The sequence below is a fragment of the Marivita lacus genome (genome assembly GCF_014637725.1).
GTDB classification, from domain to species: domain Bacteria; phylum Pseudomonadota; class Alphaproteobacteria; order Rhodobacterales; family Rhodobacteraceae; genus Marivita; species Marivita lacus.
Genome location: NZ_BMFC01000003.1, coordinates 172697 through 287040, shown reverse-complemented (window position 1 = coordinate 287040; position 114344 = coordinate 172697). Strand labels below are relative to the sequence as shown.

The 114344-nt window shown below is 63.5% G+C and carries 110 protein-coding genes and 1 tRNA gene (2 of these 111 running past the window's edge); 62 read left to right on the top strand and 49 right to left on the bottom strand.

The features are described 5' to 3' along the window. Together IEV82_RS08980 and IEV82_RS08975 are read left to right on the top strand one after the other, a co-directional pair. A protein-coding gene (locus tag IEV82_RS08980; protein ID WP_188481675.1) for a putative pterin-binding protein crosses the window boundary here: on the top strand, positions 1–171 show its 3' portion. 309 nt of this gene lie to the left of the window's left edge; only the last 171 of its 480 coding nucleotides appear in the window; its start codon lies off the left edge, out of view; the stop codon is at positions 169–171. 55 nt (positions 172–226) lie between these two features. After that, positions 227–2740 carry a hybrid sensor histidine kinase/response regulator gene (locus IEV82_RS08975; protein ID WP_188481674.1) on the top strand — a complete coding sequence of 838 codons (2514 nt, stop codon included), beginning with the start codon at positions 227–229 and terminating at the stop codon, positions 2738–2740. Positions 2741–2839: 99 nt separating this feature from the next. On the opposite strand, the gene IEV82_RS08970 is transcribed toward IEV82_RS08975, so the two are convergent. After that, positions 2840–2923, bottom strand: a tRNA-Leu gene (locus IEV82_RS08970). A gap of 93 nt (positions 2924–3016) precedes the next feature. Continuing rightward, positions 3017–4654 (bottom strand): NAD(P)H-hydrate dehydratase, encoded by a 1638-nt coding sequence (locus tag IEV82_RS08965; protein WP_188481673.1) that lies wholly within the window; start codon positions 4652–4654, stop codon positions 3017–3019. Between the two features lie 169 nt (positions 4655–4823). Here IEV82_RS08965 and IEV82_RS08960 point away from each other — a divergent pair, with 169 nt between their 5' ends. The 4 genes from IEV82_RS08960 to IEV82_RS08945 all read left to right on the top strand — a co-directional run bounded on the left by IEV82_RS08960 (position 4824) and on the right by IEV82_RS08945 (position 8613). Continuing rightward, entirely contained in the window at positions 4824–5162 is a 339-nt protein-coding gene (locus IEV82_RS08960; RefSeq protein WP_085631929.1) for a P-II family nitrogen regulator, read from the top strand. Positions 5163–5216: 54 nt separating this feature from the next. Beyond that, on the top strand, positions 5217–6623 hold the full coding sequence (gene glnA, locus IEV82_RS08955; RefSeq protein ID WP_188481672.1) for a type I glutamate--ammonia ligase: 1407 nt from the start codon (positions 5217–5219) through the stop codon (positions 6621–6623). A gap of 298 nt (positions 6624–6921) precedes the next feature. After that, entirely contained in the window at positions 6922–7686 is a 765-nt protein-coding gene (locus tag IEV82_RS08950; protein ID WP_188481671.1) for a hypothetical protein, read from the top strand. A gap of 111 nt (positions 7687–7797) precedes the next feature. Further along, a complete protein-coding gene (locus tag IEV82_RS08945) occupies positions 7798–8613 on the top strand; it encodes a lytic murein transglycosylase (RefSeq protein WP_188481670.1) in 816 nt (271 codons plus the stop codon). On the opposite strand, the gene IEV82_RS08940 is transcribed toward IEV82_RS08945, so the two are convergent. Beyond that, positions 8610–9356, bottom strand: coding sequence for a heme-dependent oxidative N-demethylase family protein (locus IEV82_RS08940; protein WP_188481669.1), 747 nt, complete (start codon positions 9354–9356; stop codon positions 8610–8612). The two genes, IEV82_RS08945 and IEV82_RS08940, sit on opposite strands and share 4 nt — an antisense overlap. A 93-nt stretch (positions 9357–9449) precedes the next feature. Then, a complete protein-coding gene (locus IEV82_RS08935) occupies positions 9450–10298 on the bottom strand; it encodes an endonuclease/exonuclease/phosphatase family protein (RefSeq protein WP_188481668.1) in 849 nt (282 codons plus the stop codon). A 153-nt stretch (positions 10299–10451) separates the two neighbouring features. Between IEV82_RS08935 and IEV82_RS08930 the strand changes: the two genes are divergently transcribed. From IEV82_RS08930 to IEV82_RS08910, 5 genes are all read left to right on the top strand, one after another. Continuing rightward, a complete protein-coding gene (locus tag IEV82_RS08930) occupies positions 10452–11660 on the top strand; it encodes a bifunctional alpha/beta hydrolase/OsmC family protein (RefSeq protein ID WP_188481667.1) in 1209 nt (402 codons plus the stop codon). A 146-nt stretch (positions 11661–11806) separates the two neighbouring features. Next, on the top strand, positions 11807–12823 hold the full coding sequence (bmt, locus tag IEV82_RS08925; protein WP_188481666.1) for a betaine--homocysteine S-methyltransferase: 1017 nt from the start codon (positions 11807–11809) through the stop codon (positions 12821–12823). 173 nt (positions 12824–12996) lie between these two features. Then, the gene (locus tag IEV82_RS08920; RefSeq protein ID WP_188481665.1) at positions 12997–13701 is read left to right on the top strand and encodes a cobalamin B12-binding domain-containing protein; all 705 of its coding nucleotides are present in this window, start codon (positions 12997–12999) and stop codon (positions 13699–13701) included. A 96-nt stretch (positions 13702–13797) separates the two neighbouring features. After that, entirely contained in the window at positions 13798–13971 is a 174-nt protein-coding gene (locus IEV82_RS08915; protein WP_188481664.1) for a hypothetical protein, read from the top strand. Continuing rightward, positions 13955–14596: a DUF1638 domain-containing protein gene (locus IEV82_RS08910; protein WP_188481663.1), complete on the top strand. Its 642-nt coding sequence runs from the start codon at positions 13955–13957 to the stop codon at positions 14594–14596. The genes IEV82_RS08915 and IEV82_RS08910 overlap by 17 nt, the downstream gene beginning before the upstream one ends. Positions 14597–14617: 21 nt before the next feature. On the opposite strand, the gene IEV82_RS08905 is transcribed toward IEV82_RS08910, so the two are convergent. Next, positions 14618–16321 (bottom strand): polysaccharide deacteylase family 2 protein, encoded by a 1704-nt coding sequence (locus tag IEV82_RS08905; RefSeq protein WP_188481662.1) that lies wholly within the window; start codon positions 16319–16321, stop codon positions 14618–14620. A gap of 150 nt (positions 16322–16471) precedes the next feature. Between IEV82_RS08905 and IEV82_RS08900 the strand changes: the two genes are divergently transcribed. The 7 genes from IEV82_RS08900 (at position 16472) to lexA (ending at position 22059) form a co-directional block, all read left to right on the top strand. Next, positions 16472–17053, top strand: a complete 582-nt coding sequence (locus tag IEV82_RS08900) for an anthranilate synthase component II (protein ID WP_188481661.1) — start codon at positions 16472–16474, stop codon at positions 17051–17053. Beyond that, a complete protein-coding gene (gene trpD / locus IEV82_RS08895; protein ID WP_188481660.1) occupies positions 17050–18066 on the top strand; it encodes an anthranilate phosphoribosyltransferase in 1017 nt (338 codons plus the stop codon). The genes IEV82_RS08900 and trpD overlap by 4 nt, the downstream gene beginning before the upstream one ends. Positions 18067–18190: 124 nt before the next feature. Further along, complete coding sequence (locus IEV82_RS08890) at positions 18191–18835, top strand: uracil-DNA glycosylase (RefSeq protein WP_188481659.1); 645 nt, start codon at positions 18191–18193, stop codon at positions 18833–18835. Next, a complete protein-coding gene (gene trpC, locus IEV82_RS08885; RefSeq protein WP_188481658.1) occupies positions 18832–19635 on the top strand; it encodes an indole-3-glycerol phosphate synthase TrpC in 804 nt (267 codons plus the stop codon). The genes IEV82_RS08890 and trpC overlap by 4 nt, the downstream gene beginning before the upstream one ends. After that, a complete protein-coding gene (gene moaC / locus IEV82_RS08880; RefSeq protein WP_188481657.1) occupies positions 19632–20108 on the top strand; it encodes a cyclic pyranopterin monophosphate synthase MoaC in 477 nt (158 codons plus the stop codon). Before trpC ends, moaC begins: the two co-directional genes overlap by 4 nt. Beyond that, the gene (locus IEV82_RS08875) at positions 20105–21274 is read left to right on the top strand and encodes a molybdopterin molybdotransferase MoeA (protein WP_188481656.1); all 1170 of its coding nucleotides are present in this window, start codon (positions 20105–20107) and stop codon (positions 21272–21274) included. The genes moaC and IEV82_RS08875 overlap by 4 nt, the downstream gene beginning before the upstream one ends. 86 nt (positions 21275–21360) lie before the next feature. Further along, complete coding sequence (lexA, locus tag IEV82_RS08870; protein WP_188481655.1) at positions 21361–22059, top strand: transcriptional repressor LexA; 699 nt, start codon at positions 21361–21363, stop codon at positions 22057–22059. Here the strand turns inward: lexA and IEV82_RS08865 are convergent. Then, positions 22053–24083: a ComEC/Rec2 family competence protein gene (locus tag IEV82_RS08865; protein ID WP_188481654.1), complete on the bottom strand. Its 2031-nt coding sequence runs from the start codon at positions 24081–24083 to the stop codon at positions 22053–22055. The two genes, lexA and IEV82_RS08865, sit on opposite strands and share 7 nt — an antisense overlap. Before the next feature lie 78 nt (positions 24084–24161). On the opposite strand from IEV82_RS08865, the gene gltX reads away from it, so the two are divergent. After that, positions 24162–25574: a glutamate--tRNA ligase gene (gene gltX, locus IEV82_RS08860; RefSeq protein ID WP_188481653.1), complete on the top strand. Its 1413-nt coding sequence runs from the start codon at positions 24162–24164 to the stop codon at positions 25572–25574. Between the two features lie 83 nt (positions 25575–25657). Beyond that, positions 25658–26953, top strand: coding sequence for a citrate synthase (gene gltA / locus IEV82_RS08855; RefSeq protein WP_188481652.1), 1296 nt, complete (start codon positions 25658–25660; stop codon positions 26951–26953). Between the two features lie 83 nt (positions 26954–27036). Here gltA and IEV82_RS08850 read toward each other — a convergent pair whose 3' ends face one another. From IEV82_RS08850 to IEV82_RS08830, 5 genes are all read right to left on the bottom strand, one after another. Next, the gene (locus IEV82_RS08850) at positions 27037–27813 is read right to left on the bottom strand and encodes an enoyl-CoA hydratase-related protein (RefSeq protein ID WP_188481651.1); all 777 of its coding nucleotides are present in this window, start codon (positions 27811–27813) and stop codon (positions 27037–27039) included. A 73-nt stretch (positions 27814–27886) separates the two neighbouring features. Then, positions 27887–28378, bottom strand: coding sequence for a cytochrome c-type biogenesis protein (locus IEV82_RS08845; protein WP_188481650.1), 492 nt, complete (start codon positions 28376–28378; stop codon positions 27887–27889). Further along, positions 28375–30342, bottom strand: a complete 1968-nt coding sequence (locus IEV82_RS08840) for a heme lyase CcmF/NrfE family subunit (protein WP_188481649.1) — start codon at positions 30340–30342, stop codon at positions 28375–28377. Before IEV82_RS08840 ends, IEV82_RS08845 begins: the two co-directional genes overlap by 4 nt. 123 nt (positions 30343–30465) lie before the next feature. Then, on the bottom strand, positions 30466–30990 hold the full coding sequence (locus IEV82_RS08835; protein WP_188481648.1) for a holin family protein: 525 nt from the start codon (positions 30988–30990) through the stop codon (positions 30466–30468). Then, on the bottom strand, positions 30981–31604 hold the full coding sequence (locus tag IEV82_RS08830; RefSeq protein WP_188481647.1) for a holin-associated N-acetylmuramidase: 624 nt from the start codon (positions 31602–31604) through the stop codon (positions 30981–30983). Before IEV82_RS08830 ends, IEV82_RS08835 begins: the two co-directional genes overlap by 10 nt. A gap of 88 nt (positions 31605–31692) precedes the next feature. On the opposite strand from IEV82_RS08830, the gene IEV82_RS08825 reads away from it, so the two are divergent. Together IEV82_RS08825 and IEV82_RS08820 are read left to right on the top strand one after the other, a co-directional pair. Then, on the top strand, positions 31693–32142 hold the full coding sequence (locus IEV82_RS08825; RefSeq protein WP_373285196.1) for a cupin domain-containing protein: 450 nt from the start codon (positions 31693–31695) through the stop codon (positions 32140–32142). Positions 32143–32154: 12 nt separating this feature from the next. Beyond that, positions 32155–32640: an acyl-CoA thioesterase gene (locus IEV82_RS08820; RefSeq protein ID WP_188481645.1), complete on the top strand. Its 486-nt coding sequence runs from the start codon at positions 32155–32157 to the stop codon at positions 32638–32640. A gap of 14 nt (positions 32641–32654) precedes the next feature. Here IEV82_RS08820 and pgi read toward each other — a convergent pair whose 3' ends face one another. Genes pgi through zwf form a run of 3 tightly spaced genes read right to left on the bottom strand, consistent with a single transcriptional unit; the run spans position 32655 to position 36372 of the window. Further along, positions 32655–34238 (bottom strand): glucose-6-phosphate isomerase, encoded by a 1584-nt coding sequence (gene pgi / locus IEV82_RS08815; RefSeq protein ID WP_188481644.1) that lies wholly within the window; start codon positions 34236–34238, stop codon positions 32655–32657. Positions 34239–34243: 5 nt separating this feature from the next. Then, positions 34244–34921, bottom strand: a complete 678-nt coding sequence (gene pgl, locus IEV82_RS08810; RefSeq protein WP_188481643.1) for a 6-phosphogluconolactonase — start codon at positions 34919–34921, stop codon at positions 34244–34246. Further along, the gene (zwf, locus tag IEV82_RS08805) at positions 34918–36372 is read right to left on the bottom strand and encodes a glucose-6-phosphate dehydrogenase (protein ID WP_188481642.1); all 1455 of its coding nucleotides are present in this window, start codon (positions 36370–36372) and stop codon (positions 34918–34920) included. The genes pgl and zwf overlap by 4 nt, the downstream gene beginning before the upstream one ends. Positions 36373–36587: 215 nt before the next feature. Between zwf and IEV82_RS08800 the strand changes: the two genes are divergently transcribed. After that, entirely contained in the window at positions 36588–37529 is a 942-nt protein-coding gene (locus IEV82_RS08800; RefSeq protein ID WP_188481641.1) for a nucleoside hydrolase, read from the top strand. Continuing rightward, the gene (locus IEV82_RS08795; RefSeq protein ID WP_188481640.1) at positions 37526–37972 is read left to right on the top strand and encodes a GNAT family N-acetyltransferase; all 447 of its coding nucleotides are present in this window, start codon (positions 37526–37528) and stop codon (positions 37970–37972) included. Before IEV82_RS08800 ends, IEV82_RS08795 begins: the two co-directional genes overlap by 4 nt. 3 nt (positions 37973–37975) lie before the next feature. On the opposite strand, the gene IEV82_RS08790 is transcribed toward IEV82_RS08795, so the two are convergent. Continuing rightward, positions 37976–38515 carry a CBS domain-containing protein gene (locus IEV82_RS08790; protein WP_188481639.1) on the bottom strand — a complete coding sequence of 180 codons (540 nt, stop codon included), beginning with the start codon at positions 38513–38515 and terminating at the stop codon, positions 37976–37978. Between the two features lie 98 nt (positions 38516–38613). Here IEV82_RS08790 and IEV82_RS08785 point away from each other — a divergent pair, with 98 nt between their 5' ends. Further along, positions 38614–40032, top strand: a complete 1419-nt coding sequence (locus IEV82_RS08785) for a protein adenylyltransferase SelO (RefSeq protein ID WP_188481638.1) — start codon at positions 38614–38616, stop codon at positions 40030–40032. Here the strand turns inward: IEV82_RS08785 and IEV82_RS08780 are convergent. After that, complete coding sequence (locus IEV82_RS08780) at positions 40008–40937, bottom strand: DMT family transporter (protein WP_308420412.1); 930 nt, start codon at positions 40935–40937, stop codon at positions 40008–40010. The two genes, IEV82_RS08785 and IEV82_RS08780, sit on opposite strands and share 25 nt — an antisense overlap. 141 nt (positions 40938–41078) lie before the next feature. On the opposite strand from IEV82_RS08780, the gene IEV82_RS08775 reads away from it, so the two are divergent. The 5 genes from IEV82_RS08775 (at position 41079) to eno (ending at position 45533) form a co-directional block, all read left to right on the top strand. Beyond that, on the top strand, positions 41079–41864 hold the full coding sequence (locus IEV82_RS08775) for a DUF533 domain-containing protein (protein ID WP_188481637.1): 786 nt from the start codon (positions 41079–41081) through the stop codon (positions 41862–41864). A 14-nt stretch (positions 41865–41878) separates the two neighbouring features. Beyond that, on the top strand, positions 41879–42736 hold the full coding sequence (locus IEV82_RS08770; protein WP_188481636.1) for a DMT family transporter: 858 nt from the start codon (positions 41879–41881) through the stop codon (positions 42734–42736). Positions 42737–42804: 68 nt separating this feature from the next. After that, positions 42805–43215 (top strand): Fur family transcriptional regulator, encoded by a 411-nt coding sequence (locus IEV82_RS08765; RefSeq protein ID WP_188481635.1) that lies wholly within the window; start codon positions 42805–42807, stop codon positions 43213–43215. Positions 43216–43281: 66 nt separating this feature from the next. After that, positions 43282–44175, top strand: a complete 894-nt coding sequence (locus tag IEV82_RS08760) for a DMT family transporter (RefSeq protein WP_188481634.1) — start codon at positions 43282–43284, stop codon at positions 44173–44175. An 80-nt stretch (positions 44176–44255) separates the two neighbouring features. Next, entirely contained in the window at positions 44256–45533 is a 1278-nt protein-coding gene (gene eno, locus IEV82_RS08755; RefSeq protein ID WP_188481633.1) for a phosphopyruvate hydratase, read from the top strand. A gap of 95 nt (positions 45534–45628) precedes the next feature. On the opposite strand, the gene ccmE is transcribed toward eno, so the two are convergent. The 5 genes from ccmE to IEV82_RS08730 all read right to left on the bottom strand — a co-directional run bounded on the left by ccmE (position 45629) and on the right by IEV82_RS08730 (position 52526). Further along, positions 45629–46078 (bottom strand): cytochrome c maturation protein CcmE, encoded by a 450-nt coding sequence (ccmE, locus tag IEV82_RS08750; protein WP_188481854.1) that lies wholly within the window; start codon positions 46076–46078, stop codon positions 45629–45631. A 116-nt stretch (positions 46079–46194) separates the two neighbouring features. Beyond that, positions 46195–47223, bottom strand: coding sequence for an N-acetyl-gamma-glutamyl-phosphate reductase (gene argC, locus IEV82_RS08745; protein ID WP_188481632.1), 1029 nt, complete (start codon positions 47221–47223; stop codon positions 46195–46197). 47 nt (positions 47224–47270) lie between these two features. Then, the gene (locus tag IEV82_RS08740) at positions 47271–48083 is read right to left on the bottom strand and encodes a glutamate racemase (RefSeq protein ID WP_188481631.1); all 813 of its coding nucleotides are present in this window, start codon (positions 48081–48083) and stop codon (positions 47271–47273) included. Between the two features lie 32 nt (positions 48084–48115). Further along, positions 48116–48994 carry a lysophospholipid acyltransferase family protein gene (locus tag IEV82_RS08735; protein ID WP_229747733.1) on the bottom strand — a complete coding sequence of 293 codons (879 nt, stop codon included), beginning with the start codon at positions 48992–48994 and terminating at the stop codon, positions 48116–48118. Between the two features lie 109 nt (positions 48995–49103). Then, a complete protein-coding gene (locus IEV82_RS08730; protein WP_188481630.1) occupies positions 49104–52526 on the bottom strand; it encodes an indolepyruvate ferredoxin oxidoreductase family protein in 3423 nt (1140 codons plus the stop codon). 165 nt (positions 52527–52691) lie between these two features. Between IEV82_RS08730 and IEV82_RS08725 the strand changes: the two genes are divergently transcribed. Next, on the top strand, positions 52692–53612 hold the full coding sequence (locus IEV82_RS08725) for a LysR family transcriptional regulator (protein WP_188481629.1): 921 nt from the start codon (positions 52692–52694) through the stop codon (positions 53610–53612). A gap of 473 nt (positions 53613–54085) precedes the next feature. Further along, positions 54086–56245, top strand: coding sequence for a phosphoribosylformylglycinamidine synthase subunit PurL (gene purL, locus IEV82_RS08720; RefSeq protein WP_188481628.1), 2160 nt, complete (start codon positions 54086–54088; stop codon positions 56243–56245). A gap of 39 nt (positions 56246–56284) precedes the next feature. Here the strand turns inward: purL and IEV82_RS08715 are convergent, their stop codons facing one another. Both IEV82_RS08715 and IEV82_RS08710 read right to left on the bottom strand, forming a co-directional pair. Beyond that, positions 56285–57535, bottom strand: a complete 1251-nt coding sequence (locus IEV82_RS08715) for a vWA domain-containing protein (protein ID WP_188481627.1) — start codon at positions 57533–57535, stop codon at positions 56285–56287. A gap of 61 nt (positions 57536–57596) precedes the next feature. Continuing rightward, entirely contained in the window at positions 57597–58505 is a 909-nt protein-coding gene (locus tag IEV82_RS08710; protein WP_188481626.1) for an AAA family ATPase, read from the bottom strand. 150 nt (positions 58506–58655) lie between these two features. Between IEV82_RS08710 and IEV82_RS08705 the strand changes: the two genes are divergently transcribed. The 4 genes from IEV82_RS08705 to IEV82_RS08690 all read left to right on the top strand — a co-directional run bounded on the left by IEV82_RS08705 (position 58656) and on the right by IEV82_RS08690 (position 62632). Next, positions 58656–59711, top strand: coding sequence for a glycosyltransferase family 2 protein (locus IEV82_RS08705; RefSeq protein WP_188481625.1), 1056 nt, complete (start codon positions 58656–58658; stop codon positions 59709–59711). A 100-nt stretch (positions 59712–59811) separates the two neighbouring features. Further along, a complete protein-coding gene (locus tag IEV82_RS08700; protein WP_188481624.1) occupies positions 59812–60765 on the top strand; it encodes a phosphoadenosine phosphosulfate reductase in 954 nt (317 codons plus the stop codon). A 39-nt stretch (positions 60766–60804) separates the two neighbouring features. After that, positions 60805–61845: a dihydroorotase gene (pyrC, locus tag IEV82_RS08695; protein ID WP_188481623.1), complete on the top strand. Its 1041-nt coding sequence runs from the start codon at positions 60805–60807 to the stop codon at positions 61843–61845. Between the two features lie 112 nt (positions 61846–61957). Beyond that, entirely contained in the window at positions 61958–62632 is a 675-nt protein-coding gene (locus IEV82_RS08690) for an orotate phosphoribosyltransferase (protein ID WP_188481622.1), read from the top strand. Here IEV82_RS08690 and IEV82_RS08685 read toward each other — a convergent pair. Then, positions 62595–63320 carry a vWA domain-containing protein gene (locus IEV82_RS08685; RefSeq protein WP_229747732.1) on the bottom strand — a complete coding sequence of 242 codons (726 nt, stop codon included), beginning with the start codon at positions 63318–63320 and terminating at the stop codon, positions 62595–62597. The two genes, IEV82_RS08690 and IEV82_RS08685, sit on opposite strands and share 38 nt — an antisense overlap. A 265-nt stretch (positions 63321–63585) precedes the next feature. Here IEV82_RS08685 and IEV82_RS08680 point away from each other — a divergent pair, with 265 nt between their 5' ends. Continuing rightward, positions 63586–65076, top strand: coding sequence for a replicative DNA helicase (locus IEV82_RS08680; RefSeq protein ID WP_188481621.1), 1491 nt, complete (start codon positions 63586–63588; stop codon positions 65074–65076). Positions 65077–65082: 6 nt separating this feature from the next. On the opposite strand, the gene cobC is transcribed toward IEV82_RS08680, so the two are convergent. The 3 genes from cobC to cobT are packed head-to-tail and all read right to left on the bottom strand — an operon-like array spanning position 65083 to position 67351. Continuing rightward, positions 65083–65589 (bottom strand): alpha-ribazole phosphatase family protein, encoded by a 507-nt coding sequence (cobC, locus tag IEV82_RS08675; RefSeq protein WP_188481620.1) that lies wholly within the window; start codon positions 65587–65589, stop codon positions 65083–65085. Beyond that, entirely contained in the window at positions 65580–66347 is a 768-nt protein-coding gene (gene cobS, locus IEV82_RS08670) for an adenosylcobinamide-GDP ribazoletransferase (protein ID WP_188481619.1), read from the bottom strand. The genes cobC and cobS overlap by 10 nt, the downstream gene beginning before the upstream one ends. Next, a complete protein-coding gene (gene cobT, locus IEV82_RS08665) occupies positions 66344–67351 on the bottom strand; it encodes a nicotinate-nucleotide--dimethylbenzimidazole phosphoribosyltransferase (protein ID WP_188481618.1) in 1008 nt (335 codons plus the stop codon). Before cobT ends, cobS begins: the two co-directional genes overlap by 4 nt. A gap of 122 nt (positions 67352–67473) precedes the next feature. Here cobT and alr point away from each other — a divergent pair, with 122 nt between their 5' ends. From alr to IEV82_RS08625, 8 genes are all read left to right on the top strand, one after another. Continuing rightward, positions 67474–68511, top strand: a complete 1038-nt coding sequence (gene alr / locus IEV82_RS08660) for an alanine racemase (protein WP_188481617.1) — start codon at positions 67474–67476, stop codon at positions 68509–68511. Between the two features lie 13 nt (positions 68512–68524). After that, entirely contained in the window at positions 68525–68911 is a 387-nt protein-coding gene (locus tag IEV82_RS08655) for a hypothetical protein (protein ID WP_188481616.1), read from the top strand. A 3-nt stretch (positions 68912–68914) separates the two neighbouring features. Then, positions 68915–69355, top strand: coding sequence for a paraquat-inducible protein A (locus IEV82_RS08650; RefSeq protein WP_188481615.1), 441 nt, complete (start codon positions 68915–68917; stop codon positions 69353–69355). 198 nt (positions 69356–69553) lie between these two features. After that, positions 69554–70363, top strand: a complete 810-nt coding sequence (locus IEV82_RS08645; RefSeq protein ID WP_229747731.1) for a DNA repair protein — start codon at positions 69554–69556, stop codon at positions 70361–70363. A gap of 57 nt (positions 70364–70420) precedes the next feature. After that, the gene (gene radA, locus IEV82_RS08640) at positions 70421–71788 is read left to right on the top strand and encodes a DNA repair protein RadA (RefSeq protein ID WP_188481614.1); all 1368 of its coding nucleotides are present in this window, start codon (positions 70421–70423) and stop codon (positions 71786–71788) included. Positions 71789–71820: 32 nt separating this feature from the next. Next, the gene (locus IEV82_RS08635) at positions 71821–72393 is read left to right on the top strand and encodes a CvpA family protein (RefSeq protein WP_188481613.1); all 573 of its coding nucleotides are present in this window, start codon (positions 71821–71823) and stop codon (positions 72391–72393) included. A 120-nt stretch (positions 72394–72513) separates the two neighbouring features. After that, positions 72514–73971, top strand: coding sequence for an amidophosphoribosyltransferase (purF, locus tag IEV82_RS08630; RefSeq protein ID WP_188481850.1), 1458 nt, complete (start codon positions 72514–72516; stop codon positions 73969–73971). 97 nt (positions 73972–74068) lie between these two features. Beyond that, complete coding sequence (locus IEV82_RS08625; RefSeq protein ID WP_229747730.1) at positions 74069–74335, top strand: amidophosphoribosyltransferase; 267 nt, start codon at positions 74069–74071, stop codon at positions 74333–74335. Between the two features lie 136 nt (positions 74336–74471). Here the strand turns inward: IEV82_RS08625 and IEV82_RS08620 are convergent, their stop codons facing one another. Continuing rightward, positions 74472–75029, bottom strand: coding sequence for a biotin transporter BioY (locus tag IEV82_RS08620; protein WP_188481612.1), 558 nt, complete (start codon positions 75027–75029; stop codon positions 74472–74474). A gap of 111 nt (positions 75030–75140) precedes the next feature. Between IEV82_RS08620 and IEV82_RS08615 the strand changes: the two genes are divergently transcribed. The 4 genes from IEV82_RS08615 (at position 75141) to IEV82_RS08600 (ending at position 78607) form a co-directional block, all read left to right on the top strand. Further along, positions 75141–75797: an SDR family NAD(P)-dependent oxidoreductase gene (locus IEV82_RS08615; protein WP_188481611.1), complete on the top strand. Its 657-nt coding sequence runs from the start codon at positions 75141–75143 to the stop codon at positions 75795–75797. 129 nt (positions 75798–75926) lie between these two features. Next, positions 75927–76712 carry a 5'/3'-nucleotidase SurE gene (gene surE, locus IEV82_RS08610; RefSeq protein ID WP_188481610.1) on the top strand — a complete coding sequence of 262 codons (786 nt, stop codon included), beginning with the start codon at positions 75927–75929 and terminating at the stop codon, positions 76710–76712. Then, positions 76712–77353, top strand: coding sequence for a protein-L-isoaspartate(D-aspartate) O-methyltransferase (locus IEV82_RS08605; protein ID WP_188481609.1), 642 nt, complete (start codon positions 76712–76714; stop codon positions 77351–77353). Before surE ends, IEV82_RS08605 begins: the two co-directional genes overlap by 1 nt. A 60-nt stretch (positions 77354–77413) precedes the next feature. After that, the gene (locus IEV82_RS08600) at positions 77414–78607 is read left to right on the top strand and encodes a peptidoglycan DD-metalloendopeptidase family protein (protein ID WP_229747729.1); all 1194 of its coding nucleotides are present in this window, start codon (positions 77414–77416) and stop codon (positions 78605–78607) included. 80 nt (positions 78608–78687) lie between these two features. Here IEV82_RS08600 and IEV82_RS08595 read toward each other — a convergent pair whose 3' ends face one another. From IEV82_RS08595 to IEV82_RS08585, 3 genes are read right to left on the bottom strand one after another with little or no spacing between them, the layout of a single operon-like run. After that, complete coding sequence (locus IEV82_RS08595; protein WP_188481608.1) at positions 78688–79254, bottom strand: RSP_2648 family PIN domain-containing protein; 567 nt, start codon at positions 79252–79254, stop codon at positions 78688–78690. Next, entirely contained in the window at positions 79251–80447 is a 1197-nt protein-coding gene (locus tag IEV82_RS08590) for an RSP_2647 family RNA methyltransferase (protein ID WP_188481607.1), read from the bottom strand. The genes IEV82_RS08595 and IEV82_RS08590 overlap by 4 nt, the downstream gene beginning before the upstream one ends. A 51-nt stretch (positions 80448–80498) precedes the next feature. After that, positions 80499–81134 (bottom strand): DUF6778 family protein, encoded by a 636-nt coding sequence (locus IEV82_RS08585; RefSeq protein WP_188481606.1) that lies wholly within the window; start codon positions 81132–81134, stop codon positions 80499–80501. A 208-nt stretch (positions 81135–81342) separates the two neighbouring features. Between IEV82_RS08585 and edd the strand changes: the two genes are divergently transcribed. Together edd and eda are read left to right on the top strand one after the other, a co-directional pair. Continuing rightward, positions 81343–83154, top strand: coding sequence for a phosphogluconate dehydratase (gene edd, locus IEV82_RS08580; protein ID WP_188481605.1), 1812 nt, complete (start codon positions 81343–81345; stop codon positions 83152–83154). Positions 83155–83196: 42 nt separating this feature from the next. After that, a complete protein-coding gene (gene eda / locus IEV82_RS08575) occupies positions 83197–83841 on the top strand; it encodes a bifunctional 4-hydroxy-2-oxoglutarate aldolase/2-dehydro-3-deoxy-phosphogluconate aldolase (protein ID WP_188481604.1) in 645 nt (214 codons plus the stop codon). 28 nt (positions 83842–83869) lie between these two features. Here eda and IEV82_RS08570 read toward each other — a convergent pair whose 3' ends face one another. After that, the gene (locus IEV82_RS08570; RefSeq protein ID WP_188481603.1) at positions 83870–84454 is read right to left on the bottom strand and encodes an HNH endonuclease; all 585 of its coding nucleotides are present in this window, start codon (positions 84452–84454) and stop codon (positions 83870–83872) included. 167 nt (positions 84455–84621) lie between these two features. Next, the gene (locus IEV82_RS08565) at positions 84622–86151 is read right to left on the bottom strand and encodes a LysM peptidoglycan-binding domain-containing protein (protein WP_188481602.1); all 1530 of its coding nucleotides are present in this window, start codon (positions 86149–86151) and stop codon (positions 84622–84624) included. Positions 86152–86264: 113 nt separating this feature from the next. Between IEV82_RS08565 and IEV82_RS08560 the strand changes: the two genes are divergently transcribed. Then, on the top strand, positions 86265–86816 hold the full coding sequence (locus IEV82_RS08560; RefSeq protein WP_188481601.1) for an LOG family protein: 552 nt from the start codon (positions 86265–86267) through the stop codon (positions 86814–86816). On the opposite strand, the gene rarD is transcribed toward IEV82_RS08560, so the two are convergent. The 7 genes from rarD to IEV82_RS08525 all read right to left on the bottom strand — a co-directional run bounded on the left by rarD (position 86723) and on the right by IEV82_RS08525 (position 94422). Next, positions 86723–87676: an EamA family transporter RarD gene (gene rarD / locus IEV82_RS08555; protein WP_188481600.1), complete on the bottom strand. Its 954-nt coding sequence runs from the start codon at positions 87674–87676 to the stop codon at positions 86723–86725. The two genes, IEV82_RS08560 and rarD, sit on opposite strands and share 94 nt — an antisense overlap. Before the next feature lie 62 nt (positions 87677–87738). Further along, entirely contained in the window at positions 87739–88386 is a 648-nt protein-coding gene (locus IEV82_RS08550; RefSeq protein ID WP_188481847.1) for a glutathione S-transferase family protein, read from the bottom strand. A 70-nt stretch (positions 88387–88456) separates the two neighbouring features. Further along, on the bottom strand, positions 88457–89065 hold the full coding sequence (locus tag IEV82_RS08545) for a superoxide dismutase (protein ID WP_188481599.1): 609 nt from the start codon (positions 89063–89065) through the stop codon (positions 88457–88459). Positions 89066–89186: 121 nt separating this feature from the next. Next, positions 89187–89759: a sarcosine oxidase subunit gamma gene (locus IEV82_RS08540; RefSeq protein ID WP_188481598.1), complete on the bottom strand. Its 573-nt coding sequence runs from the start codon at positions 89757–89759 to the stop codon at positions 89187–89189. Continuing rightward, positions 89752–92769: a sarcosine oxidase subunit alpha family protein gene (locus tag IEV82_RS08535; RefSeq protein WP_188481597.1), complete on the bottom strand. Its 3018-nt coding sequence runs from the start codon at positions 92767–92769 to the stop codon at positions 89752–89754. The genes IEV82_RS08540 and IEV82_RS08535 overlap by 8 nt, the downstream gene beginning before the upstream one ends. Positions 92770–92836: 67 nt before the next feature. After that, positions 92837–93166, bottom strand: coding sequence for a sarcosine oxidase subunit delta (locus IEV82_RS08530; protein ID WP_188481596.1), 330 nt, complete (start codon positions 93164–93166; stop codon positions 92837–92839). Between the two features lie 11 nt (positions 93167–93177). After that, complete coding sequence (locus IEV82_RS08525) at positions 93178–94422, bottom strand: sarcosine oxidase subunit beta family protein (protein ID WP_188481595.1); 1245 nt, start codon at positions 94420–94422, stop codon at positions 93178–93180. 183 nt (positions 94423–94605) lie between these two features. Between IEV82_RS08525 and ccmI the strand changes: the two genes are divergently transcribed. Genes ccmI through IEV82_RS08510 form a run of 3 tightly spaced genes read left to right on the top strand, consistent with a single transcriptional unit; the run spans position 94606 to position 96585 of the window. Next, on the top strand, positions 94606–95835 hold the full coding sequence (ccmI, locus tag IEV82_RS08520; RefSeq protein WP_188481594.1) for a c-type cytochrome biogenesis protein CcmI: 1230 nt from the start codon (positions 94606–94608) through the stop codon (positions 95833–95835). 4 nt (positions 95836–95839) lie between these two features. Continuing rightward, entirely contained in the window at positions 95840–96316 is a 477-nt protein-coding gene (gene ruvX, locus IEV82_RS08515; RefSeq protein ID WP_188481593.1) for a Holliday junction resolvase RuvX, read from the top strand. Positions 96317–96330: 14 nt separating this feature from the next. Continuing rightward, positions 96331–96585 (top strand): DUF1289 domain-containing protein, encoded by a 255-nt coding sequence (locus IEV82_RS08510; protein ID WP_188481592.1) that lies wholly within the window; start codon positions 96331–96333, stop codon positions 96583–96585. A gap of 67 nt (positions 96586–96652) precedes the next feature. Here IEV82_RS08510 and IEV82_RS08505 read toward each other — a convergent pair whose 3' ends face one another. From IEV82_RS08505 to IEV82_RS08485, 5 genes are all read right to left on the bottom strand, one after another. Further along, complete coding sequence (locus IEV82_RS08505) at positions 96653–97108, bottom strand: hypothetical protein (RefSeq protein ID WP_188481591.1); 456 nt, start codon at positions 97106–97108, stop codon at positions 96653–96655. A gap of 103 nt (positions 97109–97211) precedes the next feature. After that, complete coding sequence (locus IEV82_RS08500; protein WP_188481590.1) at positions 97212–98309, bottom strand: calcium-binding protein; 1098 nt, start codon at positions 98307–98309, stop codon at positions 97212–97214. A 163-nt stretch (positions 98310–98472) separates the two neighbouring features. Then, the gene (locus IEV82_RS08495; RefSeq protein ID WP_188481589.1) at positions 98473–99249 is read right to left on the bottom strand and encodes a phytanoyl-CoA dioxygenase family protein; all 777 of its coding nucleotides are present in this window, start codon (positions 99247–99249) and stop codon (positions 98473–98475) included. Between the two features lie 4 nt (positions 99250–99253). Then, a complete protein-coding gene (dusA, locus tag IEV82_RS08490) occupies positions 99254–100261 on the bottom strand; it encodes a tRNA dihydrouridine(20/20a) synthase DusA (RefSeq protein WP_188481588.1) in 1008 nt (335 codons plus the stop codon). Positions 100262–100640: 379 nt separating this feature from the next. Beyond that, entirely contained in the window at positions 100641–101546 is a 906-nt protein-coding gene (locus IEV82_RS08485) for a LysR family transcriptional regulator (protein WP_229747728.1), read from the bottom strand. A gap of 122 nt (positions 101547–101668) precedes the next feature. On the opposite strand from IEV82_RS08485, the gene IEV82_RS08480 reads away from it, so the two are divergent. From IEV82_RS08480 to atzF, 5 genes are read left to right on the top strand one after another with little or no spacing between them, the layout of a single operon-like run. Then, positions 101669–103276 carry an ABC transporter substrate-binding protein gene (locus IEV82_RS08480; RefSeq protein WP_188481587.1) on the top strand — a complete coding sequence of 536 codons (1608 nt, stop codon included), beginning with the start codon at positions 101669–101671 and terminating at the stop codon, positions 103274–103276. A 3-nt stretch (positions 103277–103279) separates the two neighbouring features. Then, positions 103280–104305 (top strand): ABC transporter permease, encoded by a 1026-nt coding sequence (locus tag IEV82_RS08475; RefSeq protein ID WP_188481586.1) that lies wholly within the window; start codon positions 103280–103282, stop codon positions 104303–104305. Continuing rightward, positions 104302–105180 carry an ABC transporter permease gene (locus IEV82_RS08470; protein ID WP_188481585.1) on the top strand — a complete coding sequence of 293 codons (879 nt, stop codon included), beginning with the start codon at positions 104302–104304 and terminating at the stop codon, positions 105178–105180. The genes IEV82_RS08475 and IEV82_RS08470 overlap by 4 nt, the downstream gene beginning before the upstream one ends. Before the next feature lie 3 nt (positions 105181–105183). Further along, on the top strand, positions 105184–106839 hold the full coding sequence (locus tag IEV82_RS08465; protein ID WP_188481584.1) for a dipeptide ABC transporter ATP-binding protein: 1656 nt from the start codon (positions 105184–105186) through the stop codon (positions 106837–106839). Positions 106840–106851: 12 nt separating this feature from the next. Continuing rightward, positions 106852–108675: an allophanate hydrolase gene (atzF, locus tag IEV82_RS08460; RefSeq protein ID WP_188481583.1), complete on the top strand. Its 1824-nt coding sequence runs from the start codon at positions 106852–106854 to the stop codon at positions 108673–108675. 323 nt (positions 108676–108998) lie between these two features. Here atzF and IEV82_RS08455 read toward each other — a convergent pair whose 3' ends face one another. Continuing rightward, the gene (locus IEV82_RS08455; protein WP_188481582.1) at positions 108999–109895 is read right to left on the bottom strand and encodes a LysR family transcriptional regulator; all 897 of its coding nucleotides are present in this window, start codon (positions 109893–109895) and stop codon (positions 108999–109001) included. A gap of 240 nt (positions 109896–110135) precedes the next feature. On the opposite strand from IEV82_RS08455, the gene IEV82_RS23580 reads away from it, so the two are divergent. Then, positions 110136–110522: a hypothetical protein gene (locus IEV82_RS23580; protein ID WP_229747727.1), complete on the top strand. Its 387-nt coding sequence runs from the start codon at positions 110136–110138 to the stop codon at positions 110520–110522. A 31-nt stretch (positions 110523–110553) separates the two neighbouring features. After that, complete coding sequence (locus IEV82_RS08445; RefSeq protein ID WP_188481581.1) at positions 110554–110784, top strand: CDGSH iron-sulfur domain-containing protein; 231 nt, start codon at positions 110554–110556, stop codon at positions 110782–110784. A gap of 297 nt (positions 110785–111081) precedes the next feature. On the opposite strand, the gene IEV82_RS08440 is transcribed toward IEV82_RS08445, so the two are convergent. From IEV82_RS08440 to IEV82_RS08430, 3 genes are all read right to left on the bottom strand, one after another. Beyond that, the gene (locus IEV82_RS08440; protein WP_188481580.1) at positions 111082–111717 is read right to left on the bottom strand and encodes a cysteine hydrolase family protein; all 636 of its coding nucleotides are present in this window, start codon (positions 111715–111717) and stop codon (positions 111082–111084) included. Positions 111718–111881: 164 nt separating this feature from the next. Continuing rightward, positions 111882–114125: a xanthine dehydrogenase family protein molybdopterin-binding subunit gene (locus IEV82_RS08435; protein ID WP_188481579.1), complete on the bottom strand. Its 2244-nt coding sequence runs from the start codon at positions 114123–114125 to the stop codon at positions 111882–111884. A gap of 3 nt (positions 114126–114128) precedes the next feature. Beyond that, on the bottom strand, positions 114129–114344 hold the 3' end of the coding sequence (locus tag IEV82_RS08430; RefSeq protein WP_188481578.1) for a (2Fe-2S)-binding protein. The gene runs 243 nt beyond the window's last position; only the last 216 of its 459 coding nucleotides appear in the window; its start codon lies beyond the right edge, outside the window; its stop codon occupies positions 114129–114131.

Below are 114344 nucleotides of genomic sequence, written 5' to 3'. Positions count from 1 at the left end.
CTGATCGACTTCGATGCGATCTTGGCCTTCAAGACGAACGGCGACTACATGAGCATCGCCGACAAGGGGCCTCTGTTCATCGTTTTCCCATACGACGACATGGAGGAAGCCCGCAACGCGCTCTTCTACTCCCGTTCCGTCTGGCAAATCCACACCATCGGGATCGAATGAACACTGGAAGCGACATCGCGTCGTGAAGCACCTTGAGAGCTTTCGGTGGTTCGCCGTGACCACAGGCATCCTCTTGTTCGTTGGGGCGTTGGCCTTTTCCCATTCAGTCGGGGTTTCGCAAGCCGCCCTCGACCGGGTGACGCAATACGATTGGGCGACATCAGCCTTCCAGGGCCGTAGCGAAGCTGCCGAGATGGAACTGCGCGTCACACAGCTTGCGTTGTCGGACGACCAACCCAGCCTCGAGGCCGCTATCTTATGGCACCAGATTCTGCTGAGCCGGATCAGGAGCTGGGGCAACAGCGACTTCGGCCAGTTCATCGGCGAGGAACCGCGCCTCGTGGGCCAATACGCCACGCTTGTGGCGGATATGGACAGCCTTGGCAAAACGCTGCTGTACCTGCGCGATGCGCGCCCAGCGGCAGAGGTGCTTGACCGAGCTGGCGCCATAGCTGGCGCCGTCGAACAGGCTGGCGCGATAAGGGATGCTTTCGACCGGGTGGGCCTGCGCGCCTTGGCGCACAACCTCACTGCGATGACACAGGCGAGGGACGATTTGCGCACCAAGCAGACCACCCAGAAAGTGCTTAACGGTTTCCTATTCGCGACCGGGTTGATCCTTTTGCTGGTCACGATCTGGCAAAATCGCTCTCTGGTGCGGGGCAACGCTGCCATCGCGGGTGCCGCCAGACAACTTGCGGAAAGCGAGGCGGAACTCTCAACAGTGCTGGCCATCACGACAGACAGCGTGTTGACCATGGATACGGATTGCCGGGTTACCTATGCAAACCAGAACGCCATCAATTTCTTTTTCTCTGGTCGAGAGTTTCTTGGCATTTCTTTTTGGGAACTGCTTCCGGATTTGGTGGGTGGCAAATTCGATACTCTCTTTCGCAGAGTGATTGAGCGACAGGCCCCGGAGAAAACCGATCTGTATTGTGCAAAACTGGGCAGCTGGCTCGAAGTTCATGCTCATCCAGTGCCCGAAAAGCTGACGATCTTTTTTCGGGACGTTACCGAGGAGCGCCGCGTCGAGGAACGGTTTCGTCATGTGGCGCAAGCCTCGAGCGATTTCATTTTCGATCGCGATCTCGCCACTGACAAGACCTGGGTCAACAACGCTTCCTTCTGGCTTCCTGACTACCCGCCCGGGAACCATGAAGTCCCATGCACAGCATGGGTTGAAAGCGTTCATCCCGATGACCGCAATCAAATCTTTGGCCGGATCGAGCAAGCGATCCGGTGCGGTCACGATTCCTGGGAGGTCGAGTATCGGCTTCGCAGGCCCGATGGCGCATATGTCCCTGTGCGTGAACGGGGGAGCATTCTGCGCAATGACAATGGCGAGCCTGTTCGAGCGATCGGGAACATCATCGATCTGTCCCAGCAGAAGGCTCTCGAGGCTCAGCTGCGCCAGTCGCAGCGGCTCGATGCGGTGGGTCAGCTAACCGGTGGGATCGCGCATGATTTCAACAACCTTCTTACCGTGATCCTCGGCAATGCCGAAATACTGACCGACACGCTGCCTGCCGACCAACCAAGCGCGACCATGGCCGGGCAGATCATCATCGCCTCGGAACGCGCCGCAGAGTTGACACAGCGCCTGCTTGCCTTCGCGCGCAAACAGCCACTCTTGCCCGGCGTCTTCGACGCGAATGAAATCGTCAAAGGCATGCAAATGCTGGTCGAACGCTCGATAACCCCTGCGATCACGCTGGAGCTGGAGTTGGCTGGGAACCTTGGCGCGGTGCATATCGATCGGCCGATGTTCGAAAGCGCGCTGCTCAATCTTTGCGTGAATGCGCGCCATGCGATGCCCGAAGGCGGCCTTCTCCACATCGCGACCAGCACGGTTTCATTGCCCCGGTCAACCACTCCCGATGAGCCTGAGCCCGGCGAATACGTGCGCGTGGTTGTCTCGGACACCGGTGAAGGGATGGATGGCGAAACGCTGGCTCGGGTCTTCGAGCCTTACTTCACCACAAAGCCTGTCGGCGCAGGAAGCGGGTTGGGCCTCAGCATGGTCCATGGTTTCGTTCACCAGTCCGGTGGACAAGTTCGCATTCAAAGTGCCGTGGGCATGGGCACCACGGTCGAGTTGCTGCTGCCGAGTCATGCCTGGCCGGTCAAGGACCACGTCGAGCCAGAGATCGAGCCCGCAGTCCGGAAATCCGCAACACGCGGGCGCATTCTTGTGGTCGATGATGAGGACCAGGTGCGGGAGTATCTCAGCATGATCGTCAAGTCCCTGGGATACGAGGTCGAGGCCGAGCCCCGAGCCACAAGGGCCCTTGCCCGGCTCCGCGCCGGCGAACCGTTCGACCTTCTGATCTCCGACGTGGTCATGCCAGGCATGGTCAGCGGTCGGCAACTGGCCGAAATGATGATCGAGGAACGCCCGGGCCTTCCAGTGTTGCTGGTTTCCGGCCATGCTGAAGTGTTCGTCGCGCCTGACGAACAGCTCGACCCGCGCATCGGCTTTCTGCGCAAGCCCTTTCGCAAGAATGAACTGGTGCAAAAATTGGCTGAAATGCTGCCTGCTGTCATCCTTGAACCCGCTTCGAAGTGAACAGGCGCCTGAGCGGCTGATTGTGTACGGGATGTATGACGCCAATATGTCCTCCAAAGCGAAAACTTGAAGGAATTTCAGTAGGTTGTCTGGAAAGTATGGTGCGGGTGAAGGGACTCGAACCCCCACGCCAAAGGCGCCAGAACCTAAATCTGGTGCGTCTACCAATTCCGCCACACCCGCATTGCGCTGGTCAGTAGCAAAGCTGCTGCGGCGATGCGAGCAGAATTTTCGCCCGAGAATGCCCGGCGCCCAAGAATCTTCGTACGCAGATTCTTAGCGTTCGAGGGTCAAGAAAACCTCTGGAAGCATGTCGGGGAGGTCCTCGGCGATCAGGCCGGGGCCGAACTGACGGGCGGCCTCGCAATGCAGCCAGACCGCCGCTTCGACGACACAAAAGAGATCGGGCGCGGTTTCGGGGGCGGCGAGTCCGGCAATCAGACCGGCCAGCACATCCCCTGCCCCGGCCGTGGCCAGCCAGGGCACCGCGCGGTCACCGGTGGCGGAGTGCACGCTGGCACCGCCGCCGGGCGCTGCGATCACCGTGTCCTCGCCCTTGAGCAGGACGATGCACCCGGCGCGGTCGGCCGCCTGCCGCACCACGTCGATCTTTGAAAGGTCACCGCGTTCGGACTGGGCGAGGTCGGGAAAGAGCCGCGCAAACTCCCCCTCGTGCGGGGTCAGGACAGTCCGGGCATGGCACAGGTTGAACAGGGCCGCCGGGTCCTCTTGATAGGAGGTCAGCGCATCGGCATCGAGCACCACGGCGGCGGGTCGATCGGCGCGGGGGCCCCTGTCATGGCTCAGCGCGGCCTCTACCATGGCGCGGGTCTGCGGCCCGACGCCCATGCCCGGCCCCAGACAAAACGCGCTGACACGATCATCGGCGATGTCGCGGAACGCATCGGCATCCGCGCAGGCGCGCAGCATCACCGCATCGAGATGACAGGCGTTTTCCAGCACCGCATCCGGCGGGCAAAGGACCGTGACCAGCCCTGCCCCGGATCGCAAGGCCGTGCGCGCGGCCATTCGTGCAGCCCCCCCACGCCCCGACCCGCCGGCGAGCACCATCACGTGACCGTACTCATACTTGTGCCCCTGCCCGCGCATTTTGACGATCATGGCACCCGGCCAGATGCGCAGAGGCAGGGCAGTCCCGGCAAAATCCGGCGCGATCAGGCGCGCGCGTTCGGCATCAGGCGCGGTGCCGATCATGGCACGCTCGGTCGCGTCGCGTCCGGTCAGACCGATGTCCACCACCTGCAAGTCCCCACACAGCGTCGGCCCAAGACCCAGCTTGTGCCCGGCCTTCAGGCTATGGAAAGACACGGTCAGATGGGTCGAATTGACCCCTGGCATCGTGCCGTCGCCCGATGTCGGGATCATCCCCGTGTCAAGGTTCAGACCTGACGGACAGTCGATTGCCAAGCGGTGGATCGCGTGGCCGCGTTTCCAGGTGCCCATCGTCCGAACCTCCAGCACCGAGGCAAGGTCCGCAGGCAAAGGCCGCGTCAGCCCCGTCCCGAAGACGGCATCGACAAACAGATCGGGCCGCGCGCAGCTCTTGACCGCCTTTGGCTCGAAAGGCGCCACCTGCCCCATGGCCGCCCAGAGGTCATGGTTGGTCTTTGCGTCGGGCGGAAGCTTGGCCGTGTCACCAAACAGAAAGACATCCACATCCCAGCCGCGATCCGCGAGGCGGCGCGCGATGACAAAGCCGTCGCCATTGTTGCCCGGTCCGCACAGGACCATCGCGCGATGCGCGCCTTGCGCCAGCTTGGGCCATTTGGCGAACGCGGCCTCGACTGCGCCGCGCCCGGCGCGCTCCATCAATTGAAGGCCGGTGACCGCGCCCGACTCGATTTCGTCTCGTTCAATGCCCCCCATCTGGGCGGAAGTGAGCAACTCGGTCACGTCTGATCCTCTTCACGTTTCATTTATGCGCGTTTTTTGTGCATGTTGCACATTTTTTGGGCGACGCTTTTCAATCCAGCCGCCGTCCTGCCTGACATTTACCCTAGCCGATTGTGGCCCTCAAACAGAAGTGGTCTGAGAACCCCAACGCAGGAGCGAGGGACCCGCCATGAAAAAGATTGAAGCCATTATCAAACCCTTCAAACTCGACGAGGTGAAGGAAGCCCTTCAGGACGCAGGAATTCAGGGCCTGAGCGTTGTCGAAGTCAAAGGTTTTGGTCGCCAGAAAGGTCACACGGAACTGTATCGCGGCGCCGAATACGTGGTCGACTTCCTGCCCAAGGTGAAGATCGAGGTCGTGCTGGACGACGACCAGGTGGATGGCGCTATTGCCGCCATCGTCGATGCCGCCAAGACCGACAAGATCGGCGATGGCAAGATTTTCGTATCGCCTGTAGAGCAGGCCATCCGAATCCGCACAGGCGAATCCGGATCCGACGCGATCTGATCCTGCGCCCATTACCAACCGAATACCGACCCAAACTCAGTGAAAGGGAAGAGAATGAGCACTGAAGCGCTTCTCAAGATGATCAAGGACGAAGATGTCGCCTATGTCGACATCCGGTTTACCGACCCGCGCGGCAAACTGCAGCACGTGACAGTGATGTCCGACCAGGTGGACGAAGACTTCCTCGAAGAAGGCTTCATGTTCGACGGGTCATCGATTGCAGGCTGGAAATCCATCGAAGCCTCCGACATGAAACTGATGCCCGACACGGACAGCGCGTATATCGACCCGTTCTACGCCGAAAAGACCGTGTGCGTGCACTGCTCTGTCGTCGAGCCCGACACGGGTGAACCCTATAACCGCGATCCGCGCGGCACCGCAGCCAAGGCCGAAGCCTATCTGCTGTCCTCCGGTATTGGCGATGTCGCCTATTTCGGTCCGGAAGCCGAATTCTTCCTGTTCGACGACGTGCGCTACTCGGTTTCACCGAACAAGGTCTCCTACGAGGTCGACGCCGACCACGCCGCATGGAACACCGACACCAATTTCGAGATGGGCAACCTGGGTCACCGTCCGACCTACAAGGGTGGCTATTTCCCGGTGAACCCGGCCGATGACGGTCAGGACATCCGGTCCGAGATGCTGTCCACCATGAAGCGCATCGGCATGAAGGTCGACAAGCATCACCACGAGGTGGCAACCAGCCAGCACGAGCTTGGTCTGATTTTCGGCTCGCTGGTCAAGCAGGCCGACGAACTCCAGAAGTACAAGTACATCATCCACAACGTCGCGCAGTCCTACGGCCGCTCGGCCACCTTCATGCCGAAGCCGCTCAAGGGCGACAACGGCTCTGGCATGCACGTCAACATGTCGATCTGGAAAGATGGCAAGCCGCTGTTCGCAGGCGACAAGTATGCTGATCTGAGCCAGGAAGCGCTGTATTTCATCGGCGGCATCCTGAAGCACGCCAAGGCGCTGAACGCGTTCACCAACCCGTCGACCAACAGCTATAAGCGTCTGGTCCCGGGCTACGAAGCGCCCGTTCTGCGCGCCTATTCCGCACGCAACCGGTCGGGCTGCGTTCGTATTCCGTGGACGGAAAGCCCGAAGGCAAAGCGCGTCGAGGCTCGTTTCCCCGATCCCACCGCGAACCCCTACCTGTGCTTTGCGGCGCTGCTGATGGCCGGTCTTGACGGCATCACCAACAAGATCGATCCGGGCGAAGCCATGGACAAGAACCTCTATGATCTGCCCGCCGAAGAGCTGGCCGGAATCCCGACCGTCTGCGGCAGCCTGCGTGAAGCGATCACCGAGCTGCAGGCCGATCACGAGTTCCTGCTGGCTGGCGATGTGTTCACCATGGATCAGATCGAAGGCTATATCGATCTGAAGATGGAAGAGATCGAAAACTACGAAATGACACCGCACCCTGTGGAATTTGCAATGTATTACAGCAGCTGATCGACGCGATCAGAGTGCAGTTCGGGAAAAGGCGCCTTTCGGGGCGCCTTTTTTTCGTGGTCGAAAAAGCTTCGGCACCTGCCAGCCTGTCCCAGTGTCAGCCGCGACACGGATCCGGGAAAAAGCGCGCAGTCGCCGGTTTGACAAATGCGCACCGGAAACCGGCCGCTTTGCGCATGAAAATAACATGAACCAGCCAAAATTCCAATTTGAGCCTGATTCGCTTCGTATTTCGAACACATTCCAAGCCTTAACTCCTCGCATGGAACGGCTTCATGTAACTTGGGAAGGGACAGAGATGACCACTTCGGACGTCACGGTGATCAGCATGGTCACAGCCAAACCGCGCGACGCGATTTGCAAATCCGTCGTGCCGTCCATCCATCACGCCTTGTCCGACCAGTGCGTTGCCTTCAAGCGCCTGCCCGTGACACGCGATTACATCGACTGGACGATCAACGACACCGACACCCTGACGCTCGCCATCGACGAAGTCGGCTCAAGCAGCGTTTTGCTGCTGGCGAGCCGTGGCCCTGATGCCCGGATACGCGCCGCACGCCTGGCAGGTGTCGCCGCCGACCTGTGCCGCGATTTCAGCGTTCATACCGTGTTCTGGGACGGGGCCAAGCAGCCGATCGCGGTCGAGGATTTCCTAGCAACGGGTGATGCCGTTCTGGATCACCTGGCGGCCCGCACTCGCATCATCCCCCGCAAGGTCAAGGCGTCGAGCAAGCTGCGTTCCACGCAGCGCCGCAATGCCGTGCGTTTGGACGAGTGGATGATGTCCGCTGTTCGGGCCCAGATGAACGGAGTCACGCTGGAAGAGATCGAGCGCATGGAACTTGAAGAGCGGCGCGCGAAATCCGCGCCGATGCGCCTGTCGGCATGGGCCATCTCGTTCACCACTGCGCTGATCGCAGCCCCGCTGGCAATTCCGCTGATCGTTCACAATCTCGTGCGCGGCGAGGACGTGCGCTCGGGTGCGATGGCGCTGGGGGTTGCAGGGCTTTACGCCGTTCTGGCCCAGTCAGGCATGGCTCCCGCCCTGCCGGATCTGCTTTGATCCCGGCAAACCGGAGCGCAACCCGAAACCGACAGCCTCAGCCTTCCTGCTTGCCCGGAACGCCTCATTTGTTAACGTCGCACCAATTGTGAACTGTTGGAGTGCCTCTTGATGCGTCGATTCATTGCTGCTGCCTGCCTGTCTCTCTGCGCAGCGCTTCCCGCCTTTTCGGCTGAATGTATCAGCAGCAAGGCTGCGTTCGACCAGTACAAGCAAACGCTGGCAAGTCAGGCTGCGGCGGCGGGTGTTGGCCAACGCGGGCTGAGCGCGCTGCAGAATGCCCGGCTGTCGGACATCACGTGGCGGTTCGAATCCAACCCTGGCAACCAGACCGGCACGCTTCAGGGTGATCCGGCGCAGTTCCTGGCCAAGCGGTCGGGCAGCACCGCACAGAGCTTCATCAACCAGACCAGCGCCAAGATCGCGCGCAACCCGAACACGTTCGGTTCGATCGAACGCGACTACGGCGTTCCCGCGTCGATCCTTGCCACCATCTGGGGGCTGGAAACCAGTTGGGGCGGCTATCTGGGCGCCACGTCGGTGGTCGATGGCGCGGTTACCCTCTCCTCCTATTGCCGCCGTCACCCACGGTTCGAGCCGCATGCGATTGCCGCGCTCGACATGGTGGACAGCGGCATCCTGTCGCCCAGCACCAAGGGCGGCCCCTCCGGCGAATTGGGGCATATGCAGTTTCTTGCGGGCAACTGGCTGAGATACCGGGTCGATGGCAATGGCGACGGCCGGGCCGATCCCTACAATGCCGACGATGCCCTTGCCACGGCAGCCAACATGCTGCGCCTCAATGGCTGGCAGCCGGGACAGCCCTTTGGCGAAGGCACGCATAATTTCAACGTGTTGTCTGTCTGGAATGACAGCGGCAACTACCTGCGCGCCATCGTCTACTCTGCCCAACGCGCGGGTAGTTAAGCCGCGCCTGCCGAGCCCGGAACATCGCTCCGGGCCAGCATGAAGGTGTGGATTGTGAACAGCACCGCATCGCTTTCGGGCAGTCGCCACAGCACCTGACGTTCGCTGCGCAGGTACGGCGTCTTGCCCACTTCTGTCAGAGGGCGGGGTGCGGTCGCCGAGCGCGGCTGGAACAGTGCGGGGTCTTCGTACCAGAGCGCGTTGAAGCGCCAGATCGGCATGCCGGGACGCACCCCGTCGAACAGGCGCTGCACGCGCCGCGCGATGTCGTCGGTGTAGCTTTTGACCGGGATGTGAATATGGGTCAGCGGACGGCCGATCTTTTCGCGCAGCCGCCAGCTTGCCGGAAAGCACAGCACAGCGCCCGTCAGCACATGTTCATCGCCCCGTTTCTCCATCAGGCAGATGTCGTTCTGCAGGATATGGCCCAGCGTGCCAAAGGGATCTGTCGGGTCGATCGTGACCCGCCGCCCATCCGCGCAGGACACCGTCTCGCCAGACCGCGCAAATCCCGGCGGCAGATGCGCCAGCACCGTCTCCAGCATCTTCGTCACATTCTCCGTGTCGGGACTGTCGGTGGCGATCACGTCGTCGCGGCGGGTGGCCATCAGACGCGCACGCTCGGCCATCTGCGCGGCATAGGCGTCGTCCACAAGAAACCACGGATCATCCCCCAAAGGTGCGATCCCCGGCAGCGGGCGCGGTGACAGCACATCATAGGGCAAACTGGTCTGCAGGATCATGGTGCATGATTAACCCAGCGGCGTGACCGGGAAAAGGCCGCACGGGCCGGGAATTTGCCCCCGCAGCACCATGCCCGACCTGCAAGAAATGCCTTAGGGCTCGAACACGAACACCTTGGCCAGCACGCCGCTGTGGTCCGACCCCAGAAGCGGGCGTGGCGACGCCTGCCCGCCCTGCGGCGCATAGACATGGTCAATGGGCAGCGGCGCGCCCATCTTGGTGAAGGTCGAAAACAGCGGCCCCGCCCGCGTCGTGTCGGTGCTGCGTTGGATGGACCGCAGCGCGAAGGACCACGGCACCATGTTGAAATCGCCCGCGATCACCACCGGCTCCTCAAGGTCTTCGAAAACCGGCAGGATGCGCGCCATCTGCGATGCCTGCTCATGGGGCCAGGGCCATGCGCCATGCAGGCTGAACACCCAGAACGTCCCTTGCGGCGAGGCGACCTGGATGCCGACAATCCCCTGACCTTCCAAGCAAATCTCACCTTCGACCGGCCAGCGCGACAGGATTGCCACCCGCGCCCAGTCGACCAGCGCGCAACTGGCCTGATGGGGGTACTCGGCCCGCAGATCGCGAACCAGCGGGGCGTTGCGCGAGGTCAGTTCCTGCAACGTCACGATGTCGGGACGGCTGGCCCGGATATCGGCGGCAAGTGCTTCGACCTGATCGTTCTGAAACAACAGGTTCTTCTGGTAGATCGTCACCGGCCCTTCGGGGTGCGAGACGTATTTCTGCGCCACGATCTGCGTCATCGCGGCAAGGCACAGCACCGCGATGCTCCACCGCAGCCACGCAGGCCAGGGCGACCATATCACCCAGAGCGCAACGGCCACGGCGATGGGCAGGCGGAACACCGCGAGGCTGTCGCCCAGAGGGTGAAACGCCCCGGCAAAGCTGCCGAAAAACGCGGCCGCCAGCACATATGCAACAATGCTCACCGTTCCCGGCATCGCTCTCACCATCCTGTGACGCTTCCGACACAATGCTTGTGCGGGGGCGACATGCCCCACAGTTTTGTTGCAAAGGAAACACACCGGGGCTGAGACACCCCATTCGCGCCGACCAATTCCGCTGTCCCAAGGACCAGATACATGACCACCGAACGCATCACCTTTCCCGGCCATTCCGGCGACACATTGTCGGCGCGTCTTGACCTGCCAGAGGGGCCGCATCTGGCCACCGCCCTTTTTGCGCATTGCTTCACCTGTTCCAAGGACATTCCGGCGGCCCGGCGGATCGCCGCACGTCTTGCCTCGATGGGGATCGCGGTGCTGCGGTTCGACTTCACCGGGCTGGGCCATTCCAAGGGCGAGTTCGCAAACACCACGTTCACCTCGAATGTGGGCGACCTGACCGCAGCGGCGGCCTATCTGGAGCGGCGCGGCATGGCGCCCTCGCTGCTGATCGGTCATTCGCTGGGCGGTGCCGCGGTTCTGAAGGCGGCGCGCGACATGACCGGGATCAAGGCGGTGGTGACGATCGGCGCGCCGTTCGATCCCGAACATGTCACCCATAATTTCGCCGATGCGCTGGAGGATATCCAGACCAAGGGCAAGGCGCAGGTCGATCTGGGCGGGCGGCCCTTCACCATCGGCAAGGCCTTTGTCGAGGACGTACAAGCGCAAGCGCTCGCCCCGGCGATCCGCGACTTCAGGGCGGCGCTGCTGGTGATGCACGCGCCGCGCGATGCGGTGGTGGGGATCGAGAACGCAACCAACATCTTTATTGCCGCGCGCCATCCCAAGAGCTTTGTCACGCTGGACGATGCCGATCATCTGGTGACGCAGGCCCGCGATGCGGAATACGCAGCCGAGGTGATCGCGGCCTGGGTCGCGCGCTATCTCGACCTCGCACCGCCTGCCCCACCCATCGGCGCACCCGAAGGCATCGTGCGGGTCTCCGAGGCTGACCCTTCCGGGTTCCTGCAGGACGTCCAGGCCGGACCGCATCACCTGCGGGCGGACGAACCGCTGGCCTATGGCGGTACCAATCGCGGACCGTCGCCTTATGGCCTGCTGGCCGCAGGTCTGGGGGCCTGCACATCGATGACGCTGCGCATGTATGCGCGCCGCAAAGGCTGGCCTCTGAAACACGTGTCGGTCGATGTGAGCCATGACAAGGTGCATGCACAGGATGCAGGTACGCCGAACGCGGCCAATATCGACCTCTTCCGCAGGCGCATCACCGTGACCGGCGATCTGGATGCGGAACAGCGGCTCAAGCTGCTGGAAATCGCGGACAAATGCCCGGTGCACAAGACGCTCGAAGCCTCCAGCCGGGTCGAGACCGAACTCGTATGACAGGTGCTGCAAACGCGTCGACGCGTTTGCACACTCCGTCGACGGAGTGTGTCGCGCCCCATTCATAATCGTCTTGAAAATTATGAATTTGTCTCAATACGCGAAATATGACAGGCAGGGCCGATTATTCTGACCACAGGCCTGTCATGACAAACCCGCTGCACGATCTTCTGTCCACCCGCGACTGGCTTCTGGCCGATGGCGCGACCGGCACCAACCTGTTCAACATGGGGTTGGAAAGCGGCGATCCGCCCGAATTCTGGAACGAGACCAGGCCCGACAACATCCGCGCGCTCTATCGCGGGGCGGTCGAGGCGGGCAGCGATCTGTTCCTGACCAACACCTTTGGCGGCAACGCCTCGCGGCTCAAGCTGCACAATGCCGGGCACCGCGCCCGCGAGCTGTCGCGCATCGGCGCCGAACTGGCGCGCGAGATCGCAGACACAGCGGGCCGTCGGGTCATCGTTGCGGGCTCTGTCGGCCCCACCGGCGAGATCATGCAGCCCGTGGGCACCCTGTCGCACGCGGATGCGGTCGAGATGTTCCACGAACAGGCCGAGGGCCTCAAGGAAGGGGGCGCCGACGTGATGTGGGTCGAGACCATCAGCGCCCCCGAGGAATTCCGCGCCGCCGCCGAAGCCTTTGCGCTGGCCGATGTGCCGTGGTGCGGCACGATGAGTTTCGACACCGCCGGGCGCACGATGATGGGCATGACGTCGGACGGCATGGCCGAGATGATCGAGACCCTGCCAAATCCGCCGCTGGCCTTTGGCGCCAATTGCGGCACCGGGGCGTCTGACCTTCTGCGCACGGTTCTGGGCTTTGCCGCCGCAGGCACCAAGCGCGCGATCATCGCCAAGGGCAATGCGGGCATCCCGAAATATGTCGACGGGCACATTCATTACGACGGCACGCCGGAATTGATGGCCCGCTATGCGCTGCTGGCGCGGAACGCCGGAGCCAAGATCATCGGCGGCTGCTGCGGCACGATGCCCGAGCACCTGCGCGCCATGCGCGAGGCGCTGGAGTCGACACCCAAGGGCGACAGCCCGACGCTGGAGCGCATCGTCGAGGAGATCGGCGCGTTCAGTTCGGACAGCGACGGCACAGGCGACCAGAGCGGCGCACCCAAGCGGGAACGCCGGGGCCGTCGGCGCGGCTGACACCGTCGCCCGCCCCTGAAGGGACGTGTGCCTGGCAAAGCCGGGGGTCTAGATTGCTTGGCGTCGGTTGCGTCCGCGCGCATGTCGGATTTCACCAAGTGGCAGCGTCGGAAAACGACGATGAGAGGACAAAACAATCACTGGCGGCATCGCCAGCGTCTGGAGTGACATACATGGCTGACGAAGAAGACGACATCATCCTCGCGGATCTCAGCGACGAGGAACTGGTCGAGCAGATGTTCGACGATCTCTATGACGGTCTGAAGGAAGAGATCGAGGAATCGGTCAACATCCTGCTGGAACGTGGCTGGCAGCCCTACGACATCCTGACCAAGGCGCTGGTCGGCGGCATGACCATCGTGGGCAACGATTTCCGCGACGGCATCCTGTTCGTCCCCGAAGTGCTTCTGGCGGCCAACGCGATGAAGGGCGGCATGTTCATCCTCAAGCCGCTGCTGATCTCGACCGGTGCTCCGCGCGTCGGCAAGATGGTGATCGGCACCGTCAAGGGCGACATCCACGACATCGGCAAGAACCTCGTGTCGATGATGATGGAAGGTGCCGGGTTCGAAGTGGTCGATCTGGGCATCAACAACGCCGTTGACTCCTATCTCGATGCAATCGAAGCCGAACAACCCGACATCCTGGGCATGTCCGCCCTGCTGACCACCACCATGCCCTACATGAAAGTGGTGATCGACACGATGGTCGAGAAAGGCATCCGCGACGACTATATCGTTCTGGTGGGCGGTGCGCCCCTGAACGAGGAATTCGGCAAGGCCATCGGTGCCGACGCCTATTGCCGTGACGCGGCTGTGGCCGTCGAAACCGCCAAGACCTTTGTGGGTCGCAAGCACAATCAGCTTGCCGCTGGATAAAATTGGGCGAATTGACGCTTTTTTTGGCCCCGCTTCACGGCGGGGCCTTTTAATATGGATCGAACTGCCCCATATTTTTGAGGCAAGGAGATCAACATGCCAGTGACGACATTCGCTTCGATGATCTTGGCCGTGATTGCGGCATCCGGTCTGACCGTATGGGCCCTGGCCCAGTTCGGCATTCTCAAGGTATTGCCCGCGCTGATCGCCCTGGCCCTGCTCGCCCGTTGGGGCCTTGCGCATGTGCCCGGCGATGACGAGCCTGCCTGACGATACAACGCTGACAGATGCGGGTCTCGCGGCGCGCGGCGATGGCCGGGTGCTGGTGATTGCCTGCGGCGCTCTGGCCCGCGAGATTCTCGCGCTGAAGGACGCCAATGGCTGGACTCACCTGGACCTGACCTGCCTGCCCGCGATCCTGCACAACCACCCCGAAAAGATCGTCGGTGCTGTCCGCGCAGCGGTCGAGCGGAATCGCAGCGACTATGATCAGGTGTTCATCGCCTATGGCGATTGCGGCACGGGTGGATTGCTTGAGGCCGCCTGCGCAGAAATGGGCGTCGAGATGATCGAGGGACCGCACTGCTACAGCTTTTTCGAAGGCAATGACGCGTTCGCCGCGCGAGACGAGATCACCGCCTTCTACCTGACCGATTTCCTCGTGCGGCAGTTCGATGCCTTTGTCTGGAAACCGCTGGGTCTGGACCGGCATCCCGATCTGCGGGACATGTATTTCGGAAATTATGACAGGCTGGTCTATCAGGCGCAGACCGATGACCCGGCACTAACCGCCATGGCGCAGCGCTGCGCCGACAGGCTGGGTCTTGCCTTTGAACGGCGCTTTACCGGCTACGGCGATCTGGCGCAGGACCTGAAGGGCTGGGCCACCGGCTGACGGTCAGTCAGGGAGGGCGCCTCAGTTCGACTGCTCCAGCAAAAGCGTCGAGACCGGCACCATGGAAACGCTCGACGCTCGGTCCTGCAGGCTCCAGAGCACCAGCGCCGAGAGCGTGTCCGGCGTCAGGCGCCCCAGCATCACCACCGCCCCATCCTGACGTGCGCGAAACGCCGCCCCGTCCAGAAAGCGCCGTTTGGTGCGCGCATCCTGCCCGTCCCCATCGAAATCCCGCAGGATGCTGAGCGCCGGCACGGTTTCGCGCTGCGCGATGGCCTGCGCGGTGTTGAGTCCGTTGGGCAGAAAGACCAGCCCGTGGCCGCTGTCGGCGGCAAAGCGTGTTGCCTGTTCGGTGACGCTGCGATCCGCCTGCAACCCACCATCCGGCGCTTCGATCAGCGCCACGGCCTCGGGCACGGCGGCAATTGCGCCGCCCAGGATTTGTTCGACATCGCTGGGCTGGGCCGCATCGGGAAGACCGACCAGCGCCGCAACCTCGTATCCCAGAGCACGGTAGGCCGTCATGCGCGCGGCGGCACCGGGCTTGGTGGGGTCCAGCGCAAAGGTCACCGGGAATGGAAAGCCATCCAGAGTGTCTGGCCCCAGTGGGCCGGTGCCGTCGTCGATCATCACGATGGACATTTTCGGCAGGTCGGAATCGCTGTCGACCGGGGCTGCAAAGCGTTGCAAAGCCGGCAGGCTGGAATCGGACACCGGAGTGTCGGGCGCTGCCGCAGCGGCACTGCTCTCTCCCGCACCGATGGATGGCAGACGGGCTGAATTGCCCGGGCTGCGCGCGGTCAAGGATGCGGCCGGTGTGCCAATGGCCGGGCGTAGCGCGGCGGTGGTGTCTGCGGTGGCGGGGTCGGTCGCATCGGGGGTCGAGGGCACGAAACGGCGGACAGAGGGGCGCTCGGCTGTTGGGTCCTCGTTGGCTGTGTCCGTGCCAGTCTCCGCCTGTGGGACGGCTTCGTCCGCCGCGGCATCCGGCGCATCGACCGTCGTTTCCGGCTCCGGCACCAGCGGCGTGGCAACCGGCGGAACAGCTGGCGCGGGCGGCTGTGCGGGCTCGGTCGAGACAGACAGGCTGGATTCGCCTTGCGGAACATCGAGCGCGGGTGCTCCCGCGCTGCCGGGTGCGCGTTCCGTGCCCGGAACAGCCGGGGCGGTGGGCGCAGGTCCAACCGCAGGCGCATCAAGCGCGGCAATCGTCTCGCCGGTATCGGGCGTCGGGATCGGCGCTGCGGTCGTATCGGTCGGGACAGCGTCCTGCGGCTCGGACGGCTCGTCCAGCACGGGGGCATCGGCATCGGGTATCACGGCGGCGACATCCGCAGGTCGGCGCGCGGGTGTGGATTCAGGCTCGGACGTCTCGGCCTCAGTTGCGGGTTCGGGCACAGCTTCGGTTGCGGTCTCGCCCTCCACCGCTTCGGCAGTGGTTGCACCTTCGTCCTCGGCAACAACGGGCGCATCGGTGCTTGCGGTCTCGGACGGCGCGGGCTCCTCTGCGGGCACAGCTTCCGGCGTCAGGTCCTCAGAAGCTGCGGTGCTGTCTTGCAGGCTCGCTGTCGCGTCAGGATCTTCTTGCTGCACCGCCTCCACGCTCTGTTCGGGAGCAGGCGGCGTCACGGAGGTCGGCCCCGGTGCGAGGATGGATGCGACGCCCAATCCGCCCGCGGAAATCAGCGTGCCCCAGATGGCCCCTGACAAAAACCCTCGTGCCATGCTCTTTGCCCTCGTCTTGCCCTCACATGCGCCCCGGCATCTCAGGCGTGCCGGTTGACCCACCCGCGCCCTTGACGCGCCTTGGTCCGCCTGCGCATGTATACCGCGATTGGCCCCCACCCCGCCAGCCCCGAGATATAAGAAAGACCCATGCTGCTGCTCATCGACAATTACGACAGTTTTACCTACAACCTCGTGCATTATCTGGGCGAACTGGGCACCGAAGTGAAGGTCGTTCGCAATGATGCGCTCACCGTGCAGGACGCGATGGGCCTGAACCCGGCGGGCATCCTGCTCTCTCCCGGACCCTGCGACCCGGACCAGGCGGGCATCTGCCTGCCGCTGACGCTGGCCGCTGCCGAAACCAAGACGCCGCTGATGGGTGTCTGCCTTGGGCACCAGACGCTGGGTCAGGCGTTCGGAGGTACGGTGATGCGCCACACCGAGATCGTGCACGGCAAGATGGGCGTGATGCATCACGGGGGCAAAGGCGTGTTCGCCGGTCTGCCCTCGCCCTTCGAGGCGACGCGCTATCATTCGCTGGTGGTGGACAAGGACAGCATTCCCGACTGTCTCGAGGTGACGGCATGGCTCGAGGACGGCACTGTGATGGGTCTCAGCCACCGCGACCTGCCGATGCATGGTGTGCAGTTTCATCCTGAAAGCATCGCTTCGGAACATGGCCATGCGCTGCTGCAGAATTTCGTCAATGACCTGAAGGTGCCCGCATGAGCGACGCGATGAAGCCCCTGATCTACGCCGCCTCCGAAGGTCCGCTCAGCCGGTCGCAGGCCGAACAGGCGTTCGAATTGCTGTTCGAGGGTGCTGCCACCCCGGCGCAGATCGGCGGTTTCCTGATGGCGCTGCGCGCACGTGGCGAGGCGGTGTCCGAATACGCGGCGGCGGCGGCAGTCATGCGCGCCAAATGCACCCCCGTCAAAGCGCCCGAGGACGCGATGGACATCGTCGGCACAGGCGGCGACGGCATGGGGACGCTCAACATCTCCACGGCCACAGCCTTTGTCGTCGCGGGCGCAGGTGTTCCAGTGGCAAAGCACGGTAACCGAAACCTGTCGTCGAAATCCGGCTCGGCGGATGCGCTGACTGAAATGGGCATCAACGTGATGGTCCCGCCAGAGGTGGTGGAACGCGCCATCGCCGAGGCCGGGATCGGCTTCATGATGGCCCCGATGCACCATCCGGCCATGAAACACGTCATGCCGGCGCGGCAGGAGTTGGGATCGAAGACGATCTTCAACATCCTCGGTCCACTGACCAACCCCGCAGGGGTGAAACGCCAGTTGACCGGAGCGTTCGCCATCGACCTGATCTTTCCGATGGCCGAAACGCTCAAGGAACTGGGGTCGGTCAAGGCCTGGCTGGTGCATGGCGGCGACGGCACCGACGAGATCTCGATTTCCGCACCGACGCAGGTGGCGGTGCTGGAGGACGGAAAGATCAGGGGCCGCGAAGTGCATCCCGAGGATGCGGGCCTGCCGGTCCACGCCTTCCGCGACATCCTGGGCGGCACGCCGGCCGAAAACGCACAGGCCTTCCGCGCGCTTCTGGACGGGGCGAAAACCGCCTATCGCGACGCTGTTCTGCTCAACGCGGCTGCGGCGCTGGTGGTGGCGGACAAGGTGTCGGACCTCAGGACAGGGGCCGAGATGGCCGCCGAAAGCATCGACAGCGGCGCGGCCAAAGCACGGGTCAACGCGCTGGCGCGGGTGACGCAGGGCGCGTGACCGGGTTCGGGGCGGGACACGATGCGTCAAAGCATCGTGGCGTTTCCGTCGACGGAAACTCCTGGGGCTCTGCCCCAGACCCCGAGATATTTTTGAACCAGAGAAGCAGGGGGCGCCTGTCATCATGACCCCACCTCCAGCCTGGGCGCATTTGCCGTTTTTTCAAAACGACCTGCCCGCAATCCGCGCTTCATTGGCGCATGAGACGCGACCGGTTCTTCCGCCAGACGATCAGGTCTTTGCCGCCCTTGAGGCTTGCGACCCTGATACTGTGCGCGTGGTCATCCTCGGGCAGGACCCTTATCCCACGCCCGGACATGCGCATGGTCTGGCGTTTTCGGTGGATCGCAGCGTCCGACCCCTGCCCCGGTCCTTGGGCAATATCTTCAAGGAGATGGAGGCAGATGTCGGTGGCACACCGCCCGATGGCGATCTGCATTTCTGGGCCGATCAGGGCGTCCTGCTCTTGAACGATGTGCTCACGGTGCCTGCCGGCGACGCGCGCGGACATCGGCGGTTGGGCTGGCAGAAGCTGGTACCCCAGGTGCTCGATACGCTGAACGACCAGCCCCGCGCCTTCTTGCTGTGGGGCAACGACGCGCGCGCCCATGCGCCCCGGCTGACGGGACACGGCCATCTGGTCCTGCAAAGCGCGCATCCCTCGCCCCTCTCGGCACGGCGCGGGTTTTTCGGCTCGCGCCCCTTTTCCACCGTGAATGCCTGGCTTAAAGAACAAGGGCATGCCCCGATCGATTGGACAGACCCATGAGCGCGACCATTCTCGACAAGATCAAGGCCTACAAGCTCGAGGAAGTGGCGGCCGACAAGGCCCGCGTGCCGCTGTCCGAGATCGAGGCCTCGGCCCGTGCGGCTGATCCGGTCCGCCCGTTCGGGGCCGCGCTGCGCGGCGCGCAGGTGACAGGCTACGGGTTGATCGCGGAGGTCAAGAAAGCTTCCCCTTCCAAGGGCTTGATCCGGGCGGATTTCGAACCGGTCAGCCTGGCACAGGCTTACGAGACCGGCGGTGCGACCTGCCTGTCGGTTCTGACCGACACGCCCAGTTTCCAGGGCGACAAGTCCTATCTGGTCGCGGCGCGGCAGGCGACGACCTTGCCCGCGCTGCGCAAGGATTTCATGTACGACACTTACCAGGTTGCAGAGGCGCGCAGCCTGAACGCGGATTGCATCCTGATCATCATGGCCAGCGTCAGCGATGCGCAGGCGGCAGAGCTTGAAGACGCTGCGACCGCCTGGGGCATGGACTCGCTGATCGAAGTGCATGACCGCGAAGAACTTGACCGGGCGCTGGACCTGAAGTCTCCCTTGATCGGGGTAAACAATCGCAATCTCAAGACCTTCGAGACCGATCTTGAAACGACACGGGACCTGTCAAGGCATGTCCCGTCAGACCGTATGCTGATCTCTGAATCGGGTCTTTTTACTCCGGCCGATCTCGTCGACATGGCCGCGCACGGGGCGCGCAGTTTCCTGATCGGCGAAAGCCTGATGCGGCAGGCGGATGTGGCGGCGGCGACACGCGCGCTACTCGCGGGTTCGGTGGCGGCATGAGCGGGCTGTCGCATTTCGACGCAAAGGGTGATGCGCACATGGTGGACGTCTCGGACAAGGCCGTCACGGCGCGCGTTGCCGTGGCCGAGGGCTACATCAGGATGGCCCGTGAAACGTTCGATCTCATTACCGAAGGGCGCGCCAAGAAGGGCGACGTGATCGGTGTGGCGCGGCTCGCCGGGATCATGGGAGCCAAGAAGACGCCAGACCTGATCCCGCTCTGTCATCCGCTTCCCGTCACCAAGGTCGCGGTGGAACTGACGCCCGCGCCGGACCTGCCGGGTCTGCGGATCGAGGCGACGGTCAAGACCACCGGTCAGACCGGGGTCGAGATGGAGGCGCTCACCGCGGTGTCGGTGGCGGCGCTCACGGTCTATGACATGGCCAAGGCGGTGGACAAGGCGATGGAGATCACAGGCATCCGCGTGATGCTGAAAGATGGCGGGAAATCAGGGCGGTACGAGGCGTCATGATCTCGGTTTCCGAGGCGCTGGAACGCCTGTTCGCGCTGGCCCGGCCGCTTGGGATCGAGACTGTGCCGCTCTTGCAGGCGCATGGCCGCGTATTGGCGCAGGATGTGGCAGCGATGCGCAACCAGCCGCCGTTCGATGGCTCGGCAATGGACGGTTACGCAGTGGCGCGGGTGGCGCCGGGGCTGCGGCTGCGGGTGATCGGTGAATCCGCTGCGGGTCACGGATTTTACCAACCGGTCAAAGAGGGCGAAGCGGTGCGCATCTTCACAGGCGCTCCGGTGCCGGAGGGTGCAAAAGCCGTTGTGATTCAAGAGGATGTTACCCGCGAGGGTGACTGGATCACGATTGGGGACACCCCCGAGGACAATGACCATATCCGCCCGACCGGTGGGGATTTCCGCATCGGCGATACCGTCAGCGCGGGCCGCGTGATCGGTCCGAACGACATTGCCCTGATGGCGTCGATGAACATTGCCGACGTGCCTGTCGCGCGGCGCCCCGTGGTGGCGCTGATCTCGACCGGGGACGAATTGGTCATGCCGGGCGAGACCCCCGGGCCCGACCAGATCATCGCGTCGAACACCTTTGGCCTGCATGCGCTGATGCGTGATCTGGGGGCGGAGCCGCGACTTTTGCCGATTGCGCGGGACAACGAGGCGTCGCTTCGGACCGCGTTCGATCTTGCGCAGGGGGCCGACCTGATCGTGACGATCGGCGGTGCGTCTGTCGGGGATCACGACGTTGTGGCCAATCTCGCGCCGCAGCTCGGGTTCGATCAGAGTTTCTACAAGGTGGCGATGCGCCCCGGCAAACCTTTGATGGCGGGGCGGTTCGGTGCCGCGATGATGATCGGCCTGCCCGGCAACCCGGTATCCGCAATGGTCTGCGGTCATGTCTTTGTCGCCCCCGTGGTGCGCGCGATGCTGGGTCTGCCCGCCGGAGCTGCGCCGCGCAGGACGGGTGTTCTGGCACAGGACCTGCCCGCCAACGGCCCGCGCGAACATTACATGCGTGCGCGCTTCGAGGATGGTGGCCTCGTGGCGTTCGGGTCGCAGGACAGCTCCCTGCTCAGCATTCTGGGCAAGGCCGATGCGCTGATCGTTCGGATGCCCAAAGACGGGCCACGCAGCGCCGGTGCGCGCGTGGAGTACCTGCCTATTCGCTGAAATCCAGCGCCTGTTTACTGATTCTTGACACAAAACAGGAACAACAGTAGAACAAATGGTGAGGATCACCCGAGCGGAGGCAGAAAATGCTGACCAAGAAACAACTGGACCTGCTGGATTTCATCAGCAAACGCGTGGCGCGCGATGGCGTGCCACCCAGCTTTGACGAAATGAAGGAAGCGCTGGATTTGCGGTCAAAATCGGGCATCCATCGCCTGATCACCGCTTTGGAAGAGCGTGGATTTATCCGCCGCCTCGCGCACCGCGCCCGGGCGATCGAGATTCTGAAACTGCCCGAGGCATTGGCGGCCAAGCAGCCGGGGTTCAAGCCCAAGGTGATCGACGGTGATCTGCCTGATGTCCCCGCGCCTGCCAATGCGATGCCGGTGGATGCGGTGCATGCCATGGAACTGCCTCTGATGGGTCGGATCGCAGCCGGTGTGCCGATCGAGTCGATCAATGACGTGCCCCCGTCGATCGCGGTTCCCGGAGCGATGCTGTCGGGCAATGGCATTCATTACGCGCTCGAGATCAAAGGCGATTCGATGATCGAGGTTGGGATCAACGATGGCGATGTTGTGGTGATCCGCGAAACCTCGGCTGCCGAAAACGGTGACATCGTGGTCGCTCAGGTCGAAGGCTATGAGGCGACGCTCAAGCGCTACAAGCGCAAGGGCGAGAGCATCATCCTCGAGGCTGCAAATCCGGCCTATGAGCCGCGCATCCTGCCGGTCGGATCGGTCAAGGTGCAGGGCCGGTTGGTCGGGTTGATTCGCACCTACTGACCGTTGCGCACGGATCTGTCGTTCCACAGGCGCGCACCTGACCTGTCGCGCGCCTGTTCGATCTGCCATGCGCCGTCGCTGTTGCGCATGATGGACAGACTGCCCATCCCTCGCAATGCACGCGCATCCAGAACGGCACAGTTGGTGGCGATTGGCCTGGTCGGCAGGTCTGCGCTGGCGATGACCAGCGCGCCGTCGGTACATCCCTCGTAGGCCGCTGCGTCGCGTTTGCCGATGATGTGGCGGACGGGCAAGGCGGTGCCGTCCCACAGCGTGGCTGCGGTGGGTTGATCCAACCCCTGCCCGTCATTTTCGAGCCAGACCTCTGCGATGAACCCCGCCCCCTTGGCCCGCGACACGGCGCGACCTGCTTCGGTCATGATGCCCACCAACGCTCCGTCCTCGGCGACAAGGATCGGCGGGCGTTCCGCCTTGGCCCAGAGCAGCCCCGCCAGCACAAGCGGGGCCAGCCCCAAGGCGCGGGACCGACCCTGCCAGAGGATCAGGAACAGTCCACCCAGAATGATCAGTGGCAATACCGCCGGACCGGGGGTCATCACCGGGCGCACCGCCCCGTCCCATTGCGCAATGACCTGTGCAACATACAAAATCCAGTCGAGCCCCAATCCCATCGGAACGAGACCAACCGCCTCGAGACCGAAGGGCATCAGCAGAATGCCCAGAACGGCCGCAGGGATCACCAGCAGACCCATCAGCGGCACGGTGAGCAGGTTGGCCAGCAATCCCAATTGTGCGATCTGGTTGAAATGGGCCATCGCAAACGGGGCGGTGGCAACCCCGGCGATGCCGGAGGACAGGACAACCGACGCAATCCCGCGCAGCACTCGGTGGCGCGGCAGGTCATGCGCGCTGTCGCGGATCGCCCCGAACACTGCCACCAGCGCGGTTGTCGCCGCAAAGGACATCTGGAACCCCGGTCCGATCAGCGCTTCCGGTCGCAGGACCAGAACGATCAGCGCCGCCAGTCCCACCGCCCGGAGCGAGATCGCGCGGCGGTCTACCATGATCGCCAACAGCATCACCGCCACCATGACGAACGCGCGTTCGGTGGCAACATTGCCGCCCGACAGGGCAAGATAGATCGCCGCGAGCACCAGTGCTCCGCCCGCCGCGATCTTCTTGACGGGCCAGCGCAGACCGACCGGCGTGAGCAGAAGACCAAGGCGCAGCAGGGCAAAGGCGAACGCGCTCACCAGACCCATATGCAGGCCCGAAATCGCCAGCAGATGCGCAAGATTGGTGTCGCGCAGCGCCTGCAGCACCGGCTGAGGAATGGCGCTGCGGTCGCCGGTGATGATCGCGGTGGCAAAGGCACCGGTCTCTCCCGGCAGGGCCTCCTGCACGCGGGTCGAGATCGTCATCCGGGTGCGAAAGACAAAGCGGTCACGGCCTGCCTCTTGCCACAGAACCAGCGGCACGCGGGTATAGCCCACCGCGCCCAGCTTCAGGAACCATGCGTGGCGGCGGAAATCGAAGCCTCCCGGTTCGACCGCGCCGCCCGGTGGGCCGAGATGCGCCGTGGTCATGATCGTCATGCCCGGCTCGGGGTTCACGCCGGGGATGTCGCCATGCAGCGACAGGCGCACGCGGGTGGGTGTCTCGGACAGCGGCACGTCGTGCAGCCACACCCGGTCAAGCGTGATGCGCAGCGCGTCAGAGGCCGAGCGGTCGATGTTCACCACCCGGCCCGTCACCGGGCCGTAGTACCGCCAGTCGATGACTGGTCCGGCCACCAGATGCGCCCGCGTCCCGGCCAGCGAGACCCCGAACGCCAGCATCGCGAGCGCACAGAGGAGCGGTGCAAGGGCGGAGCGGCTGCGCAGGTGCCAGACCATCAGCAGCGTGCCGACCGCAGCAACAGCAGCCAGCGCCCCGACAGGCGGCTCGAACCGGAGGGCGAAATAGAGTCCGATCCCCGTGCCGAGGCAGACCGGGGCAAAGGGAAACAGCGTGCCGCGCTGCGCCAGAAGCATGTCGGGGATCAAATCCCGCACCCGCGCCATACTTGCCCCCGTGGATGGTGCTGGTTAAGAGTGCCTCAAGCTATCTCCAAGACAGTTATCGAAAGGTAAATGCGCCCAATGTCCGGCCAGATCGTCACCCGTTTCGCCCCCTCGCCTACCGGCTACCTGCATATCGGCGGCGCGCGCACGGCGCTGTTCAACTGGCTCTATGCACGTGGTCGCGGTGGGAAGTTCCTGCTGCGGATCGAGGACACCGACAAGGCGCGGTCGACACCCGAGGCAACGGCAGCGATTCTCAAGGGACTGGGCTGGCTGGGGCTGGATCATGACGGCGACGTGGTGAGCCAGGCTGCGGGTGCCGCGCGCCATGCCGAGGTGGCGCATGACCTGCTGGACAAGGGTCGGGCCTACAAGTGTTTTTCCACGCAGGACGAGATCGAGGCGTTCCGCGAGGCGGCGCGGGCCGAGGGCAAATCCACCCTGTTCCAGAGCCCGTGGCGCGATGCTGATCCGGCCGCTCACCCGGATGCCCCTTTCGTGATCCGTCTCAAGACCGCAACCGAGGGCAGCACGGTGATCCGCGACGAGGTGCAGGGCGATGTGACCATCCGCAACGATCAGCTGGATGACATGGTGCTGTTACGCTCGGACGGCACACCGGTCTACATGTTGGCAGTTGTTGTCGATGACCACGATATGGGCGTGACCCATGTGATCCGGGGGGATGACCACCTGAACAATGCGGCGCGCCAGATGGGAATCTATACCGCGATGGGCTGGGATGTGCCGGTCTGGGCGCATATCCCGCTGATTCACGGGGCTGATGGCAAGAAGCTGTCGAAACGCCACGGTGCGCTTGGAGTCGATGAATACCAGGGGATGGGCTACCCGGCAGCGGGCATGCGCAATTATCTGGCCCGTCTCGGCTGGAGCCACGGCGATGACGAATTCTTTACGGATGATCAGGCAAAAGAGTGGTTCGACCTGACCGGCATCGGCAAATCGCCAGCGCGGTTCGATTTCAAGAAGCTGGAGAATCTCAGTGGTCAGCACATCGCCATCGCAGAGGATGCTGCACTGCTGCATGAATTGCAGGCGTATCTGCAGGCAGCGGGCCACTCTGCCTTGACGGAAGCGCAAGCGAACGGGATGTATCGTGCGATGTATTGCCTCAAGGAGCGGGCGCGGACCTTTCCGGAACTGATTGAAAAGGCACACTTTGTTCTGGCCAACAGGCCGCTGGACATGGAGGAGAAAGCGAATGCCCAGCTGGACACGGTATCCCGTGGTATACTGCAATCGTTGACGCCGCAGTTGCAAAATGCTAGCTGGACCCGCGACGAGCTTGAAGCCGTCACATCCCGAATTGCAGAAGAGCACGGGACAAAATTCGGCAAGCTGGCGGGCCCGATGCGGGCGGCGCTGGCAGGTCGGGCCGTGACGCCGAGTGTGTTCGATATGATGCTGATCCTGGGGCGCGACGAAACGCTCGCCCGCCTGACAGACGCAGCAGCCACGGGATCCGCCTGACGCCTTGACGGCGCGCAGTTCCGAGGCTTGGTATAGCTGGCACCGGGCGCAATGTCCGGGGCAATGAGACGAAGGGACCACGTATGTCTGACACCTCTAAAACCGCGCATCTTACGATTGGCGATTCCACCTATGAACTGCCGATCTACACGCCCTCCACCGGGCCGGACGTGATCGACATTCGCCAGCTCTACAGCCAGGCGGGGGTGTTCACCTACGATCCCGGCTTCACGTCCACGGCGGCCTGCGACAGCACGATCACCTTCATCGACGGTGACAAGGGCGAATTGCTGCACCGCGGCTACCCGATTGACCAGTTGGCCGAGAAATCGCACTATCTCGAAGTGTGTTTCCTGTTGCTTTACGGATACCTGCCCAAGGCTGACGAGCTCGAGAATTTCGAAAAGACCATCACGCAGCACACGATGATCCACGAGCAGATGCACAACTTCTTCCGTGGGTTCCGCCGTGATGCGCACCCGATGGCCACGATGGTGGGTGTGGTCGGAGCGATGTCGGCGTTCTATCACGACTCGACCGACATCAATAACCCGCGCGAACGCGAGATCGCGTCGCACCGCCTGATCGCCAAGATGCCCACCATCGCGGCGATGGCCTACAAGTATTCGATCGGTCAGCCCTTCGTGTATCCGCGCAATGACCTCGATTACGCTGCGAATTTCCTGCACATGTGCTTTGCGGTCCCGGCCGAGGAATACCAGGTCGATCCGATCCTCGCCCGCGCGATGGACCGTATCTTTACCCTGCATGCCGATCACGAGCAGAACGCCTCGACCTCGACCGTGCGTCTGGCGTCGTCCTCGGGAGCCAACCCGTTCGCCTGTATCGCCGCTGGCATCGCCTGCCTCTGGGGTCCGGCGCATGGCGGTGCGAACCAGGCCTGCCTCGAGATGCTCAAGGAAATCGGCACGCCAGACCGCATCCCGGAATACATCGCCCGCGCCAAGGACAAGAACGACCCGTTCCGCCTGATGGGCTTTGGCCACCGCGTCTACAAGAACTTCGACCCGCGCGCGACGGTGATGAAGCAGTCGGCAGACGAAGTGCTGGATCTGCTGGGTGTCGAGAACAATCCGGTTCTGGCCACTGCCAAGGAACTGGAAAAGGCCGCGCTTGCCGATCCCTATTTCGCCGAGAAAAAGCTGTTCCCGAACGTCGATTTCTATTCGGGCATCATTCTTGAGGCGATGGGATTCCCGACTTCCATGTTCACGCCTGTCTTTGCGCTGAGCCGGACTGTCGGCTGGATTTCCCAGTGGAAGGAACAGCTTGCCGATCCGCAGATGAAGATCGGCCGCCCGCGTCAACTCTATCAGGGCGAGACGATGCGGGATTACGTGGATATCGAGAGCCGCTGATTTGAAAAAAAAGGCCGCCTTTGGGCGGCCTTTTCTTCCGTAGCCTCAGGATCGTACCGGTTTGGTGAAACCGGTCAGGCCCGCTAGCGCCCTTCGTACTGCGCCGGGCGCTTTTCGAGGAACGCAACGACCCCTTCCTTGAAATCGCGGGTCTGGCCGCACTGGCCCTGCAGCTTGGCCTCAAGCGCAAGCTGATCTTCGAGGTCATTGTCGAACGACGCGCGGATGGATTGCTTGACGCGCTGATAAGCGGCGGTCGGCCCCTTGGCGAGGTGCAGGGCGCGGGATTTCCAGTGATCGGCAAAGCGCGTGTCCGACACAGCCTCGTAGATCATGCCCCAGTCATCCGCCTGACGTGCAGTGATCTTGTCGGCGAACAGCGCTGCCCCCATCGCCTTGGCCAGCCCCATCTGACGCGGCAGGTAATAGGTGCCGCCCGCGTCCGGGATCAGACCGATCCGGGTGAAAGCCTGCAGGAAGAAGGCAGATTCGGTGGCGATCACCACATCTGCGGCCAGTGCAAGGTTGGCCCCTGCCCCGGCAGCCGCGCCGTTGACCGCGCTGATGGTGGGCACCGGACAGTCGTAGATCGCGCGCAGCATCGGCACGTATTCGTCGCGCAGGGTGCGTTCCAGATCAAGGTTGGCTGCATTCGCCCGGTCGCCCAGGTCCTGCCCAGAGCAGAAGGATTTGCCAGCGCCGGTCAGCACGACGACCCGTGCCGACTTGCCACCCGCCAGCACCGCGTCGGTGATTTCGGCCCGCATCTGGGTGTTGAGGGCGTTCATCACCTCTGGGCGGTTCAATGTGACAATGGCCACGTCGTCGGTGATGTCAAAGCTGATGGTGTCGTAATTCATGCGCCGGGCACTCCTGATGATGCTTGCGGCATCAAACACAAGAGCACCCCGTTTGGCAAAGCCGAACGCCGCGTCACGATTCTTTGAGGATCTCGTTCAATCGCGCCGTTTCTTCATCGGACAGCGTTGTCTCGGTCGGCGTTGACGCCTTGGAGCGGCTGCGCACGTAGCTCACACCGATGCCGAGCGCGAGCAGGAACAGCGCAGGGCCGGAGAGCCACAGGATGATGTTCCATCCATCGGTCCGCGGCTTCATCAGGACGAATTGGCCATATCGCTGAACGAGGTAGTCCAGAACCTCTTCGTTGGTGTCGCCCTCTACAAGCCGTTCACGGACCACGAGGCGCAGTTCACGAGCGAGGTCGGCATTGGATTCGTCGATGCTTTCGTTTTGGCAAACGACGCAGCGCAGCCCTCTGGACAATTCCCGCGCACGACTTTCAAGTGCGGGGTCTGCCAACATTTCGTCCGGCTGGACTGCAAAGGCGGGTGTCGCCGCAGGAACGGCGACACCAAGACACAGGATCACGGCGAGGCACCGCAACGCGTAGGACAGAGGTTTCATTCCGCTGGAACCCCCTGCGGTGTCGGTTGATGCCGTGCGCCCGCCGCGACGCGATAGCGGCGGTCCGTCAAGGAAATCAGACCCCCCAATGCCATGAGGATAGAGCCCGCCCAGATCCAGTTCGCAAGCGGCTTGATGTAGGTGCGCATCACCCGGCCGCCCTCATTCTGCTCGTCTCCGATCACGACATAGATGTCGCGCAGGAAACGGTAGTCGATTGCCGCCTCGGTCGTGGGCATCTGGGCCACAGGGTAGTTGCGCTTTTCGGGGTTGAGGACCGCGATCTCTTCCCCGTCCTGACGGACAATCACGTCCCCCATTGTCGAGAAATAGTTCGGTCCACGCACCTGATTGACCGCAGTCAGTTCCAGTTCGAAATCACCGACCTGGAACGGTTCCCCGATCTGCGCCACACGGATGTCTTCCTCCTGCCAGGCCATCAGACCGGCGACGCCGACCAGGGTGATGCCAAAACCGATATGGGCCGTTGCCTTGCCCCAGTCAGAGCGCGGCAGACGCCAGAGGCGCGACAGGTCGCGGGTCTGGCCGGTACGGTTGATGAGATCGACCACCGCGCCCGAGATGACCCACGCTGCAAGGAACACGCCAACGGGACCGAGCAGGCTGGTGCCAGTCTGCATCGTCCAGAACAGGCCCAGAAGCAGCAAGCTCAGGATGAACGCCGGAAAGAGCTGCTTCACGGCGCGTTGCACCTTGGCCCGCTTCCAGCTCAGCATGGATCCGAGCGGCAGGAGCAGCCCAAGGACCACCATGAACGGTGTGAACGCCATGTTGAAGAAGGGCGGTCCAACACTCAGCTTGGTGTCGAAGAACATCTCGGCCACGACGGGCCACATGGTGCCCACGAACACGACAAAACAGCTGACCGCGAGGATCACGTTGTTCGCCACCAGCGCGCTTTCGCGGCTCGCCACGCCGAAGACACCCTTGGCCTCCATCGTCGTTGCACGGATCGCGTAGAGCGTCAGTGCGCCACCGGTGAAGAATACCATGATCATCAGGATGAACACACCGCGTTCGGGGTCATTGGCGAAGGCATGGACCGAGGTCAGCAGGCCTGAGCGCACGATGAACGTGCCGATCAGCGAGAACCCGAAAGCAAGGATCGCCAGCAAAATGGTCCAGCTCTTCAGCGCCTCGCGCTTTTCCACAACAATGGCGGAGTGCAGCAGCGCGGACGCCAACAACCACGGCATGAAAGACGCGTTTTCGACCGGATCCCAGAACCAGAAACCGCCCCAGCCAAGCTCGTAATAGGCCCACCATGACCCCAGCGCGATCCCGATAGTCAGGAAGACCCACGCCGCAAGTGTCCACGGGCGCACCCACCGGCCCCAGGCCGCATCGACACGGCCTTCGATGAGGGCGGCAACAGCAAAGCTGAAACAGATGCTCAGACCCACATAGCCGAGGTAGAGGAACGGCGGATGAAAGGCCAATCCGGGATCCTGCAGCAGCGGGTTGAGATCCTGCCCGTCAAAGGGCGGCACCACGAGGCGCGTGAACGGGTTGGACGTGAAGATGATGAAGGCGAAAAACGCCACCGCAACAGCTGATTGCACCGCAAGAACGCGTGCCCGCAAGGTGGGCGGAAGGCCTTTGCCAAACCACGCTGCCATCGCACCGAAGAGCGTCAGAATCAGCACCCAAAGCAGCATCGATCCTTCGTGATTCCCCCACACTCCGCTGATCTTGTAGATCAAGGGCTTGGCGGAATGGCTGTTCAGCCACACGAGCCGCAGCGAGAAATCGGATGTTACGAAGGCATAGGTCAACGCAACGAAGGAAAAGCCCGTCAGCAGGAATTGCACGGTCGCAGCCGGTTCGGCCACGGCCATCCATCCCGGCCAGCGTTTATGCGCGCCCACCAACGGGACAACGGATTGCACGATCGCGACAAGGAACGCGAGGATGAGGGCGAAATGACCGAGTTCTGTAACCATGGGCCAGAGTATAGGCGTAGGATCCGCAACGGCCAACGGGTTTCGACCTTTTGCGCGGTTCACATTGTCGCAAGCGGGTTCCGTCGACGCAAACCCCGGACGTGTCGACGCATCCGGACCCTCTCAACGGCGCTGGTGCCGCCACTCATCCAGCGCGGCATTGCCATCTGCCTGTGGTTCGCCCTGCGGCCGTACGGGTTCGGACAGCGTCGGCTCCGGCGGCGCCACCTGCGCCATGCGCGCCACCAGATCGCGTTGAAACTCCTGCCCTTTTGCCTGATGCCGCGCCCCGAAGTAAAAGCTGACGATGGCCCCCAAGAGCCACCAGAGCGGGTCCGGCACCAGCGCAAGACCCACCATGCGGGCGGAAAACCATACCGGGTCGACCATCGCCGCCACGAACAACCCCAGTGTCCCCAGCGCCATCGCCGGGCGCGGCACCCGGTTGAGCGCGTCCATCAGCCGGTCGAACGATCCGCGCTGCGGCGCATAGAACTCGGCCGCGAACTGGCTGAGCGACGCCCCCTGACGGTCATGATCCCGCAGCGCCTGTGCTTCGGCATTGGGGCGGAACACCTCGACCGTGTCGCGCAGCACGTTGCGCCCCGAGCCGAAGACCAGCGAAAATACCTGTTCGATCAATCCCATGATGACACCCTGTGTTGAAACGCGGCCGGCGTCAGATGATAGCGGGCATCGATGAACGCCTCGGCGCGCGTGATCCAGCCACCTTTTCCTCCGCCTCGGCTGCGCGCGTACTTGCGGCTCGCCGGGCGACGGTCGGCAAGGTCGAAATAGTAGTTCCGCCGCTCGATCCCGTAAGCATCGACCATGTGGTCCGGCGCGCTGGCATGGGCCCTCGCCGTGGCCGCGATGGTCCTGGGGCCGATCGCCCCGTCCACCTCCACCGCGAATCCCATCTTTCGCAGGAGGCGTTGCAGGATCTTCACCGCATTCGCACCTGCATTCACATACATATCGAACACCGAGGCCTGCAGCGGTTCAGGCAGGTCCGCGATTCGCGGACGCACGTAATAATGATCGACAAAAATCTGGATCGCCCGTTCGCGGCTCAGACGCTGCACATCGGAGCGCGTCACCTGCCCGTCCCCAGTGAGGTCCAGCCCCAGACGCCGCATCGTGTGGATCGTCACGCCGTGATTGGTGGCACCACCCGGATCGTCCGGGTCATCGACATAGCCGCCCTCGCGCGCCACGATTTCCTGTGCGATGGCCCGCACCCGCTGGTTCTGCCCTTGCATCTGCCGCCCCCGATTGCCCTGCGGCGCAAAGACTGCAAAGCTGTGGTTAACCAAGTCACAAACCGGCGCACGGTGCAGGAGAAACCGCGTGGAACACTCTGATCTGACACGTAAATCTGCACAGGATATCATCCGTCATCTGGACCTATTGCCGCATCCCGAAGGCGGGCACTACCGCCAGACATGGATCGCGGACGAAGCCGGTCGCCCGTCAGGCACCAGCATCTATTTCCTGCTCGGCGCGGGGGAACGCAGCCATTGGCACAAGGTCGATGCGACCGAGATCTGGCATCACTATGCCGGTGCGCCGCTGATCCTGTCGCTGTCGGAACGCGACACCGGCCCTGCGGTCGACCATGTTCTGGGTCCAGACCTGTTTGATGGCCAGAGCCCGCAGATCATCGTGCCGCCGAATCACTGGCAAGCGGCACAAAGCACCGGCGCATGGAGCCTTGTGGGCTGCACGGTCAGCCCTGCGTTCAGCTTTGACGGCTTCACCCTTGCGCCGCCGGGGTTTGACATTCCGCGCGCCGGTTGACAGAGCGCTTGCATGACAGACATCCCGTATCTCACTCCGCTTTCCCCTGACCAGCAGCGCGCCATCGGTGTGACCGAGCCGTGGCCGCTGGCGCTGGCCGACCGGGTGCGCTTTGCCGAGCTTGATCCGCTCAACCACGTCAACAATGTCGCCTACCTGATCTGGTTCGAAACGGCGCGCGTGACCTATTTCAAGCGTGTTGGCATTTCGACCTATGCCGATAACGCCGTCGAGCCGCGCATCGTGATCCGGCGCGGCGAAATCGACTGGCTGCAGGAGATGCGCGCAGACGAGGATTACGTGATCCTGACACGTGCCGTCGATTACCGGACGAGCAGCTTCACCCTGCAACAGGAAATCCGCGCAGGTGGCACGGTGCGGGCAACCTTTACCTGCGTGATCGTGCTCTTGCAGCCCGATGGCAGCGGGCGCATGCCGATCCCGCCCCATGTCTTGGAAGTGTTTCACCGGATCGACGGCGTCGAAAAGCGCACCTAGGCGCCGACACGATCTCAGGAATACCGCTTCACATAACCCAGCAGCGCCTGCGTGCTGCCATCCTTGCCATCCGAGTGCGCATCGCCACTGACCAGCGGCCCCAGCGAGGTCGCGAGTTCCTTGCCCAGTTCGACGCCCCATTGATCGAACGAGTTGATGCCGAGAATCACTCCCTCGACAAACACCCGATGTTCATAAAGCGCAATGATCTGGCCCAGCACCTCGGGCGTGAGTTTCGGCATCATCAGCGTCGTCGAGGGTCGGTTGCCCGGAAACACCCGGTGTCGCGCCTGCCGTTCCAGTTCGTCCCCGCTCAGGCCCTTTGCTGCCATGATTGCCCGTGCCTCATCCAGCGACCGGCCGCGCATCAGCGCTTCGGATTGGGCAAGACAATTGGCGATCAGCAACTCGTGATGATGGCGCAGGTCGGGTTCGTGCCCTTCGGCGGCCACCAGGAACTCGCAGGGGATCACCCGCGTGCCCTGATGGATCAACTGGTAGAACGCGTGTTGCCCGTTGGTGCCCGGCTCGCCCCAGACAACGGGACCGGACTGGACCGGCAGGGCCGTGCCATCCATCGCGACCGATTTGCCGTTCGATTCCATCTCGAGCTGTTGCAGATAGGCCGGCAGCCGCGACAGCCTGTTGTCATAGGGCAACACCGCACGGGTGGCATGGCCAAGCCCCTGATTGTGCCAGATGCCGACAAGCGCCAGCATAACCGGCATGTTTTCGTACAACGCGGCAGACCGGAAATGCCGGTCCATCGCCTGACCGCCGCGCAGAAAGGCGCGGAACCCGTCCGGCCCGATGGCGATCATCAGCGACAGGCCAATCGGCCCCCACATGGAATAGCGCCCGCCGACCCAATCCTCGAACCCCAGCACGCGCTCCGGCGGGATACCCCACTCCGCTGCGGCCTTGGCATTTGACGACAACGCGATGAAGCGTCCGTCGGGGTTGACACCGTGATCCTGCAGCCACGCCCGCGCGGTGCGGGCGTTGGTCATGGTCTCAATGGTGGTGAAGGTCTTGGAGGCGACGATGAACAATGTGGTTTCCGGGTCACAGCCACGCAGCGTGTCGGCAATGTCGGCGGCATCGACGTTCGACACGAAATGGCAGCGCTGCCCGTCGCGGTAAGGCGCCAGCGCCAGATAGGCCATCGCGGGTCCAAGGTCCGACCCGCCGATGCCGATATTCACCACGTCGGTGAACGCCGCGCCCCGCACCTCGGTGGCCAGAGCGTCCATCCGGGCCAGCGTCTCCAGCACATCCGGCATCACGTCCTCACCGTCGACCAGCACCGGATCGCCATCCAGATTGCGCAGCGCTGTGTGCAGGACAGCGCGGCCTTCGGTTTCGTTGATCGTGTCGCCGGTGAACATCGCGGCGCGCCGCGCGTCGACCTCTGCCGCTTTGGCCAGCCCGATCAGCACATCGCGGGTCGCGGCGTCGATTTGCGTCTTGGAGTAGTCGAAGAGCAGGTCAAGCGCGGTCACGCTGAACCCTGCGGCCCGATCCGCATCGGCCTCGAACAGGCCAAGGATCGACCGGTCGCGGCCCGCGTCCGCCGCCGATTTCAGGACATCCCACATCGCCTTTACTCCGCCCAATGAACCGTTGCGTCGTCCAGAACCGCGTTGATCGGCGCGTCCTCGGGAAGCTTGCCCTGCGCGGCCTCCAGCGCATCGCGCTTGTCCTGACCGAAGATCAGCACATGCTTGCGCATCGCGTCGTTGAGCACCCGCGCGCTCAGCGTGATGCGGGGCTCGGGCGCGCCCGGCGCGCGCATGGGAACGAGGATCGGCGCGTTCGCGTCCAGCGCAATGTCCAGCTTGTCCGCCCCCGGAAAGATCGACGCGGTGTGCATGTCTGTGCCCATGCCCAGAAGCACAACCGCCAGTGGCAATTTATCCGCAATCTGCGATTCAAGCTCGGCCAGCACCTCTTCGGGTTCATGCGCCGGGATGTAGAGCGGCAACAGGCGTGCGGCTGCCGCGCGTTCGACCAGCAGGCGGTCGCGCACCAGTAGCGTGTTCGACCGCGCGTCGTCCTCGGGCACCCAGCGTTCATCGGTCAGCATCACGTCCACGCGATCCCAGTCCAGATCGGCGGCGCAAAGATCGTCGAACACCGGCCCCGGCGACGTGCCACCGGGCACCGCAAGCACCACGCGCTCTTCATGGCCAAGGATCATGCGCAGATCGCCCGCCAGCTGGTTGGCGAGATCCATCGCCAGCATTTCACGGTCGGGATAGGTCTGAAAATCATAGCTCATGGCTTCACCTCGCGCCATTTGCGCCCGTCCCGATGCATCAGCATCAACGCATCCTCGGGACCGGAGCTTCCGGGGTCGTAAGTCTTGGGGACATCGTTGCGCGCTTGCCAGGCTTCGATCAAGGGGTCTGTCCAGGCCCAAGCCGCCTCGACTTCGTCGCCTCGCATGAAAAGCGTCTGATTGCCGCGGATCACGTCCATGATCAGGCGCTCATAGGCATCGGGCGCCTCTTCGGCTTCCGGGCCCAGCGCCTCGGCGAAACTCATGTCCAGCGGCACATCCAGAAGACGCATGCCCCCCGGTCCCGGCTCCTTGATGGTCACGTCGAGCGTCATGCCCTCGTTCGGCTGCAAGCGGATGGCCAGCACGTTACGGTGTCGCCCGGCATCGGCGCCAAAGATCGAATGCGGCGCTTCCTTGAACACCACGGCGATTTCCGAGGCCCGCGCCTTGAGCCGCTTGCCGGTGCGCAGGTAGAACGGCGTGCCCGCCCAGCGCCAGTTCGAGATATGGCACTTCATCGCGATGAAGCTCTCGGTGCGCGACTTGGGGTTTTCCACGTCTTCGCGGTAGCTTGGTCCGTTTTCACCACCGCCATATTGACCCCGCACGATGTGATGCCAATCGACCGACTCCAGCGCGCGGATCACCTTGAGCTTTTCGTCCCGCACCGCATCAGGATCGAACTTGGCGGGCGGCTCCATCGCGATCAGGCACAACAGCTGCATCAGGTGGTTCTGCACCATGTCGCGCATCGCGCCGGAATTGTCATAATAGGTGCCGCGCCCGCCGACACCCACGGTTTCGGCAACGGTGATCTGGATGTGATCGACATATTGCGAGTTCCAAAGCGGCTCGAACAGCATGTTGCCAAAGCGCACCGCCATCAGGTTCTGCACCGTTTCCTTGCCGAGGTAATGGTCGATCCGGTAGATCTGGGTTTCGTGAAAATGCTGCGCCAGTGTCGCGTTCAGCGCCCTAGCGGTCTCGAGGTCGTGGCCAAACGGCTTTTCGACCACGATCCGGCTCTCTGGCGTCGCCATCCCGAAGCGGTGCAGCCGTTCCGCCAGATCACCGAAGAGCGACGGTCCGACCGAGAAATAAAAGGCACGCACGGTGTCATCGCGCATCTTGCCGTTCAGCTCGACCCAGCCATCGTCGCCGCGGGCATCCGTGGTGACATACGAGACCCTCTGGAGAAACGCCTCAAGCGTTCCCGCCTCGCAGGTGCCGCCACTGCCGAATTCGGCCACCGCTTCGGACACCATCTCACGATATTCATCCGACGTCATCTCGGACCGTGCGGCACCGATGATCTGCGAGCCCTCGGGCATCTGCCCGGCACAAAATCGCCGGAACAGCCCCGGCAGGATTTTACGTCGCGCGAGGTCTCCGGTTCCGCCAAAGATCACAAGGTCAAACGGGTCAACGGGAATAACGCGGGAAACCATGGCGCGGTCCTTCCGATTCTACTTTGCTCAGCGCCTTGTTAGCGCTAACGAGCCGGATGTAAACTTATTTCGCTTCATGTTGGTCCAGTCTAACATCCATATGTGACGCTGCAATCAGGTTGCCGAAAGGACTGGCAAAGCCCCGCGCTCGCGTATCAACTTGCTTGATCCCGCGAGACCTGCATGTCACCACCTCGCGCATCAAGGAGACGCGTATGGCACCCCGCAAAATCATCATCGACACCGATCCCGGTCAGGACGACGCGGTCGCGATCCTGCTGGCCTTCGCCTCGCCCGAGGATCTGGACGTTCTGGGCATCACCGCCGTTGCAGGGAACGTGCCGCTGCCCCTGACCGAAAAGAACGCGCGGATCGTCTGTGAACTGGCTGGCAAGCCTGAAACTCTTGTGTTTGCGGGCTGTGACGCCCCCATCGCGCGCAAGCTGGTGACGGCTGAACATGTGCATGGCAAGACCGGGCTCGATGGCCCCACACTGCCCGATCCGACGATGCCGCTTCAGGATGGCCACGCGGTCGACTTCATCATCGACACCTTGCGCAGTGAGCCTTCGGGCACCGTCACACTCTGCCCTCTTGGTCCCTTGACCAATATCGCCGTGGCGTTGCAGCGCGCCCCGGACATTGCCGGGCGCATTCAGGAAATCGTGCTGATGGGTGGTGCCTATTTCGAGGTGGGAAACATCACGCCGGCCGCCGAGTTCAACATCTATGTCGATCCCGAAGCGGCCAAGCTGGTCTTTGGCTGCGGCGCGCCGATCACCGTGATGCCGCTTGATGTGACCCACAAGGCGCTGGTCACATCCGAGCGCAACAACGCCTTCCGCGCTTTGGGTACGCCTGTGGGCATTGCCGTGGCCGAGATGACGGATTTCTTCGAACGGTTCGACAAGGAGAAATACGGCAGCGCAGGCGCCCCGCTGCATGACCCATGCGTGACCGCCTACCTGATCCGGCCCGAATTGTTCACCGGACGGCACATCAATGTCGAGATCGAGACCGGCTCTGATCTGACGCTGGGCATGACCGTGGCGGATTGGTGGGGAGTCACCAAGCGCCCCGCCAATGCCACCTTCATGGGCGAAATCGACGCCGACGGGTTCTTTGCTCTGCTCACCGAACGGCTTGCCCGGTTATGAGGTCCCTGCATCTCGCCGCACCCGAGGATTTGCCACGCCTGCTGCCGCTGGTTGCCGCGTTCCACGAACATCAGGGCTTCGGCACATCGCCCGAGCATCAGCACGACGCGATCCTTCCCTTGCTTGAGGGCAGCCCGTATGGCGCGGTCTGGCTGATCGGTCCACGCCGCGCGCCGGTGGGCTATGTGGTTGTGTCCTTTGGCTGGTCGGTTGAATATGGCGGGCTTGATGCCGTCGTGGATGAATTGTTCGTCCGCAGCGCCGTGCGCAATCGCGGCATGGGGTCGGATGCGCTCAACGGCTTGGCGAAGGCGCTCAAGGAAGGCGGCATCCGCGCACTGCATCTGGAGGCCAATCAGACCGACGACACCCTCAAGCGCTTTTACAAGCGCAGCAAGTTCGTCACCCGCGAAGGCTATGCCTACATGTCCCGCGAGCTGTGACCCTCAGCCGATCGACGACACCACGATGATCATCAGGATCGAATAGAGCATGATGCCCCCGCCGATCAGCCAGATCGGATAGTTGCGTCCAACACTGGCCTTGGCCAGTTCCTTGGCTTGGTAGATCAGGTCCGGCCACGTGTAGCTGACGAAATCGCCCTGAGTGAAGATCACGAGGATCCGGCCTTCGTCATCAACGACAGGAAGGCGGCGAAACCGGTCATTCGACATGATGCGCAGCCAGTCCACGACATCATCATTCGCCCGCGCCATCCGCGGATCCTTTGTCATGATGTCGCTCAGCTTGGTGGTTTTCGCGTCCTTGCCCGCGTTCACCAGTTTTTTCATCACGTCACGCTCCGTGGCGATCCCGATGACCCTCTCGTCCTTGTCGACGATCACCACAGAGCCGAAATTCTTTTCGCTCATCTCGGCCACGGCCTCTGCCACCGTGGCGGTGGGCGCGAAACACAAGGGTTTCGGTTTCGATGCAAATTCCGGGCGATCCTTGAGCTTCATGCCATATGTGTTCGAGGCGACCATGCGCGCGACTCCTTTTTTCAGCCTCCTATTGAGCCTAGCGCCGATCTGACAAAGACAACCCACTGGCGATGTCGGGCCCTTGCCCCTATATCTGGCCCATGACCCTGCACATCCCCTTCGACAACAGCTACGCCGCCTTGCCCGACTCGTTCTACGCGCGGGTCAGACCGGAACCGGTGACGGCGCCTTCGCTCATCGCGATCAACGAAACGCTGGCCCGCGATCTGGGCATCGACGGGCTGGACGATCCGAACCTTGCCGCGATCTTTGCGGGCAACGCGATCCCCGAAGGTGCGTCGCCTCTGGCGCAGCTTTATGCGGGCCACCAGTTCGGCCAGTACAACCCGCAGCTTGGCGACGGGCGTGCGGTGCTGTTGGGTGAAACCGTTGGCCGCGACGGTATCCGCCGCGACATTCAGCTCAAGGGATCGGGGCGCACGCCGTTTTCCCGTATGGGCGACGGGCGCGCATGGCTCGGGCCGGTTCTGCGTGAATACGTGATCAGCGAGGCAATGCATGCGCTTGGCGTGCCGACCACCCGCGCGCTGGCCGCCGTACGGACCGGAGACCGGGTCGTACGGGAACAGCCCCTGCCCGGTGCGGTCCTGACCCGCGTGGCACGCAGCCACCTGCGCGTCGGCACGTTCCAGGTCTTTGCCGCGCGCGGAGAAGCGCAGGCGTTGCAAACGCTCTTCGACTACGCCGTGGCGCGGCACTATCCCGAGGCAACAGACCCCGCCACGTTCCTCAACGCGGTGATGCGCCGTCAGGCAGCGCTGGTGGCACATTGGCTCAGCCTCGGGTTCATCCACGGCGTGATGAACACCGACAATTGCAGCATCTCCGGCGAAACCATCGACTATGGCCCCTGCGCCTTCATGGACAGCTATCACCCCGAAACCGTCTATTCCTCGATCGACCGCTACGGGCGCTACAGCTATGCCGCGCAGGCCGACATCATCGTCTGGAACATGGCGCAGCTGGCCACAGCGCTGCTGTCCCTGATGCCCGACCCCGAAGCGGCGGTCGAGCCATTCACGGCGCAGGTGCATGCGATGCCCGACATGATCCGCGCCGAATGGCTGCGGCGGTTCGCGGCCAAGATCGGGATTGCCGACCCCAAGCCCGAGGATGCGGCACTGATCGGCGACCTGATGACCCTGATGCAGACCGCCAAGGCGGATTTCACCAACACCTTCCGCGGTCTGATCGACGGCACCGCCCGCGACCAGTTTGCCGATCCCACCGGGTTCGATCGGTGGAGCAATATCTGGCAAGACCGGATCAAGAGCGAAGAAGACCCGCAGGGCCTGATGAGCGCTGCAAATCCCGTGCTGATCCCGCGCAATCATCAGATCGAAGCGATGATTGCAGCCTCGGTCGCGGGCGATGACAGCCTGTTCGCCCGGCTGATGTCGGCCTATGCCGCCCCCTTTGACGCGAATCCGGATTTCGAAGACCTGCGGCTGCCTCCCGCCCCCGAAGAGGTGGTTCAGGCGACGTTCTGCGGCACCTGAGGCACACGCTTGCGGCGCCGATTGATCAGCACGACTCCAACCGCGACAAGGCACATCGCACCGAGGAACCCCGGCCCCACCGGCTCGTCCAGCAGCAGCCACCCCATGCCGACCGCCAGCACCGGTGACAGGAAACTGAACGCGGCGATATCCGACGCCGGGTAGATCGTCATGAGGTACAACCAGAACAGGTACCCGAGGCTACCGACAAAAACGACCTGAAAGGCCAGCCCGGCAAAGTGAACAGCGCCGGGATCGCGCAGCAGGTCACCGAACAGCGGTGCCAAAGCCAACAGCCCAACGGCAGACACCGATAATTGCCAGAACAGCTGGCTTTCCGCACTCAGTTCCGACACCCGCGTCAACCGCACGGTCAGGGCGATCCCGGCCCAGGCAAATGCCGCCAAGAGCGCCAGCACATCGCCCAGCAGGCGTCCCGCCTCGCGCGATTGCGGATCGAACAATGCCCAGATCACCCCCGTCATCGCCAGTGCAAGCCCCAGCAGACGCCGCCAGGACAGTGTCTCTCCGGGCAGGACGAAATGCGCGATCAATGCCAGCCAGACCGGCATCGAGTAGAACAGGATCGACACCCGCGACACCGTCGTCAGGTCCAAAGCGATGAAGAGAAAGATGAACTCGATGGTGAACAATCCGCCCAGCAGCAGCCCCGGCCAGATTGTGCGGCGCAACCCGCCCAGCCGCCTGCGACGGAGCAACAGCCAGATCGCCAGCACCAGAAGCGCCAGACCTGACCGCAACCCGGCGGCAAAGACCGGGCCGAACCCACCATTTGTCACTTTTATGACCACCTGGTTGAACGCCAGCACCGTGGCAAACACCACGAGCCCTGCGGCTCCGGCCAGATTGATTGCGTCCTTGCGTTCCATCCGGGTCAGGGACACCCAAGCGCCCGCAGGGTCAAGTGAAAAAACCGGGCCTGATCGGCCGACAAATCCACGCGCCGCAAAGGTTTTTCTGCATCCCGCCCGCGAATCGGGCATCTTGTGGTCAACACCGTAAACCTGACCACCGGAGTATGTATTATGAGTCTCATGGGAACACTGGCCAAGGTGGCCATCGGATATGCCGCCGCGCGCGGCGTCGACCATCTTGCCGGGGGCAAGGGCCTTGGCGGTCTGATGGGCGGCGCGCAGGTGTCAGGCGACAATCCAATGGCGCAAATCCAGGCCCAGATGGGCCAGATGATGGGCGGTGCCGGTGGCGCGAACCCGCTGGCCGGGATCATGGACAAGCTGCAATCGGGCGGGCTCGACCTGTCGTCGATGATGGGTGGCGGCGCCACCGGTCAGGATGCAGGGGCCAAAGGCGGTCTCATGTCGGCGCTGGGTGGTGGTGGCGGGGCCGGTCTTGCCGGTCTGCTGGCAGCAGCAGGCGGCGTGGCCGCGATGGGCGGCAAGAACATGGGCGGGATGCTGGACCAGTTCGCCAAGTCCGGCGCGACAGCCCCCGAGGCCGAGGAAACCGCCGCGCTGATGCTGCGTGCGATGATCCAGGCCGCCAAGTGCGACGGCGGCATCGACGAGGCCGAACGCGCCAAGATCCTGTCTACGGTAGGCGAAGATGCCGATGCCGAAGACATCGCCTTCGTGCAGGAACACCTTGCCGCGCCAGTGGATGTGGATGCGCTGGCCGCCGACACGCCTGCAGCGCTGCGCACGCAGGTCTATTCGGCATCGCTCATGTCGATCCGTCTCGATACCCAACCCGAGGCGGAATATCTCGACGCGCTGGCCCGCGCGATGGACCTCGACCAACCTACCGTGAATGCGCTGCATATGCAGATGGGTGTTCAGCCGCTGTACAGCTGATCTGACGCGCATTCATGAAAGGCATTCTACTGGCCGTACTCGGTGTCCTGATCCTGACACCGGATGCACTTTTGATCCGTCTGTCAGGGCTCGACGCCGCGCCGCTGGTGGCGTGGCGTGGACTGGCGATGGGCAGCCTGTTCCTGTTGGCAGCGCTGCTCACCGGGCAGATACGTCTCTTCCCGCGCCTCTTCTCGGGCGTCGGAGCGGCGCTGGTTCTGGCGCAATGGGCGAACGCCTCGCTCTTTGCGCCAGCGATCTCGCTGGCACCGGTGGCACTTGTGCTGATCGCTGTGGCCACGGTGCCGATCTGGGCGGCAATCCTGTCCCGCGTTCTCTATGGCCAGCCGACCCGGCCTGCCACATGGGTCACCATCGCGGTGGTCAGCGCCGGGATCGCGCTGGCCATGTCCGGCAAAAGCGATGTCGCCTTCACCGCAACCGCGCTGATCGGCGTGGTCTGCGGACTGGGCGTGGCGCTCAGCCTCGCGATCAGCTTCACGCTGCTGCGCCACAACCCCGAGATGCCGCTGCTGCCCGCCGTCGGCACCGGGTCAGGGCTGGCCGGGATCACCGCCCTTGCCCTGACCACGCCGCAGGAGATGGCCTCTGGCACCACATGGGCCATCGCGACCGCCAGCTTTGTCGTGCTGCCGCTGTCCTTTTACCTGATGTCCGAAGCCTCGCGCCTCACCGCGTCGGTGAATGTCAGCCTCGTGCTGCTGCTGGAGACCGTGCTGGGGCCCCTTTGGGTCTGGCTGGTGATCCGCGAAGTGCCGACGCCCCCCATGCTGATCGGCGGCACCATCGTGGTGATCGCGCTGGCCGTCTACCTGTGGCATCTGCGACGGCGCGCGCGGGTGAATATTTGACCCGCCACTGCTGGCATTGACCCGCACACTTGGCTACATCTTTCGCCACCAAGACAAGAGGCCCGGCGATGTCTGAGACCATCCTTTCCCGCTGCGAAGCGCAGGGCCTGCGCCTGACGGAACAACGGCGCACCATCGCGCAGGTTCTGGAAGATGCGACCGACCACCCGGATGTCGAAGAACTTTATGCCCGCGCCTCGGGGCGTGATCCGAACATCTCGATCGCCACGGTCTACCGAACGGTCAAACTGTTCGAAGAGGCGGGCATCCTCGAAAAGGTCGATTTCGGCGATGGCCGCGCCCGCTATGAGGACGCCGAGCGTGACCATCACGACCACCTGATCGACCTGCATACCGGGAAGGTGATCGAATTCGTCGATCCCGAGATCGAGGCGCTACAGGAACGGATCGCCGCCAAGCTGGGCTACACGCTCAAGGGTCACAAGCTTGAACTCTACGGTGTACCAATCAAGAAGTGACCCCAGCGCACGCACGCGGTGTCGACGGGTCTGGTCACTGTCCCAAAAGCGGCGTAGCTGATCCCCATGCAAATCGTGCGCGCCATCCTGTTGATGATCCTTGCAATGGCGCTTCTGGCGCTCAGCGATGTGTTCATCAAGCTGTCCTCGCAGGTCCTGTCGCCCGGTCACGTGATGTTCTTTCTCAGCTCGGGCGGCACGCTCTGCTTTGTGTTGATCGCCAGATGGCAGGGGGCAAAGCTGCTCAGTCGCGATGCGCTGCACCCCTGGGTTCTGGCGCGCTCCGGGCTCGAGATCGTCGGTGGGCTTGGGCTGGTTCTGTCCATCGGCCAGATCCCCCTGTCGCTCTTTGCCGCGATCATGCAGATGGCCCCGCTGGTGGTGACACTGGGTGCTGCACTCCTGCTCAAGGAACCGGTCGGGCTGCGCCGCTGGCTGGCGATCTTTGCGGGAATCGTCGGCATGTTGCTGGTGATCCGTCCCGGTGCCGAAGGGTTCGAGCCCGCCGCACTTTTTGCCGTGATGGGGGTCTGCGGGCTGGGCCTGCGCGACCTGATCACCCGGCTGTCGCCTGCGCATATCCCGTCCATCTCGCTCGCGACATGGGGCTTTTCGGCCACCATCCCCATCGGATTGGTGCTTACCCTGTTCTTTGATGCGCCGCCCCCGGTGACGGTGACCACGGTGTGGCATCTGGCTGCGGGAACCTTGGTGACTGCACTTGGATATTACGCGGTCACGCAGGCCATGCGGATGGCCCCCGCCGCCATCGTGTCACCGTTCCGCTATACGCGGCTTGTGTTTACCATGAGCCTCGGCATCCTGATCTTCGGCGAACGCCCGGACGGGCTGACCCTGCTGGGTGCGGCGATCATCCTGACGGCGGGGCTCTATGCGCTCTACCGCGAACGCAAACTGGCGCTCGAACAGGACAGGTTCCGCGAAAAACCCGCCCGTTAGCGCTAGCAGACGCAGAGTTTACTTTACGTCTGTCCCTGCTATACCGCCGCGTGAATGCAGCTGCTTCGGGACCAAGCGCAATGAGCACCATCATCGACATCCACGCCCGCGAAATCCTAGACAGCCGGGGCAACCCGACGGTCGAAGTTGACGTCACCCTCGAAGACGGCACGATCGGCCGCGCCGCCGTGCCCTCGGGTGCCTCGACCGGTGCCTACGAGGCCGTCGAAAAGCGCGATGGCGACAAGAGCCGCTACATGGGCAAGGGCGTGCTCGAAGCGGTTGCCGCCGTGAATGGCGAGATTTCAGACGAGATCGTCGGACTGGACGCCACCGAACAGGTCGGCATCGACATGGCGATGATCGAACTCGACGGCACCGACAACAAGGCGCGTCTGGGGGCCAACGCGATCCTCGGCGTGAGCCTTGCCGTTGCCAAGGCCGCCGCCGATTACACCGGTCAGCCGCTGTTCCGCTATGTCGGCGGCACCTCGGCCCGGTTGCTGCCGGTGCCGATGATGAACATCATCAATGGCGGCGAACATGCCGACAACCCGATCGACATCCAGGAATTCATGATCATGCCGGTGGCCGCCGAGAACATCCGCGACGCCGTGCGCATGGGCTCCGAAGTGTTCCACACGCTAAAGAAAGAACTGTCGGCGGCGGGCATGTCCACAGGTTTGGGCGACGAAGGCGGCTTTGCACCGGAACTGGGATCGACCCGCGAGGCGCTTGATTTCATCCTGAAATCCATCGAAAAAGCGGGCTACCGGCCGGGCCAGGACATGATGCTGGCCCTCGATTGCGCCGCGACCGAATATTACCGGGACGGCAAATACGAGATGAAGGGCGAAGGCAAATCCCTGACCTCGGACGAAAACGTCGCCTATTTGCAGGCGCTGGTCACCGACTATCCGATCATCTCGATCGAGGACGGCATGTCCGAAGACGATTGGGACGGCTGGGCGATGCTGACCGAAGTGCTGGGCGAAAAGGTCCAACTGGTGGGCGACGATTTGTTCGTCACCAACCCCGCCCGTCTGGCCGACGGCATCGCGCGCGGCTGCGCCAATTCGATGCTGGTCAAGGTCAACCAGATCGGTACGCTGACCGAAACGCTCAAGGCGGTCGATATGGCTCACCGTGCGCGCTACACCAACGTGATGTCGCACCGGTCGGGCGAAACCGAGGACGCGACCATCGCGGATCTGGCTGTCGCCACCAACTGTGGTCAGATCAAGACCGGATCGCTGGCGCGGTCCGACCGGCTTGCCAAGTACAACCAGCTGATCCGCATCGAGGAGATGCTGGCCGAAACCGCCGAATACGCGGGACGGTCGATCCTTCGGGGATAGGATTTCGAATTTTCCTTTGGAAAACGCGACAGGCCGGGCGCTGCGCGCCCGGTTTTTTTCGAGTATTTTCAACAAGAAGAAGATCAGGCCGAGACTTAGCTCCCGGCGTTCGGATCCTTGTAGATGCCCTGCTCTTTCAGCGCATCGACCACCTCGGCCGGCATGTATTCCTCGTCATGCTTGGCGAGGATCTCGGACGCCTCGAACACGCCATCGACAAAGCGACCCGTTCCGACCATGCCTTCGTTTTCCGAGAAGAGGTCAGGCAGCACGCCAGCATAGGTCACCGGCACGGTGGCACCGCCATCGGTCACGCGGAACGACACGGTCGATCCCTGCCCGCGCACGATGGAGCCTTCCTCGACCAGCCCACCGATGCGGAAGGTTTCATTGGGCGATGGTGGCTCTGCGACAACCTGGCTGGGCGAGCGGAAGAAGTTGATGCCGTCGCGCATCCCGTATCCGATCAGGGCGGTGGACAGGATCAAGGCAACGGTGGCCAGAGCGATCACCTGAATGCGGCGTTGTTTCTTGAGCGATTTCAGGGCCACGGCGTCCTCCCGGGTGGATTTCGGTTAATATAGACACGAAATGCGCCCGCGCAAACTGCGACATATCACTTTGCCGCAGTTTGCAATTCACTTTATCTCAACAGGAGCGTTCACGGAAAGCACGGCGCCAGCATCAGCCCGGCGGTTTCCTGCAGACCAAGCATCAGGTTCGCGTTCTGGATCGCCTGCCCCGAGGACCCCTTTGTCAGGTTGTCCAGCGCCGCAACCACGATGGCCCGGCCCCCGATGCGGTCCCCGGTCACACCGATATGGCAGAAATTCGATCCGCGCACATGATGGGTCGACGGGGTTTCGCCGAAGGGCAGCACCTCGATGAAGGGCTCATCCGCATAGGCCTTGGTCAAAGATCCGTAGACCGCCTGCGCATCGCCACTGACATAGCAGGTGGCAAGGATACCCCGATTGGCCGGGATCAGGTGCGGCGTGAACTGCACACGCACGTCCTCACCCGCCAAGGCGCTGAATTCCTGATCGAATTCCCCAAGGTGGCGATGGGTGCCGCCCACCGAATAGGCGCTGTATCCCTCGGAAAGCTCGGCATGCAGCAGGTTTTCCTTGAGCGACCGGCCCGCGCCCGACACGGCGCATTTCAGATCGAGGATGATGTCCTTCAGTCCGATCACCCGGTCCGTGATCAGCGGACGAAGGATATACTGCCCGGTCGCCGCGTTGCAGCCGGTGCCCGCGACCAACCGCGCGTCGCGGATGGCGTCACGGTAGAATTCCGTAAGGCCGTAAACCGCCTCTGCCTGCATCTCGATCGCCGCATGCGGATTGCCGTACCACTTCTGGTACTCCGCCGGATCGCGCAGCCGGAAATCCGCCGACAGGTCGACGATCTTGAGACCTGCAGGCAGCCTGGAGATCACCTCCTGGCTGGTCTTGTGCGGCAGGGCGCAAAAGCACAGGTCGATGCCCGAGAAATCGATCTCTTCCCATGTCACAAGCTGTGGCAGGTCGAGATGGCGCAGGAACGGAAACACCTGCGCGATGGTCTGTCCCGCCTTGGAATTCGCGGCCAGCGCGGCGATCTCCATGTCGGGATGGGTGGCGATGAGGCGCAGCAGTTCGGCTCCGGTATAGCCGCTGGCGCCGATGATGGCGATCTTGCAGGTCATTGGGTCACTCCCCGTGACGGATGGAAGGGGCTGAAGGGTGGCGTGGCTCAGGCCGCGTCGAACTGGATGCGTCGTCGCAGGAAATGCGTCGCGTGATCCGATACGCGCTTGGGATCACCGGTGGTCAGGAACATCGACGCGTCCCCCGTGCCGATCATGTCGGGATGACGACCGAGGTAATCAGCCAGCGACTCGGCCACAAGGTTGGCCTGGCTGTAGACGGCAACCTCGGGCCCCAGCGCATCCTGAAAGACCTCCTGCATCAGCGGGTAGTGCGTGCACCCCAGGATGGCCGCCTGAGGGGTTGGCATCTTGCGCTTGAGCGCATCGACATGGGACCGCACCAGCGCTTCGGCGAGGATCATGTCGCCCTCTTCGATGGCATCCACCAACCCGCCGCAGGCCTGCGCCTCGACATCCACGCCGATGGCACGGAACGACAATTCCCGCTGGAACGCGCGGCTGCGCACCGTGGCCGGGGTGGCGAACAACGCGACGTGCTGCACCGCGACTTCGCGCGGCGGGGAATTGTCACCCCATTGCCGTTCGGTCAGTGCCTCGATCAAAGGCACGAACACGCCCAGCACGCGCTTGTCGCGCGGCACCCAGCTTTCCTGCATGCGCCGCAGGGCCGCCGCGGACGCGGTGTTGCACGCAAGGATCACGAGGTCGCAGCCCGCGTCCCAGAGCCGTTCCGTCGCCGCACAGGTCAGGGTGTACACATCATCGGCATCGCGCACGCCGTAGGGCGCGTGCTTGTTGTCGCCCAAATAGACGAACGGCACATCGGGCAGCCGCTTGGACACTGCATCCAGCACCGTCAGCCCACCCAGGCCGCTGTCAAATACGCCTACCGCCATGTCGCCCTCGCGCCTTCGGCAAGGGCCTGCGATCAGCTGCGCACCCGGTGCCGTTCTTCAAATTCAAAGCCGTAATCGTAAGATGCGAACGGCGTTGGAGACAGCTCATACGTGGCTTTGCGGAGAAAATCCATCAGCTCTCGCGCGTCTTTTTTGCGGCTTGCGATCTCATGCGCGGGGATCGGCTCTCCGATGGCGATGCGAACGGGTGTGTCGACCCGTTTGCGGAATTCCTTGATCAAGAGACCCATGCGCAGCGTGTAATGCAGATGGCTCGCCATCTGGAACAGGCGGCTGGTGTGGCCGTCGAAATAGATCGGCACCACGGTCGCGTCGGATTTGCCGATCATGCGGGCTGTGAACCCGCGCCAGCCCGGATCCATCGGCTTGGCAAAGGGGGTGACGGCCGTGGACACCGTGCCACCGGGGAACACGCCAACGCATCCGCCCTGCCCGAGGTAGTCGAGCGCGATTTTGCGAGTCTGGATGTTCTGGGCAATCGCGTCCTTGGTTTCATCGAAATTTACCGGCAGCACGATCTTGTCCAGCTCTTCGGCCTTGCGGAACACCTTGTGCGCCAGGATGCGGAAATCGCCCCGCGTGACCGACAGGATGTGACCCAGGATCAACCCGTCAAGGATGCCATAGGGGTGATTGGCAATCACGATCAGCGGCCCGGTGCGCGGGATGTTGTCCAGCGACCCTCCCACCACATCGAGGCTGAGACCATAACGGTCGATCATCACCTGCCAGAAATCACGGCCCTGGGCGACCTCGTCCTGATATCCCGCGGCGCGTTTGATCAGGCTGAGGCGACCCGTGGCGTTTTCCATCAGGCGGATCATGGCGCGACCGGGCTTGGACCGGGCGGAATAGGCGTAGGATATGTCGCGGGCGGCGGATGACGTCACCGAGGATACTCCGGAAAATAGAGGCAAGCGCCGTTCGGGCGTAGCATGTTCTATCCGAAAAGATGTAACGGTTTGTTAACACCCGCATGACGCGTCCGTCATGCAACCCTCATTCCGCCGCCGCTTTCATCCCCGCACCCCCGGCCCGCAACGCCGCCAGCATTTCCTCGCGGCGCTTTTCGGCGCGCGCCGCGTTGGCCTGCTTGACCGGACCGAAGCCCTTGATCTCAAGCGGCAATTCGGCAAGTGCCGCCAGCGCATCGCGTGTCTCGGGCGATGCCTTGGGCAGCCATTCGGCCATGTCCGCCTCGTATTGCCGGATCAGCGCGCGCTCCATGCGGCGTTCCTCGGTGCGACCAAAGGGATCGAAGGGCGTGCCGCGCAGCATCTTGAGCTTTGCCAGCAGGCCGAAGCCCTTGAGCATCCCCTCGCCAAAGCGCTTTTTCACCGGCCTCCCGTCTGGCCCGGTCTTGGTCAGCATGGGCGGTGCGAGGTGGAACGACATCTTGAAATCCCCGCCGAACTGCTCCTGCGCCTTGGCGCGGGTTTCCAGATGCAGGCGTGCGACCTCGTATTCGTCCTTGTATGCCAAAAGCTTGTGATAGCCTTTTGCCACCGCTTCCTTCAGGCGCGGGTCTGACACCTGATCCACCATTTTGGCGTAGCGTTTGGCGTAGCGCTTGCCCTGATATTTTACCAAATGGTCAAATCTGTAGGCGATCTTGTCATCCAGCGTCTTGGGCAAGGCGACAATTTTGGGCTCCGCCACGCGCGCCGCATCTTCGGGATGCAGCACCGCCCAACGTCCGACCTCGAACGCACGGATGTTCTTTTCCGCCGCAGCGCCGTTCAGTTCGATGGCCTGCATGATGGCATCCCGTGTCAGGGGCACCAATCCCCGCTGCCAAGCGGCACCGAGAATCATCATGTTGGAAAAGATCGAATCCCCCAGAGTGGCCTTGGCGAGTTCGGATGCGTCGAACAGGTCGAGCCGTTCACGCAACCGCGCCTCAAGCGAGACTTTGAGCCGGTCGGTCGGCAGGGTGAATTCGGTGTTGCGTGTAAATTCCCCCGTGATGATTTCGTGGCTGTTCACCACCGCCCCGCTGCGCCCCGTGCGCATCAGGCCCAATGTCTTTGCACCGGCGCTGACCACCAGATCACCACCGATCAGCGCGTCCGCCTCACCCGTCGCCACGCGAATGGCGCTGATGTCTTCGGGCGCATTGGCCAGCCGCAGATGGATATGCACCGCGCCGCCTTTTTGGGCGAGACCGGCCATTTCCATCATGCCCGCGCCCTTGCCGTCGATCTGTGCCGCCTGCGCCAGAACCGCACCGATGGTCACGACGCCGGTTCCGCCGACGCCCGTGACGACCATATTCCACGTGCCGTTAATGGCGGGTAAATCGGGATCGGGCATGTCCGGCAGGGTCACATCCGCTGTCGCGGCCTTTTTGACCTGCGCGCCTTCGAGCGTGACGAAAGACGGGCAAAACCCCTTGAGACAAGAGAAATCCTTGTTGCAGGACGACTGGTCGATCGCCCGCTTGCGGCCCAGTTCAGTTTCCTTTGGCACGATGGACACGCAGTTGGACTGCACACCGCAATCGCCGCAGCCTTCGCAGACATCTGTGTTGATGAACACGCGCTGGTCAGGATCGGGAAACTGACCACGCTTGCGGCGGCGGCGTTTTTCGGCAGCGCAGGTCTGGATATAGACGATGGCACTGACGCCCGTTGTCTTTGCAAACTTCTCCTGAACGGTTTGCAAATCCGCGCGCTCTGCCAGTTCAATGTCTTGCGGGAAGGACTTGAGGTCCACATCCTCTTTCTCGTCGTAGACGACGGCCAAGTGTTTGACCCCCATCGCGCGCAGTTCCGCCGCGATCCGCTGCGGCGTGAGCCCGCCTTCGTTCTTCTGCCCGCCGGTCATGGCAACGGCGTCGTTATACAGGATCTTGTAGGTGATCGTCGTGCCCGACGCGATCGCCGCGCGAATGGCCAGCATTCCGGAATGGTTGTAGGTTCCATCGCCAAGGTTCTGAAAAACATGGGGAGTTTTGGAAAAGAGCGATTCCCCGATCCAGTTCGCACCTTCAGCGCCCATATGGGTGAAACCCAATGTCTCGCGGTCCATCCACTGCACCATGTAGTGACAGCCGATCCCGGCATAGGCGCGGCTGCCCTCAGGCACCTTGGTGGATGAATTGTGCGGACAACCGGAACAGAAATACGGCAGGCGCGCTGCGATCTCTTCGGCGTTGTCGGCTTTGCGTGCGTCATCAAGGCTTTGCATGCCAGCCTTGATGCGATCCGTGTCGCGGCCTTCGTCGATCAGGATCTGACCCAGTTTTTCCGCGATCAGGATCGGGTCGAGCGCGCCGCGCGTCGGGAACAGCTCCGGCCCGTGCATTGACCCGGCCCCGCCGCCCTTGTGCCAGCCCCAGACGCGCCGTCCGTGCCGGTCGTCAAAGATGGCCTCCTTGATCTGCACCTCGATCAGCTTGCGCTTTTCCTCGACCACGACAATCAGGTCGAGCCCCTCGGCCCAGTCGTGAAACCCTTTCATGTCAAGCGGCCATGTCTGACCGACCTTGTAGGTGGTCACGCCAAGCCGTTCTGCCTCGGCCTCGTCGATGCCCAGAAGCGACAGCGCATGCACGAGGTCCAGCCAGTTCTTGCCCGCCGCGACAAAGCCGATCCGGGCGCCGGGTTTGCCCCAGACGCGCTTGTCCATCTTGTTGGCGTGGGAGAACGCCTCGGCAGCAAAGCGTTTGTGGTCGATCATCCGCGCTTCCTGCGCGTGGGGCGTGTCCGCCAGCCGGATGTTCAGCCCACCGTCAGGCATGTCGAATTGTGGGATCACGAAAGACAAGCGGTCAGGGCGGCCATCGACAACCGCTGTGGCCTCGACCGTGTCCTTCATCGTCTTGAGGCCAACCCAGAGGCCGGAAAACCGGGACAGGGCAAAGCCGTAAAGGCCGTAATCGAGGATTTCCTGCACGCCGGCAGGCGACACCACGGGCATGTAGGCGTCGATCATCGCCCACTCGGATTGGTGCAGAACGGTCGAGGATTCGCCGGTGTGGTCGTCGCCCATCGCCATGAGCACACCGCCCTTGGGTGACGTGCCCGCCATGTTGGCGTGTTTCATCGCGTCGCCGGAGCGGTCCACGCCCGGCCCCTTGCCGTACCACAGACCGAACACGCCATCATGCGTGCCCTCGCCGCGCAGTTCGGCCTGCTGCGACCCCCAAAGGGCGGTCACGGCCAGATCTTCGTTCAGACCTTCCTTGAAGGTGACGTCTGCCGCCGTGAGAAACCGCGCCGCCTTGTTCATCTGCAGGTCGACCGCGCCCAGCGGCGATCCGCGATAGCCTGTCACGTAGCCAGCGGTGTTCAGCCCGGCAGCCGTATCGCGCGCCTTCTGCATCAGCATCAGCCGCACCAGCGCCTGCGTGCCATTCAGCAACACCGGCGATTTGGACAGGTCAAAGCGGTCGTTCAGTGAGATTTCAGCTTTGGTCATTTGACGCCTCCCTGCGTGAAATGTGCCTTCATATTAGCACAAATTTAGGTCATCATTGCTGACCTTACCACAAATTTCTGTTGAATCTTAAGTGTTACGCGAAGTTGTCATTCATAAATGACATTGTGTCATGTAGACCGTCTTTAACGATTGAAAGTGTATGTCATGGATTGGGACAAGCTCAGAATATTTCACGCAGTGGCCGATGCGGGCAGCCTAACGCATGCCGGGGACACGCTGCACCTCTCACAATCGGCTGTGTCCCGACAGATCCGGGCACTCGAAGAATCACTGAACACAGTTCTGTTTCACCGTCACGCCCGCGGACTGATTCTCACCGAACAGGGCGAATTGCTGTTCGATGCGACCCGTTCGATGAACAAGCGGATTGATGCGGCGACCGCGCGCATCCGCGACAGCGAAGAAGAAGTGTTCGGCGAATTGCGCGTCACCACGACCATCGGCTTCGGGTCCTTGTGGCTCGCGCCGCGTCTTCCCAAGCTCTACGAGAAATATCCCGATCTGAACATCGACCTCATGCTCGAGGAACGCGTGCTCGACCTGCCGATGCGCGAAGCCGATGTCGCCGTACGCATGAAAGAACCCAGCCAGGCGGACCTGATCCGCAAGAAGCTGATGTCGATCCGCATGCGGCTTTACGCGTCGCCAGAATACCTGGCCCAGAACGGTATCCCGGAAACGCTTGAGGATATCTCGAACCATCGCCTGATCTGCCAGAATCCGCGCGCGGCACAAGTGAGCGCGGGGATGATGCTGGTGCAGGAACTGCTGACCCACAACGTGAAATCGACCCTGACGGTGAACAACTACTTCGGTGTGCTGCAAAGCGTGCTGTCGGGTCTCGGGATCGGCGTTCTGCCCGACTACATCATCGAGGATTTCCCGACCATCCGGCGGGTGCTGTCGAACGTGGAATCCGGCGAAGTGCCTGTTTTCCTTGCCTATCCCGAGGAACTGCGCCAATCGAAACGGATCGCGGCCTTCCGGGATTTCGTGCAGGAAGAGATCTTTACCCATCGTCAGACACGCAAGGCGTTAGAGGCCGGAGGCGACATGGATGTGTGACCCATGCGCCTCACGCATAGCGGGAATGACACTGGTGCTGGACGGTAACTCTTGCCATGCAACAGAGCGCTGACTTAATTAGCACATATGGGATGACACGCTGATTTGCGCATCATCTTCATACCTCCCTGTTGGACTTCGGCCGAGCTTATTGCTCGGCCTTTTTTTTGGCTGAACGCCAACTTGGGCCATCCGCCGCGCGGGATTTCAGGGTGCCGCGTTTACCACCCGAAGCGAGCCGGATCGGCACCGCCCCCCGTTCCGCATGGCATAACAGGCAAAAACCGGCTACACAGGACGGACTTCTGTGGTTTCACAAAACCTTGGAGGGTGGCTTGGCCCATGGTCAAGCGGGGGCTGTGCCCCTGACCTGCCGGATGGACACAGCCCGTCCGAAAACCCTGCGAGGTCTTTTCACCTTCCCCGCTTTCGCCTAAACCGCCGCCATCTGCGCAACCCACGGGGACATCCGGATGCAAGACCCAGTCATCACCGAAGATCTCATTTCCGCCCATGGCATCAATGCCGACGAATACGCAGAGATCCTGCGGATCATGAACCGCGAACCCACATTTACCGAGTTGGGCATCTTTTCGGCGATGTGGAACGAACATTGCTCCTACAAATCCTCCAAGAAATGGCTGCGCACCCTGCCCACAACCGGCCCACAGGTCATTTGCGGCCCCGGTGAAAACGCCGGTGTGGTCGATATCGGCGACGGTCAGGCGGTGGTCTTCAAGATGGAGAGCCACAACCACCCGTCTTATATCGAGCCTTACCAAGGGGCGGCGACCGGGGTTGGCGGCATCCTGCGCGACGTGTTCACAATGGGCGCGCGACCCATTGCGGCGATGAACGCGCTGTCCTTCGGTGAAAAGGACCACCCCAAGACGCGCCGCCTTGTGCACGGCGTGGTCGAAGGGATCGGTGGCTACGGCAACTGCTTTGGCGTGCCGACGGTGGGCGGCGAAGTGCGCTTTCACCGCGCCTATAATGGCAACTGCCTCGTGAACGCCTTTGCAGCGGGTCTCGCGGATGCCGACAAGATTTTCTATTCCACAGCCAGCGGCGTGGGTCGTCCGGTTGTGTACCTCGGGGCCAAGACCGGCCGCGACGGCGTCGGCGGGGCCACGATGGCGTCGGCCGAATTCGACGACACGATCGAGGAAAAGCGCCCCACCGTTCAGGTCGGTGACCCGTTCACCGAAAAGCGCCTGATGGAGGCGTGTCTGGAGCTGATGCAGACCGGTGCCGTGATCTCGATTCAGGACATGGGCGCGGCTGGCCTGACCTGCTCAGCTGTAGAGATGGGCGACAAGGGCAAACTTGGCATCCGGCTCGATCTTGAGAAGGTGCCGCAGCGCGAGGCGAACATGACCGCCTACGAGATGATGCTGTCAGAGTCCCAGGAACGGATGCTCATGGTGCTGGACCCCGCCAAGGAAACCGAGGCCCGCGCGGTGTTCGAGAAATGGGACCTCGACTTTGCCATCGTTGGCGAAACAATCGCAGAGGATCGTTTCCTGATCGTGCACAATGGCGATGTCAAAGCAGACCTGCCACTGTCGCGCCTGTCCTCCTCGGCCCCGGAATACGACCGGCCCTGGACCCCGTCCGAGGCGCCCGCGCCGCTGGACGATGTGCCTTCTGTCGATCCCATCGACGCGCTCAAGGCGCTGATCGGCAGCCCGAACTATTGCGCCCGCAACTGGGTGTTCGAACAATACGACAGCATGGTCATGGCCGACACGGTCGAAGGCCCCGGCTGGGGCGCGGGCGTGATCCGCGTGCATGGCACAGACAAGATGCTGGCCTTCACCTCGGACGTGACACCGCGCTACGTCAAGGCGAACCCGGTCGAGGGTGGCAAGCAGGCGGTGGCCGAGGCCTTCCGCAACCTCTGCGCCGTGGGGGCCAAGCCATTGGCGACCACCGACAATCTGAATTTCGGCAATCCCGAAAAGCCCGAAATCATGGGCCAGTTCGTTGGTGCGTTGCAGGGGATCGGTCGCGCCTGCGAAGCGCTGGACATGCCCATCGTGTCGGGCAACGTGTCGCTTTACAACGAAACCGACGGTCAGGCGATCCTGCCCACCCCCACCATCGGCGCGGTCGGACTGATCGCTGCAGGCGAAGAGCCGATCCTGGGCCGCGCCCGCGACGGGCATGTGGCGTTGATGATCGGAGACACTCATGGCCATCTGGGCCAGTCCGCACTTCTTTACGAGGTGTTCAACCGCGAGGACGGCGATGCCCCGTCGGTGGACCTGATCGCGGAACGCCGCAACGGCGACTTCATCCGCGCCAACCGTCAGCTGATCAAGGCCTGCACCGATCTCAGCGATGGTGGTCTGATGCTGGCCGCCTTCGAGATGGCCAGCGCGTCTGGCGTCGGAGTGATCCTTGACGAAACCGATCAGGCCAAGCTGTTCGGAGAAGATCAGGGCCGCTACCTTGTCGCGTGCAATTTCGATCAGGCCGAGGCGCTGATGATCGCGGCAGGACAGGCCGGTGTGCCCATCACATCGGTTGGCCGCTTTACCGGCGATACGGTCAAGATTGGCAGCGCGCAGGCACCTCTGGCCGAATTGGCGCAGGTCCACCACTCCGCCTTTGCGGGACATTTCGGCTAGGCCGATTGCCCTCGGGCACCCCGGTTCGGATCGGGGTGCCTAGATCATAGCCATCAAACGCGTCTTTTCCCCCGGATCATCGGGGCGGGAAATGGCTGCAGCCAGTTCTTCGAGCGACTGGATCGAATGCCCGGCACGAAAGCTGTCCACATGCGGCAGCATCGCGCGGATGCCCGCGGCCTTGGGCGCAAATCCGTCCCAGCGCAGCAGCGGATTGAGCCAGATCAGGCGGCGCGACGACAGATGCAGCCGCTCCATCTCTTTCTCAAGCGCGCCGGCCGCGTCGCGGTCCAGCCCGTCGGTGATCAAGAGCACCACCGCGCCCTGCCCCATCACGCGGCGCGACCAGTCGCGGTTGAACGCATGCAGGCATTGCCCGATCCGCGTGCCGCCTTCCCAATCCTGCGCCTCGGCCCCCGCGGCCTTGAGCGCTGCATCCACATCGCGGGTCGCAAGGTGGCGGGTGATATTCGTCAGGCGCGTGCCAAAGGTGAAGGCATGGACCTTGGCCCAGCCCGCGCCTTTCTCATTGGCGACAGCATGCAGGAAATGCAGCACCATGCGGGAATACTGGCTCATGGAACCGGAGATGTCGCAGAGTACCACCAGATTGGGCCAGCGCGGGCGCGGTGTCTTGCGGGCGATGCTGCGGATCTCGCCGCCATGGCGCATGGATTTCATCAGCGTGCGCCGGAAATCCGCCTGCTTGCCCAGCACAGACGCTTTGCCGCGCCGCGACGGGATCGGTTTGACCGGCAGGGTCAGTCGGGCCAGCATGCGCTTGGCCTCGGCCACCTCGGCGGTGCTCATCTGCTCGAAATCGAGGGTGCGCAGCTTTTCCTCGGTCGACATCGTGAGGGTCGACTTGATCTCGATCTCGGTGCCTTCCTCGGATTGTTCGTTCTCGGGCACGTTCGGCAGATTGTCGTCCAGCAGCGCTTGTGCGGCGCGTTTTTCACCGGACGCGGCTGATTTTTCCTCCTGCACGCCGCGGATCGCGGGCAGCATGAAGGACATCATGTGTTCGAGGTAGCGTGGATCGCGCCAGTAAAGACGGAACACCTGCGCAAAGATCACCCGGTGTTCGGGCCGGTTCACGAAACAGGCATGCAGCGTCCAGAAGAAATCCATCCGTTCGGTAAATCCCGCCGCCTCGACCGCGCGGATGGCGTCGATCACCCGCCCCGGCCCGATGGGCAGCCCGGCGCGGCGCAGGGCACGGGCGAAGTGGATGATGTTCTGCGCCAGACGTGGGTTTTCGGGCAATTCGAGAGGGACGTATTCGGCCATTACATTGCCGACCGGGGGCTCTGCCCCCGGACCCCCGGCATATTTGGGAAAAGAAGAAGCATCATGCAGGCTCGAGCGACGCCTTCGCCTCGTCCAGCAGGCGTTTGGCCTCGGAGCCTTGCAGTTTCTGGATGTCGTCCTGGTATTTCAGGATCGCGCCCAACGTGTCGGAAATCAGCTCGGGCGACAGATCGATCACGTCGAGCGCCAGAAGGCACTTCGCCCAGTCGATGGTTTCCGCCACGCCGGGTTTCTTGAAGATGTCCTCGGTGCGCAGGCGCTGCACGAAGGCGACGATCTCGCGGCTGAGCTTGGCCGATGCCTCGGGCGCGCGGGCGTGCAGGATCTCCAACTCGCGGTCGAAATCGGGGTAATCGACCCAATGATAGAGGCAGCGGCGCTTGAGCGCGTCATGCACTTCGCGCGTACGGTTCGAGGTCAGGATCACGATGGGCGGCTCGGGCGCGGTGATCGTGCCCATCTCGGGGATCGTCACCTGAAAGTCGGACAGCGCTTCGAGCAGGAACGCCTCGAACGGCTCGTCGGTGCGGTCCAGTTCGTCGATGAGCAGCACCGGCGCGCCGTTGGCATCGGGGCGCATCGCCTGAAGAAGCGGCCGTTCGACAAGGAAATCGGGGCCGAAGAGTTCGCGCTGCAACATTTCGCGGTCGGCAGTGCCCGACGCCTCGGCGGTGCGGATGGCGATCATCTGCGCCGGGAAATTCCATTCGTAAACCGCGCTGGAGGCATCAAGCCCTTCGTAGCATTGCAGCCGGATCAACCTGCGGCCCAATGATGCGGCCAGCGCCTTGGCGATCTCGGTCTTGCCGACACCCGCCTCGCCTTCGAGAAACAGCGGACGACCCAGCTTCAGCGACAGGAACACCACCGTGGCGAGCGCCCGTCCGCAGACATAGCCGGTGTCGGCCAGCATGGATTGAACGGCGTCGATACTTTGGGGTGTCTGCATGAGGTGCTCCTGTGTCAAGGGCCTTGCTGCCCTGTGCGCGCCCCCAAGGTCAATAGCGCCAAGGTCGCACGTGACGCGCCCGAATTGACGAGGCGCAGACGACCTGACAGAGTTAGCGCATTGATTTTCCTCAGTGCAGGCGCGTTTCCCGTGAGCATCACCGCCGTTCTGTGTGTCCGCAACGAGGCGGCGTTCCTGCTGGATTGGCTGGCCTGGCACCGCAGCGTCGGCATCAGCGCGTTCGTCGTGGTGTCGAACGAGTGCGAGGATGGCACCGATGTCATGCTCGACCGGTTGCAGGCGCTGGGAGGGCTGACGCATCTCCGAAACGCGGCGCCCTATGGCAAGGGCGGCATCCAGTTCAGCGGGCTGAAACTGGCGGGCAGGACCCAGGCGGTGAAACGCGCCGACTGGCTGGTGACGCTGGATATCGACGAGTTCGTCAATGTCCATGTCGGCGACCGCACCCTGCCCGCGCTGATCGCAGCGCTGCCCGAGGCAACGGCGATCACGCTGACCTGGCGCAATTTCGGCAATGCCGGTGTGATGGCCTACGAGGACAGCCCGTTGCCGCTGCAATTCACCCGCGCGGGGCCGCGCCCGCTGGCATGGCCGTGGCGCGCGGCGATGTTCAAGACGCTCTACCGCAACGATAAAATCTACCGGAACCTCGGCGTGCACCGCCCGCGCAACCCCAACGCCGACCGTCTTGCAGAGGCGCGCTGGTTCGATGGCGAGGGCCGCGCCCTGCCCGCCGAGATGGCGGCGGGGCGCATTTTCTCGGACTACCTTGTGCCGCAGCACGGGTTGGTGCAGCTCAATCACTATCCGCTGGGATCAGTCGACAGCTACGTCCTCAAGGCCGACCGGGGCCGCGCGGTGCATTCCGATGACAGGCTGGGGCTGGATTATTGGGTTGAGCGGAACCTCAACACCGACGAAGACCGTTCGGCGCTGCCGCTCTGGGACCGGGCGCAGGTGATCCGCGAGGCACTGGGCGCCGAACCCGAGCTGGCGCGGCTGCACGCCGATGCGGTCGCGTGGCGCAAGGCGCGGCTGACAAGGCTGCTGGAACAGGATATCTACCGGGATCTTTACGGGCGCCTGGCCATGACGCCGCCCTCGCACCCCCTGCCCGATCCGGTGGCGCAACGATTGGCGCAGCATGCCCGGTCGGCACCGCGCCCGGATTTGGAAAGTTCATAGACTCCTCTGCATTTTGGCTCAATTCTGCCTAAATCCCCGGGTAATCCTTTTGCCAACAACGACCTGTCAACGGGCGGGATACAATGAGGACTTGAGATCGATGCAGGACGGAACCGAGCCATACACGCTTTCCCTGAGCGACCTCAGCCCGACGCAGTGGCTTGAGGAAATGCGGGAGATCGGTGATGCCTGCGGGTTCTTCGAGCCTTTGGGCAAACACCACAATGCCGCCTTCATCGAAAAGGGCGACACGCTGCTGGTCAGCTTTGAATCCCTGCCCGCGATTCAGGCCCTGTCCGAAGAGGCCCGCCCCACCGGATTCGATCTGGCCCATGCGAACGGATGGTCCTGCCTGACCGTGATCAGCAATCGCGACACGTGGTTCCGCGATGGCGAGGTCTATGGCTTTTTCGACCAGATGACCGATGACGGGTTCTTTGACGATTTCGAACAGGTGATCTTTTTCGGAGCGGGTCCCTGTGGCTATGCCGCCTGTGCGTTTTCCCTTGCCGCGCCGGGTGCAACCGTGATCGCGCTGGAACCGCAGGCGACGCTTGATCCGCGTGTGACCGAATGGGACGACCGGTTCACCCATATGCGGCGCACCGATTTTACCGACCGCTACGGCTATGCGCCCGACATGCTCGAGGCGGCCAAGGCGGCCTATGTCCTATACGACCCCCGCGACCGGCTGGGCGCGATGCATGCGGCGCTGTTCGAACGGTCTGGCATCACCCGGTATCGCGCGGCACATCTTGGAGGCGGGATGCAGTTGCACCTGACCCAGATGAACGTGCTTGAACCGTTGGTGACCGCCGCGGCGTCGGGAGAGCTTGATACCGCCATGTTCGCGCGGCTTTACCGTGAACGCAGATCGCATGCGCTCTATTGCAAGAAACTTTTCGCCACGGTCGAAGCGATGGACCGGCCGCAACTGGCCGAGGCGGTCTGTGACTTCATCGTGCAGAAGTTCGGCGCACCGCGCTACCGGCGCAAGCTCAAGGCGCTGCGTCAGCAAACCGACGCCACGCCGGAAGACGTGACGACCGACTAGGCTCTGGTCTGGACGCAATCTGCGTGCTACGCGATCTGCATGACAGACACGCTCACGATCCGTACCCCTGACGATTGGCACCTGCACCTGCGCGATGGCGCAATGCTGCGTGCCGTGGCCCCTGAAACAGCCCGGCATTTCGCCCGCGCGATCATCATGCCGAACCTTGTGCCACCCGTGGTGACCGGGGCCGACGCCGCCGCGTATCGCGACCGCATTCTGGCCGCCCTGCCCGAAGGATCGAATTTCGAGCCGTTGATGACGCTCTACCTGACCGAGGACACGGACCCGGGCGATCTGGCGCGCGCGCATCAAAGCGGGCTGATCACGTCGGTCAAGCTCTACCCGGCGGGAGCCACCACCAACTCGGCCTCGGGTGTGAGCAATTTCGACAAGGTGCGCCCGGTGCTGGAACGGATGGCCGAGATCGGTTGTCCACTGTGCGTGCATGGCGAAGTGGTGGATGGCGATGTCGACATTTTCGACCGCGAGGCGGTGTTCATCGAGCGTGTGCTCGATCCGATCCGCCGCGCGACGCCGGGTCTGCGCGTGGTCATGGAACACATCACGACGATGCAGGGTGTGGAATACGCGTCCGAGGGCGGGCCGGAACTGGCGGCAACGATCACCACGCATCACCTCGTGATCAACCGCAACCATATCCTCGCGGGCGGGATCAAGCCGCATTACTATTGCCTGCCCGTCGCCAAGCGCGAGGAACACCGCCTTGCGCTGCGCCGTGCCGCCACCAGTAGCGATCCGACCTTCTTTCTGGGCACCGACAGCGCGCCGCACACCGATGCCAACAAGCTTCTGCCCTGTGGCTGCGCGGGCTGTTTCACCGCGACCAACACCCTGTCCATCCTTGCCGAAGTGTTCGAGCAGGAAGGCGCGCTGGAGCGGCTGGAATCCTTCACCAGCCTGAACGGTCCGAAATTCTACAAGCTGGCGCCGAACGAGACCCAGATCACCCTGACCAAGGGCGACCCGGTGACCTATCCCGACCGGATCGAAACGGATGACGGGCCGGTCACGGTGTTCGATCCGATGATGCCGTTGCACTGGCGTGTCGCATCCTGAGGCGAGCCGGCGGCGGCGTGACTGAGTGCGCCCAAAATCCCGCCGATGCCCGCCCTTTTCCTGACCGTCAAAACCCGCTAGAGCGGCGCAAACCGTTCCGGAGTGCCGTTTCATGATCCCCAGTTCCTATCCCTCTGCCGAAGAAATCGCCCGCCTGACCGCGCGGATGCTGCTGGAGATCGGCGCGGTGAACTTTCGCCCTGAAGACCCGTTCATCCTTGCGTCCGGCCTGCCTTCGGCCACCTATATCGACTGCCGCAAGCTGATCTCGTTCCCGCGCATCCGCTCTACCCTGATGGATTTCCTGACGATCACCGTCATGCGCAACGCGGGGTTCGAGGCGTTCGACAACATCGCCGGTGGTGAAACCGCAGGCATCCCTTTTGCCGCGCTGGTGGCCGAACGCATGGCCCTGCCGATGACCTATGTGCGCAAGAAGCCCAAGGGCTACGGCCGCAATGCCCGCATCGAAGGCGCGATGACCGAAGGCCAGCGCGTGCTGCTTGTCGAAGACCTGACCACCGATGGTGGATCAAAGCTCAGCTTCGTCGATGCGATCCGCGAAACCGGGGCCACCTGCGGCCACACGGCGGTGATTTTCTACTACGACATCTTCCCCGAAACGACCAAGACATTGGGCGACCACGGTGTGCATCTGCACCACCTGTGCACCTGGTGGGATGTTCTGGCCGAAGCCCGCGTGCAAGGTGCCTTTGACGACGCGACACTGGGCGAAGTCGAAGCCTTCCTCAAAGCGCCTCGCGCGTGGCAGGACGCGCGGGCGTAATGCCGCTGTAGATCGGGCAGCCGAGGGTCTGGCGCAACGCGCCGATCAGGTCGTCCAGCGTTTCGGCATGCACATAGACGCCGCCCGTCTGATCGGCGAGGCAGCGCGCAACCGGTTCGGCCGTGATGTTCTCCGACTGGTCCGGCCAGGCGAAATGCTGGCCACGCACGCGAAAGCCGATCACATGCACGGTCATGTCCGCTCCGCGTGCCAGTTCCGCCGCCAGCGCACAGGGCGTGCCTCCGCAGGTGTCCTTGCCATCGGTCACCAGCACGATCACTCCCGGTTTCTGGGTGTAATCCAGCACCGCCGCTGCCTGAGCAATGGCGTCGGTCAACGGGGTCTGGCCCTCGGGCTGCAGGCGCTCCACTTCTGAAATCATCCGGTCTGCCGCATCCGCCTCGGGGGCAAAGCGCAGCCGGACGCTGTCACAGCTTGCCTTGGCACCCGGCCCGTAGGTGATCAGGCCCATGCGCCGCAACGGCGCGACCTGCGGAATCACCGTGCGCATCGCGCGGCGGGCGTCGATGATACGCGGCTCGTCCATCAGGTTGAACCCCATCTCGGCCATCGACCCGGACCCGTCGAACACCACCATTGCATCGCGCGCACAGGCGGTCTGGGGCTGTGCCTGCACCGGGCCGAGCCCGACACCCAAAGCAACCAGAGCGGTCAGAATCGTTTTCATTTTCCCAAGGCCTTTCGCGCAGCTGACCCAAGGGTGCACGCGAAAAGAGGCTCTGTAAACGATTTGTAACAGAATGCAGTGGCCGCTTGCCGCGTGTTGCCTTGGTCACACCGAGTCGCGCGTCACACCACATGTTGACGCAGGCAGGCCACTCAGCGCAAGATAACGCGGTAACTCGGCGCAGCAAGCTTATCCACAGGATATACATTTTGCCCTTCACCGGTCATGTCGCTACGCCGGTCACGGGAATCTCAGGGGGTGCAGCATGAACGAAATAACGACATTCAATCCGACCGGCGCCGAGATCTCGAACCCCGAAACCATGCCGAATTCGATCGAAGCAGAGCAGCAATTGCTGGGCGCGATCCTGACCAACAATGACGTGTTTGACCGCGTGGCCTCGATCATTGGCCCGCAGCATTTCTACGACCCCGTGCATGCGCGAATCTACGAGATATCGGCCGCCCGGATCGCCAAGAATAACCTGGCCTCGCCGGTGACGCTCAAGGCGTTCATGGAAGACGACGAGGGCCTCAAGGAGCTGGGCGGCCCGGTCTATCTGGCCCGTCTGGCGGGCGCTGCGATCAGTTCCTTTGCGGTGCGGGACTATGCACAGATGATCTATGATCTGGCCGTGCGCCGCGACCTGATCTCGCTGGGCCGCGACATCAGTGCCAAGGCGGCCAAGGTGGACATCGCGTCCGAGCCGCGCGAACAGATCGTCGAGGCGGAACAGGCGCTTTACAAGCTGGCCGAACAGGGGCGCAGCGACACGGGCTTCCAGAGCTTTCTCAAGGCCGTCACCGATGCGGTCAACGTCGCCAACGCCGCCTATCAGCGCGAAGGCGGGCTGGCCGGTGTGTCGACCGGGCTGATCGACATGGATCGCAAGCTGGGCGGGTTGCACAAATCCGACCTTCTGATCCTTGCCGGGCGTCCGTCGATGGGCAAGACCTCGCTGGCCACAAACATCGCCTTCAACATCGCCAAGGCCTATCGCAAGGGTGTGCGGCCCGATGGCACCGAAGGCACGGTCGAAGGCGGGGTGGTAGGGTTCTATTCGCTGGAAATGAGCGCCGAACAGTTGGCCGCGCGCATCCTGTCGGAAGCCGCCGAAGTGCCGTCGGAACAGATCCGCCGGGGCGACATGACGGAAACAGAATTCCGCCGCTTCGTGGACGCCGCCAAGTCGCTCGAGGCCTGCCCTCTCTATATCGACGACACGCCTGCACTGCCGATCAGCCAGCTGGCCGCCCGCGCCCGCCGACTGAAACGGACACACGGTCTGGACGTGCTCATTGTTGACTACCTTCAGCTGGTCAAGGGCACCGGCAAGGGCGAGAACCGCGTGAACGAGATCTCCGAGATTTCACAGGGCCTCAAGGCCATCGCCAAGGAACTGGACATCCCGGTGATCGCGCTGTCGCAGCTGTCGCGTCAGGTGGAAAGCCGCGAGGACAAGCGCCCGCAATTGTCGGACCTGCGGGAATCGGGCTCGATCGAACAGGATGCCGACGTGGTGATGTTCGTGTTCCGCGAGGAGTATTACAAGGAACGGGAAAAACCGGGCGATCACGAGCTGGAAAAGATGGCCGCCTGGCAGGACGAGATGGAGCGTCTGCACGGCCGCGCCGAGGTCATTATCGGCAAGCAGCGTCACGGCCCGATCGGCAGCATCGAACTCAGCTTCGAGGGCCGGTTCACCCGCTTCGGCAACCTTATCAAACCGTGGCAGCAGGGGTCCGCAGACATGTGACCCGGTTCAGGGCAGCGTGACGATGCCCCCGAACGGGGTTTCGGTGTTCCACCCGTCATGCAGCCCGAGAATGGCACAGACAGCGCGGATGCACCCCGAATGGGTCACCACGATGCTGTCCTGCGGGGTGGCCTGCAGGGCGGCGCGCACCCGGTTTTCGAGCATGGTGACGCTCTCGCCGCCATGCGCGACGTAACCCATGAAATCGGCGGCCCAGGCATCGAGACCGCTGCGCGGAATCTCGGACCAGGGCACGCCTTCCCAGGATCCGAAATCCATTTCGATCCAGCCTTGTTCCGGCTGCGGGACAGCGCCGTCGCGGCCGGCAATCCGCTCGGCCAGCGACCGGCAGCGCAGCAGCGGCGACGTGACGACATGGGCCACCGGCGGCAGACAGCGCAGCACCTGTTGCACCTCGTCATCGAAACTGGAGGCCAGCGCCAGATCGGTGCGCCCGTAACACGTTCCCGTGGCCACGTCCGGCGTGGTGTGGCGCACCAAGGTTACAGCCATGCCGCCAGCCCCAGATAAAGACCAAGCTCGGTCACCTGCTGCATCCCGCCAAGGCAATCCCCGGTATAGCCACCCAGCTTGCGCAGGAAGATCACACGCAACCGCCACCCGGCCAGCACCGCGATGACGACGCCGGTCAGTATGGGCGGCACTCCGAACCAGAAGACCGCTGCGGCCAAGATGACAAGCGCGGTTATCAGCGCGACGCGGTACCCTTCGGGTGTGACGGTCGGGGCCACGAACTTGGCCCCCTTGTCGCGGGCGTAATCGTCCCACTGCACAACCTGCACCGCCGCCATGCGGCTGACCCCGTGGCCGATCAACAGGGCCAGAGCGGCATCCAGTGGCGCAAGGCTCATCAGGGCCGCCGCCTTGAGTGCCAGAACCAGCCCCAGGGTGACAGTGCCATAGGTGCCGATCCGGCTGTCGCGCATGATCTCGAGAGCGCGCTCGCGCGTCAGCCCGCCGCCCAGCCCGTCGGCAGCATCGGCCAGCCCGTCTTCGTGGAACGCCCCGGTTGCAAAGATCGTCGCGGCGATCGACAAGAGCACCGCCACGGGCATCGGCCAGACCAAAGCGGCTGCGTACAGAACCGCCGCGCCGATGGCCCCGACGATCAGACCAACCAGCGGATAAAAGCGCGTCGCGCGGATCAGCAGGTCATCCGAGAACGGCAACTCCTGCGGCACCGGCAGCCGGGTCAGGAACTGCACTGCCAGCAGAAACTCCTGCCAACGGGTTGCCTTGATGTCGCTCATACCCGCCCCGAGACTCCTGCGCTGTCGAAACTTGCCATGTCGTTGAGCATCGCCACAGCCGATTTCACCATTGGCCAGACCAACACCGCCCCCGTGCCCTCGCCCAGCCGCAGCCCCAGATCGAGCAGCGGCTCGGCCTGCAGCGCGTCGAGAATGGCCTGATGTCCCGGTTCCGCGGACCGGTGCGCAAAGATCATTGCATCGCGGCACATCGGCTCCATGCGCACGGCGATCAAGGCGGCAGCAGTTGCGATGAACCCGTCCACAAGAATGATGCGCCGCGCCTCTGCGGCCCCCAGCATGGCACCGGCGATCATGGCGATCTCGAACCCGCCGAATTCGGCCAGAGCCTCGTCGGGATCGGTCAGCCCCGGTCGGCGCGCGGCGGCCTGTCCGAGGACGCGGCGCTTGGTGGCGAGACCCGCATCGTCCAACCCGGTGCCGCGTCCGATCAATGCGTCAAGCTCCGATCCGGTCAGGGCATGCGCGATCAGAGTCGCCGCTGACGTGTTCCCGATGCCCATTTCACCAAAGGCCACCGCGTCCCACGCGCCCTCCTGCCCGATATCGCGCCCTGCAGCCAAAGCGGCATCGCGCTGAGCACGGGTCATCGCCGGCCCCTCGAGGCTGCATGCCGTTCCTTCGGCAATGGGCAGGTTGCGCACCTCGGGCACGAGGAACCGCCCGCCGATCACACCCGAGTTGACCACTTGCAGCGCAACATCGTTGACCTTGCAAAAGACGTTGGCCGCAGCACCCCCGGCAGCAAAGTTCAGCACCATCTGGCGCGTGACCTCGGAGGGATAGGCGGAAACCCCGTGGCGCGCGATTCCGTGATCGGCTGCAAAGATTGTCAGGCAGCAGCTTTGCAGCCTCGGGGTCAGCGTCTGCTGAACCCGGGCCACCTGCGCAGCCAGTGCCTCGATCCGCCCAAGGGCACCCTGAGGTTTGGTTTTTCCGTCGATCCTTGCCGCGAGCGCGGCCTCGAAATCCTGATCTGTCATGGCCGCGTGCTACCCTTGTGCCGAGGGCCGGACAACTGCAAATCCGCCCCAATCGCGCAGCAAAGCGCATCGAAGGAATTTTCCCGCTTGACCCCCCGCATGGACACGCACAAACACCGCGCATGGCACAGTCTGTTCTGACGATTGATCTGGGCGCGATTTGCGCCAACTGGCGGGCACTTGCGGCGATGAACGCGGGTCAGACCGCTGCCGCCGTCAAGGCGAATGCCTACGGGCTGGGTGCGGCGAAGGTCGTCACCGCCCTCGCAGATACCGGTGTGCGCACGTTCTTTGTCGCACAGGCCGAAGAAGGCGTCGTGATACGTCAGGCGCTTGGCCCCGGCCCCACGATCTGCGTCTTTGGCGGGCACATGCACGGCGATGCGCCGCTTTTGCGCGACGCAAACCTCGTTCCGATGATCAATTCCATCGACCAGATGTTGCGCCATGTCGAATCCCTGCCTGCCCATCCCTTTGGCATCCAGCTGGACAGCGGGATGAACCGTTTGGGGATGGAGCCCGGCGAGTGGTCCGCGCTGCGCGACATCGCCCTCGGCCAGAAGCCGGTCTTGGTGATGAGCCATCTGGCCTGTGCGGACGAGCCCAACCACGGCATGAACGCGTTCCAGCTTCAGACCTTCCGCCAGATGACCGACGGGATCGACGCCCCCCGGTCGCTGGCTGCGACGGGCGGCACGATCCTTGGACCCGACTATCATTTCGACATGACGCGTCCGGGCGTCGGCCTTTATGGTTGCCTTCCCTTCTTCGATGCGCGCCCGGTGGTGTCGCTGGACATCCCGGTGATCCAGGTTCGCGATGTGAACCCCGGCGAATCCGTGGGCTACGGCAATTCTTGGGTGGCCCGCGTGCCGGGACGGATCGCCACGATTTCCGCAGGCTATGCCGACGGGATCATCCGAGCGATGGGCCCAAAGGCATATGTTTGGGCAGGCGAGACCCGCTGCAAGATCGTCGGACGCATCTCGATGGACCTGATCGGCGTCGATGTCAGCGCGGTCCAAGACATGCCGGACATGGTCGAACTGCTTGGGCGGCACCAGACCGTGGACTCGCTGGCGGACGCGGCGGGCACCATTGGCTACGAGATCCTGACCTCGCTCGGGACGCGCTACACCCGTCGCTATATCAGCTCATGATTGCGCAGCGGGCATGAGCTTTTTCGAACCCTCCCCCGTCCTGCTGGCCTTCATCTTCGTGCAGCGCTTTGTGTTCTTCGAAGCTCTGGCAGTGCTGGCCCTGCTGCGTGCCAGCGTCGGGTTGGGACTGGCGCGGGTGCCTGCGCTGATCACGCTGCTGATCTGCGCCGCCGCCATCGCGGCCACCTTTGCGCCTGCCCTGAACCTGCAAACCCTGCCCATTTATGCGCCATTGGCCCGCCTTCAGGCGTCGGGCGGCGGGATGATCCTGCCGCTGGTGGCGTCGGGTGTGTTTGCCATTGGCCTGTTCCTGCCACAGCGGCGCTGGCGCTGGATCGACTGGGTGCATATTGTCGGGCTAATGGCGTTTGTCGGCCTCTGGGTCGCGACCCGGATCTGACGGATGGCCGTCCTCAAATGGATCAACCTGGCGCTGCTGGTGCTTTACCCGGTGTCGTGGAGCGCGCCTTTGATGCGCGCGGGCCTTCTGCCGCTCTTCGGGCTGAGCGAAATCAGCGTGCTGACCGGACTGCAGGCGCTCTGGGACACGGACATTCTTCTGGCGCTGATCGTGACGGTTTTCGCGCTTGTCGCCCCCTACATGAAGACCATCGGGCTGGCGCTGGTGCAGTTCCGCCTGCTCAGCCGTCGCGCCTTGCCGACACTCAGCCTGATGGGCAAGCTGGCGATGGCCGATGTGTTCCTGATCGCGCTCTACATTACCGTCGTCAAAGGCATCGGGGTCGGTCGGATCGAAACCGCCTGGGGGCTGTACCTCTTCACCGCCTGCATCCTGACCTCGCTGGTCATCAGCCTCGTCGAGACTCGCCACACGTCCGATTGACCACGGATCGGAAACAATCGGTCCGAATCGCACGGGTTGTTCACAACTGCGCTGGCAGTGCGAAAAATCGTTAAAAAACAGTATGTCCTCAAGGGGCTTCGGCATAAAGTCGCCGGTGTTGCCGAGATGTAGATGGTTACTTGGGGGTATCCGATGATTGGAGCGATGCGATCTCTTGTCGTTTCGACAGGCTGGTTGATGCAACGTTTGATGTTCGTGGCTGTGAGCCTGCTTGCGCTGGGGTCATTTGGATACACGCTGGCCTGTGCATTCGGCGTCGCGCCATGGCTTGACATGACCGCAACATTTGGGGGTCTGGCCTATGCTCAGGCCGGACAGGTTGTGCAGATCGGCCTCACGGCGCTCATGCTCGGGCTGTGCGCGTTCCTGCCTGCAAACGCCCGGATCATGGCTTTGGAAACCTCGCACCGGCGGTTTCACATCGGTATGGAAGACGTCGCCCGCGCCTACCGCCTCGCCCATGCCGCCGACCGCGAGGGCGTGTTCAAACTGCGGTCTGAATTTGATTCGGTCCGTGAACGCATGGCCTTTCTGCGCGATCACCCCGATCTGGCAGAGCTTGAACCTTCGGTCCTCGAAGTGGCCAGCCAGATGAGCCATGTCTCGCGGGACCTTGCGGACACCTATTCCGACCGCAGCGTTGCGCGCGCCCGCGATTTCCTGATCCAGCGGCAACAGGAGATCGAGGACTTCAACACCAGGATCGACGCGGCCAAGGCCAGCGCTGCCGAAATGCGCGTCTGGATCGACAGGGTCGACCTGGAGGAAAGCGTCGCCAAGGCGCAGCTGTCCCGCCTGCAGGATGAATTGTCCGATATTCTGCCTGAACTGTACGGTGACGACGCGGCAGCAATCCGGCCCGCACGCGTTGCCACACGCTCCGATCATGGCCGTACCGCCTGGGACGACTGGGAAGATCCCGTGCCGTTGCCCAAGACGGACGACAACCGGATCGTGGCCCTGCTCGCCCGGCGCGCTGCCGAATAATCCGACGCGTGCAGCCGCCGCTTGCAGGCCCGCGCGGCTTGGGCCACAAGCAGCGTCATGGCGAAATCCTCGGCCACCTTTGTCTGTCAATCCTGCGGGACCACGACCACCAAATGGTCGGGCCGGTGCGACGCGTGCGGTGAATGGAACTGCATCGTCGAGGAGGTGCCGCTGGCCACCGGACCAGCAGCCAAGACGCTGGGCACCTCAAAGGGCCGGTCCCTGCCGCTCAGCGACCTGTCGAGCACCGAAGCGCCGCCACCGCGCACCAGATCCGGGCTCGACGAGCTGGACCGCGTGCTGGGCGGAGGGCTTGTTCCCTCATCGGCGCTTCTGGTGGGGGGGGATCCGGGGATCGGCAAATCCACGCTGCTGTTGCAGGCGGCGGCGGCCTTTGCCCGTGCCGGTCTCAAGGTGATCTACATCTCGGGTGAAGAGGCCAGCGCACAGGTGCAGATGCGCGCCGCGCGGCTGGGTCTGCGGGACGCGCCAGTCAAGCTGGCGACCGAAACCAACCTGCGCCACATCCTCACGACGCTGGAAAACGAAAAGCCCGATCTGGCGATCATCGACTCGATCCAGACCATGTGGGCCGACAATGTCGCCTCTGCCCCCGGCAGCGTGTCGCAGGTGCGCGCCTCGGCGCACGAGCTGACGAGCTTTGCCAAGCGGCGCGGCACCTCGATCGTGATGGTGGGCCATGTCACCAAGGACGGCCAGATCGCCGGCCCGCGCGTGGTCGAACACATGGTCGATACGGTGCTTTATTTCGAGGGCGAACGCGGTCATCAGTTTCGAATCCTGCGCGCCGTCAAGAACCGCTTTGGCCCGGCGGACGAGATCGGCGTCTTCGAGATGACGGGCAGCGGACTGGCCGAAGTGTCGAATCCGTCCGCGCTGTTCCTGTCCGAACGCGGCGACCCGTCACCGGGATCGGCCGTCTTTGCCGGGATCGAAGGCACGCGTCCGGTTCTGGTGGAATTTCAGGCGCTTGTGGCCCCCACGCCACACAGCCAGCCGCGCCGGTCGGTGGTCGGTTGGGATGGCGGGCGGCTGGCCATGATTCTGGCCGTGCTCGAGGCGCGCTGCGGCATTCCGTTCGCCGGGATGGATGTTTATCTCAACGTTGCGGGCGGAATGAAGGTCAGCGAACCGGCAGCGGATCTGGCCGTGGCCGCAGCCCTTTTATCGGCGCGCGAAGACATCGCCCTGCCCGCCGAGACGGTGGTTTTCGGGGAAATCAGCCTGTCGGGTGCCTTGCGCCCCGTAGGCCAAACCGAAAATCGGTTGAAAGAAGCACAAAAACTTGGTTTTACCGCCGCGATAGTGCCAAAGGGTGGAACATCGGCGCGCCGCGACGGGATCGCGGCAACCGAGATCGACGCTTTGGCCAGCTTCGTTGGTGATGTGTTCGGCGCAGGGTAGCGCCATCCGTTTGAAAAGAAGGGCAAGGACCGATGGAAGGGTTCACCATTATTGACGGCGTCGTTGCCGTCGTCATCGTTCTGTCTGCGCTTCTGGCCTATTCGCGCGGTGTCGTCCGGGAAACAATGGCCATCCTCGGCTGGATCGCCGCTGCGGTCCTGGGCTTCATGTTCGGCCCGCAGGTGCGCCCACTGATGACGGAAATCCCGGTCATCGGTGAATTTCTGACCGGAAGCTGCGAACTCAGCGTGATCGGCGGGTTTGCCGCGGTGTTCACCATGGCTCTCGTGATCATGTCGTTCTTCACCCCGCTCTTTTCCACCATCGTGCAGCGCTCGGCCCTTGGCGGCGTCGATCAGGCGCTGGGCTTTCTCTTCGGCGTGGCGCGCGGTGTGCTGCTGGTGGCCGTGGCGTTCTTTGTCTACTCTGTCGTGATCACGGCACAGGATGTCCCGATGATCGACGACAGCCGCTCTGCCGTGGTGTTCGGACGCCTCACCGGCCAGATCGAACAACAGAACCCCGAACAGGCGCTGGGCTGGATCACCGCCCAATACGAGCAACTGGTCGGCGTCTGCGATGCCCCGTCAAACAGCGACACCTGACAAAGATCGGTCAACCTGTCGCGGAATCATGATAGTTTCGTGACATGGGCCGCCATGGCGCTTAAGAGAGGGCATCTTCTGCTGCCACGGATTCGGAGTACCGATTTGTCCGACACCCAGATGCCACCCGCCCATCCATTCGACGACGACAAGCTCAAGGAAGAATGCGGAATCTTCGGCGTTGTCGGCGTGACCGATGCGGCGAACTTTGTCGCCCTCGGCCTGCACGCCCTGCAACATCGCGGACAGGAAGCCGGCGGGATCGTGTCCCATCACCCCGAGCATGGCTTCAACTCCGCCAGACGCTTCGGCTATGTGCGCGACAATTTCACCAGCCACAGGCTGATGGAAACCCTGCCCGGCGAACTGGCCATCGGCCATGTGCGCTATTCGACCGCCGGCTCCAAGGGCCAGACCCAGATCCGCGATGTGCAGCCGTTCTTCGGCGAATTCTCCATGGGCGGTGCGGCGATCGCCCATAATGGCAACATCACCAACGCCATCGCTCTGCGCAAGGAACTGATCGAGCGCGGTTCGATCTTCCAGAGCTCGAGCGACAGCGAGTGCATCATCCACCTGATGGCCCGCTCGTTGCAACGCAACATCCCCGAACGCATGGAAGACGCCCTGCGCCGTGTCGAAGGCGCGTTCTCCGTCGTGGCCATGACCCGCACCAAACTGATCGGTGTCCGTGACCCGTTGGGCGTGCGCCCGCTGGTGCTGGGCAAGATCGGCGATGGCTGGGCGCTGAGTTCGGAAACCTGCGCGCTTGACATCATCGGCGCGGAATATGTGCGCGAGATCGAACCGGGCGAGATGGTGGTGATCACCGCCGACAAGGGCGTGGATTCGATCCGCCCCTTCCGCCCGCAGAAATCACGGTTCTGCATCTTCGAGCATGTCTATTTCTCGCGCCCCGACAGCATCATCGGTGACCGCTCGGTCTACGAGACCCGCCGCCAGATCGGTGTCGAACTGGCCCGCGAAACACCCGTGGAAGCCGATCTGGTCTGCCCGGTGCCCGACAGCGGCACACCGGCGGCCATCGGTTATGCCCACGAATCCGGGATCCCCTACGGCATGGGGATCATCCGCAACCAGTACATGGGCCGCACCTTCATCGAGCCGACAGAGCAGATCCGCAACATGGGTGTGCGCCTCAAGCTCAACGTGAACCGCGCGCTCATCAAGGGCAAACGGGTCATCCTGGTGGACGATTCGGTCGTGCGCGGCACCACCAGCCGCAAGATCAAGGAAATGATCCTCGATGCGGGTGCAGCCGAGGTGCACTTCCGCATCGCGTCGCCGCCCACGGCCTGGCCCTGTTTCTACGGCGTCGACACGCCGCAGCGCGAAAAGCTGCTGGCAGCCACCATGAGCGAGGACGAGATGCGCGAACATCTGGGGGTCGACAGCCTCAGGTTCATCTCGCTCGACGGTCTCTACCGCGCCGTCGGAGAGGCGTCGGGTCGCGACCCCAAGTCACCGCAATATTGCGATGCGTGTTTCTCCGGTGAATACCCGGTCGAACCGTCGGACATGGTTGAAAAAGGGTTCCAGATGAAGGCGGCCGAGTAAGCCTCGGCAGCCTTCCGCGCAGCCCCGAACAACCGCTTTCCATTGCCGTGCATTCGCCGCATCTGACAGGCGAACGCAAACAACGGACCGGCGGAACATGACACAGGACGCAACCCCAACCAACGTGGCGCAGCAGGCGACCCGGATGACGAATGATCTGCGCGGCGCGCTGATCCTTCTGGGCACCTTCGGGTCAAACGACCACCCGAAGGCGCTGCTGAAACTGCGCGGCGGCAAGATCGCCACGGTCTCGCGGGGCGATGTCGTGAAAGGCGAAACGATCGTTGCCATCGAAGAGGGTCGCGTGGCGCTTGCCCGCAACGGCACGGCGCATTGGCTTGCAATGCCCGCACCCCGGTCTTGATGTCACGACCCTGATCTTCTCTGGTTCAAAAATACCTCGGGGGAGTCGCGCTTGCGCGACGGGGGCAGCGCCCCCAAAAAAAGAAAACCCCCGCCGATTGCTCGACGGGGGTCTATTTTTACCGCTTGTTGAAAATTCAGGCGTTGCGGCTCGACAAGGCTTTCCAGGCACCAGTGACGATCAGCGCCGCGATCACCGCCTTGATTGCGTCACCGATCAGGAACGGTGCCATCCAGCCCGCCCAAAGCTCGGGCATCGACTTGCCCAGCATCGCCGCCGGCCATGCAAGACCGGGGATGTAGATCAGCGCCGAAAGCGCGATGGCGACCAGCGCGGTGGACACCGCGCCTCGGGCGATGCCCTTCTCGACTGCAAGGCCCGCCAGCCAAGCCATCGCGACGAAACCGTAGAGGAAGCCCGCGGTCGGACCGACCAGCGATGCAACCGAACCGCCATTGGCAAAGACCGGCAGGCCCATCGCGCCATAACCGAGGTAGGCGATCATCGTCGCCAGTGCGAGGCGCGCCCCAAATGTCAGACCCACGATCAGGATCGCCAGCGTCTGCAGTGTAATCGGTACCGGCCACCCGATGCTGACCTGCGCAGCAACGGCGATAAAGGCCGCACCTCCAAGCGCGAGCAGCGTCTGACGTAGAAGAGTGGTCTTGCCCAAGGCAGCTTGCGTCAGTGTCATGGCGAATGTCCCTCATGTGTCTGTTATTTCCACTGTTAATTCTGCAAATGCCCCATCAAGTCAAGCACTGCCCTCTTGCGGGCCGGGCGTCAAAAAGGCATGTGAACGCTCATGACGGAAATATCACGCCCCCTCGCGCTGGTCACCGGCGCCTCTCGCGGTCTTGGCTTTGCATTGGCAGAGGCACTGGCCGACACGCATCACATCATCGCTGTCGCGCGCACGGTGGGCGGGCTGGAAGAACTGGATGACCGCATCCAGAAAAAGGGCGGCACTGCCACGCTCGCGCCGATGGACATCACCAAGGCTGACGCGATGGCGCAGCTCTGCCGGTCGGTGCATGACCGCTGGGGGCAGATCGCGCTCTGGGTGCATACGGCGGTGCATGCCGGTCCCCTGTCGCCGGCCGATCATCTGGATTCCAAGGACTGGAAGAAATCGGTGTCGATCAATCTCGACGCGATGTCCCACTTGGTGCCCTACATTTCGCCCCTGCTCAAACGCGACGGCAGCGCGGTGTTCTTTGACGACACCCATGGCGGAGAGAAATTCTTTGGCCATTACGGCACAACAAAAGCGGCACAGATCAGCCTCGCGCGGTCTTGGCAGGCCGAAACGGTGTCGATCGGGCCTCGGGTGAAAATCCTGTTGCCCCGGCCGATGGCGACCCATGTGCGGGCGCGTTTTTTCCCCGGTGAGGACCGGAGCGCGCTGGCATTGCCCTCCGCCGAAGCAGCGCGGTTGCTGCCTGAAATCCTCGGCGGTTGATCGCAAGGCGGATGCGTCGACGCATCCGCGATTTTGCGTTAACGCAAAATCCACCATTGACCGAAATCCGGCGGATGCTTGCCGCAGGCCGGGGCTTGGCCTATTCAGAACAAAAGCAGGGCAGAGCAGATGCGCATACTCATTACCAATGATGACGGGATCAATGCACCGGGGCTCAAGGTGCTGAGCGAAATCGCGGAAGGTCTCGCCGGTCCCGAAGGCGAGGTCTGGACGGTCGCGCCTGCGTTCGAGCAATCCGGCGTCGGCCATTGCATCAGCTACACCCACCCCATGATGGTCAGCGAAATGGGCCCGCGCCGCTATGCCGCCGAGGGCAGTCCCGCCGATTGCGTGCTTGCGGGACTGCACGACGTGATGGGCGACGCCCTGCCCGATCTCGTGCTCTCGGGTGTCAACCGGGGCAACAACTCGGCCGAGAACGCGCTCTATTCCGGCACACTTGGCGGTGCGATGGAAGCGGCGTTGCAGGGCATCCCGGCGATTGCCCTCTCGCAATATTACGGCCCCGACAATCTCGCCCTCGACGACCCGTTCGACGCCGCCCGCCAGCATGGCGCCGAGGTGATCCGGCGGATTATCGCGCATGACCCGAAGGACCAGTCGGGTTACCGGCTGTTCTACAACGTGAACTTCCCGCCGGTTCCCGGTGACGCCGTTCAGGGCACGCGGGTCACGCCGCAGGGCATCCGGCACGGCACGCATTTTTCGGTCGAGCCGCACCTCTCGCCCTCGGGTCGTCGGTTCCTCTGGATCAAGGGTGGTGATCAACGGGCACCGACGGCACCGGGCAGCGATGCTGCCGAGAACCTGGCGGGGTTCATCAGTGTCACGCCCATGCGCGCCGACCTGACCGCCACCGACCAACTCGGCGCCATGCAGCGCGCCTTTCTCTGATGGATGATGCGGAACTCAAGATGCAGTTCCTTTATGCGCTCCGGTCGCGCGGCGTGACAAATGCCGCGGTGCTGACCGCGATGGAGCAGATCGACCGCGCTCCGTTCATCCGGGGCTATTTTGCCGAGCGGGCTTACGAAGACATGCCTTTGCCCATTGCCTGTGGGCAGACGATCAGCCAGCCCTCGGTGGTCGGGCTGATGACGCAGGCGCTGGAAATCAGCCCGCGGGACACGGTGCTCGAGGTGGGCACCGGATCGGGCTACCAGGCCGCGATCCTGAGCCAGCTGGCGCGCCGCGTCTACACTGTGGACCGGCACCCGCGACTGGTGCGCGAGGCGCGTGAGGTGTTCAACCAGTTGGGCCTGACCAATGTGACGGCCTTTACCGCCGATGGCAGCTTTGGCCTGCCCGACCAGGCCCCGTTCGACCGCATCCTCGTGACCGCCGCCGCCGAGGACCCTCCGGGACCGCTTCTGGCACAGCTCAAGGTGGGGGGCATCATGGTGCTGCCTGTGGGGCAATCCGACGCCGTGCAGCACCTGATCCGCGTCCGCCGCACCCCGGATGGGCTGGATTACGATGAATTGAGGCCTGTTCGCTTTGTTCCGCTGGTCGAAGGGGTAGCCCGCGACGGCTAAAGCGGGCATACTGCACCGCATGACGCCCGGGGAACAACCGGCGCATTTGAGGATATCGACATGGCTGATTGCAGAGTTTCGTTTCGTTCAGGTTTTCGAGTTGGCACCAGTCTCTCGCTTCTTGCGGTTCTGGCGGCGTGTTCCGAACCGCTCGACATGGACATGCGCGGTTTGATGAACGGCGGGTTCACCACGTCGGATGCCGCACGCGCCGCCGTGACACCGCGCCCGGAACCGGATGACCGCGGCGTGATCTCCTATCCGAATTACCAGGTGGCCGTGGCCCGGCGCGGCGACACGATGGCGCAACTGGCCGGCCGTATCGGTCTGCCCGCTGAAGAGCTGGCACGCTACAACGGCATCCAGACCGGCGATGCGCTGCGCGCGGGTGAAATCGTCGCCCTGCCGCGCCGGGTCGCCGAACCGTCACCTGCGACCGGAGCCGTCTCGACAGGACCGATCGGCCCGACCTCGGAGATCGACATCACGACGCTCGCCAGCGATGCCATAGACCGGTCCGCCCCGACGCCCGCCGCCGCGCGCCCTGCAGCGCCGCAGACCGGGCCGGAGCCGATCCGCCACCAGGTCAAGCGCGGCGAGACCGCCTTTACCGTGTCGCGGCTTTACAATGTGTCGGTGCGGTCGCTGGCCGAATGGAATGCGCTCGACAGCAATTTCACCCTGCGCGAGGGCCAGTACCTGTTGATCCCCGTGGTCACCGAGGCCGCCACTCCGGTCAACACGCCCTCCGTACCGCCCGGCACAGGATCACCGACGCCAGAGCCGCCCTCTGCCTCGCAGCCGCTGCCCGCCGAGACCAAAGCCCCGGCCGCCGCAGCCCCTGCTGCTGTCGCAGCCGCCCCGGTGGCCAATGTCGGCCGACCGACAACGGCCAGCGCCTCAACGGCAGCCATGGCCTTTCCGGTGCAGGGCAGCATCATCCGCGAATACGCCAAGGGCCGCAACGACGGGATCGACATCGGCGCGTCCGTCGGAACGGCAGTCACGGCAGCAGCCAGCGGTCAGGTTGCGGCGATCACGCGCAACACCGATGGGATCAACATCCTCGTCATCCGCCACCCCGACAACCTGCTCACGGTCTACACCCATGTGGACACCATTACCGTCGCCAAAGGTGATGCGGTGAGCCGGGGCCAGTCGATTGCCAAAGTCGCGGATTTCGAGCCGTCGCGCGTGCATTTCGAGGTGCGCAAGGGGTTCGACAGCGTCGATCCGATGGACTACCTGCGCTGAGGTACCGTCACGGACCGATTTTCCAGCAGTCACTTTCTGGATTGAGGTCCGTCGTTCGTTCTTTATGAACGGATCCGAGATTATTCGTACGAAGAGTTCGGACGCGGCACGGTCAGTGCTTTGCCCAGGCGCGGCAAGTGCGCTTTCTTCATAAGCTTGCGCAGGTCCCAGGGCCGGTCCGACAGGCGGTTCGCCTCGTCATGAACAAGCCCAACTGCCCGCGCCACCTGATCCGGCGCACCCGCATGAAGCCCCAGAAGAAACGCATCCGGGTCAGCCCGCGACACGCCCTCTTCCGCGAGGATATTGCGCGGAAAATCCTTTGCGTTCACTGTCAGGATCACGTCGGCATGACCCGCAATCGCCGCCGCCAGCACATGCACGTCATTTGCATCGGGCAGCCACAGCCGGTCCAGCAGCCCCTGCTGCGGCGTGACCTTGGCGCGCGGCCAGCGCGCAGAGACCATCGCGATCTCCGCATCCGCCTGCACCTGACCCGCAAGGCCCAGCTTGGCCGCGGCACGTGACCACTCGCCCAGGATACGCTCGGACCAGAGCGGCTCGAACAGCCCCTCAGCGGCAACCCCCAGCAGCACCTCGCGCATCACCGTCGGATAGAGCACGCAGGTGTCTAGGCAGACCTTCACAGCCGGAAGAACAGCGCTTTGAGATAGCCCGATTCCGCCAATTGCGGCAGCAGCGGGTGATCCGGTCCGGCCTGCCCGGTGTGGATCAGCTGGGCGCGGCGACCCGCCCGTCCGATGCCGCGCAGACAGGCACCGGTGAAGGATGACAGGTCCACGGCATGCGAACACGAGCACAGGACAAGATAACCGTCTTCGGCCACCAAGGGCGCCGCAAGCCGCGCCACCCGTTCATAGGCACGCAGCCCGGCCTCGCGCGCCTTGGCCGAGGGGGCAAAGGCGGGCGGATCGCAGACCACCAGGTCAAAGCTCGCCTCGTCCTCGCCGAAGGTGGTCAGCGCGTCGAACGCATCGCCCTTGGTGATCGACAGCTTGCCATCGGCGCCCATCTGCCGCGCGCCGTCGCGGGCCAGCCCGAGGGCTGCTTCGGATCCGTCGACGCAATGCGCCGCAACAGCCCCGCCGGCAAGCGCGGCCAATCCGAAACCGCCGACATGGGAAAACACGTCCAGCACCCGCGCGCCCTGCGCCAGACCTGCAGCAAAGGCATGGTTCGGACGCTGGTCAAAGAAGATACCGGTTTTCTGACCGCCCATCAGGTCGGCCATGTAGGTTGCCCCGTTCATCGTGACCGGGACCGGGCCGGAAGGGGCGCTGCCAAGCAGCACCGCATCCACATCGTCCAGACCTTCGAGCGCCCTGCCCCGACCCCCTGCATTCTTGAGGATCGTGGTCACACCCGTCACCTCGGCCAGCGCCGCTGCCAGATCGGGCAGCAGCACATCCGCCCAGGCGGCGTTCGGCTGAACCACGGCGATGTCGCCGAACCGGTCGATGATCACACCCGGCAGGCCGTCGGCCTCGGCATGGATCAGGCGGTAATAGGGCGCATCGAACAGGCGTTCGCGCAGGCTGAGCGCCTTGCGCAGACGGGTAGCGAACCATGCCTTGTCGGGGTGAGCCGCATCGGGACCATCCAGCACGCGGCCGATGATCTTGGACTCGGGGTTCACCGCGACAAGCGCCAGCGGGCTTCGCTCCGCATCCTCGAGCACGGCAATCGTACCGGGCGTCATGGCGCGGGTGCGGCGGTCGGTGACGACCTCGTTGGCATAGACCCAAGGATACCCGCGCCGAATGGCTTGCGGTTTGGTTTTGGGCAAAAGGCGGATGATGGGCAATGGGGACAGTGTCATACTGTCCCCTTTACGCCCGTCTCTGCACCGGGGAAAGCCCGAGTTTTGGCCTCAGAGGTTGTTGATCGCCTGCAACAGGCCCAGATTGGCATTCACATGCCCACCGGGCACGGTCAGCTCCTCGACGAACACCCGCGACAGATGGGCGATGATCCGCAGCTTCTGGGTCTCGCCGCGGCCTTCGGCAGCCATTGCGGCCTGCCCTCCCAGAGCATCGAGATCGGCGCCTACGTCTTTGGAGGGTCCGATCTGCTGGCCTGTGGCCACATCGACAAGCCGGTAGCGGAAATCGATGTCATGCACGCCACCAACCGTGTAGCGGGCCTTTTCCGACAGTGAATGGAAGCGCAGCACCTGCACGTCGATCCGCACCGGACGTGCGCCCTCGATCATCGGTGCCGCGCGACGCAACCCGGCCTCGAAGATCGCCTTGACCTGCGCATGGCGGTCGCCGCGCGGCTCGCCACGCCAGACGATATCACCGACGGGATAATACAGATTGCGCTCATTGGCCTTGAGCGACTGCGGCACCGAGACCGTAAAGCTGTCGATGCGCACATTCGACGCGCCGTATCCCGGCAACACGTCGTCGGGCATCGCGGACCGCGTCGCGGTCGGCACGCTGGCACAGGCTGTCAGCGACACCAGCAGAATCGTGGCCAGCAGGGTTTTGAACAGACGATGCATGACTTGGCCTCCTTTGCGGGGCATGTGCTCTTTTTCCTCGACTGTGGGTGTGACGCGACAAATGGACCGGATAGAGGCGAAATCGGTACAATTTCAGGCAACTTCACTGAGCGTTCGAGACTTGCGCCTTGGGTGTTAGACCTTTACTGTTAGCGCTAACCTCACTACATCAACGCCAAACCAACGGCTTATCTTGCGCGGAGGCATCATGGCACACTCGCTGAATGACACGATCAAACGGGTGACGGAACGTGTTCAGGAACGATCCGAAGCGTTGCGCGGCCGCTACATGGGCCGGATGCGGCAGGCCGCCGCCGAAGGACCGCGCCGCGCGCATCTGAGCTGTGGCAACCAGGCCCACGCCTATGCCGCGATGGGGGCCGATCAAAACACGCTGGCCACCGAACGCAGCCCGAATATCGGCATCGTCACCGCGTACAATGACATGCTGTCCGCCCACCAACCCTTTGAAAGATATCCCGATATCATCCGCACGGCTGCCCGCGCCGCCGGTGGTACGGCGCAGGTCGCAGGCGGTGTGCCCGCGATGTGCGACGGCGTCACCCAAGGTCAGGTCGGAATGGAGCTTTCACTGTTTTCCCGCGACGTGATCGCGCTCGCCGCCGGTGTCGCGCTCAGCCACAACACGTTTGATTCCGCGCTTTATCTGGGCGTCTGCGACAAGATCGTGCCGGGCCTCATCATCGCGGCGGGGACGTTCGGCTATTTGCCTGGCATCTTTATCCCCGCCGGGCCGATGCCGTCCGGCCTGCCGAACGATGAAAAAGCCAAGGTGCGGCAGAAATTCGCCGCCGGTGAAGTGGGCCGGGACGAGTTGATGAAGGCCGAGATGGCGTCGTACCATTCGCCCGGCACCTGTACCTTTTACGGCACGGCCAATTCCAACCAGATGCTGATGGAATTCATGGGCCTGCACCTTCCCGGCAGCAGCTTTGTCAATCCGGGCACACCGCTGCGCGAAGCGCTGACCGTGGCAGGCACCGAACGCGCGCTGGAAATCACGCAGCTGGGCAATGATTACCGCCCGGTCTGCGACGTGCTGGACGAAAAGGCTTTTGTGAACGGCATTGTCGGGCTGATGGCCACGGGCGGCTCCACGAACCTCGTGCTGCACCTGCCCGCGATGGCCCGCGCCGCCGGGGTCGAATTGCGGCTTGAGGATTTCGAGGACATCTCCTCCGTCACACCTCTGATGGCCAAGGTCTATCCCAACGGCCTGGCCGACGTGAACCATTTCCATGCCGCAGGCGGTCTGGGCTTCATGATCGGCGAACTGCTCAAGCACGGCTTGCTGCATGAAGAGGTCAAGACGGTCGCGGGCGACGGGCTGCATCTGTATGCGCAGGAACCCAAGATCGTGGATGGACGTGTGGTTTACGGCCCCGGCGCGGGCGAAACCCAGAACGACAAGATCCTGCGCCCCGCATCCAATCCGTTCCAGGCCACGGGCGGCCTCAAGCAGCTTGAGGGGAACCTGGGCAAGGGGATGATGAAGACATCCGCCGTCGCCAAGGAACGCCATGTGATCGAAGCCAAGGCGCGGGTGTTTCACGATCAGAACGACGTGAAGGTCGCGTTCAAGAACGGCGCGTTCACCGAGGACACGGTGGTTGTCGTGCGCTTTCAGGGGCCAAGCTCGAACGGGATGCCGGAATTGCACAGCCTGACACCGACGCTGGCCGTCTTGCAGGATCGCGGCCTCAAGGTGGCGCTGGTCACTGATGGCCGCATGTCCGGCGCATCGGGCAAGGTGCCATCGGCGATCCATGTCTCGCCCGAGGCAGCGCTTGGCGGTCCCTTGGCGCGGGTGCGCGACGGGGATCTGGTGCGTGTCGATGCTGTCACGGGCCGGATCGACTGCCTGGCCGAGGATTTCGACCAGCGCGAGCCCGTGACCGCCGACCTGAGCGGCAATGGCCACGGCGTCGGGCGCGAGCTTTTCGCGGTGTTCCGTGCCAATGTCGGACTGGCCGAACACGGAGCGGGTGTCGTCGTTTAATCCATCACATCAAGATCGTCTTCCAACCATCAGGACTTGCATATGATTACGCCCCTCCAAGCCAGCGTCGAAAGCGAAAGACTGTGCCGCCTTGCGCCGATCATCCCGGTGCTTGTGGTCGATGACGTTGCAGTTGCGCGGCCCTTGGCCGAAGCGCTTGTTGCGGGCGGATTGCCGGTGCTCGAAGTCACCTTGCGCACGCCAGCCGCGCTCGACGTGATCCGCGAAATGGCGCAGGTCGAGGGTGGCGTGGTCGGTGCGGGCACGTTGCTTACCCCCGAAGATGTGCGGAACGCGGTCGCCGCTGGCGCACGGTTCGGCGTGTCGCCGGGGGCCACGGACCGGCTGCTGGACGCTTGCGAAGCTGCCGATCTGCCGCTCCTGCCAGGTGCGGCCACCGCATCCGAGGCGATGGCGCTGCTGGAACGCGGCTACACCGTGCAGAAATTCTTTCCCGCCGAAGCCAATGGCGGCGCGCCCGCCCTCAAGGCCATCGGTGCGCCTATCCCGCAGGTGCGGTTTTGCCCGACAGGCGGCGTGTCGCTGAAAAATGCGCCGGACTATCTGGGCCTGTCCAACGTGCTTTGCGCAGGGGGAAGCTGGGTCGCGCCGAAAGACCTTGTGACCAAGGGCGACTGGCGCGCGATCGAGGAACTGGCGCGCGAGGCCGCGCATCTGTCTCGCTAGACGCAGGACCAAGGCGATTTGAGGCGCCTCACGCCTCCAGTTCGGCGTCCCAGTAAAGGAAATCCATCCAGCTGTCATGCAGGTGGTTCGGTGGGAACTTGCGCCCCATGTTGAGCAATTCCTGCGCACCCGGCTGACGTGGCGGCTTGCGCAAGGACAGACCCGCCTGCCGCAGGCTTTTCGAACCCTTGCGCAGGTTGCAGGGCGCACAGGCGGCGACGACGTTTTCCCAGGACGTGATCCCGCCCGACGCACGCGGCACCACGTGATCGAAGGTCAGTTCGCCCTTTGCGCCGCAGTACTGGCAGATGAATTCGTCCCTCAAGAAAAGATTAAAGCGCGTGAAGGCCACGCGCTTTTGCGGTTTGACATAATCCTTGAGCACCACAACGCTGGGTATTCGCAGCGTCATCGAGGGGCTTCGGACCACCTCGTCATATTCGGCGACGATGTCCACCCTGTCGAGAAACGCCGCCTTGACCGCATCCTGCCACGGCCACAGCGAGAGCGGATAGTAGGACAAGGGCCTGTAATCCGCGTTCAGCACCAGCGCTGGATGGTGCCGCAACGCACCTGGTTCGCGCACGAAAGCTGTTCTGAAATTGCCATCCATCGGGGGAATCGTCTCCTGCCCAGTCTGCCTGTTTCAGCATCGGGACGGGACCCCGCCCCGGTCTATGATACTTACTATATATCGCGGGAGCAAACGGGCAACCCCCGCAATATACAGTATGTGCCGCAGGGCTAGCCCAAGAAAATCACAGCACCGTGACAAGCCGATCAATCAGGGATGGAAAACACCTGGCCGGGGTAGATCAGGTCGGGGTCGCGGATACGGTCTCGGTTGGCCTCGAACACCTTGACGTAGGCCGGACCTTCGCCGTAGCGGTCGCGGGCAATCGCCCAGAGCGTATTTCCGGGCTGCACGGTCACCACCTTGATCACCGACGGGCCTGCAGCGCGGTCGGCAGCCTGCGCCAGCGCAACCGGGTCTTCACGCCGGAACGGGCTTTCGACCCGCGATGTGACGTCACCCGAAGCATCGACCGCATCCACGCGCAGCGTGTAGGTGCCGCTGTCCACCTCCGGCAGTTCGGCGCGCCATTGGCCGTCCGTCCCGATCTCGGTGGTGATGATGGGCTGGTTGTCGAGGTAGATCCGCACGAATTCCTCTGCGATTCCGCGCCCGCTGAGTGCGACGGACCCGGCATCTTCATAGGTGATCGCATCAAGTGCGATCTGGTCGAGGAGTTCCGGCACGGCCTGCCCGGTCTGGAGCACGTTCACCCCCGCTTCGGTCGACAGGATCACCGCCGGGGCGGAAGGCTCATCTGGCGCTGGTGTCAGTGCGGTCTGGGTGGTCGCGGCAATATCGGGGCCGGACTGCGCCTCCACCTGCGGGGGCGTCGTTTCGCCAAGTGCAGGCGCGTCGATACCGGGGACTTGCGCAAGCACGCTGGGCGCTGGTGCGTCGGGTGCCTCTGGCGCTTGCGTGACCTCTAACGGCGCGGAGGGCGCTGCGGTCTCAGGGCTCGCGTCGGCGGCAGTTTCGGTCGGTGTCTCTGTGGCTGCGGGCGTATTGGTTTCCGGCAACGCGGCAAGCTGATCGGGGACTGCGCTTTCGGGCTGCGGCTTGGCTTCCGTCACAGCCTGAGGCGCGGGCTCTGGCTCGGGAAGTTCCGCCACGCGGGTGACAGGAGCCAGAATGACCTGATCGGGGCTCTCTATGCGGCCTTGATCGCCGTCGGACACGAGGCCCACCACGCGCGGCGCATCGCTGGGGGGCAGATCGAGGAAGGTGACGAATTTGCCGGACCCGTCAACCTCGGCCTGTCCGATTTCGACCCCATCGACAAGGATGAAAACCGCACGCGCGCCGGGCGCGCGACCCGCGATCAGGGTTTGACCATCCGGGGCGACCCGAACGATGTCAAAGGCAGGGGCTTCCCGCGCGGGGCTGTCCTGCGCGGGGCTGTCTTCGGCAACGCTGTCCTGCGACTCTGCTGCCACGGTCTCGGCCTCAACGGCAGGCTCGTCCACTGTGCTGTCGGCCTCTGCAAGCGGCGGTTCCGGCTCGGGTGCGACAACAGGCTCGGCGGTTTCGATGTCGGGAACGGCTGTGTCCTGCACAGCATCCGCAACGGGGGCGGTTGGCTCGGGCGGGACCGCGACAGTCGCGGACGGGGCATCGACAGGGTCCGCGGGAAACAGCGCCCCGCTGGCATAGATCGCCAGCACGACAGCGCCCACTGCGGCGGCTCCGCCCAGAACGAGGCCCGACCTGCCATTGGCCAACGCGAATTTGCTCATCTTACCCCAAGTGTCCGTGATGGAACGGCGATATGCCATTCCCGCAGTTGAGCGTCTCTATCAACGCAGGTATCACGAGGCAACTTCCCAACCCTTGTCAAGGACATGCGCCCATGATCTCCAAATCCATCTGTGTCTATTGCGGCTCACGTCCGGGTGTGAACCCCGCGTATACAACGGCAGCCGAGGCGCTGGGACGCGCGATTGCGGATGAGGGCTGGCGGTTGGTTTACGGCGCAGGCGATGTCGGCCTGATGGGCACCGTGGCCCGTGCCGCGCAAGACGCGGGCGGCGACACGTTCGGCGTGATCCCGACGCATCTGATGGATCTGGAGGTGGGCAAGACCGACCTCACGCGGTTCATCATCACCGAAACCATGCACGAGCGCAAAAAGGTCATGGTGATGAACGCGGACGCCATCGTCGTTCTGCCGGGGGGTGCCGGATCGCTGGACGAGTTTTTCGAAGTGCTGACATGGCGGCAACTGGGTCTGCACGGCAAGCCAATCGTCTTGCTGAGCGTTGACAATTACTGGGCCCCGCTGACCGCCCTGCTGGATCATGTCGTCGATCAGGGTTTTGCCGACAGGTCGCTGCTGGGCTTTGTCGAGACCACAACCTCTGCGCCCGCGACGATCACCGCCCTGCGCCGCGCCCTGTCCTGAGTGTAGGCGCTGCTGGAATATATCGCGAGAGCCGTCCAGATCAGGGCGAAGGCGATCATGTGCACCACGCCGAACGGCTCACCAAAGATCGTCACAGCGACCAGAAACTGCAGCGTCGGGTTGATGTATTGCACGATGCCGACCGTGGACATGGTCAGACGCCGGGCGCCATAGGAAAACAGGATCAACGGCAAGGCGGTGATCGGCCCGGAGGCCATCAGCTTGAGCGACTCCGTCAGGTCTCGCCCAAAGGCGCCACCGCCCTGCCCCATGTGGATATAGGTCAGCCAGGCCAGCGCGAGCGGGCACAGGATCAGCACTTCGGCCGACACCGACACGACCGGGCCAAGATCAAGCCGTTTCTTGATCAGCCCGTACATCCCGAAGGTGCTGGCCAGCACAAGCGAGATCCACGGCACGATATGCAGCCCGATGGTCAGCGTCGTGACCCCCAGCGCGGCCAGCGTGATCGCCACCCATTGCGTCGTGCTCAGCCGTTCGCCCAACACCACCCGGCCCAGCAGGACTGCGACCAACGGAAAGATGTAATACCCCATCGAGGCTTCGGTGGCGCGGCCTGCATGGATCGACCAGATGAACAGGAACCAGTTGGTGGAGATGAACAGGGCCGCAGCGGCGATCACCTTGAACGAGGTCCAGTTCGACACCGCGCGCCAGAGCACGTGCAACCGTCCCTGCAGGCCAAGCACCAGTCCGAAGAACACCAGCGACCAGAAGGTGCGATGCGCCAGCACCTCGTGCGGTGGCACGCCGATGAGCGTCTTGTAGAACAGGCCGGACAACCCCCAGATGCAGCAGGCGGCGATAAGCGCAAGAACGCCGTTGCGGGTGTCTGTCATGATGGGCCTCCGCCGCCAGCGGTATCGGTCGGCGCGGGGATGCGCAAGGGCGGCCTGTCCGGCTAGAGCGCGCCCTTGTGCTGCATGTAGCGCAGCATTTCCGGGCGGTAGGCGGCCAGTTCATCCGCGACGGCGGCATGGGTCCTCATCTGGGTCCGGTAGCGGGTCACTGCCTCGGGCCAGTCGAGCGCCGGGATCACCGGCCCTTCGAAAAGTGCGATCCATTCCAGTGTGACAATTGTCCCACAATCGCCCATCCACAGGCGGTCGCGTGGCAGATCGGCACGCGCCAACATCTGCCCCAACGCGGTCAGGCGTTTGGCGATCATGTCATGCGCCGCCGCTATGGCTTTTGGGTCACGTGTCGCAGGGGCCACATGTGGAAATGTCAGCCGCAGCGCCGGTTCCAGCCGCGTGTCGGCAAAGCGCGAGCGTTCCCGCGACAGTGCCCGCCCGATCAGCGTGCCGGGCAGCATTGCCGGTTCGGGGTGTTTTTCCTCAAGGTATTCGGCAATCGCCTCGCTGTCGGTCAGCACCAGATCGCCGTCCACCAGCGCGGGGATGTTGCCCGAAGGCACGATGGCGAGGTACTCCGGCGATCCGCCGCCACCGGGAGGCGGCAGTTCCTCGAACGGCAGTCCCTTGTGCCGCAACAGGATACGCAGCTTGGCGCAATAGAGCGAATGGTCAGACGTGTAGACGCGCAGCATGGTCAGATTGTCCAAAATGCAAAAAGCCCTGCCAAGATGACAGGGCCTTTCAGGATAGGTATCAAACCGATCAGGCTTTCGACAGGCGCTCGGCGACGTTGTCCCAGTTGACGAGGTTGTCGAGGAAGTTCGCCAGGTAAGCGGGGCGCTTGTTGCGGAAGTCGATGTAGTAGGAATGTTCCCACACGTCGCAGCCCAGCAGCGCTGTCTGGCCAAAGCAGACCGGGTTCACGCCGTTCTCGGTCTTGGTGACCTTGAGCGTGCCATCGGTATCGACCACCAGCCACGCCCAGCCCGAACCGAACTGGCCCGCACCTGCGGCGCTGAAATCTTCCTTGAACTTGTCGACCGTACCGAAGGCGTCGGTGATACGGGTCTCAAGCTCGGTCGGCATCTTGTGCTCGCCCGGGCTCATCATCTCCCAGAACTGGTTGTGGTTCCACAGCTGGCTGATGTTGTTGAAGATGCCGCTCTGGGCCACGGCCTTGGCATCGTAGGTGCCCTTGATGATCTCTTCCATCGACTTGCCATCCCATTCGGTGCCGGCAATCGCCTTGTTGCCGTTGTCGACATAGGCCTTGTGGTGGATGTCGTGGTGGTATTCGAGTGTCTCTTTGGACATGCCTTTGCTGGCCAGCGCGTCGTGGGCGTAGGGCAGATCAGGAAGTTCGAAAGCCATGGTGGTGTCCCCTCAATGGTGCGTCAAATTACACAGGCATACCTGATGTGACGCAGTCCCAAGGTCAACCCCGGTGGTGCGCCAATCGGGGATTTATCCCGCCTGTCTACGGATCAACGCGTCAGCGGGTGAAATGGTTCACCGCAGACGCATCATCCGCCGACACGCTCAGAATGCCGAACATATAGGCCGCAACCGACCGGAAACAGACGATCCGCGCGGTGTTGGCATCATCCATCCAGAAGGCGGCAGCGACCTGCGCCATGCGGGTGCGGCGCACCATGCCGGGCGTGAAGGCGTCGGGGGACATATCCACCGGGGCCAGCTTGGCGATGACTTCCCGCAGCATGACCCCCTTGAGCCGGAACACCGCGCGGGCGTCCGAGACATTGACGACAAGCGCATGGCTGCCGTGCAGCTTGGCCGACAATTCATCGGCCCTTTGCAGGGCCTCTTCATAGGGGCAGAGCAGCAACGCCTCGTCCGGCGACATCCAGAGCGCGCCCTGTGCGCCGTCAAACGCGGTTTCCCGCGTGCCCGGCAGGGTCACGCCGAACACGTCCTTGACCGCGGATATGATGGTGGTGTCGCTCAGGTCACCGCGCAGGGTCACCATGCCCTGCCCGGCCAGTTCCTCGATATTCACCAGACCGTCAAAGGATGCGCCACCCAGCGCCAAAGCCACGTCAGACATTCTGCTTCTCTCCCTCGGGATCAAAAAAGACCGCGTTGACGATTTTCGCCTTGGCGATGTCGTCACCCCCGGCTGTGAACTCGATGACCTCGCCCATGCGGTCGGGGCCGTTCAGCACCAGACCCATCGCGATGCCCTTGTTCAGGGTCGGGCTGCGATAGGTCGAGGTGACGCGGCCTTGCGTGTTGCGTTGGCCGTTCTCGTTCGTACCCTCGGCCAGCGCATAGGCACCGTCCCTCAGAACCGAGCCATCGAGCGTTTCCAGCCCCACCAGCTTCCAGCGCTTGGGGTCGGTCATGTGTGACCGCGCCTGTGCACGCTTGCCGATATAGTCGTCTTTCTTCTTCGAGATCGCCCAGTCAAGACCAAGGTCCTGCGGGATCACCGTGCCGTCGGTTTCATCCCCGATCATGATGAAGCCCTTTTCGGCGCGCATGATGTGCAGCGCCTCGGTACCGTAGGGGGTGATGTTCCACTCCTGCCCGGCCTCGATCAGCTTGTCCCAGAACGCCCGGCCCAGGTTGGCGGGCACGGCGATTTCATAGCTCAGTTCGCCGGAGAACGAGATGCGGTAGACCCGCACCGGGAAGCCCGCCAATTCGCCGTCCTTCCAGTCCATGAAGGCCAACGCCTCTTTCGAGACATCCATTCCGCCCAGCTTTTCCAGCAGCTTGCGGGCGTTGGGGCCGACCACGGCGACCTGCGCGAACTGCTCGGTCGCGTTGACGGTCCAGACCTTCCAGTCCCACCATTCGGTTTGCAGCCATTCCTCCATATGGGCATGGATGCGATCCGCGCCGCCGGTGGTCGTGTGGCAGAGGAACGTGTCCTCGTCGATGCGCGCGACCACGCCGTCATCCGACAGGAAGCCGTTTTCCGAGCACATCAGCCCGTAGCGGCATTTGCCCACTTTCAGCGTGCTCATCATGTTGGTGTAGAGCATGTCGAGGAAGCGACCCGCGTCCGGACCCTTGACGATGATCTTGCCAAGGGTGGAGGCGTCGAGCAGGCCCAGGCTGTTTCGCGTGGCCAGCACCTCGCGCTTTACCGCGTCATGGACGCTCTCGCCCGCCTTGGGAAAGGCATAGGGGCGGCGCCAATGGCCGACCGGTTCCCAATGCGCGCCGTTCGCTTCGTGCCAGCCCTGCATCGGCGTCTTGCGGATCGGCTGGAAAATGTCGCCGCGCGCCTCGCCTGCAATCGCGCCCATCGAAATGGGCGTATAGGGCGGCCGGAATGTGGTTGTCCCGACCTGTGGGATATCTGCACCCAACGCATTCGCAAGGGTCGCAAGGCCGTTGATGTTGCTCAGTTTTCCCTGATCCGTGGCCATGCCGAGCGTGGTATAGCGCTTGGTGTGTTCGACCGATTCAAAGCCTTCCTGCGCGGCCAGTTGCACATCGGACACTTTGACGTCGTTCTGGTAATCCAGCCACGCCTTCATGCGCAGTTGCTTTTTTGCACCTTGCGGCATCATCCAGACCGGGACCAGCGGGGCTTCACCCTGCGCTTCGCCGCTGGACGCGGCGGCGTCGCCCTTTTCAGCACCAACACGCGCGGCAGCGGTTTTGCCTGCGTTTGCCGCGTTTTGCAGGACGTCGTTCAGGTGAAACGCGCCATCGGCGGCGCCTGAGGCGATGACGAACGGGTTGCCATCATGGCTGGTGGGCGCGCGGTCGTGATCGGGGCGGAACGTGGCCTGGGACGCGTCCCAGATCAGCTTGCCGCCGCAATGGGACCAGAGATGCACCACAGGGGACCAGCCGCCGGACATGGCGACGGCATCGCAGAAGATCTCTTCGAGGACTTCGCCTTCGCCTGCCTGCACGCCGCGACAGATCGAATGCACGCATTTCGAGCCCTTGACCTTGACCGCAGCGGCACCGGTCTCGACGCGGATGCCAAGCGACTTGGCCTCGTCCATCAGCGCGCCGCCGCCTTCGGGACGGGCATCGAGGATTGCGGGCACCTTGAGACCGGCCTGCACCAGCGCGATGGCGGTGCGGTAGGCGTCGTCGTTGTTGGTGACAACCACGGTGCGATCGCCGGGGCTGACGCCGAAGTTCACGAGGTAATCGCGCACGGCGGAGGCCAGCATCACGCCGGGAATGTCGTTGCCGGCAAAGGAGAGCGGGCGTTCGATGGCCCCGGTTGCGGTGATGATTTGCGCCGCACGGATGCGCCACAGACGGTGGCGCGGGCCAGCGGCTTCGGGCGCGTGGTCGGTCAGGCGCTCATAGCCCAGCACGTAGCCGTGATCGTAAACCCCTGCCCCCATGGTGCGGGTGCGGATCTGCGCATTGGGCAGCGCGTGCAGTTCTGCGCGGGCCTTGGCAACCCAGGCGTCCGGGTCCATCCCGTCGATCGTGCCGCCATCCACCGGCGCGCGACCCCCCAGATGGGCGGTCTGTTCGAGCAGCAGAACCTTGGCACCGGCGCGGGCAGCGGTCAGCGCCGATTGCAGGCCCGCAACCCCGCCGCCGATCACCAGCACATCGCAGAACGCATAGAAATGCTCATAGCGGTCGGCATCGCGCGACTCGGCGCCCGGGGCCTTGCCCAGACCGGCGGAGTGGCGGATGAACGGCTCGTAGATGTGTTTCCAGAACGGGCGCGGATGGATGAACATCTTGTAGTAGAAGCCCGCGCTCAGGAAGCGCGACAGAAGGTTGTTCACGATGCCCACATCGTAGTTCAGCGACGGCCAGTGGTTCTGGCTGGTGGCGGTCAGACCGTGGAAAATCTCGGTCGTGGTGGCGCGCTGGTTCGGTTCGAACCGGTTGCCGGTGCCGAGACCGACAATCGCATTGGGCTCTTCCGAACCGGACGCCACGACGCCGCGCGGGCGGTGGTATTTGAAGCTGCGGCCCATCAGCATCTGGTCATTGGCCAGAAGCGCGGAGGCGAGCGTGTCGCCCTGGTAGCCGTTCAGGAGCGTGCCGTTGAACTTGAACGACACGGGACGGTCGCGGTTGATCAGGCGGCCTTGGAAGTGAACGCGGGTGCTCATGATGTGACGGCTCGCTGGTGGGGAGGTGGGAGCCTCCGGCGGGAGGTATTTGGAACAAGAAGAAGCATCACGCGATGTTCCTCCATTTGAAGCCGGGGCGTTTGGCGCGGAGGGTGTCGAGCAGGTCTTTCGGCGGCTCGGTCGTCTGGGCGCTGTAGGTGCCGAACACTTCGAGCGTGTTCGTGCAGCGCGCCGCGTGGAACCACTTGCCACAGCCGTTCACATGCCGCCAGCGTTCGAAATGCACGCCCTTGGGATTTTCGCGGTGGAACAGGTAGCCGGTGAAATCGTCGTCCGAGCTGTCGGGGCCGAAGCGTTTCAGGTGCGCTTCGCCGCCTGCGTGCAGTTCGGTTTCCTCGGCGGCCACGCCGCAATAGGGGCAGTTGATCAAAAGCATCTAGTCTCTCCCTAGTGCGCGACGCCAGCGGCGACGGATTCATCAATGAACCGGCCCTCGCGGAAGCGGTTGAGGCCGAATTCGGCCGTGAGCGGTGAATAGCCCTTGGCGATCAGCTCGGCCATGCCCCAGCCGGAGCCGGGGATCGCCTTGAAGCCGCCGGTGCCCCAGCCACAGTTGATGAAGCAGCCCTCGAGCGGCGTCTTTGACAGGATGGGCGAGCGGTCGCCGGTCATGTCGACGATCCCGCCCCACCAACGCAGCATCTTGAGGCGGGAGATCATCGGGAATGTCTCGACCAGCGCGCGGACGGTTTCTTCGACATGGTGGAATGAGCCGCGCTGGGTGTAGTTGTTGTAGCCGTCCGCACCGCCGCCGATGACCATTTCGCCCTTGTCGGACTGGCTCATGTAGCCGTGCACCGTGTTGGCCATCACGACCACGTCCATGCAGGGTTTGATCGGCTCGGAGACCAGCGCCTGAAGGGCCACGGATTCGATGGGCAGGCGGAAGCCCGCCATTTCCGCCAGAACGCCGGAGTGACCGGCGACGACGATGCCCAGCTTGTCGCAGTCGATCTCGCCCTTGGTGGTGGTCACGCCCTGCACCTTGCCGCCCTCCTGCCGGATCGCGGTGACTTCGCATTGCTGGATGATGTCCATGCCCATGTCCGAGCACGCACGGGCGTAGCCCCAGGCCACGGCGTCGTGGCGGGCGGTGCCGCCGCGCGGCTGCCAGAGCGCGCCGAGGACCGGATAGCGCGGGCCTTTCAGCTCGATGATCGGGCACAGCTCCTTGACGCGGGCGGGGCTGATGAAATGGGTCTCGACGCCCTGCAGGTTGTTGGCGTGCGCGGTGCGCTGGTAGCCCCGGATCTCGTGTTCGGTCTGGGCCAGCATCATGACGCCACGGGGCGAGAACATGATGTTGTAGTTCAGGTCCTGCGACAGGGTCTCATAGAGCGAGCGCGCCTTTTCGTAGATCGCGGCAGAGGGATCCTGCAGGTAGTTCGAGCGGATGATGGTGGTGTTGCGCCCGGTGTTGCCGCCGCCCAGCCAGCCCTTTTCGATCACCGCGACATTCTTGATGCCGAAATTCTTGCCAAGGTAATAGGCGGTGGCAAGGCCATGCCCGCCCGCACCCACGATGATCACATCGTATTTCTTCTTCGGCTCGGGCTTGCGCCATGCGCGTTCCCATCCGGTCTGGTAGCGGAGGGCTTCGCGGGCAACGGCAAAGGCAGAATAGCGTTTCATGGGGGGCGACTCGGGCTTGGGGCAATCTGTCGGATATGTGGACTGAACTGGGCGGCTTGCGGATACTCACAGCGCCCTTTTACCGTGATTTTGCGACATGGCGCTTTGTCACGGGGTTTTGCCCTTTTTTCAAGCGCTCGGCGGCTATACATGTCGTCCAAACAACTTGTGGATTTGTAAACGATGACGTTTTTCTGGATCGCCACCGTCCTTCTGACCGTCGCCATGGCAGCCCTTCTGGCCATAGCCCTGTTGCGTGGACAGCGCTCCACCGGCCCCGCCGAAGCGTTCGACCTGCAGGTCTACCGCGACCAGCTGACCGAAGTGGACCGCGACATGACGCGGGGCGTGATCTCGGAGGAGGACGCGGAACGGCTGCGCACCGAGATCTCGCGGCGCATCCTGTCGGCAGATGCCAAGGCCCAGACGACGGGCGCGGCCGGCACGCAGCCGCAGACGCTGGGCGTGGCCGTGGCGGCGCTGATCGCGGCGGTGCTGGTTGGCGGGAGTTTCTGGATCTACGCGCAGATCGGTGCGCCGGGCTATGGCGACCTGGGATTGGCGCAGCGGCTCGAGATGGCCGAGGCCGCGCGCGAGTCCCGCCCCTCGCAGCAGGATGCCGAGGCACAGATGCCGCCCACCGAAGAGACCGAGATCCAGCCCGAATATGCCGGGCTCGTACAGCGGTTGCGTGGTGCCGTTGCCGAGCGGCCCGCCGATCTGCAGGGGCATATCCTGCTGGCCCGATCCGAGGCCGCGATGGGCAATTACGTGGCCGCCTACATGGCGCAGCAACAGGTGCTGACGATCAAGGGCGATGACGCGACTGGCCGGGATTATGCCGATCTGGCCGACATGATGGTGCTGGCCGCAGGGGGTTACGTGTCGCCCGAGGCGGAACGGGTGCTTGAAGCGGCGCTGACGCGCGAGCCGTCAAATGGCGTGGCGCAGTACTACATGGGACTGATGATGGCCCAGACCGGACGTCCGGACGTGGCTTTCCGCCTGTGGGACAGGTTGTTGCGGCAAAGTTCGGCGGATGCAGCCTGGTTGCCGCCGATCCTGTCGCAGATCGAGGAAATGGCGTTCCGCGCCGGGGTTGCGGATTACGAAGTGCCCGAGATCGCCGGAATGCCGGGGCCAAGTGCGGATGACGTTGAGGCGGCAGGCGAGATGAGCGCCGAAGACCGTCAGGAGATGATCCGCGGCATGGTTGCGCAATTGTCCGACCGGCTGGCCACCGAAGGCGGCACTCCCGAGGAATGGGCGCGGTTGATCTCGTCGCTGGCTGTGTTGGGCGACGAGGCGCAGGCCATCGCCATCTGGAACAATGCGCAAGAGGTGTTTGCCGACAATCCGGCGGCGCTCGAGATCGTCCGCGACGGGGCGCGCGCGGCGGGATTGGTATTGTAGGGCGGTGATCTACGACGATATCTCCGAATTTGCCGCGATCCTGCCGTCGCGACGCGCGCTGGCCGGGCTTGATCTGGGCACAAAGACGATCGGTGTCGCGGTGTCGGACGGGATGCGCAGCGTGGCGACGCCGCTGGAAACGGTAAAGCGGCGCAGGTTCGGTCTGGATGCCGAGGCGCTGCTGATGATCCTGACCAAGCGCGACATTGCCGGGCTGGTTCTTGGCCTGCCGCGCAACATGGACGGATCCGAAGGGCCGAGATGCCAGTCGACACGGGCCTTTGCGCGCAATTTCGCGGTGCTCTGGGATCGCCCGATCACATTCTGGGACGAACGCCTGTCCACGGTTGCGGCAGAAAGAGCACTGCTTGAGGCGGATACGACCCGAAAACGTCGCGCAGAGGTGATCGACCACGTTGCAGCAAGCTATATCCTGCAAGGGGCGCTGGACCGGCTGCGCCATATCGAAGCCGACGCATGAGGAAACCCGCGCTGATGAAAGACGATGTCTGGAGCCGTAACGAGATCGAAAGCCCCTGTGTGAAGATCTGCGTCGTGCATCCCGAAAGCCGCCTCTGCACCGGCTGTCTGCGCAGCATCGATGAGATCGGCGCGTGGTCGAAGATGTCTCCAGAGGCGCGACGCGCCATCATGGCCGAACTGCCGTCGCGTGCCGTGCAGTTGAGCAAGCGTCGCGGCGGACGCGCGGCGCGGCTGTCTCGTACGGGCACGTCGTCAGACGAATTTTGACCAGACGGTAAAAAACCGGGGCTTTGAACCCCGGTTTTCGTTTCGTCCGTCATGCGTGACGTGAAGTCTAGTCCAGTCCAAGCGCGCAGATGCAGAACTTCTTGGCTTTGTAATGCGCTTTCTTGCTGACACTGACATTGTAGAGAATCTGGTAGGTGTGGTCCGGTTTCGCCAGACAGCACGCCGTAACCTCCACATTCTTTGGTGCCGTCGCGCAGAAGTTTCTGCCGAGGTGATACATTTCCGCCGGAACATCCGCAGTGAACATCGCGCGACGATGACCATCCTTGTCGGTGACGCATTTCACCTTGGGGCAAGACACCGGGGCGGGTTTCGGAACGACTTTGACCACGCGGGGCTCTACGGGATCTTCGCCATCATTCGAAACCTCCGGCGGTGAGGGAGGCGTCGGTGTCTCCGGCCGATCAAAGCTCGGTTGTTCGTAGCTTGGCTCATTCGGTGGCTGGTCGAAGGCCAATGCCGGCGTCGCCATCAGTGTGAAGATCAACAGGGCAAGTCTCATGTCTTTTCCCTTTGGGTACCGCCTACATTGCGGCTTTTGGTTAACATCTTTCCGCGCCACCGCGAAATCACGGTTTCCGGCGCGGGATCTTTGATCAGTTCTTTCAGGCAGCAGCTGGTGCAAGAACGTTTGAGTTTTCCACGACAAGGATCTGGTCGAGAGACACAGGTCCTGCTCCTGCGGAGACAACCACGACGGTCTGCCCATTCAGTTGCACGATGCTGTCACCAGTGACGCCGTCGGTGTCGATCGTGATCGAACTGCCCGCAGAGGCACCGGCCGGCACGGCGACGATCACCACTTCATCCTCTGCCAAGTCCATGATCTCGGGGGCGTTGGCCGGATCGACATATGTGCCGCTGTAGAAGATATCATTGCCGCCTTCACCGAAGACAACATCCCCACTGCCCATGTAGATTTCATCGTTTCCTTCACCACCAAGAAGCACGTCCGGATCAAGAAGATCCTGCGCATTGGTGATGGTGTCGCTGTCGCCATCCCAGACGCCGAAGATCTGATCGTCTCCCGCACCACCATCCAGCGTGTCGGCACCGGCACCGCCGACGAGAATGTCATCGCCTTCGCCGTCCATGAGGCTGTCATCGCCGTCACCGCCAAAGAGCGTGTCGGAACCGGCACCGCCGAACGCCGTGTCATTGCCAGCACCGCCAACCAGTTCGTCGTTGCCGTCCTGACCGTTCAGCACATCGTTGCCCGCGTCGCCGAAGAGCGTATCGTTGCCAAGGCCACCGGAAATGACATCGTTGCCCGTGCCACCGGCGACAAGATCATCGCCGGCATTGCCGTCGAGCAGGTCGTTTCCGGCCGAGCCGAAGACCTGATCATCGCCATCGCCACCAAACACGGTGTCATCACCGTCCTGACCGTCAAGGATGTTTGCACCGGCATTGCCCGTGATCTCGTCATCGCCGCCTGCGCCCACAACCGTATCCGCACCTGCGGTCGCCGTGAGGGTTTCGCCGGCGTCGGTTCCGAAGGTCACACCCTCGGAGGTCACGATCTCATCCGTGCCGCTGCCAGACCCGCCGGTATCCGTGCCGCCCGTATCGGTGTCGCCACCGCCAGTATCGTCGCCGCCCTCAGTCGGGCTGTCCGTATCGTCGTCGTCATCGCCCGAATCCACGAACAGGGTTGCCGAAAGACCCAAAAGCGTGAGCGCCAAAAGTGCTGCATATTCCATGTACGTTAATCCCAAGATTACCGATCGGTGTTCAACTTACCCCCGGCCAAACGTGCCCCCATAATAAAATCGACAATTTGAAAGGTATTGTTAGGGATTTGGCGACAGTTTCGAACGGGACTGTCCGATTGTCGCGATTTGTTCGGTGGAATATGGCGGTGCCTTATTTCTGCCTAATCCAGATCGCCCCCGAGTCGGGTGATTCCGGGCGCAGATATGCAACCATCCTGCCGTCCCGCGATGCTGTTGCGCCTGGCCGCCAGGGCGCCACACCGTGCAGCGTGAACGGATTGAGTAAAACCGCCTCCCCCGGACGTGTAAAGAGCGGAATGCGCCGGCAGTCGTCAAACGCGCGTTTCCGGGCGGCCTGGTAGACATCGGTGATGTCGACATGGGGCCAGTCGGTTTCGGGCAGATGCCCCAGCACGTCGATCATTGCCTGCTGCAGGATGTGATGGCTACCCGACCAGACCACCAGGGGACTGGCAGCGGGAGAGGTTTCGGTCAGGGGCAGCCCCAGTATCCAGTCGTGGCGCTCGCGCAGAAAGCGACGTTTGGGCGTTCCCTCGGCGATCAGCCCGTCCATATGCGCGGCATCCCGGTTCCGGCGGTAGCGGAAGGCGGCATCGCTTTCGCCCCGGCGCGGGCGCGGATAGCCGGGATAGGTGATCGACAGCTGCGCCGGGTGCAGGTCAGTCCTCGGGCCGATGCGATCGCCCACCGGTCCGGCCAGCGGCACGCCGTCCACTGCGCCGTGCGGGTCGGATGGCAGCGCATCGACGCCGACGAACCATGTGCCCTCGCATTGCAACCAGGTCGACATCATCTCGGGGTCGCGGGCCACGTCTTGCCCGAGTTTTCGCGCCGCCTGCGCCCAGCGATAGGTCTCGGCGTTCCAGTCAAAGCGGATGAACCCGCAGTCCGGCCAGTTCCGTACCATGGCCCTAGCCTGCCACGGGATCGGGCTGCTGCATGCGCTCGAGCGCCTCGTCCAGCAGCGCCACTCCGGCCCCCGGACGATTGGCTTCTTCCGACAGAACACGCCGCCACGTCCGCGCGCCCGGTTGCCCGGCAAAGAGCCCCAGCATGTGCCGCGTGACCTGGTGCAGCCTCCCCCCCCGATCGAGATGGGTCTGGATATAGGGGCGCATCGCATCGATCACGTCCTCCCGTGTCGCAACCCGAGACGGCGTGCCGAACAGCCGCTCATCGACACCGGACAGGATGTCCCAGGGACGGTGATAGGCCGCGCGCCCGATCATCGCGCCGTTCAGCCCGCACGCGATCAGGGCTTCGGCCATGTCCAGACTTTCGATCCCGCCATTGATCGACATGGGCAGATCGGGAAACGCCGCCGCCATGTCGAAGACGAGCTCATAGTCGAGTGGAGGAATATCACGGTTCTCCTTGGGCGACAGCCCCTGCAGCCATGCCTTGCGGGCATGGATGATGAGGTAGTCACACCCCGCATCGGCAACCCGGGAGATGAAGTCCGGCAGGGTTTGTGCCACGTCCTGTTCATCCACGCCGATCCGGCACTTGACGGTGACCGGGACAGAAACAGCCGCCTTCATCGCCACCACGCAAGACGCCACAAGGTCCGGCGATTTCATGAGGATGGCCCCGAACGTGCCGGATTGCACCCGGTCGGACGGGCATCCGACATTGAGGTTGATCTCGTCATACCCCGCCTCGGCCCCCATCCGCGCCGCCTCGGCCAGTTCCTGCGGATCAGAACCGCCAAGCTGAAGAGCGACGGGGTGTTCCACCGGATCATGCTCCAGCAAATGCACCGCCCCACCCCGCACCAGTGCCGGCGACGTGACCATCTCGGTATAAAGCAGGGCCTGCCGACTGATCTTGCGATGGAACACCCGACAGTGCCGGTCGGTCCAGTCCATCATCGGGGCCGTAGACAGTCTCGATGCCGCAGTGGCTGCGTAGTTGGGCATTCAGCGATCTCCTCGGGTGGGCCCGCTACCGGAACGAACCCGCTTTGCGCACCATAGGCACGCAGCGACCGTCCTGCCAGTCCACCCCGCACAAAGACAGGAAGAGGGCGGCGTTTTGGTGGGGTGCCTCGAAACGGGGACCAGCTTCGCTGACTCGTCGTGGATCGTCCAGTGTCGACAGCCTTGATCCCACCGACCGCCCTTGAGATTGTGATCCAGGACCTCGGAGAGGTCTGCATCCATCGGTCCCAGCATGACTACATCTTCTTGGCTGTCATCTACTGCCCCGTCATAATCGCAACCCTGCTCTGGAAAACGCATGTCGTGCGAAGACTCAAGCACAGGCTCAACAGGCGTTGCCAAGGCAGCGCGGCCAGCCTCAGGCAACCGACATATTCGCAAGCGCAAGTGCCACCTGATCTGCAAAACGAGACGTGGCGACGGACAGGACGCGCCCTCGCATCTGCCCCAAGAGAAGGTTACCCGGTGGCATGTCCCGATCCGAGATCGGCCGGAACACCATGCCGGTATCCTGTTCCGCCGACAGACCGATGGGGATTTGGAAGCCGACCGCGCGTTCATGCATCACGTAATAGCGGATCAATTCGAAGGATTCCGTCTCCACCACTGGCGCCACGGTCCGGCCGACCCGTTTGGCCGCCATGTCGAGCAGCCCGCGCACGCCGTACTTGTGCGCAGGCGCAATATGCGGATGGTCAAGACAATCGCGCAGCCGCAGCTCGGCCCGATCCGCAAGCGGATGATCCCGCGTGAACAGTGCGCAAACCGGCTGCGGGATGGCGTGCAGCACCTCGAAATCCACCAGAACGCGGGGCTCGAACACCAGCGCCAGATCGCTGCGGAAACTGACCAGCTCCGCCTCGGCCTGTTCGCGGTCGCGCACGTTGACGGCAAAGGTGACGCCCGGATGCGCATTGCGATAGGCCGCGATCTGCTGCGGCAGGAAAAACGGCAAGAGCGCCTGCGAACAGGCGATGGTGACATGGCCGCGGCGCACCCCCGAAAGGTCAGCGACCTGGCTTTTCACCCGCGCCAGGTCCGAGCGTTGCGCGCGGTAGTGCTGCAACACCAACTCTCCGGCCGGGTTGAGGCGCACGCCACGCGGCAGCCGTTCAAAGATCTGCGACCCGAATTCACGCTCGAACCGTGCCAGGCGTCGGTTCAAGGCCGAGGCAGTGATGTTGGAATCCTCCGCTGCCTTGCGGATCGAACCGGCACGGGCAATCGCCTCGATCAGGCGGAATGTGTCCAGGTGCTGCATCATGACGCTTTCCAAGTGGTGCATTGAATGCACCGGATTGGTGAAATCATAGCATTTTTCGAACTGGCTGCAACATGCCATGCTGCACAGCAGAAATCTGACCGATGCCAAGGGGGCTGCAAGCGATGCAAACCAATCGACGAAATTTTCTGAAACTGACCGCCGCCGCGGGCGGTGCCGCCATGACGCCCTTTGCATGGGCCACACGCGCGGATGCGCAAGGGCTCGAGACGATGGTCGTGGCCTCAGGCCAGACGATCAACAGTCTGGACTTGCACCGCACCGGTACCAACCGCGCCAGCTATCAGGTCGCGATCAACTGCTATGACCGGCTGGTCGGCTTCGGGTCGCGGCAGTTGCCGACCGGCGAGATGTCGTATGACTATGACACCATCGTGCCGGAACTGGCCGAAAGCTGGACCATCTCCGACGATGGCCTTGTCTTTACCTTCACGCTCAAGCCCGACGCCACCTTCACCGATGGCAGCCCGGTGACGGCGGCGGATGTGAAATGGTCCTTCGATCGCGCCGTTTCGGTCGGCGGGTTCCCGTCCACGCAGATGCGCGCAGGTGGGTTCTTCCGACCCGACCAGTTCGAGGTTGTGGACGACCAGACCTTCGTGCTGCGGCTGGACTACCCGTCCAAGCTGTCGCTGCCGAATTTGGCCGTGCCTGTGCCCTTCATCATCAACTCAAAGGTGGCCATCGCCAATGCGACGGAGGCCGATCCCTGGGCCATGGAATACCTGCACACCACCACTGCCGGATCGGGTGCCTATACGGTGACGCGGTGGGATCAGGGCCAGCAGATCGTCTATGACCGCAACGACGGCTGGGTCGGTGGACCGGTGCCCGAGATCCCGCGCGTCATCATGCGCGAAGTGCCGAACAACTCGACCCGCCGCGCGCTGATCGAACGCGGCGACGTGCAGGTGTCCTTCGACATCCCCGACCGCGACGCCTCGGAACTGGTGGGCACCGTCGATGTCTTCTCGACCCCGATCGAGAACTGCATCCACTGCGCGTGCCTGAACACGAAATTCGAGCCGTTCCAGGACCCCGAGGTGCGCAAGGCCATCGCACATGCGATCCCCTACGAGGCGATCTTTCAATCCGCCGCCTACGGGCGCGGCGCGCCGATGTGGGGCGGCCCGACCGAGATCACCGATACCGCCTGGCCCCGCCCGTTCCCCTACGCCACCGACATGGACAAGGCGCGCGAACATCTCGAGGCGTCCAGCTTTGCGAGCGGCTTCCCGGTACAGATGTCGATCAGCCTCGACCTGGCAAGCTGGATGGAACCGACAGCCCTGTTGATTCAGGAAAGCCTTGGTCAGCTTGGCATCACCACCACCGTCGAACGCATCCCCGGTGCCAACTGGCGCACCGTGGCGCTGGTCGACAAGTCGCTCGATTTCCACTTGGAGAACTTCGGTGGCTGGCTGAACACGCCCGATTACTACTTCTTCTGGGCCTACCAAAAAGACCGGCTGTTCAATTCGTCGAACTACGACAACGAAGAGGTGCACGAACTGACCGAACAGACGCTGCACATGTCGATGGATGACCCCGAATGGGCGCCGCTGGTGAAGAAGATGTTCCAGATCGTGATCGACGACCTGCCGCGCATCCCGCTCTATCAGCCGGCGCTGAACGTCGCGGTCAATGGCGCGTCGGGCTACGAGTTCTGGTTTCACCGCCAGCTCGACCCGCGCCGCATGACGGGGGTCTGAGCAATGGCCGGGCGGACGCGCGCGATCGGGATGCGGCTGGCACAGACCGTGCCGGTGATCATCGGTGTGATCGTGATCAGCTTTATCCTGACCCGCGCCCTGCCCGGCGATCCGGCGGTCTATTTCGCGGGTGCCATGGCGGATGCCGAGTCCATCCAGCAGGTGCGCGAGGCGCTTGGCCTCGACAAGCCGCTGGTGACGCAGTTCTTCCTCTATGTCGGAGATCTGGCGCAGGGCGATCTGGGCCGATCCATCAGCACGGGGCAACCGGTGCTGACCGATCTGGCCGCGCGCCTGCCTGCCTCGCTGGAGCTGACGCTGTCGGCGTTGGTGCTTTCGTGTCTTATCGCCATTCCGCTGGGCGTTCTGGCGGCGGTGCGGCAGGGGTCTTGGGTCGATCACCTGTGCCGGGTTCTGGTCACGGCGGGCGTGTCCCTGCCCACGTTCTTCACCGGCATCCTTCTGGTCTATGTCTTCTACTACTTGCTGGGCTGGGCGCCCTCGCCGCTGGGTCGGCTGGATTTCATCTATTTCGAGCCTCCGCGCGTGACCGGCTTCTACCTCGTCGACAGCCTGATCGCGGGTGATCTTGAGACCTTCGCCGCCACATTGCGCCAACTCACCCTGCCGACGATCACGCTTGCCCTGTTCACGCTGGCTCCCATCGCGCGGATGACCCGAGCGGCGATGCTTCAAGCGCTGTCGTCGGACTACATCCGCACCGCCCGTGCGGCGGGCCTGTCGCGGGGCAAGATCCTGTTCGGCTACGGGTTGCGCAACGCGCTGCTGCCTGTCGTCACCACGCTGGGCATGGTGTTTTCCTTCGTTCTGGGCGCCAACGTACTGGTGGAAAAGGTCTTTGCCTGGCCCGGCATCGGATCCTACGCGGTCGAGGCGCTGGTCGCCTCGGATTATGCCGCCGTGCAAGGCTTCGTGCTGGCCATGGCGTTTCTCTTCGTCACGCTCAACCTCATCATCGACCTCAGCTACGCGCTGATCGATCCTCGCATCGGGTTCGACACCAAATGACGCAGGCTACCGATATACCGGGCCGCAAGCCCGATGGCGCGTGGGCACATCTGCTGCATGTGCTGCGCGAAAACCCGGTGACGATGCTGTCCTTCGGCATGTTCGCGTTTTTCCTGCTGCAGGCCTTTTTCGGTGCGCTGATCGTGCCACATGATCCGCTGGCTACCAATGCCGCGAACGCGCTGCAACCGCCCAACTGGACCCATTGGTTCGGTACCGACAGCCTCGGGCGGGACGTGTTCAGCCGCGTGGTGGTGGCAACGCGGCTGGACCTCACCATTTCGGTGCTGGCGGTGGCGATTTCCTTTGTCATCGGGTCGGTGCTCGGAGCCATCGCAGGCTATTGGGGCGGCTGGATCGACGCGGTGCTGAACAGGGTGCTTGATACGATCATGGCATTCCCGCTCTTCGTGCTGGCGATGGGGATCGTCGCGGCCTTGGGCAACACGGTCGAGAACATCATCTATGCCACCGCCCTGATCAACATCCCCTTCTACGCCCGCCTTGTCCGGGCCGAGGTGAACATCCGGCGCGAGGCGGGCTTTGCGCTGGCCGCGCGCCTGTCGGGCAATTCGCATTTTCGCACGCTGGCCTTTCACATCTTCCCCAACGCCCTGCCGCCGATGATGGTGCAGGTCTCGCTCAACATGGGCTGGGCGATCCTGAACGCCGCCGGTCTGTCCTTCATCGGGCTCGGCGTGCGTCCGCCGACGCCCGAATGGGGCATCATGGTCGCCGAAGGGGCGAATTACATCATCTCCGGCCATTGGTGGGTCGCGTTGTTCCCGGGGCTCTGGCTGATGCTGGCGGTCTTCACCTTCAACCTGATGGGCGACGGTCTGCGCGACATCGTCGATCCGCGCCGGAGGACCTGAGCCATGCTGAACATCCGGGATTTTGCGGTCTCCTTCCGCACAAGGCGTGGCGAGGTGCAGGCGGTGCGTGGCATCTCTCTGGACCTCTCAGAGGGCGAGACGCTCGGCATCGTCGGCGAAAGCGGGTCCGGCAAATCCGTCACCTCCTACGCGCTGATGCGCATTCTTGACGCAGGCGGACGGATCAAGGCGGGCAGCGCGGTCTTCGACGGGCGAGACTTGGCGCAGGCGGCCGAGCGCGACATGCAGGCCATTCGCGGTCGCGAGATCAGCATGATCTTTCAGAACCCGCGCGCAGCCCTCAACCCGATCCGCAAGGTCGGGCATCAGCTTGAAGACGTGCTGCGCCGCCACGGGCGCGCCACCCGCGCCGATGCCCGTGCCAAGGCCATCGAGGCGCTGGAGGCGGTGCGCATCCGCGACGCCGAGGCCCGCTACGACGCCTATCCGTTCGAATTGTCCGGCGGCATGTGCCAGCGGGTCGTCTTTGCCATTGCACTGGCCTGCGGGCCGCGCCTGCTGATCGCGGACGAGCCCACGACCGGCCTCGACATCACCACCCAGAAGGCGGTGATGGATTTGGTGCGCGACCTGACCCGCGCACGCGGCATGTCGTCGATCCTGATCACCCACGACCTTGGCCTGGCCGCTGAGTATTGCGATAGGCTGGCCGTGATGAAGGACGGGCAGATCGTCGAAACCGGCCCCGCCGCCGCGCTGTTCGCAGACCCGCAACACTCCTATACGCGCAAACTGGTCGATGCCACACCGCGTGCGGGCGCAGGGTTGCGCGACCTGCTGCCGCTCGAGGCGCGCACACCGCTGGCCGATCATGTGCCGGGCGACCGCGCGCTGGTTCAGGTCCGCGACCTGGTCAAGACCTACCCCGGCAAATCCGGGCCGGTCCACGCGGTCAAGGGAATTTCCTTCACCATCCGCGAGGGTCAAAGCGTCGGACTGGTGGGCGAGTCGGGCTGTGGCAAGTCCACGACATCGTCGATGCTGGTGCGGCTGCTCGACCGCACATCAGGCGATATCCTGTTCGAGGGATTGGATATTGCCGACATTCCCGCCGACCGCTTCGTGCGGGACAAGCGGCGCAGCCAGATCCAGATGGTCTTCCAGGATGCCACCGACAGCCTGAATCCCCGCCATTCCGCCCGCCAGACCATCGCCGACCCGATCCTGCGGATGAGCGATCTGCGCGGGACAGCCCTGCAGACGCGGATCGAGGAACTGGCGACGCTCTGCGGCCTGCCCCTGCCCTTGCTGGACCGTTTTCCGCATCAGCTCTCGGGGGGGCAAAAGGCGCGGGTCGGCATCGCGCGGGCCATCGCGCTTGATCCCAAGTTCCTGATCCTGGACGAGCCGACGGCGGCGCTCGACGTGTCGATCCAGGCGGTGGTGCTGAACCTGCTGGCGGATCTGCGCGCCCGTCTTGGCATGACCTACCTCTTCGTCAGCCACGACCTGAACGTGGTGCGCCTGCTCTGTGACCACGTCATCGTCATGCAAGGCGGCGAAATTGTCGAACAGGGGCCTGCGGCGCAGGTCATGGACACGCCCAGCCATCCCTATACCCGCACCCTGCTGGCCGCAGCACCGAAACCCCCGACCACGAATACGACCACCCAAGCTGCGAAATCAGCAGCCGAATAAGAGAACATGCCCATGACCACGCCTCTTTCAGACCTGCCCTTCACCCTTGCCGCCCTGCGCGATGCCTATGCCTCGGGCGTGACACCCGCAGAGGTCATGACAGAGGTTCTTGCCCGACTGGAGGCTGTCCGCGATCCAGCGATCTTCATTCACCTCGCCAGTGCCGAAGACCTCGCAGCCGAGGCCGCCGCCTTGGGAGCCTTCGACCCCGACCGTCCGCTGTGGGGCATACCCTTTGCCGTCAAGGACAATATCGACGTGGCAGGAATGCCAACGACAGCCGCCTGCCCGGATTATGCCTATGCCGCTGACAGCGACGCCTTTGTCGTGGCCCGCCTGCGCGCGGCGGGCGCCATTCCCGTCGGCAAGACCAACCTTGACCAGTTCGCCACCGGCCTTGTTGGCGTGCGCTCGCCCTACGGAGTGCCGCGCAACGCGCTGGATGCGGACATCGTGCCGGGTGGGTCGTCTTCTGGTTCGGCCGTCGTGGTGGCGCATGGGATCGTGCCATTTGCTCTGGGGACCGACACCGCAGGATCGGGCCGCGTGCCCGCCGCGCTGAACGGGATCGTCGGGCTGAAGCCCAGCCTTGGCGCGCTTTCGGCCAGTGGTGTCGTGCCCGCCTGCCGGACGCTCGACACGATCTCGATCTTCGCACTGACCGTCATGGATGCCCATGACGTGTTCCGTGCGGCCGCCGCGTTCGATCCGGCAGACGCCTATTCCCGTCCTTTGCCAGCGGCGCCGATGCCCGCCCCGTCCCCCGCACCGCGCATCACGGCGCCGGATGCCGCCAGCCTGATCTTCTTCGGAGATGACGTGCAGGCCGCGGATTTCGAAGCGACGCTGACGACGCTGGCTGAAGGCGGCGCGCGGATCGACCGGGTCGACTTCAAGCCGTTCTATGACGTCGCGCAAATGCTTTATGACGGCGCATGGATCGCCGAGCGCTATGCCGCGATAGAAGACATGATGCGCGATCGGCCGGATGCCGTCCATCCCGTCACCCGGGCCATCATCGCCAAGGCCGAGGGTCAGAGTGCGGTCGACGCGTTCAACGGGTTCTACCGGCTGGCGGACCTGCGCCGCGCCTGCGCCCCGATCCTCGACGCGGCCGACATGCTGTGCGTGCCGACGATCCCGCGTTTCGCCACCTGCGCCGAGCTGGAGGCTGACCCGGTTGCGCCCAATTCCAACCTCGGAACATATACAAACTTCGTGAACCTGCTGGACCTCTGCGCATTGGCCGTGCCGACCGGACCCCGCAGCGACAGTCGGCCCGGAGGCGTGACACTGATCGCTCCCGCAGGCGAGGATGCCGCGATTGCGGCGCAAGGGCTGCGCCTAACTGAGGCCCGCCGGCCCATGCTTGGGGCGACAGGGATTGAGACGCCTGACCTGCCGAACCCGGAGCCTGCACCCTTGTCCGGGAGCGAGATGACTCTTGCTGTCTGCGGCGCTCATATGTCGGGCTTGCCGCTCAACCAAGAATTGACGTCGCGCGGGGCGCGGTTCCTGAAGACCGCAAAGACCGCGCCGAACTATGCGCTTTATGCCTTGCCCGGTGGCCCTCCGCACCGTCCGGGACTTTGCCGCAGCGAGGATGGGAACGGGGCCTCAATCGCGCTGGAACTATGGGCGCTTCCGAAGAGCGCTGTTGGCGATTTCATGGCGGGGATACCCTCACCGCTCGTCATCGGCAACGTCGAGATCGAGGATGGATTGCTGGTAAAGGGATTCCTTTGCGAAACCAGCGGCCTCGGTTCCGCCGAGAACATCAGTGCACTGGGCGGCTGGCGAAGTTATCTCGACGGTCAAACGGCGCTGACACTCTAGCCTGCTTCAAGAAAGCACCCGTCTTCGATGCTGTACGAGAAGATGCATGGGATGGCGGGGGCTTTGGCTCTGTGGTGGCAGGCCGCGACACACCGGCTTGCCGTTTCGCATGTTTCGCCCTGCGTCGATTTCGATTGCAAAGCAAACCACCAGCAACACGACGCAGCACGAAACCATGCGATCGAAACATGAACATGTGCCGCACACGACATCACGCAACTCTCTGAAATTTATCCTGAATCCGTACCATCCATCACGGTCTCAGGAGAGGCATCGATGCGTTTGCAACTCCAGGAGGCGCAGGGAACGAGGTCTCACGTTCGCTAGTTGGACTCCTCCGAGTGACTGCCATGGTGCTCCAACCTCGCGGATTTCAGGTGATCGAGGAACGCCTGCACCTTGGCCGTGCGGTGCAGATCGACGTGGGTGACGACCCAGAGCGCGGTGGACCACGCCTCGCCGGGCGGGATGACCTCGACGAGGTCGGGCCGGACGCAGGCATCGTGTTCGGCCAGGAACCCGAGCCCCAGCCCCTCGCAAACAGCGCTGTGCAGGACTTGCTGGTCCGTCGTGCGCAGGGCCAGCGTCTCTGGTGGGACATTGGCGTTCATCCATTCGGCATAGGGAACCGGACGCGGCGCGCCAACTGAGCCGATGAAGTGGTGCGCGTCGAGCCGGTCAGGATCTGGATGTCCCGCGCGGTCGATGTAGCTTTGGCTGGCGTAGAGCCCGAAGCGCAGACGGCGGAACAGCGTCACGACATAGTCAGGCATCTCCGGTTTCGCCCCGGCGCGGATCGCCACATGCGCCTCTCCATGTTCCAGTCGGGCAAGCTGGGCTCCGGCTACGAACTCCAGCGCGATCTGCGGGTGGGAAAGGTGGAAATCGCGGATCGCGGGCATCACCAGCGGCGCCACGCCGGAAAGGGCCGTCACGATCAGCGATCCCGACAACTGCCCCGCCTTGCCCCGCGCGCGCGCGGCCAGATCGGCGAGCATCTCGTCGGCGCGGGCCGCGACCTCCAGCATGTCGCGGCCCGCGTCGGTCAGCGCATAGCCGCGCGCATTGCGCTGGAACAGGGGCGCGTCGAACACGCCCTCCAACGTGTCGACATGTCGATTGACGGTTGCGCGGTGCACGCCGAGGGCTTCGGCCGCGGCGCTGACCGTGCCGAGACGCGCGACCATCAAAGCGGTGCGGAGTTCTGTCCAGTATTCCATGGCCGCTCATAGCATCGGCGCGATGTCGCATCAACGCGCAGGCAGCGCGCATTTCGATCCGTGGTGCGGACTGAAAGCGCATCGCAGACTGCAAGACATGACGCATTCAGGACCGCACCCTTGGCGGCGTTTGCGAGAGCAACAGAGGGGAACTTTAATGTCTGTCCAAAGCTTTGCCACGTCCCTGTCCGTGCTGGCTCTGGACGCCGTGCGCATTCCCAGGGCCTGCAATCCGCAACGGTGCTCGAATTCACCGATGCTGACACGCTTTTCATCGTCGACAGCGTCGCGGGCATGGTGCTGGCCGGGCTCGCGACGGCATTCGGCGCGGGCCTCTTTCCCATCGTCTTCGGTCGTGCTGCCGAAACGCTGCCGCCCGAACTGGCCACCATGCCGACACGCTTGGCCCACGGTATCATCGCGACAATGCTCGTGGCGCTGACCGCGATCTGGGTCACGGCCATGGTCGGGGGGCTGGCGGATGTCGGCTACCTCCTGTTCGTCGATCTGCCGGGCTACGTGAACTTCTTCCCCGGCACGGTGATGACGCTGATCTCCGCCTCTGCCATCGTGCTCAGCTTCTGGGTCTGGTTGCCGCACCGCAACACCGCCAACGCACCCTCCTGACAGTCAAGCCAATCCGCAAGGCCAACAACCCATGACCGAATTGCCCAAGATCACTCCCGCCCCAAACGGGCCGCTGATCGTCGAGAACCCTCCGAACCGCATCGGCGCTGTCGAGACGGACGTGGCAGGCAAGCCCAAAGTGGCGCTTTGCTACTGCGGAGCCTCGGCGAACACGCCGTTCTGCGACGGCACCCATTACACTGCGGCATGGTCCCGAGCAGTGGCTTGGAAGGTCTGCTTCCAAAAAATTGCAGACTTGTAGACGCACTTGCGAACAAGCCGCACAGAGGCACAGTTAGACTTTTTGGAGCAAGCTTGAATCGCTCCGATCCTCCGCAAGGACCCTACCTCAATCTCAAAACGCCAGATTTGACCAGCCAGGTTCCATTTTTCCATGAGCCGTGCGGCTTCCCGCCTGTCGATTCCATTGTCTCGATGCCGAGCGCGACAAACGTGAACATCGCGATGTCGATCGGGATGGCGTTGACGAAGAGACGCAATCAGCGCATTTCCGGCGCAGCGCGCTTGGTGACAAGGGTCGTGGCTGCGTGCCCGAGGATCATGCTGCGTCCTGCGCGGCGAGTTTCCCGATCACGTCGGCCGTGGTGAGAATGGCATGGGCATAGGTCGGACCGTTGATCTCGTGCGCGGCGTGCATGGCATCGTGCGACATGGCCGCCGTTGCGTCGCGAATAAGGGTCACATGATAGCCAAGCTCGGCCGCATATCGTGCCGACGCTTCGGTACAGGTATTGGCGATCGCCCCGATGAAGATGACATGGGTGATCCCGCGTTGGCGCAGCTGCACATCGAGGTCAGTGTTGGCAAAGCTCGACGCACCCCAGTGTTCCTTTACGACGATGTCGCCGTGCTCGGGGCCGAACCCGTCGTACCAGTCGCCGCCCTTGGTCCCCTCGGCGAACATCTGGTGTTCATGAGCCGCGGACTGAAACGGCGTCAGGTGCGCCCAGCCGTCGAAGTCGCCGTCGCGGTGGCGGTGATGGGGCAGGATGAAGATCGGATGTCCGGCCTCGCGCATGGCCGCACGGATCCTGACCAGATTGGCATGAAGATCGACCGATCTGGAGACCTCGCTGAGGGCGGGCCACATCTTGCCGTCTTCGGCCAGGAAATCGTTGTAGGGATCGACGCAAAGAAGCGCTGTTTGGCCTTTGGGGTATGCGGAATCTGCCATGGGTCTTTCCTTTGAGGGGGGTGTCGGGAACCTTGCTCACCCGGTTCTTGCGGTGACATCGCCTGCGTTCCGCGCGGGTCGGTCGAGTCCAAGACCGTGCCGTAAAGCAGTCGTACCGGGCGTGAGGCTGGCCACGTCGATCAGGCACAGACGCACAGAGTGGATCATGCGAAATCCACGGATTTGCTGAACGGCATTTCGCGCAGGCGCTCGCCCGTTGCTGCGAAGATGGCATCGGCAAGCGCGGGGGCCGCCGGGGCGGTTGCGGGTTCGCCCAGTCCGCGCACCCGTTCGGCGCGGCCCAGCAATCGCGTGTGGAACTGCGGTGTCTGGTGCAGGCGCATCCCCTCGAACGCGTCGAAGTTGGTCTGCTGCACGGCGTGACCCTCGTAGGTGAGTTCGCAATTCATCGCGTGACCGAGGCCGAAGATGGCCGCGCCGGTCAGCTGCGCCTCGGCGTTGACCGGGTCGAACACGGTGCCGCAATCGGCGGCGATCCAGACCTCGTCGATGCGGATGCCCCGGTCTGTCATGGTCACGTCGATGACCTCGGCCACGGGCACGCCATGGGTATGGGCAAAAGCGATCCCCCGCCCGCGCCCTGGCCCGATGTCGGCGCCCGCCCAGTTCGACATCTCGCCCACCGCCTCCAGCACCCGGCGCGAGTCTGAGTCCGCGATCAGGCGCAGCCGTTCCTCCAGCGGGTCGGCCCCGGCGGCATGGATCAGTTCGGACAGGAAGCTTTCGTGGAAGAAGCTGTTCGAACAGGCGCCGGGCGACCGCCACGACCCGACCGGCATCATCGGCGGCGCGGCATAGCCCGTCACGCGGTAGTTCGGGATGGCATAGGGCTGGTCGAAGGCACCCCAGACCAGCATCGTGTCGGGCCCCGGCGGCACGATGAAGATGCGCCCGAACCACGACGAGATGAGCGAGGGGCTGATGCTGTCGAGGTCATAGGCCAGCACCCGGCCATTCCCCACCGCGCCCCGGCCAACGGCCATGTGGAGCGGACGGGGGTAGTCATGGGTCATGTCCTCCTCCCGGCTCCAGGTGGTCTTGATCGGGGTGCCGGGCATGGTGGCGGCGATCTGGATCGCCTGCACCACGTAGTCGTGATCCAGCCTGCGGCCAAAACTGCCGCCTGCGGGCAGGACATGCAGGGTGACCTGCGACGGATCGAGGCCCGTCAGCGCGACCGCAGCATCGCGCACCACGGCGGGAATCTGCGTCGCGGTCCAGATCTGCACCCTGTCCGCCTCGACCAACACTGTCGCGCTGAGCGGCTCGAGGGCGGCATGGGCGAGGAAGGGCGCGCGGTATTCCGCATCGATCACGCTGGCAGCGGCAAGCGTGGCCTCGACATCGCCGTCGTCGCGCAGGCGGCTGTTGCGGAACTCGTCCGTGCGCGCGTCGCTCAGCGCCTGCCACATCTCGGTGGAACTGGCCGGGTAGTCGGGAGGAACCCACTCGACAACCAGCGCCTGCGCTGCCTGAAAGGCGAACCACGTGTTGTCGGCGCTGACGGCTAGCCCCTCGTTCACCGTAACGACCGACCGCACGCCCTGCATCGCAAGCGCGGCATCCGCAGAGTAGCTTGCCATTGCACCGCCGCGCCCGGGGTTGGCGCGCACCGTGGCGTGCAGCATCCCGGGCAGCACGACGTCGATCCCGTACTCCTGCGTTCCAGTCGATTTCGCGACGATGTCGAGCCGTTGGTACGGCTTGCCCAGGCGCGTCCAGTCGGACGCGGGGCGGAGCGTCACGTTGGTGACGGGCTCGATCGCCGCTGCCTCGGCGGCTAGCTCGATATAAGCGATGCGCGTGCCGTCGGGCAACAGGACATGCCCGTCCTCGGTCCGCAGGTCCGCCCTCGGCACGCCCGTGCGCGCCGACGCCGCGGCCTTGAGTGTCTCCCGCGCCGTGGCACCGGCGCGGCGCAGGGTCTCGTGCAGGTCGGCGACAGACGAGGACCCGCCGGTGAACTGCGAGCCAGTGAGGCGCGCGACGTTCATCATCACGTCACGCACCGTGTTGGCCACGGCCCCGTGCTCCCATGCCGGGAAGGGCATGCTTTCGGCTGCGATGATGCCGTTGAAATAGGCCTGATGCGGCTGGCCGGGGTCGAGCGTGCCGGTCCTTGGGTCGATGTCCAACTCCTCGGCGATCAGCATGGCCTGAGTCGAGGCGATCCCCTGCCCCACATCGGCGCGCGGCACGATCAGCGTGATGCCATCCGGCGTGATCCTAACGAAGGGAGTGAGGGCCGCTTCGCCCTCGGCCAGACCATCAAGCAAGGGGTTGGGGGTTGGGCGGCTGACGAAATAAGCCCCAAAGGCGACCCCGCCGAGGATCGCGGCCGACCCGATCAGGAAACTGCGGCGGGCGATGGTTCTGGCGCGTCCCATAGCTCAGACCTCCCGCATCGCGCTGGCCGCAGCGTGGACGGCGGCGCGGATGCGGGGATAGGTCCCGCAGCGGCACAGGTTGCCCGACATCACGGCGTCGATATCGTCATCGGTCGGTTCGGGGTTGCGAGCCAGCAGGTCGGCGGCCTGCAGGATCTGGCCGGATTGGCAGTAGCCGCATTGCGCCACCTGGTGTTCGATCCACGCCTCCTGCACGGC

Bases quoted from the DNA above. Each gene is read 5' to 3' on its own strand.
- IEV82_RS08960 (WP_085631929.1), top strand. From the start codon at position 4,824: ATGAAAAAGATTGAAGCCATTATCAAACCCTTCAAACTCGACGAGGTG.
- glnA (WP_188481672.1), top strand. From the start codon at position 5,217: ATGAGCACTGAAGCGCTTCTCAAGATGATCAAGGACGAAGATGTCGCC.
- IEV82_RS08950 (WP_188481671.1), top strand. From the start codon at position 6,922: ATGACCACTTCGGACGTCACGGTGATCAGCATGGTCACAGCCAAACCG.
- IEV82_RS08945 (WP_188481670.1), top strand. From the start codon at position 7,798: ATGCGTCGATTCATTGCTGCTGCCTGCCTGTCTCTCTGCGCAGCGCTT.
- IEV82_RS08940 (WP_188481669.1), bottom strand. From the start codon at position 9,356: ATGATCCTGCAGACCAGTTTGCCCTATGATGTGCTGTCACCGCGCCCG.
- IEV82_RS08930 (WP_188481667.1), top strand. From the start codon at position 10,452: ATGACCACCGAACGCATCACCTTTCCCGGCCATTCCGGCGACACATTG.
- bmt (WP_188481666.1), top strand. From the start codon at position 11,807: ATGACAAACCCGCTGCACGATCTTCTGTCCACCCGCGACTGGCTTCTG.
- IEV82_RS08920 (WP_188481665.1), top strand. From the start codon at position 12,997: ATGGCTGACGAAGAAGACGACATCATCCTCGCGGATCTCAGCGACGAG.
- IEV82_RS08915 (WP_188481664.1), top strand. From the start codon at position 13,798: ATGCCAGTGACGACATTCGCTTCGATGATCTTGGCCGTGATTGCGGCA.
- IEV82_RS08910 (WP_188481663.1), top strand. From the start codon at position 13,955: ATGACGAGCCTGCCTGACGATACAACGCTGACAGATGCGGGTCTCGCG.
- IEV82_RS08905 (WP_188481662.1), bottom strand. From the start codon at position 16,321: ATGGCACGAGGGTTTTTGTCAGGGGCCATCTGGGGCACGCTGATTTCC.
- IEV82_RS08900 (WP_188481661.1), top strand. From the start codon at position 16,472: ATGCTGCTGCTCATCGACAATTACGACAGTTTTACCTACAACCTCGTG.
- trpD (WP_188481660.1), top strand. From the start codon at position 17,050: ATGAGCGACGCGATGAAGCCCCTGATCTACGCCGCCTCCGAAGGTCCG.
- IEV82_RS08890 (WP_188481659.1), top strand. From the start codon at position 18,191: ATGACCCCACCTCCAGCCTGGGCGCATTTGCCGTTTTTTCAAAACGAC.
- trpC (WP_188481658.1), top strand. From the start codon at position 18,832: ATGAGCGCGACCATTCTCGACAAGATCAAGGCCTACAAGCTCGAGGAA.
- moaC (WP_188481657.1), top strand. From the start codon at position 19,632: ATGAGCGGGCTGTCGCATTTCGACGCAAAGGGTGATGCGCACATGGTG.
- IEV82_RS08875 (WP_188481656.1), top strand. From the start codon at position 20,105: ATGATCTCGGTTTCCGAGGCGCTGGAACGCCTGTTCGCGCTGGCCCGG.
- lexA (WP_188481655.1), top strand. From the start codon at position 21,361: ATGCTGACCAAGAAACAACTGGACCTGCTGGATTTCATCAGCAAACGC.
- IEV82_RS08865 (WP_188481654.1), bottom strand. From the start codon at position 24,083: ATGGCGCGGGTGCGGGATTTGATCCCCGACATGCTTCTGGCGCAGCGC.
- gltX (WP_188481653.1), top strand. From the start codon at position 24,162: ATGTCCGGCCAGATCGTCACCCGTTTCGCCCCCTCGCCTACCGGCTAC.
- gltA (WP_188481652.1), top strand. From the start codon at position 25,658: ATGTCTGACACCTCTAAAACCGCGCATCTTACGATTGGCGATTCCACC.
- IEV82_RS08850 (WP_188481651.1), bottom strand. From the start codon at position 27,813: ATGAATTACGACACCATCAGCTTTGACATCACCGACGACGTGGCCATT.
- IEV82_RS08845 (WP_188481650.1), bottom strand. From the start codon at position 28,378: ATGAAACCTCTGTCCTACGCGTTGCGGTGCCTCGCCGTGATCCTGTGT.
- IEV82_RS08840 (WP_188481649.1), bottom strand. From the start codon at position 30,342: ATGGTTACAGAACTCGGTCATTTCGCCCTCATCCTCGCGTTCCTTGTC.
- IEV82_RS08835 (WP_188481648.1), bottom strand. From the start codon at position 30,990: ATGGGATTGATCGAACAGGTATTTTCGCTGGTCTTCGGCTCGGGGCGC.
- IEV82_RS08830 (WP_188481647.1), bottom strand. From the start codon at position 31,604: ATGCAAGGGCAGAACCAGCGGGTGCGGGCCATCGCACAGGAAATCGTG.
- IEV82_RS08820 (WP_188481645.1), top strand. From the start codon at position 32,155: ATGACAGACATCCCGTATCTCACTCCGCTTTCCCCTGACCAGCAGCGC.
- pgi (WP_188481644.1), bottom strand. From the start codon at position 34,238: ATGTGGGATGTCCTGAAATCGGCGGCGGACGCGGGCCGCGACCGGTCG.
- pgl (WP_188481643.1), bottom strand. From the start codon at position 34,921: ATGAGCTATGATTTTCAGACCTATCCCGACCGTGAAATGCTGGCGATG.
- zwf (WP_188481642.1), bottom strand. From the start codon at position 36,372: ATGGTTTCCCGCGTTATTCCCGTTGACCCGTTTGACCTTGTGATCTTT.
- IEV82_RS08800 (WP_188481641.1), top strand. From the start codon at position 36,588: ATGGCACCCCGCAAAATCATCATCGACACCGATCCCGGTCAGGACGAC.
- IEV82_RS08795 (WP_188481640.1), top strand. From the start codon at position 37,526: ATGAGGTCCCTGCATCTCGCCGCACCCGAGGATTTGCCACGCCTGCTG.
- IEV82_RS08790 (WP_188481639.1), bottom strand. From the start codon at position 38,515: ATGGTCGCCTCGAACACATATGGCATGAAGCTCAAGGATCGCCCGGAA.
- IEV82_RS08785 (WP_188481638.1), top strand. From the start codon at position 38,614: ATGACCCTGCACATCCCCTTCGACAACAGCTACGCCGCCTTGCCCGAC.
- IEV82_RS08775 (WP_188481637.1), top strand. From the start codon at position 41,079: ATGAGTCTCATGGGAACACTGGCCAAGGTGGCCATCGGATATGCCGCC.
- IEV82_RS08770 (WP_188481636.1), top strand. From the start codon at position 41,879: ATGAAAGGCATTCTACTGGCCGTACTCGGTGTCCTGATCCTGACACCG.
- IEV82_RS08765 (WP_188481635.1), top strand. From the start codon at position 42,805: ATGTCTGAGACCATCCTTTCCCGCTGCGAAGCGCAGGGCCTGCGCCTG.
- IEV82_RS08760 (WP_188481634.1), top strand. From the start codon at position 43,282: ATGCAAATCGTGCGCGCCATCCTGTTGATGATCCTTGCAATGGCGCTT.
- eno (WP_188481633.1), top strand. From the start codon at position 44,256: ATGAGCACCATCATCGACATCCACGCCCGCGAAATCCTAGACAGCCGG.
- argC (WP_188481632.1), bottom strand. From the start codon at position 47,223: ATGACCTGCAAGATCGCCATCATCGGCGCCAGCGGCTATACCGGAGCC.
- IEV82_RS08740 (WP_188481631.1), bottom strand. From the start codon at position 48,083: ATGGCGGTAGGCGTATTTGACAGCGGCCTGGGTGGGCTGACGGTGCTG.
- IEV82_RS08730 (WP_188481630.1), bottom strand. From the start codon at position 52,526: ATGACCAAAGCTGAAATCTCACTGAACGACCGCTTTGACCTGTCCAAA.
- IEV82_RS08725 (WP_188481629.1), top strand. From the start codon at position 52,692: ATGGATTGGGACAAGCTCAGAATATTTCACGCAGTGGCCGATGCGGGC.
- purL (WP_188481628.1), top strand. From the start codon at position 54,086: ATGCAAGACCCAGTCATCACCGAAGATCTCATTTCCGCCCATGGCATC.
- IEV82_RS08715 (WP_188481627.1), bottom strand. From the start codon at position 57,535: ATGGCCGAATACGTCCCTCTCGAATTGCCCGAAAACCCACGTCTGGCG.
- IEV82_RS08710 (WP_188481626.1), bottom strand. From the start codon at position 58,505: ATGCAGACACCCCAAAGTATCGACGCCGTTCAATCCATGCTGGCCGAC.
- IEV82_RS08700 (WP_188481624.1), top strand. From the start codon at position 59,812: ATGCAGGACGGAACCGAGCCATACACGCTTTCCCTGAGCGACCTCAGC.
- pyrC (WP_188481623.1), top strand. From the start codon at position 60,805: ATGACAGACACGCTCACGATCCGTACCCCTGACGATTGGCACCTGCAC.
- IEV82_RS08690 (WP_188481622.1), top strand. From the start codon at position 61,958: ATGATCCCCAGTTCCTATCCCTCTGCCGAAGAAATCGCCCGCCTGACC.
- IEV82_RS08685 (WP_229747732.1), bottom strand. From the start codon at position 63,320: ATGAAAACGATTCTGACCGCTCTGGTTGCTTTGGGTGTCGGGCTCGGC.
- IEV82_RS08680 (WP_188481621.1), top strand. From the start codon at position 63,586: ATGAACGAAATAACGACATTCAATCCGACCGGCGCCGAGATCTCGAAC.
- cobC (WP_188481620.1), bottom strand. From the start codon at position 65,589: ATGGCTGTAACCTTGGTGCGCCACACCACGCCGGACGTGGCCACGGGA.
- cobS (WP_188481619.1), bottom strand. From the start codon at position 66,347: ATGAGCGACATCAAGGCAACCCGTTGGCAGGAGTTTCTGCTGGCAGTG.
- cobT (WP_188481618.1), bottom strand. From the start codon at position 67,351: ATGACAGATCAGGATTTCGAGGCCGCGCTCGCGGCAAGGATCGACGGA.
- alr (WP_188481617.1), top strand. From the start codon at position 67,474: ATGGCACAGTCTGTTCTGACGATTGATCTGGGCGCGATTTGCGCCAAC.
- IEV82_RS08655 (WP_188481616.1), top strand. From the start codon at position 68,525: ATGAGCTTTTTCGAACCCTCCCCCGTCCTGCTGGCCTTCATCTTCGTG.
- IEV82_RS08650 (WP_188481615.1), top strand. From the start codon at position 68,915: ATGGCCGTCCTCAAATGGATCAACCTGGCGCTGCTGGTGCTTTACCCG.
- IEV82_RS08645 (WP_229747731.1), top strand. From the start codon at position 69,554: ATGCAACGTTTGATGTTCGTGGCTGTGAGCCTGCTTGCGCTGGGGTCA.
- radA (WP_188481614.1), top strand. From the start codon at position 70,421: ATGGCGAAATCCTCGGCCACCTTTGTCTGTCAATCCTGCGGGACCACG.
- IEV82_RS08635 (WP_188481613.1), top strand. From the start codon at position 71,821: ATGGAAGGGTTCACCATTATTGACGGCGTCGTTGCCGTCGTCATCGTT.
- purF (WP_188481850.1), top strand. From the start codon at position 72,514: ATGCCACCCGCCCATCCATTCGACGACGACAAGCTCAAGGAAGAATGC.
- IEV82_RS08625 (WP_229747730.1), top strand. From the start codon at position 74,069: ATGACACAGGACGCAACCCCAACCAACGTGGCGCAGCAGGCGACCCGG.
- IEV82_RS08620 (WP_188481612.1), bottom strand. From the start codon at position 75,029: ATGACACTGACGCAAGCTGCCTTGGGCAAGACCACTCTTCTACGTCAG.
- IEV82_RS08615 (WP_188481611.1), top strand. From the start codon at position 75,141: ATGACGGAAATATCACGCCCCCTCGCGCTGGTCACCGGCGCCTCTCGC.
- surE (WP_188481610.1), top strand. From the start codon at position 75,927: ATGCGCATACTCATTACCAATGATGACGGGATCAATGCACCGGGGCTC.
- IEV82_RS08605 (WP_188481609.1), top strand. From the start codon at position 76,712: ATGGATGATGCGGAACTCAAGATGCAGTTCCTTTATGCGCTCCGGTCG.
- IEV82_RS08600 (WP_229747729.1), top strand. From the start codon at position 77,414: ATGGCTGATTGCAGAGTTTCGTTTCGTTCAGGTTTTCGAGTTGGCACC.
- IEV82_RS08590 (WP_188481607.1), bottom strand. From the start codon at position 80,447: ATGACACTGTCCCCATTGCCCATCATCCGCCTTTTGCCCAAAACCAAA.
- IEV82_RS08585 (WP_188481606.1), bottom strand. From the start codon at position 81,134: ATGCATCGTCTGTTCAAAACCCTGCTGGCCACGATTCTGCTGGTGTCG.
- edd (WP_188481605.1), top strand. From the start codon at position 81,343: ATGGCACACTCGCTGAATGACACGATCAAACGGGTGACGGAACGTGTT.
- eda (WP_188481604.1), top strand. From the start codon at position 83,197: ATGATTACGCCCCTCCAAGCCAGCGTCGAAAGCGAAAGACTGTGCCGC.
- IEV82_RS08570 (WP_188481603.1), bottom strand. From the start codon at position 84,454: ATGGATGGCAATTTCAGAACAGCTTTCGTGCGCGAACCAGGTGCGTTG.
- IEV82_RS08565 (WP_188481602.1), bottom strand. From the start codon at position 86,151: ATGAGCAAATTCGCGTTGGCCAATGGCAGGTCGGGCCTCGTTCTGGGC.
- IEV82_RS08560 (WP_188481601.1), top strand. From the start codon at position 86,265: ATGATCTCCAAATCCATCTGTGTCTATTGCGGCTCACGTCCGGGTGTG.
- rarD (WP_188481600.1), bottom strand. From the start codon at position 87,676: ATGACAGACACCCGCAACGGCGTTCTTGCGCTTATCGCCGCCTGCTGC.
- IEV82_RS08550 (WP_188481847.1), bottom strand. From the start codon at position 88,386: ATGCTGCGCGTCTACACGTCTGACCATTCGCTCTATTGCGCCAAGCTG.
- IEV82_RS08545 (WP_188481599.1), bottom strand. From the start codon at position 89,065: ATGGCTTTCGAACTTCCTGATCTGCCCTACGCCCACGACGCGCTGGCC.
- IEV82_RS08540 (WP_188481598.1), bottom strand. From the start codon at position 89,759: ATGTCTGACGTGGCTTTGGCGCTGGGTGGCGCATCCTTTGACGGTCTG.
- IEV82_RS08535 (WP_188481597.1), bottom strand. From the start codon at position 92,769: ATGAGCACCCGCGTTCACTTCCAAGGCCGCCTGATCAACCGCGACCGT.
- IEV82_RS08530 (WP_188481596.1), bottom strand. From the start codon at position 93,166: ATGCTTTTGATCAACTGCCCCTATTGCGGCGTGGCCGCCGAGGAAACC.
- IEV82_RS08525 (WP_188481595.1), bottom strand. From the start codon at position 94,422: ATGAAACGCTATTCTGCCTTTGCCGTTGCCCGCGAAGCCCTCCGCTAC.
- ccmI (WP_188481594.1), top strand. From the start codon at position 94,606: ATGACGTTTTTCTGGATCGCCACCGTCCTTCTGACCGTCGCCATGGCA.
- IEV82_RS08510 (WP_188481592.1), top strand. From the start codon at position 96,331: ATGAAAGACGATGTCTGGAGCCGTAACGAGATCGAAAGCCCCTGTGTG.
- IEV82_RS08505 (WP_188481591.1), bottom strand. From the start codon at position 97,108: ATGAGACTTGCCCTGTTGATCTTCACACTGATGGCGACGCCGGCATTG.
- IEV82_RS08500 (WP_188481590.1), bottom strand. From the start codon at position 98,309: ATGGAATATGCAGCACTTTTGGCGCTCACGCTTTTGGGTCTTTCGGCA.
- IEV82_RS08495 (WP_188481589.1), bottom strand. From the start codon at position 99,249: ATGGTACGGAACTGGCCGGACTGCGGGTTCATCCGCTTTGACTGGAAC.
- dusA (WP_188481588.1), bottom strand. From the start codon at position 100,261: ATGCCCAACTACGCAGCCACTGCGGCATCGAGACTGTCTACGGCCCCG.
- IEV82_RS08485 (WP_229747728.1), bottom strand. From the start codon at position 101,546: ATGATGCAGCACCTGGACACATTCCGCCTGATCGAGGCGATTGCCCGT.
- IEV82_RS08480 (WP_188481587.1), top strand. From the start codon at position 101,669: ATGCAAACCAATCGACGAAATTTTCTGAAACTGACCGCCGCCGCGGGC.
- IEV82_RS08475 (WP_188481586.1), top strand. From the start codon at position 103,280: ATGGCCGGGCGGACGCGCGCGATCGGGATGCGGCTGGCACAGACCGTG.
- IEV82_RS08470 (WP_188481585.1), top strand. From the start codon at position 104,302: ATGACGCAGGCTACCGATATACCGGGCCGCAAGCCCGATGGCGCGTGG.
- IEV82_RS08465 (WP_188481584.1), top strand. From the start codon at position 105,184: ATGCTGAACATCCGGGATTTTGCGGTCTCCTTCCGCACAAGGCGTGGC.
- atzF (WP_188481583.1), top strand. From the start codon at position 106,852: ATGACCACGCCTCTTTCAGACCTGCCCTTCACCCTTGCCGCCCTGCGC.
- IEV82_RS08455 (WP_188481582.1), bottom strand. From the start codon at position 109,895: ATGGAATACTGGACAGAACTCCGCACCGCTTTGATGGTCGCGCGTCTC.
- IEV82_RS08445 (WP_188481581.1), top strand. From the start codon at position 110,554: ATGACCGAATTGCCCAAGATCACTCCCGCCCCAAACGGGCCGCTGATC.
- IEV82_RS08440 (WP_188481580.1), bottom strand. From the start codon at position 111,717: ATGGCAGATTCCGCATACCCCAAAGGCCAAACAGCGCTTCTTTGCGTC.
- IEV82_RS08435 (WP_188481579.1), bottom strand. From the start codon at position 114,125: ATGGGACGCGCCAGAACCATCGCCCGCCGCAGTTTCCTGATCGGGTCG.